This window comes from Croceicoccus naphthovorans (assembly GCF_001028705.1).
Taxonomy (GTDB): Bacteria; Pseudomonadota; Alphaproteobacteria; order Sphingomonadales; family Sphingomonadaceae; genus Croceicoccus; species Croceicoccus naphthovorans.
In genome coordinates this window covers 2606970-2720081 of the sequence record NZ_CP011770.1, presented here as the reverse complement: position 1 = coordinate 2720081, position 113112 = coordinate 2606970, and the positions used below count along the sequence as shown (strand labels likewise).

Sequence of the window (113112 nt, the reverse complement as noted above, 5' to 3'; positions counted from 1 at the left end):
TACCGGACATGCAAACAAGAATCGTGCCACCCGTTTGCTGCACCGCAGCCTAGGCGATGGCAGGGCCTTTCGAAAGGGGTAACAAAGGCGAAACGTTTGCTTTTTGCTGCGCGGCGAAAAGGTTTTGCGAAACGTTTGCCGCACTGCGATGCCACATAGGGCAATTTTTGCTCAAAAAACGGGCGGTGCCCAAATCTTGGGCACTAAAACGGCCGCTCCAGCCGAAGCCCGGTTTCGCCGGAAAGGCCGGCCATCAGGTTCAGATTCTGCAGCGCGGCACCGCTGGCACCCTTGCCCAGATTGTCGAGCACGGCGATCAGTCGTGCCTGCTCTCCACGCGCGCCGCCAAAGACGTGCAGGTCGATTCCGTCCCACGGCTCCATCGATGCGGGAAGCAGCAGTTCCGCCATGTCCGGCTGAGCGGGCATGACGGTGACGATAGGGCTGCCTTCGTAAAATGCGGACAGCGCATCGCGCAGGGCATCGGCGTCCGAACCCAGAAAGGCCGAGGCGGGCAGGGCGACTTCCACCACCATGCCGCGAAAAGCAGGGACAACGGCGGGCGAGAAGATCGGCTCACGCTGAAGCCCGCCATGCACCTTCATCTCGTTCAGGTGCTTGTGCCCGCCGTGCAGGCCATAAGCGCGGAAAGCCGGAGCGGGCGCGGCCTCGTACCGTTCGATCAGTGCCTTTCCGCCGCCCGAATAGCCGGAGACGGCGTGGCAGGCATAGGGCCAGTCGGCGGGGATCAGTCCGGCGCGGACCAGCGGCGCGACCAGCGCGAGGAAGCCGGTGGGATAGCAGCCGGGGTTGGCGACCATCTTTGCTTCTGCAACGGTCTGTTCCCCGATCAGTTCGGGAAAGCCATAGGCCCAGCCATCGGCAGTGCGGTGTGCTGTGCTGGCGTCGATCACGCGGGTATCGCCCCGGATCATCCCGACGGCGGCCACGGCGGCCTCGTCGGGCAGACACAGGATCGCGAAATCCGAATCGTTCAGCGCCTCTGCCCGCGCGGTATCGTCCTTGCGCGCGTGGTCGGGCAGGGTGACGACGGTAAATTCGCCGCGCTCGGCCAGCCGTTCGGCGATTTCAAGACCGGTGGTTCCGGCGGCACCGTCGATGAAGACTGTCGCGCTCATGCCTCGATCCGCTCGATCGCATCCAGCGCGACATAGCCGACCAATCCATCACCGGCGACTGCGCCCCAAGCCCACTTGCCCGCGATGTCGAGGACATCGAAAGCCGTGCCCGCATCGATCTGGGTAATGGTCGCGGCATCGGGTCGTGCGGCGGCGACAAGCTGCGTCGGCTGCGTCGTGCGATAGCCCAGCGGCACCGCGTAATGCGGTACGAAAACTTCGCCCGCCAACCGGATATGCGCCAGGTCTCCGCGCACCGGCAGACGTGCCTCGTCCACCTCTTTCGAGGGACCGGAAAGGGCAAAACTCGTGCCCGGCGCGATGATGGCGGCTGGATCGGCAGGCTGAATGGTCAAGGGCGTCGCTGGCTTTTTTCGGTTATGGTCAGTCGGTTAAACTCGGTCGCTTTCGGACGTGCATGCGCACTTGTCTTGCCCGAACCCGCGCGCTTAAACGGCGCGACGACGAAGGGCAAGGCGGCAGATGGTCGCAGGGGGTAACAGCCATGGGCGACGCAGCGGATCGCACCGCGATAGAGGCCCACGCGGGGCGGGATCGGCTAAACCTGATCGCCGGGTCCTATCGCCGCCTGACGGGGCGCAATCTGATTGATGGCGATGCGGTCAATGCCCTCTGGCACCTGCCTTCCGTCGTACTGGCACATGGGACGCAAAGCGATCCGCTGTTCTTCTACGCCAATCACGCTGGGTTGCGGCGGTTCGATCTGGATGCTGCGGGGCTGATTGGCATGCCTTCGCGCCTGTCGGCAGAGCCGATCGAACGGGCCGAGCGCGACCGGCTTTTCGTTCGCGTCTCGCGGCAAGGCTTTATCGACGACTACGCGGGCGTGCGCATCTCGGCGAGCGGACGCAGGTTCCGCATCACGCAGGCCACCGTCTGGAACCTGATCGACGAAGACGGCGAAATCCACGGACAGGCCGCGACGTTTGCCGACTGGATCGACCTTTAACCCCGGTATCGTTTTTCAAGCATGCCCCACGCCGCGCGCAGGCCCAACGCCGCGCCACCCTTCGACCGCCCCGGCTTTGCCGCCGGACGCCACGCGAAAGTGTCGAGGTGAACCCAGTCGATCTTGTCGCCCACGAACCGGTCGAGGAACAGCGCCGCCGTCGTCGCCCCGGCAAAACCGCCGCTTGCGGAATTCACCATGTCGGCAATGTCGCTCTTCAACATGTCGCGATAACCGTCGTGCAGCGGCAAGCGCCAGCACGGGTCATCGGTGGCATCGCCCGCAGCCAGTAGCGCATCTGCAGTCGCATCTTCCCGCGCAAACAGGCCGGGCAGGTCGGGGCCGAGCGCGACCCGCGCCGCGCCGGTCAGGGTGGCGAAGTCAAGGATCAGTTCCGCACCATCCTCGCTCGCCTTGGTCAGCGCATCGCCCAGCACCAGCCGTCCTTCGGCGTCGGTATTTGTGACCTCGACCGTCAGGCCCTTGCGTGATTTCAGCACGTCGCCGGGGCGAAAGGCATTGCCCGCGATGGCGTTCTCTACCGCCGGGATCAGCAGGTGGAGCCGCACCGGCAGGTTCCGCTCCATCACCAGCGAAGCGAGCGCCAGCGCGTGTGCGGCGCCGCCCATGTCTTTCTTCATCAGCGCCATGCCGCTGGTCGGCTTGATATCCAGCCCACCCGAATCGAAGCACACGCCTTTGCCGACGATCGCGATGCGCGGCGCGTCGGCCTTGCCCCATTCCAGTTCGATCAGGCGCGGCGCATGGCTGCGCGCGGCGGCGCGGCCCACGGCGTGGACCATCGGAAAGCCTTTTTCCAAGGCATCGCCGCGCGTGACGGTAAGGTGGGCGCTGAATTGCTTGGCAAGGCGATTGGCCTCTGCCTCCAGCGCCTCTGGCCCCATGTCCTCGGCAGGTGTGTTGACGAGGTCGCGGACCAGCATCGTCGCCTCTGCCTCGGCCATGACGGCGGGGATCGTGGCGGCATCCTTGGTCAGCAGGACGCGCGAACCTTCGACTGGGCTGTCCTCGTCCCTGGAGCGATAGCGGTCGAACCGGTATTGCGCGGTCAGCCAGCCGAACAGCGCGGGTCCGGGCGTACCCGATGCAAGCCGATAGGTCCCGGCGGGCAGGGTTGCTGCCAGCTTGGCCATGCACCAGCTGGACAGGTCGTCCGGATTGGCCACGCCGCCAACCGCGAACCAGTTGTCGCCGTCGGGCACGATGGCAGTTTGATACCCTTTGCCCGTGAACTTCTGCGCGGCCAGCGCGTTCCTTTGCGGGCCGGACAGTTTCTTTGCCCAATCGTCGAAACCGTCGGTGTCGACGAGTTGAATAGAGATAGCGTCCTGTCCGCGATCCGGCTGGATCAGTTCGTCTTTGTCAGTCATGAAATGCGCGTTAGCCCGTGGGAGTCTGATTGTGCGAGGAAAATGTTGTGTCCCGGTAACGGCCATGGCCGCCGCCCTGTTCCTGACCGCATGTCAGGACGCGCCAGAGGCGGAACCGGATGCCGCGCCGAGCACGGCGGTCGCGTCTGCCGAAACCGAAGTGCCGACCGATGAGCCGACTGCACCCGCAACCGCCTTTGTCGATGAACGGACAGTGGAAGACGGGGACGCCCAGTTTATTTTCAAATACACATGGCCCGCCAAGGCCAGCGCCATTCCCGAACTGCGCCCGTGGCTCGATGCCGACCGCGCCGACCGTTATGCGAGCGCAAAGGCGGATTGGGAATCGACGGTCGAATGGTGCCCCGATGGGGCAGTGTCGTGCCTGAACGCGGCGCTGCAAAAGGACTGGAAGGTGGTGACCGATTTGCCGCGGTTCCTGTCGTTGTCGGCTGAAGTCTACACCTACACCGGCGGCGCGCACGGCGGGACGGTGTTCGATGCCATCGTCTGGGACCGCGCGCAGGGTCGTGCAGTCAAGCCCATCGACATGTTCGTTTCGAACGAGGCGGTCGATCAGGCGACCACCACCGCGTTTTGCAACGAACTGGACAAGGCGCGGCAACGCAAGCGGGGCGGTCCGATCAAGCGTAGCGATGCGTGGTCCTACGATTGCATAGCGCCAGTGGCGAGCAGCACGGTGATCCTCGGATCTTCGGGCGGCGAGCGGTTCGACAAGATCGGCTTCCTGATCCCGCCCTACAAAGCAGGGTCTTATGCGGAAGGCGCTTACGAGGTGACCCTGCCGATTACCCCGGCGCTGATGGATGCGGTGCGGCCCGAATATCGCCGTGCGTTCATCGTACCCTGACTGTTGCGCGCCCCTCGCAATCGGGGTCCATGCGCGCTACATGGGGCGCATGACAGAATACCTGACCGTAGACGAACATGACATGCTGCCCCGCGACGGGGCGATCAAGCTGCACGGCGAAGCCGCGTTCGAGGGCATGCGCAAGGCCGGACGGCTGGCGGCGGAGATCCTCGACGCGATGGTCCCGCTGGTACGCCCCGGTGTGACGACGGGCGAGATTGACGACGAAGTGCGCCGCCTGACGCTTGAGGGCGGGGCCGTGCCCGCGACGCTGGGCTATCGCGGCTATGCGCATTCGTGCTGCATCTCGATCAATCACGTCGTTTGCCACGGTATTCCAGGGTCGAAGGCGCTGAAGGAAGGCGACATCCTGAATATCGATGTGACCCCGCTGCTTGACGGCTGGCACGGCGATACCAGCCGGATGTTCATCGTCGGCGATGCCCCGCTAAAGGCCAAGCGGCTGGTGGACGTGACGCACGAATGCCTGATGATCGGCATCGAACTGGCCAAGCCCGGCAACAGGCTGGGCGACATCGGTGCCGCGATCCAGAAACATGCCGAACGCCACCGCTATGGCGTGGTGCGCGATTTTTGCGGGCATGGCCTTGGCCGCCTGTTCCACGATGCACCCGAAGTGATCCACGCGGGCCGCGCGGGCACCGGGCCGGAGCTAAAGCCCGGAATGTTCTTCACGATCGAGCCTATGATCAACCTTGGCCGTCCGGCGGTAAAGCTGCTGGAAGACGGTTGGACGGCGGTAACGCGTGACCGGTCCCTATCGGCGCAGTTCGAGCATTCCATCGGCATTACCGAAGACGGTTGCGAGATTTTCACGCAAAGCCCCAAGGGCCTGGACAAGCCGCCGTATGCAGGCTGATTCGCCGGTTTTATCCGGCCCAAAAAGAAAGTGCCCCGGTGCTGCGCGGCACCGGGGCTACTCCTCTCCAAACTCGTTGGCCAGGGCGGCACGATGGCCGCCACTGTAATCGCCGGGATCAGTCTTCCGGAGCGATCGTCACCTTGATGCCGTCCAGATCCGCGTTGAGTGGAATCTGGCACGAAAGGCGGCTGGTTTCGTTGCGGTGGTCCGAACTGTCGAGCAGGTCGTCCTCGTCCTCGCTCAATTCCGGCAGCTTCGCGGCGAAGGCGGGGTCGACGTAAACGTGGCAGGTCGCGCAAGAACAGCACCCGCCGCACAGTGCGAGAAGTTCGTCAAACCCATTGTCGCGGATCGCTTCCATGACGGTCAGGCCGTCATCGGCCTCTACGGTCTTTTCGTTGCCTTCGCGGTCGACGACGATGATGTTCGGCATGCTTCGATCTGGTCCCTGATTGTGCCCGTCGTGTCGACAGGCGGGTAGGCGCGTTTGGCCGGGGCTGCTACTGGCCGACGGTCGGTTTGGCAAGACATTGCTGCATTAATGACCGCTTCTGCGTAGTGCCGATGCGACAAACCGAATGCCTGACGGGAATTTGCACGTGGGACTTACCAAGCAACAGTTGCACACCGGGCTGGACGCCATTGCCGCTATCGAACCGGCGATGGCGCGCGCATTGCAAAGGGTCGGTTATCCCGACGAACGGATTCGCGAACGCGGCTATCGCACGATGCTGCGTACGATCGTCGGCCAGCAGGTATCGGTGGCCGCTGCCGCCTCGGTCTGGCGCAAGCTGGAGGATCTGCTGGGTGAAACCATCCCGCCAGAGGAGTTGTTGGCCGCCGAATTCGACGCGCTGCGCGCTTGCGGGCTATCGCGGCAAAAACAGGGCTATGCACGGTCATTATGCGAACTGGTGTCGAGCGGAGAGGTGAATTTCGAAGAGTTGCCCGCCGACGACGAAGCCGCAATTGCCGAATTGACGCGAATCAAGGGCATCGGGCGCTGGTCGGCGGAAATCTACCTGCTGTTCGCCGAGGGGCGCGAAGATATCTGGCCCGCGGGCGATCTGGCCGTGCAGGTGGGCATGGGCAAGCTGCTCGGCCATGTGGAGCGGCCCGACGAAAAGCAGACGCGCGCGCTGGCCGAACCGTGGCGGCCGCATCGTGGGTCGGCCGCCGTGTTCATCTGGCACTACTACCAGAACGCTGCGTTATAACGCGGCAATCGCTTTCGCCATCGCCACGTCGCGTTCGGAAACGCCGCCTGCGTCGTGGGTGGTCAGGGTGATTTCCACCCGGTTGTAGACGTTGAACCATTCGGGATGGTGGTCGGCCTTTTCGGCCAGGATCGCGACGCGGGTCATAAATCCGAACGCCTCGACGAAATCGGCGAACTTGTAGGTGCGCTCGATAGCCAGCTGATCGCCGCGCAGTTCCCATCCGTCCAGATCGGCCACGGCGGCATGCAGCGCTTCTCCTTCTATGCGTTCGACCATCGTGCATTTCCTCTTTGCTTGGCAGGTTCGCCCTGATCCCATAGGGCAGCAATTCGATGAGTGCGACAGGCGATCCCATGCTTTTGCTGCATGCCACCGATCTTGCGTGCATGCGCGGTGACCGGCTGCTGTTTGCGCGCCTGTCGCTGACGCTGGGTGCGGGCGATGCGCTGCATCTGGCGGGGCCAAACGGGATCGGCAAGTCCAGCCTGATGCGTATCCTTGCCGGATTGCTGCGGCCCTTCGCCGGAACGGTAGAGCGAGAAGGTGCGGTCGCGCTGCTGGACGAGCGTCCGGCGCTGGACGCGCATCTGCCCCTGGGACGCGCGCTAGGGTTCTGGGCGCAGGTCGATGCGGCGGGCAATGTGTCGGCAGTGGCGGAACGGGTCATGCTCGCCGACCTGCTTGACGTGCCTGTGCGCTATCTATCTACCGGACAGCGCAAACGCGCGGCACTCGCCCGCGTGTTGCTGCAAGACGCACCAATCTGGCTGCTCGACGAACCGCTGAACGGCCTCGACACCGCATCTGTCGCAATGGTCGAGGCGCTGGTGGCGCAGCATTGCGCCAATGGTGGGATCGGCATCATTGCCTCGCACCAGCCGGTTGCTGTGCCGGGGCTGAAGCGGCTCGAACTGGCAAACCATGTGCCACGGGAAGAACGCGCATGATCCGCGCAATCCTGATACGCGACATCGCGCTGTTGCTCGGCGGTGGGCGGCGCGGTGGGGCGATCCTGCCGGTTCTGTTCTTTCTTGCGGTCGCGATGCTCTATCCGTTTGGCGTCGGACCCGATGCGCAATTGCTGGCGCGGACGGGCGGCGGTGTCGTCTGGGTCGCGGCGCTATTGGCGGCGATCCTGCCGCTGGACCGATTGATAGAGCCGGACCTTGAGGCGGGCGTGTTCGACCAACTGGCCTTGCGCGGTCTGGCGGAGGAATGGACCTGCGCCATCCGCATCGTCGCGCACTGGCTGACTTTCGCGATCCCGCTGATGCTGGCCACGCCGATTGCGGCAGTTTTGCTTGGGCTGTCGGGCGAGCAATTGCTGATTCTCGAACTCGGCTTGCTAGCCGGTACGCCAGGTCTCGCGGCTTTGGGTGTCGCGGTCGCGGCGGTCACGGCGGGGCTGCGCGGTGGCGCGGCGCTGGCGGGATTGCTGATTCTGCCGCTCGCCGTGCCCTTGCTTATATTCGGCGCGGGCAGTCTCTTGCCCGGCGGCGATGGCGGCATCGCGCTGACCGCTGCGGCCAGCCTCGTCCTCGTCGCGCTCGCCCCGTTTGCTGCGGGCGCCTCGATCCGCGCGGCCCGCGAATAAAGGGCCGAGAAATAGCTTCAAGCCGCCGCCGCCAAGCTTTTCTTCATTGCCCAGACAGGCTGCCGCGCCTACCTCTAACCGCGTCATGATTACCGTCCCCGATACCCTTTCGCTGATTGGCAACACCCCCCTTGTGCGGCTCGCGGGGCCGAGCGAGGCCGCAGGGTGCGAGATTTACGGCAAGTGCGAGTTTGCGAACCCCGGTGCCTCGGTAAAGGACCGTGCCGCGCTGTGGATCGTGCGCGACGCGGAAAAGCGCGGCATCCTGAAGCCGGGCGGCACGATTGTAGAGGGCACCGCGGGCAACACCGGCATCGGCATCGCGCTGGTCGCCAATGCGCTGGGCTACAAGACGGTGATCGTCATGCCCGAAACGCAAAGCCGCGAAAAGATGGACACGCTGCGCGCGCTCGGCGCGGAACTGGTGCTGGTTCCCGCCGCGCCGTTCTCCAACCCCGGCCATTTCGTGCACACCAGCCGCCGCATCGCCGAGGAGACCGAGAATGCGGTCTGGGCCAACCAGTTCGACAATGTCGCCAACCGCCGCGCGCACATCGAATCCACCGCGCCCGAGATCTGGGAGCAGATGGCCGGCAAGATCGACGGTTTTACCTGCGCCGTCGGCACCGGCGGCACGCTGGCGGGCGTGGGGCTGGGTCTGAAGGAAAAGGACGAGGCGGTGACCATCGCCCTGTCCGACCCGCACGGTGCGGCGCTCTATAACTATTACGCATGCGGCGAGCTGAAGGCCGAAGGATCTTCGGTCGCAGAAGGCATCGGGCAGGGGCGTATCACTGGCAACCTCGACGGGGCGCCGGTCGATACTCAGTACCGCATTTCCGATCAGGATGGCCTCGAATGGGTCCGTCGCCTGCTGGCCGACGAAGGCCTGTGCCTTGGCCTGTCGAGCGGGATCAATGTCGCGGGTGCGATCCTGCTGGGCCGTGAACTGAGCGGAAAGCTGGGCCGCCCGGCGCGGGTCGCGACGATCCTGTGCGACACCGGATTTCGCTATCTATCCAGTCTGTACAACGCCGAATGGCTGCGCGCGAAGGACCTGCCGGTCTTTCCGTGGCTGGAGTCCTGAGCATGGCAGGGCCACCGTCGGGCAGCATGGCAGGTCTGCACGGCACGCGGACAGAGGCGATGCAGCGCCTGAAAGTCGGCGTGGGTGGCTTGCTGGCGGTGTTGTTGGTCGTGGCGCTGGCCAGTTCGATCATGCAGAGCGCGCAGCAGGCGGAAGATACCGATCCCGCGGTTGTCGCGCAGGAGCAACAGGCCGAACCCGCCAACGATCCGCTGGTCGATATCGGTGTCGTCCCCGAATTGCCGGGTGAGGCGCAAGTCGTCCCCGATCTTCCCGCAGAGCAGATGCCTCCGGGCGCCGCACAAGAAAACATCGCACCGCCCACACCGAACGAATGATGCGTATCCCCACGATCCTGACCGCTTTCGCCGCACTGGCGCTGACCGCCTGTTCGGGCAACGGTGCCGAAGAGCCTGCCGATCCCGCGCCGACCGGAGGAGCAACGGTCACGCCCGCCAAGGACAAGCCCGACCTGCTGCTGTTCACCAGCCTGCCGATCGTCTGGGGCGAGGGCGGATTGAAAGACATCCTGAAATCGCAGGAAGAGCCGCACTGGGCCCGCACCGCGCTGGAAAGCCGGTATGATCTGACCCCGCTCGACACGCCCGTCGCACTCAAACCGCCGGGCCTGTTGCTGATGGCGCAGCCGCGTGCGCTCAGTGCGCAAGAGAACGTCGCACTGGATGATTTCGTGCGCGGGGGCGGGCTGGCTTTGCTGATCGTTGATCCGATGCTCGACGTCGAATCGAAATACGGGCTGGGCGATAAGCGTCGGCCAGAGGCGATTTCGATGCTCTCGCCGATCCTCGCGCGCTGGGGGCTGCGGTTGGTCGCGGACAAGGATCGCAATCCCCGCACAGCGCGGTGGAACGACAACAGCTTTACTGTTGAGGACCCGGGCCATTTCGAACCGATCGAGGGCGGCCACGAATCGACTTGCACCTTCGCGTCCGACAACCTGATCGCGACATGCAGCGTCGGGGCGGGCCGGGTGATGTTGCTGGGCGATGCGACCTTTCTGGCGGAAAGCCATGCGGAGCCTGCCGCAGAAACCGGCGAAAGCGGGGCCGGGGAAAATGCGGGAGAGCGGGGCGATACGCTGCTGTTCCGCCTTCTCGACACCTTGCAGACTGCGCCAAAGGCGGACTGAGCGCGCCGGCGGCGCAATTCACGGGAAATAACGGGACGGGCATGGGATGCGTGCCCGATTCTGGCGGGAAATCACGGGATTGGTCTTGATTCGCGGGGTGCGATGCCCGATTCTGCACCTGCCTGATGGGTCAGGGAGTGGCGCTAATCCCCGTAAAAGTGGGCTTTGCCGTATTTTCCCGTAATTTCCCCTTTCATCCCCGATAAACCCGGGGTATTACTGATTCTGTTCATGGAACGCGAATTTTGCCGCACCCGCAGGGGGTGTGCCGGGCAGCGCTAACGCGCGGCCGGGTGTGGGAAAGTCGTGTTCGTCGGGATCACACTTGGGAATTCGGGGACTTCGTGGCGCTACGGCCATTCAGCTACAGGGGACAGGGCTTTTCGCTTCGCGGCGAAAAGGGTCGCTTTGTGCTGCCTCCGGCATTCCGCAAGGTCGTGAAGGATAGCTCCTTCGACGCCAAGACCCTGTGCATCGCCAAGCATGACCGTTGGGACTGCCTGATCGGTTTCGGCCTTTCGCGCATGGAAGAGCTGGAAGAACAGCTGAACCGCGAGGAAGAGACCGCGATCCGCACCGGCAAGGACTTCGACCGCGATACGCGCAGTGCGCAGCTCTACGGTTTCATGGAAGTCCCTTTCGACGATTCGGGCCGCTTCATCATGCCCGAATACCTCGTCGAACTGGGCGGTCTGGAAGAGCAGGTCTATTTCCAGGGCGGCGGCGCGTTCTTTACGATCTGGAACCCGGCGAAGCTGGAAGAGATGGGCCCCGAATGGGCTGCTGCGAAGGCCGCGTGCAAGGCGCTCGCGGCAGAGGCCGACAAGCCGAAGCGGGGCCGCAAGTGAGCGGCTCCCCCCATATTCCCGTTCTCCTCGACGAAGTGATCGCCGCGCTAAACCCGAAACCGGGCAGCGTGATCATCGACGCGACCTTCGGTGCGGGCGGCTATTCGCGCGCCCTGCTGGATGCCGGTGCGACCGTGCACGGGTTCGACCGTGATCCCGATGCCATCGCCGCCGCGCGCCAATGGGAAGAGACCGCCGGGGAAAACCCGCGCCTCGTCCTCCACGCCCGTCGCTTTTCCGAAATGCTGGATGCAATGCAGGCGTCCGGCGTGGCGGCCGTAGATGGAGTCGTCATGGATATCGGCGTCTCCTCCATGCAGCTTGACCAGGCGGCGCGCGGCTTTGCGTTTTCGTCCGACGGCCCGCTCGACATGCGAATGAGCCAGTCGGGCGAGACTGCGGCCGATTTCCTGAATACCGCGAACGAGGCGACCATTGCCGACGTGCTCTATGAATATGGCGAGGAACGTCAGTCGCGCCGTGTCGCCCGCGCCATCGTCGCCGCGCGTCCGCTGGAAACGACCGGGCAACTGGCGACCGTGGTGCGCAAGGCGCTGGGCTATCACCCCGGCGCTCCGAAGGATCCGGCGACCCGCAGCTTTCAGGCAATCCGCATTCATGTGAACGGAGAACTGGACGAACTGGCCGCCGCGCTGTCGGCTTCTGAGGCTTTGCTTAAAGAAGGCGGCCGGCTCGCCGTCGTCAGCTTCCACAGCCTTGAAGATCGCATTGTGAAGCGGTTCATGCGCGATGCGGCCAACGCCGGTGCGGCACCGTCGCGCCATATGCCGAATATCGCGCCCACCCATGCGGCGACTTTCGCCAAGCCAATGAAGGCCGTGCGTCCCGGCAAGGTCGAACTCGCCCGCAATCCGCGCAGCCGTTCCGCCGTGCTGCGCGCCGCCGTCCGCACCGCCGCACCCGCCCGTCCCGAAACCGAAAGGCTTTCCGCATGACCCACGCCGCCCGCCTGCAATCGCTGCTCTGGACCGGTGCCGTCGTGCTGGCGACCGCGCTCAGTCTGGTCCTGATGCTGCAGGTCAAGGCCGTGAACAGCGAGATTGCCGAGACCGACAAGGCGATCATCGCGGCCAAGCAGCAGATCGCGGTGCTGGAAACCGAATTCCAGACCCGCGCGCGTCAGCAGCAGCTGGTCCGCTGGAACGAGGTAGACTTCGGCTATGTCGCGCCGCGTGCCGATCAGTTCCTTGACGGCCGCGCCGAACTGGCCGCGCTGGGCAAGCCGGTGCGGATTATCGAGGATGCGCCGGTCATGATGGCCGAAGCGGATAGCGAAGCCACTGCCGCCGCGCCGGTCCGCATGGCCGCTGCCGAAAAGGCAGAGACGGTGACGATGGGGCCGGTGCTAAAGGGCAAGCCCGAGGCAGTGAGCGACGCGCCGATCCGCCTTGCCGCCGCGCCCGCGCCGACAATGATGCGCCGCCTTGTCGCGCGCGATGACGCAAAGCTGCGCGCGGCGAAGGAAGAGACCAAGGTCAAGCCGGTCGCCCCGGCGAACTCGGCCCAGTCCTTTGCCGATCGCTTCGACATCGATTCCGTCGTCGGAAAGGCCAACTGATGGCATCCATCCCGCTCGGCACGGCCCAAGGGCTGACCGGGCCCGGCGCACGAAGCGCCGGTTTGCGCCATGCCCCGCCGCCAGCGCCCGCGCGCCGCGCGGGTTTGCGCGCGTCTACCCTGTCGCTGGCGCGCAAGCGGGTGGCGCTGATCGCTTTCGTTTTCACGCTGGCGACGGCGGTGCTGGTGCTGCGCGTCGCGATGATCGGCGTGTTCGGCGGGACGGGATCGCTCACCCCAGCCGGCGATGCGCTGTTGCCCGATCGCGGCACCATCGTCGACCGCAACGGCGTGCCGCTGGCGCGCGATTTCAAGTCCTATGCTCTGTGGTTCAACCCCAAAGCGATGGAAGGCGGCGACCCGCTGACCCGTTCTCCGCGTGAGGTCGCGCAGAAACTGGTCGCGATCTTCCCCGACATGGACGAGGCCGATCTTGAAAAGAAGCTGGCCAGCGGCAAGGGCCAGTACCTGCGCCGCCGCATCCTGCCCGAAGAAGCGAACCGCGTGTTCCAGATCGGCGAACCGGCGCTGTCGCCGCCTGCCGAGCCGAGCCGGTACTATCCCGAAGGCAACCTGGCCGCCCACGTGCTTGGCTATGTCGGTGCCGACGGCAAGGGCCGCGTCGGCATGGAAGAGGTCTATAATCAACAGCTGACCGACGCCGCCACGCGCGGCGGTGAGCAGGTGCTGGCCATCGATGCCCGCGTTCAGGCGGCATTGGAAGATGAACTGATGCGCGGGATGGGTCTGGCGCAGGCAGAGGGCGCAGGCGGCATCGTGCTGGATGTCGATACCGGCGAAGTCATCGCGCTGGCCTCTCTGCCCAGCTTCGACCCGAACCACATCGACGAAGCCGGCATGAAGCTGATGTTCAACCGCGTGACCAATCAGGTTTACGAGCTTGGCTCTACCTTCAAGCCGCTGACCGTTGCCGCAGCCATCGACGCGGGCACGATTACCAACCTTGGCCGCACCTACCCTGCGGGTCGCCCGCTGCAAGTCGGACGCTTCCGCATTCGTGACAGCCACACCATCGGCCAGAACATCAACGTTCCCGAAGTCCTCATCCATTCCTCCAACATCGGCACCGCGCAGATCGCGGACGAATTGGGCAGCAAGCGGATGAAGGCGAAGATGGAGCTGCTCGGCTTTAACGAGCGGCCCTATATCGAGCTGCCCGCGCGCGGTTTCCCGATCTGGCGCAGCGGCGAATGGCCGCGCCTGACGACGATGACGGTATCCTATGGCCACGGTATTGCCGTGACCCCGCTGCACCTTGCCAGCGCCTATGCCGCGATGGTCAACGGCGGCATCTGGCGTCCGGCGACCTTGCGCAAACTGTCCGAGGATCAGGTGCCCAAGGGACGCCGGGTGTTCAAGGAAGCGACCAGCGCGCGGATGCGCCAATTGCTGCGCATGATCGTGACCGACGGGACCGGCCGCAAGGCGGAGGCCCCCGGGTTCCGCATCGGCGGCAAGACAGGTTCGGCGGAAAAGCCGGTCGACGGCGGCTACAAGCGGACCGCGCTGGTCACGACGTTCGCCTCGGCCTTTCCGATGGACAACCCGCGCTATGTCGTCGTGACGATGTTTGACGAGCCGAAAGGCACGGCGGCCACCAGCTATCAGCGTACCGCCGCATGGAATGCGGCGGCGGCGGTGGGCCGGATCGTTCCGCGCATCGGCCCGATGCTGGGCGTGTACCCGGACGAGAACCGCGACATCGACCTGACCGATGTCCGCCCCCTGATCGAGCATGGGGGAGCCCACTGATGAAACTTTCCAACCTTGCGCAGAAGGCTGGACTTTCCATCAACGGAGACGCTGACGTCACGGGCTTTGCCATCGACAACCGCAAGGTTGCGCCCGGCACCGTTTTCGGCGCATTCGAAGGCGCGACCGTTAATGGCGAGGATTTTATTCCCGCCGCCGTTCAGGCCGGAGCAGTCGCGGTCGTCGCTCGCCCCGAAGCCAGCGTCGAAGGCGCGATCCACATCGCCGAAGCCAACCCGCGCCGCGCTTTTGCGCGCCTTGCCGCCGGGTTCTTCAAGCCGGTTCCGGCCACTATCGTCGCGGTTACGGGCACCAACGGCAAAACCAGCACGGTCGAGATGACTCGCCAGATCTGGCGCATGTGCGGGCGCTCTGCCGCGTCGATCGGTACACTGGGCGTTACTACTCCGGACGAAAGCGTTTCGACCGGATTGACCACGCCGGACATCGTCACCTTCCTGTCGAACATGACCGGCCTTGCCCGCGAAGGGGTGAGCCACGTCGCCTACGAGGCGTCGAGCCACGGGCTGTCGCAGTTCCGGAATGAAGGTCTGCCGGTCGCTGCCGGGGCTTTCACGAACCTCAGCCGCGATCACCTCGATTACCACGCGGACATGGACGAGTATTTCGCCGCGAAGATGCGGCTGTTCGACGAGGTTGTCTCGGAAGGCGGCACGGCGGTGATCTGGACCGACGATCCGCGCAGCGATGCGGTACGGAACCATGCGGCGGCACGCGGATTGCGCGTCTTTGCCGTGGGAGAGCAGGCGGATGCAGCGGAGGCCGGCATCCGCCTGCTCAACCGTACGCCGACCGAACTGGGTCAGGACCTGCTGCTCGGCCACGATGGCGCGGAATACAAGGTGCAGCTGCCGCTGATCGGGGCCTATCAGGCCGCAAATGCGCTGGTCGCGGCGGGCCTCGTGCTGGCAACCGCCGACAAGGACGGACCGGATGCGAAGGCAGTGTTCGACGCGATGGCGCGATTGCAGCCGGTGCGCGGCCGGCTGGAACGGGCCGCGATCAACCGCGCGGGCGCGCCGGTCTATGTCGATTATGCGCATACGCCCGACGCTCTGGAGGCGGCGATCTTCGCGCTGCGTCCGCATGTATCGGGCCGTCTGATCACGGTGTTCGGGGCGGGCGGCGACCGCGATACCGGCAAACGCGCGCCGATGGGCGACATTGCCGCAGCGCATTCGGACGTGGCCATCGTTACCGACGACAACCCGCGCGGCGAAGATCCCGCATCGATCCGCGCCGCAATCTTGGCGGGCGCGGAAGGCGCGGACAACATTACAGAGGTCGACGGACGGCGCGCCGCGATTGCCGCCGCGATCAAACAGGCCGGGAAGGGCGACATCGTCTTGATCGCCGGCAAGGGCCACGAACAAGGCCAGATTTATGGACGCGCGGAGGCCATGCGCGTCCACCCATTCGATGACGTTACCGTAGCCAGGGAGTGCGCAGCATGAGTGCCCAGCCAGTCGCGAACGACATGCCCGTTCCGAACGATACCCGCCGTGCCATCATCGAGGAGGCCGACGGTACAGCCTATCGAACACTCTGGAGGGCGCACACCGTGGCGCTGTCGGTCGGCGGCGCGGCGCATGGCGATTTCGCCGCGCATTCCATCGCCACCAGCCCGGCGGCGGTCGTGCCCGGTGCACTCTATTTCGCGCATGGTGAACTGGATGCGGCCGCGGCACTGGCACGCGGCGCGGTCGGCGTGGTTTCCACCCTTCCGGCGCGCGGCGCGCACGTTCTGGTCGACGATATCGACGAAGCGCTGGCAAAGCTGGCTCGCGCCGCCCGCAACCGCGCCCGCGCGACGATCATCGCAGAGGCGGGCTTCAGCTGCGGCTCCGCCCCGGCGGCGCTTTACGATGCGCTGGACCGTGCCAGCCGCGGCCTTGCCTATGCGCCGGATGTAGAGGAAGGCCTGCACGCCGGGATGGCGGGGCTTGCCGCCGACCGGAGCTACGCCCTTTTCGGCGTGTCGGCGGATGACAGCATCGAGAGCCTGCGCCCGCACCTCTTCGTAGGCGGCCGCGAGATGAGCCGGGCCGAGGGTATTCGCGCCGGTGCCGCCCTGCAACGCGGCGGCGCGGCGGTTCTGCCCGCCGATCACCCCGACTTTGCCTGCTGGCGCGCCGCCGCGCTGGACGTTGGCGCGCAGGTCTATGGCTATGGTCGCAAGGCGAGCAGCGACATCTGCCTTTTGGACGCGGTTCGGGGATCGGATGGCGGTTGGCTGGTCACCGCAGAGATGATGGGGCAGCGCATGTGCTATGCACTGGGCGATCATTTCGGCGATGCCTGCGCCTCGCTTGCCGTGCTGGGTGCGATGCGGGCCGCCGGGGCTTCGCTGGGCTGCGCGGCGCTGGCGCTTCAGCCCGCTTGCGACGAAGTGCCGGGCAAACGGGCCGCGGCGATGTAATGGCGGTTTCGCCGCCGGACATATTGGGCAAAAGCCCGCCCCGGATTGGGGAAAGCAACAGCGGCCCGCTTCACAAAGCGGGCCGCTTCGCGCATTGCTGGGGACCGGTTTTCGTGCCGTCCGCCGCGACCCCCGCCTACCGCTGTTTTCGCGCCTGAGGATCGTCGATGCTTTACCTGATCGCCCAGTTTTTCGAATTTGAAGGACTGGCCAACCTGATCCGTTACCAAAGCTTTCGGGCGGGGGCCTGCCTGTTGACGGCGCTCACCATCGGCATGGTGATCGGTCCGCGCTTTATCGACATGCTGCGCGTGCGGCAGGGCAAGGGCCAGCCGATCCGCGCCGACGGGCCGCAGACGCACCTTGCCAAGCGCGGCACGCCGACGATGGGCGGGTTGATGATCATCACTTCGGTGTTGATTTCGATGCTGTTGTGGATGGACCTTAACAGCTGGATGGTCTGGGCCTGCATCGCCGTCACCATCGGGTTTGGTGCGATCGGCTTCTTCGACGATTACGACAAGGTGACGAAGCGCAGCCACAAGGGCGTTTCGGGCAAGGTGCGCCTGATGTTCGAATTCGCGGTAGCGGGTCTCGCCGCCTGGCTGGTGGTGGATGATACCAACCTCTACCTGCCGTTCCTGACCTTCGGCATCCCGATGGGGCCGGTCTATTACGTCTTCGCGGCCTTCGTGATCGTCGGCGCGGGCAATGCGGTGAACCTGACCGACGGGCTGGACGGGCTGGCCATCATGCCGGTCATCATCGCCAGCGGCACCTTTGCGATCATCGCCTATCTGGTCGGCCGGGCCGACTATTCGGAATACCTTGGCATTCCCTATGTCGAGAACGCGGGCGAACTGGCGATCCTGTGTGCCGCGATCATCGGCGCGGGCCTGGCTTTCCTGTGGTTCAACGCACCGCCCGCTGCCGTGTTCATGGGCGATACCGGGTCGCTGGCCCTTGGCGGGGCGCTGGGCGTTATCGCGGTGGCCGCGCATCATGAAGTCGTGCTGGCCATCGTCGGCGGGCTCTTCGTGCTGGAAGCGGTGTCGGTCATCGTGCAGGTGTTCTGGTTCAAGCGGACCGGCAAGCGAATCTTTCGCATGGCACCGATCCACCACCACTTCGAACAAAAGGGCTGGGCCGAAAGCACGGTTGTCATCCGGTTCTGGATCGTCGCCATCGTGTTGGCGGTCATCGGCCTTGCCACGCTGAAAGTGCGGTGAGCGACCAAAGCGCCTTGGGTGGGCCCGCCTCGATCCTGCCAGAGGCGGTTTTCGCCGGAAGCAGATATGCCGTGCTGGGCCTTGCCCGCAGCGGCCTTGCTACCGTGCGCGCGCTGTGCGCCGCCGGGGCGTCGGTGATCGCGTGGGACCGTAGCGAGGATGCGCGCAATGTCGCCAAGGCGGCACTGGCCCATGCGGGAGAGCAATGCGTGATCGGCGAATTGACGGCCGAGAGCGTTAAGGGCGCGCAGGGTATCGTCGTTTCCCCCGGCGTGCCGATCAATCGCCATCCCATCGCCGATGTCGCGCGCAGCGCCAACGTGCCGCTGATCGGCGATATCGAACTGTTCGCATTGGCGCGCAGGTCGCTGCCGCCGCACCGCGTGGTCGGGATCACCGGCACCAACGGCAAGTCGACCACGACCGCGCTGATCCACCACCTGCTGGAAAGCAGCGGGCGGCTTGCGCGGCTGGGCGGCAATATCGGCATTCCGATCCTCAGCACCGAGCCGTTGGCCGCTGGCGGGGCTTATGTGCTCGAACTGTCGAGCTATCAGATCGATCTGACCCGCACGCTGGAATGCGATGTGGCGATCCTGCTCAACGTCTCGCCCGATCACCTCGATCGCTATGACGAGGGCTTCCCCGGCTATGCCGCCAGCAAGGCGCGGCTGTTCGAAATGCAGCATGGGCACGGCCTTGCCATCGTTGACCGCCATTCGCTGCACGAAATTCGCCCGGTGGGCCGCGCGCTGGATGGGCGCGCGCCTGTCGTGATCGAGGATGTGACGCTGCCGGGTGACCAATCTGAATGGCCCGCGTTGCAAGGGCCGCACAATCTCGGCAACGCCGCTGCCGCCGTGGCGACCGCGCGCAAGCTGGGGCTGAGCGATGCGGAAATCGCCGCGGGGCTGAAAAGCTTCAAGGGCCTGCCGCACCGGATGGAATACGTGACGTCGATAGGCGGCGTCGCCTTTGTCAACGATTCCAAGGCGACCAACCCCGCCTCTGCCGCGCCCGCCATTGCCGCCTATCCGCCCAGCGATCATCCGCGCGTGCACTGGATCGTCGGCGGCTTGCCCAAAGGCGACAACCTTGGCGAGATCGAGCCGCACCTCGGCAACGTCGCCGCCGCCTATACCATCGGCGAATCCGGCCAGATGTTCGCCCGCCTGCTGGAAGGCCGGGTGCCGTATATCGAACGTGCCGAATTGCTGGCAGAGGCGGTCCGCGCCGCCGCCGCCGCCGCACAGCCGGGCGATGTCGTCCTGCTCAGCCCGGCGTGCGCCAGTTTCGACCAGTTCCGCGATTACGAAAAGCGTGGCGAGGCCTTTGTCAGTATGGTGCGCTCGCTTGCCAATGGAGGTTCGCAATGACCGCGACACCGCAGTTCGATGGCGGCAGCTTTCAGCCCGGTGCGGGTGGGGTCCATATCGTGCGTAAGCCGCCGCCGCGCCGCAAGGGCCGCTGGCACGAACTGGCGGTTTGGTGGCGAGAGATAGACAAGGTGCTGCTGTCCATCGTTGCCGCGCTGATGATGGTCGGCGTGATCGGTGTAGCGGCGGGCAGCGCAGCCAGCGCGCATCGCCTGTCGACCGCGGAAACGCAGCTGTCGGACCTGCACTTCTTCTGGATGCACATCGCCTATCTGGTGCTGGGTATCGGGGCGATGTTCGCGGCCTCTATCCTTCCGCGCACATCAGCGCGTCGTTTTGCCATCCTGCTGAGCGCAGTGATGTTCGTCCTGCTGCTGGCGGTGCCCTTCGTGGGGGCAGAGATCAACGGCGCGCGGCGCTGGATACGGCTGGGCGCATCGTTTCAACCTTCGGAGTTCTACAAGCCTGCATTCGCCGTGTTGACCGCGTGGATCATGTCGTGGCGGGTGCGCGATCCGCAACTGCCGGTGATGGTGCTGTCTGGCGCGTTGCTGGCGGTTTCCTGCGCGCTGCTGATGTTGCAGCCGGACTTCGGCACGGCGATTCTGCTTTGCGGTGTCTGGTTCGTGCTGGCCATCACATCGGGCATGCCGATGAAGCTGATCGGATGGGGCGCGGGCGGGATTGTCGGCCTCGTCGTCGGCGCGTACTTTTTCTACGACAATGCCCGGCACCGCATCGATGCGTTTCTTGGCGGGGCAGAGGCCTATAGCCAGGTCGATCTTGCCAACAAGACGCTGACCAGCGGCGGCTGGTTCGGGCGCGGGCTGTGGATGGGCGAGCGCAAGAAAATCCTGCCCGAGGCGCATACCGACTATATCCTTTCAGTGATCGGAGAGGAATTCGGCCTGATTGCGGTTGCGGGCATTGCCATGCTGTTCTGCGCGCTGGTGGTGCGGGTGCTGTGGCGTCTGGCGGGGGAAGACGACTTGTTCACGCTGCTGGCTGGTACTGGATTGGCCACGCTGTTGGGCGGTCAGGCGTTCATCAACATGGCGGTGAACCTTCAGCTTTTTCCGTCGAAGGGCATGACCCTGCCGTTGATCTCCTACGGCGGTTCCTCGATGATCGCGCTGTGCCTGACGGTCGGCCTGTTGCTGGCGGTCACGCGGCGCAACCCCTATCTGACGCGCGACGGCCTGCCCAAGGGGCCGAGAAGGAAATGAACTGAGCGATGAGCGTCTATCGCCATTACGTACTCGCCGCCGGGGGCACCGGCGGACACATGATCCCCGCCTTTGCACTGGCGCGGGAATTGATCGAACGCGGCCACCGCGTGGCCCTTGTCACCGATAGCCGGGGCGAGGCGATACCGGGCGTGCCCGATGGGCTCGAGGTCAACGTGCTGCCCGCCGGGCGCATGGATGGCGGGATCGTCGGCAAGATCAAGGGCCTGATCGCGATCTGGAAGGGCCGGAAGCAGGCGCTGCGCCTGATGCGCGAATTCGAGCCGAGCGCGGTCGTCGGCTTCGGCGGCTATCCGTCGATGCCCGGCCTGCTGGCGGCGCGCGCGGCTGGCGTGCCTGCGGTGATCCACGAACAGAACGCGGTGCTGGGCCGGGTGAACCGATTGCTGGCGGGAAGTGCGGCGGCGATCGTCACCGCCTATGACCGGGTGGAGCGGCTACCCGCCAAGGCCTTGGCCCGCGTCCACAAGCTGGGCAATCCGGTGCGGACCGAGGTGCTGGCCCTGCGCGACAAGCCTTATCCGCCGTTCAGCGCCGATGGCCTGCTGCGCGTGCTGGTAACGGGCGGCAGTCAGGGGGCGTCGATCCTGTCGAAAGTCGTGCCCGACGGCCTCGCCATGCTGCCCGAAAGCATCCGGCACCGCTTGCAAGTCACGCAGCAATGCCGCGCCGCCGACATCGAGGGCGTGCGCGCCGCCTATCAGGCGCATGAGATTCCGGCAGAACTGGGCACCTATTTCGAGGACATGGCCGAACGCCTTGCCGATGCGCACCTGTTCATCGGGCGCGCGGGCGCATCGACCATTGCCGAACTGACCGCCGTGGGCCGCCCCGCGATCCTGATTCCTCTGCCCGGCGCGATGGACGATCATCAGAGCGTGAACGCTGCCGAAATGGTCGCCGCTGGCGGTGCCCGTGCGATCCGGCAGGACAGCTTTACGCCAGAGCAGCTGTCTCGCCAGATCGAAGCGATGGCCGCCGATCCCGAAACGCTTGGCAATGCCGCGCACATGGCGTGGAACTGCGGCCGCCCGGATGCGGCGAAGGATCTGGCCGACCTTGTCGAAAGCTTTGGCGGAGAGCCGCTTATGGACGTGATCCGCATCGGCAAGGGCAAGCCCGAGGCCAGCGGCGAAGTCGTGGGAGCGGGCGCATGAAGGGTGTCGGCACCGACATTGGCACGATCCACTTTGCAGGGATCGGCGGCATCGGCATGTCCGGCATTGCCGAGGTGATGCACAACCTCGGCTACTCGGTGCAGGGCAGCGACATCAACGAGAGCTACGTCGTCGAAGGGCTGCGCGAAAAGGGCATCCCGGTGATGATCGGGCAAAAGGCGGAGAACCTTGACGGTGTCGCCGTCCTGGTCACGTCCACTGCCGTGAAGCGCACCAATCCCGAAGTCGTCGCCGCGCTGGAAAACCGCATCCCCGTGGTGCGCCGCGCCGAGATGCTGGCCGAACTGATGCGGCTGAAACGCACGGTCGCGGTGGCGGGTACGCATGGCAAGACGACGACGACCAGCATGATCGCCGCGCTGCTCGATGCAGGCGGGGTGGACCCGACGGTTATCAACGGCGGCATCATCAATTCCTATGGCAGCAATGCGCGCGTGGGTGAAAGCGACTGGATGGTCGTTGAGGCGGACGAGAGCGATGGTTCTTTCCTGCGTCTCGACGGGCAGATCGCAGTCGTCACCAACATCGATCCCGAACACCTCGACCATTACGGCAGCTTCGATGCGGTGAAAGATGCTTTCGTCGAATTCATCGAGAACGTGCCGTTCTACGGCGCGGCGGTGCTGTGCATCGACCACCCCGAGGTGCAGGCGATCCTGCCCAAGATCCGCGACCGCCGCGTGGTGACCTACGGCTTTTCCGCACAAGCCGACGTGCGGGGCGAGAATGTCCAGCCTTATCCCGGCGGCAACACGTTCGACGTGACGATCCGCCACCGCGACGGGCATATCGACAAGATCGAAGGCGTCGACCTGCCGATGGCGGGGCGGCACAACGTGCAGAACTCGCTGGCGGCGATTGCCGTGGCGCTGGAAATGCAGTGCCCGCACGCGACCATCTCCGAAGGCTTCTCGCGCTTTTCCGGCGTCAAGCGCCGCTTCACCAAGGTGGGCGAAATTGCGACTGGCGGGGATCCGGCACTGGTCATCGACGATTACGGCCACCACCCGGTCGAAATCCGCGCCGTGCTGTCCGCCGCCCGCGAAGGTGCGCGCGGCAGGGTGATCGCCGTGGCCCAGCCGCACCGTTTCACGCGCCTGCGCGATCACATGGGCGACTTTCAGCAGGCCTTCAACGACGCCGATGTCGTCTATGTCACCCCGGTCTATCCGGCGGGCGAGCAGCCGATAGAGGGCGTGGATGCAGGGGCGCTGGTCGCAGGCCTGAAGGATCGTGGCCACCGCACCGTAAGCGTCGTCGAAAGCGCCGACGCGCTGGCCAAAGTGCTGTCCGAAACCATCGAACCGAACGATCAGGTCGTGTGCCTTGGCGCGGGCGACATCACCAAGTGGGCGGCTGGGCTTGCCGATGCCGTCAATGCGAAACGGTCGGGCTGATGGCGCATATCGTTTGCCACGACGATACGCTGGAGATTACGCTGGAGAGCGGCACCTTTACCGTGCCTGCCCCGCGCGGCACGCTGACCGCCGAGGCGCCGTTGGCGAAGCTGACGTGGTTCAAGACCGGCGGGCCCGCCGAACTTTTGTTTGAACCCGAAGATACCGCAGACCTGTCCGAATTCCTCGCCGCGCTGCCCGCCGATGTGCCGGTCATGGGCCTCGGCCTCGGTTCCAACATGATCGTCCGCGATGGCGGCGTGCCCGGCGTGGTTGTGCGGTTGGGCAAGCCGTTTTTCGATTGCACAGACCTAGGCGACAGCACCTTGCGCTTTGGCGGCGGAACGCCTGGCGTCCTGGCCAGCTCTACCGCACAAAAAGCCGGCGTGGCGGGCCTCGAATTCCTCAAGTCCATTCCCGGCACCGTCGGTGGCTTCGTGCGCATGAACGGCGGCGCCTATGGGCGCGAGGTCAAGGACGTGCTGACCCAGTGCGACGTCGTGCTGCGCGATGGCACAGTGAAGACGCTCGGCCTTGCCGACATGGGCTATACCTATCGCCATTCGGACCTGCCCGACGGGGCCATCGTCGTATCCGCCACGATGCGTGGTGAACCGGGCGATCCCGCCACGATTCAGGCCGAGATGGACCGCATCACCGAAGCGCGCGAAGCATCGCAGCCGTTGCGCACCAAGACCGGCGGTTCGACTTTCAAGAACCCCGAAGGGACATCGGCGTGGAAGCTGGTGGACGAGGCGGGGTGCCGGGGCCTGACGCTGGGCGATGCGCAAGTCAGCGAAAAGCACACCAATTTCCTGATCAACCGCGGCGAGGCGACGAGCGCCGATATCGAGGCGCTGGGCGAGGAGGTGCGCCGACGCGTCCGTGCCAAGTCGGGCGTGACGCTGGAATGGGAAATCCGCCGCGTCGGCAATTTCGGCAAAGTGACCGTGGAACCCTCGCTATGAGCAGCACCACGATCAAGCGCGGCGGCAAGGGCGTAAGGCGCGCCGCTGCCAGCAAGGGCAAGAAGCGCGCCGTCGCCGATGCGCGGGCGCGGACTGGCGGATTGCTGAACGGGCTGGTTGGTGCGCTCGGCCTGTCGGAAAAGGCGCTGCAACGGCTGTTTACCGCGGTGATCGCACTGGTCGTGATTACGGCGGCAGGGGCGCTGGCGGTCGTGTCGGGCCTGCCCGGATTTGCTGACGAGAAGATCGGTAATTTCGCGCGCGATGCTGGGTTCGCGGTCAAGCAGGTCGAGGTCCACGGCGTAAAGCGCATGGACAGCCAGGAAATCTACCGCCGAGCCATCGCCGCGCAGACGCAGCCGATGACCCGGCTGGACGTAGCGGCCCTGCGTGAAGAACTGGTCGCGCTGCCGTGGGTGCGCGATGCGCGCGTGTCGCGGCAATTGCCCGACAAGCTGGTGATCGACGTGATCGAACGCACCCCCCACGCGGTGTTGCAGCAGGGTGAGAACTTCGTTCTGATCGATCCTGCGGGCCATCAGCTGGAGCCGGTTGCCCCGGCCAAGGCGCAGAAGATGCTGGTGTTGAAAGGCGACGGCGCCGCCGAACGCGCTGGCGATCTGGCGCTGCTGCTCGATTCCGCGCCCGCATTGAAGAAACAGGTGCGCGGGGCCGAATGGATCGGCCATCGCCGGTGGAACATCACCTTTGCCACCGGACAGGTCGTGGCCCTGCCCGAAGGCGAGGCGGAGGCGAGCGAGGCCTTGGTGGCGTTCGCGCAGATGGACGGCATGAACCGCCTGCTGGGCGGCAGCGTCGCAGTGTTCGACATGCGCGACCCGTCCAAGGTTTATATGCGCGTGCCGGGCCGCGCGGCGGAAGAGGCAGAGGCGCGGGCCGAGGCGAAACGGCTGGCCGCGAAGGCAGAGACACAGGCAGGGGGCGATTGATGGCGAACCTACGGATCGAAAAGGTGTTCGGCGCGATCAACATCGGGTCGTTCCGCATTTCCGCGATGATCGCGGGGCTGACGGGCGATGGCGAGATGATCGTGCTCGGTTCCGGCCACCGCGCGGCGGACGGCATCCGGCGCGGCTATGTCACCGACATGGACGCGGCCACGCACGCCATTCGCGACGCCATCGAACGCGCCGAACGCGCCGCCGATACGCAAGTGTCGAGCGTGTGGATCGGTTGCGCCAACGCAGGCCTGATGAGCGAGATCCGCGAGGTCGATATCGAGATCGGCGGTCGCCGGATCGATCAGGACGACGTCGAATACCTCTTGGCCGAAGCGCGGGAACGCATCGTGCCGCAAGTGGGCGAGCCCAAGGTCGTACTCCATGCTCAGCCCGCGCATTACGTGCTGGACGGCGCGCAGGGCGTGTCGAACCCGCGCGGGCTTCATGCCCAGCGGCTGGCCGTTGCGGTCCACGTGATGGAGGCCGAGGCGGGCCCCTTACGCAACCTGATGGAAGCGGTGCAGAGCGCGCATCTTGAAGTTGAGGGCGTTGTCGGCGCGGCGGTCGCAAGCGGCCATGCCTGTTTGACAGAGGAAGAGCGCGAACTGGGCGTTGCGGTCGTCGATTTCGGCGCGGAAGTCACCCACGTTTCGGTCCACGTCGGCGGGATGCTGGTGGGCGTGACGGTCCTACCCTACGGCTCCAATGACCTGACCGACAGCGTGGCCGGGGCCTTCGGCGTGCGCCGCGCGCAGGCAGAGCGGCTCAAATGCGTCTACGGCAGCGCCATCGCCAGCCCGACCGACCATCGCGAGAAAATCCCCCTCACCGATGGCGGTGAGGAAATTCCCCGCGCCGACCTGATCAGCACGATCAACGGCCAGCTTTCGCGTTGGACCGAGGACGTGGCCAAGGCGCTGAAAGGGCTGGGATTCGTGACCGGGCGCGGCGGCAACGGGCGGCAGATCGTGCTGACTGGCGGCGGCGCGGAACTGGCGGGCCTTGCCGATTATGTGCAGCAGGCGCTGGCCAAACCGGTCCGCACCGGGCGCCCCCCGGCGATGAAGGGTCTGCCCGAAGCGCACGCGACACCGGGCTTTGCCGCGCTGGCGGGGCTGGTAATCTACGCCGCGGCGGACCCGATCGACATTCGCACCCACGGATCGACATGGCAGACGACGGCGCGGTTCGGGCGGATGAACCTGCCCGCGCGGGTGATGCGGGCGATACGGGAGTATTTTTGACGATCAAGCCAAAGTGGTACTTTGGCTTGGTGGCTTGAGCGCCTGAATGTCCGCAATGGGGTGGTTAGCCGACCTGAAGCTGCTAAGCCTGTTGAATGAAATGGCCCTTCCGCAAATCAAACAATCGACCCGCGTGGGACCAAGCTTTTGCTAAAGAACTTTGTGGCGCGACTGTCATTGTCGGCATCACCTATGAAGAGCCAGCAGGCGACCGACTGGAGCAGATGTTCGGCACGGTTATGGACGCGGACCCTGCTCGCGGAATCAGGCTGCGCTTGGAAGGCAGCCGGCTTGGAGAAACCTACACCCTTCCGCCAGACTTGAGAGCATTCTTCGCCGCTAAGTCGGGTTCTTATCGATTGAGGAGCACAGGGGAAATGGTCGTGGACCCCGACTACACGGCCAGTTGGACGATTACCCCGCCCGCAAATTGAATGTGCGCAATCGGGTTGTTAGTCTATCACTCACCGCCGCCACTTCCGCCCCGGCCAGTGCTCCGGGCTGAACCAGTCGCAGGCGATGTCGGGCCGCGCGTCGGCCAGTGCCATGAAGCCCTCGAAGGTCGAGACCGATTTGGCGCAGCGCAGTTTCTTCAGGTTGCGGCAGGTGATCAGCGGGGACAGGTCCTTGTCCTTCACCGTCGTCGTCACCAGCCACAGTTCCTCGAACGCGAAACCGTCCAGCGGGTCGAGGCTTTCCAGCTTTTGCGTCGTGTTGATCGACCCGTCGAGGTTCAGCTTGACCAGCCGATCTTTCAAAGGGCGAATCCAGCGCAAGTCATAGAGATGCTTGGCATTCTCGATATCGAGGTGGGTCAGCCGGGGCATTCGCGTTAGCGGGGTGAAATCGGTGATGTTGCGCGGGGAATCGAGTCGCAGCTTCTTCAGGTTCTTGAGCCGCGCCAGCCCCTCGATCGTTTCGGCGGTGACCGGCCATTCGAGGCGTAGCTCTTCCAGTTGGTCCAACTCGCAAATCTCGTCGAAGAAGTCCTGGTTCACCGCGCTGGCGGTCAGGAACCGCAACTTCTTGCGCGTTGAAATCCCGCGAAACGAGTTCTTCTCGCGGTGGTGCACGCCCATGTCGGACTCTGGCCCGATGCCCAGTGCCTCGCTGAATTCGTCCTTTTCCATGCCCTTAGCCTACCCTTTCCCGGCCAACTGTCGATATGTCGCCCTGCCAGCCCGATGACAGGTGTGGAAATCCCCGTATTTGCTTTGCCCCGGCGAATCGTTCTGTGCCAATATCAGGGTTAAATCGGGGCACGCCCGAAACGGCGACTTTGCGGAGATTTCCATGAGCATCAACATCGGTCCACCGGCAGTCGAGGAGCTTCGGCCGCGCATCACCGTGATCGGTGTCGGCGGGGCGGGCGGCAACGCCATCGCCAACATGATCCAGGCCGAGATCGAGGGCGTCGATTTCGTCGTCGCCAATACCGACGCGCAGGCGTTGAACAACGCAGTGGCCGAAGATCGCATTCAGCTTGGCCCCGAAATCACGCAGGGCCTTGGCGCCGGATCGCGGCCCGAAGTCGGGCGCGCGGCGGCAGAGGAAACGTTGCACGAGATCGACCGGATGCTGGATGGCGTCCACATGTGCTTCATCGCCGCGGGCATGGGCGGCGGTACCGGCACCGGTGCAGCCCCCGTCATCGCCAAGGCCGCGCGCGACAAGGGCGTGCTGACGGTAGGCGTCGTGACCAAGCCTTTCATGTTCGAAGGTTCGCGCCGGATGCGCAGTGCCGAGGCGGGGATCGAGGAGCTGCAGAAGCATGTCGATACCCTGATCGTCATCCCGAACCAGAACCTGTTCCTTGTCGCCAGCCCCGACACGACGTTCAAGGAAGCCTTCGGGCTCGCAGACGAAGTGCTTCAGCAAGGCGTGCGCTCGATCACCGACCTGATGGTCATGCCGGGCCTCATCAACCTCGACTTTGCCGACGTGCGTTCGGTGATGGGCGAGATGGGCAAGGCAATGATGGGCACCGGCGAAGCGGACGGCGACAACCGCGCGCTGGAGGCTGCCGAAAAGGCCATTGCCAATCCGCTGCTCGACGGTGTGTCGATGGCGGGCGCGAAGGGCGTCATCGTCTCGATCATCGGCGGCGAAGACATGCGCCTGATGGAAGTGGACGAGGCCGCGAACCACATCCGCGAACTGGTCGATCCCGATGCGAACATCATCTGGGGTTCGGCGTTCAACCCCGATCTGGCAGGCAAGATCCGCGTCTCGGTCGTCGCCACCGGCATCGACCAGTCGGCAGAACAGATTCAGGCCGTGCAGAGCCCGCAGAGCTTCTCGCTGGGTTCGGGCCGCGCGCCGATGCGTGCCGGGGTGGTCACTCCGGCTGCCGCGCCGCAAGCCGCACCGGCACAGCCCGTGCCGCAGGAAGATCCGCTCGACCTTTCGCTGGAATTGAGCGACGAGGTGGAGGCCGCGGCCCAGCAGCCCAACGGCGGCGGTTCGGACGAACTGCTGCTGGGCGGCGATTTCGAGCAACAGAACGAGCGTCCCGCCGTCGGTGGCGGATGGCCGCAACCGCAAGCCTATGAAGCGCCCGCGCCGCGTCCGGTTGCGCCGCAGCCCGCACCCGCGCCCGCCCCGCAGCAGTCGACCCCAGCGCCGAGCAGCGGCGGCAGCACTCTGTTCGAACGGATGACGAGCCTGTCGCGCCCGTCCTCGCCCGAACCGACCCGCTATGACGACGATGACGACGACGATGGTGCAGCGCTTAACATTCCGCGCTTCCTTGGTCGCAACAACCGTTAAGCGGCTGACAGGCAATTGGTGGCGCCGCCGCGACCGGTTCGCGGCGGCGCTTCTGCTTGCGGGCGTGGCGGCGAGCCTGTCCGCCGTGCCCGCCCATGCGCAGTTTCGCACGCCGCCCGGCACGAACGAGCGGGCGTTGGAGAACGCGCAGGAACGGTTGAAGACCAACGGGTCGGACGTATCGGCGCTGCGCGATGCGATTCGTGCGGCGATGCGGCTGGGCAACCTGGACACGGCGGCGACTTATGCGCGGCGGGCGCAGCAGCTTGCACCCAACGATCCGATCATTGTGGCCGCGAACGGAGCGATAGAAATACACCGCGCCCGCCCGCGGGAGGGGCTGGCATTGTTCTCTATGGCCGACAAGCTGGGCGCTCCGCTCGATGCTTTCGCTGCGGATCGCGCGCTGGGCTACGACCTGATCGGCGACCAGCCCTCGGCCCAGTTCTATTACGCCCGCGCGCACCGCAGCGCGCCCGATGACGAGGTGCTGCGACGCTATGCTCTCAGCCTGTCGATCAGCGGGGAGTACGAGACGGGTGAGGCGATGCTGAAGCCGCTGCTTCACGTACAGGATGCGGCAGCATGGCGGATGCAGGCGTTTATGCTCGCCATCAACGGGCGCCCGGCAGAGGCGCGCGAAGTGCTGGGGCGGATATTGCCGTCCGATTTGGCCGGATCGATCGGACCATACATGGACGTCTTGCCCAATCTTTCGCGCGCGCAGCAGGCGGCGGCGGCCCATCTGGGACTGTTCCCGTCGGTCCTGCCTCCCATGTCGGCGAACCGGGCGGTGCAGGCAGAACGCGCACCGCGCCGCCGGATCGGCGCGGGTTGGCTGGACGACGGCGACGACTGACGCTGGCCACTGACGCTTTGGGAGCTTGTCCACAACGTACGCACAGCTCGTTGTAGTTTTGCCCAGCGCACGGTGGGCAACGCATTGTGCACAGGATGGGTTCCGATTCATCAGGGCACGTGAGAGGCAACCCCCAACGCGATTGGACACGCGCATGAGAGCAGACCGGCACGAAGCAGAACGCGCGGACGACGAAGCGCCCGTCGACACGCTCGTCTCGCTGTTCGAAGCGCGGGGCTGGCCCTATGAAATGATCGGCGAGGACGAGGTTTCGGGCGAAGTCCAAGGCGCCTGGGCGAAGTATCAGTTCCGCGCGATCTGGCGGCGCGAGGATCATGTCCTGCAGCTGCTCTGCCTGCCCGAAATCCGCGTTGGTGACGACAAGCGGACGCAGATGTTCGAGCTGATGAGTCTCGTCAACGAACAGCTCTGGCTGGGGCATTTCGACTTGTGGTCGCAGGGGTCGGTGCTACTGTACCGCCACGGTTTGATGGTGGGCGACGAAGGCCTGCTCAGCATTGGACAGGCGCAGATGGCGGTGGAACATGCGGTCGAGGAATGTGACCGGTTCTATCCCGCGTTTCAGTTCGTCCTGTGGGGCGGACGCAGCCCGGCGGAGGCGCTGGCCGGTGCCTTGATCGACGCAGCGGGAGAGGCCTGAGCCGATGACTTTGCCCCGCAAGATGCTGTTGATCGGGTGTGGCAACATGGGCGGCGCGATGCTGGCCGGATGGCTGCGTGGCGGTGTTGCGCCCGAGACGTTTACCGTTGTCGATCCCTATCTGGAAACCGTTGCCGACGGCGTCACGCTATTGCGCGAAGTGCCCGAAGGCGAGTTCGACGCGGTGCAGCTGGCGATCAAGCCGCAGGGGCTGGCCGATGCCGTGCCGGGAATCGAGCCAGTAATGGGGCCCAATACCGTCCTGCTTTCGTTGCTCGCAGGGGTGGAGTGGGAGACGCTGGCGCAGCGGTTTCCGCGTGCGGGCGGCATCGTTCGCATTATGCCGAACCTGTCGGCGGCACTCGGCAAATCGCCGATCGCCTTGGCGGGCGAGGGGCTGAGCGACGCCCAGACCGCGATGGTCGAGGCGCTGACCGCACCGCTGGGGCAGGGCGAGTGGATCGATGAAGGGCACTTCGACCTCGTGACCGCTTTGGCGGGATCGGGGCCGGCTTTCGTCTATCGCTTTATCGATGCCTTGGGCGCTGCAGCGACGTCACTTGGCTTGCCCGAGGAACAGGCGCAGCGGCTTGCACTCGCCACGGTCGAAGGCGCGTCGGCGCTTGCCGCGCAGAGCGATGTTTCGCCCGGTGACCTGGCACGCCGCGTCGCTTCGCCCGGTGGGACGACGCAGGCCGGGCTGGACACGCTGGATGCCAATAATCGGCTGCTCGATCTGATCACCGATACCCTGCGCGCCGCCGCGCGGCGCGGGGCTGAAATGGCGGAAGAAGCGCGTCGCGGAGGCTAGGATTCGGGCTTGCCATAAGGTTAATGCGCTGTTTTCCTTGATATTCAGGGCTTTGCGATACATCTCGATACACCGGTTTTACTTGAAATATCGCCGTGGAATGGCGATATTGTCGGGACACGGCCCCGTCTTGTGAGGGCCGGAACAGGAGTTTTTGGATAAAATGGCAAACTGGAACGACCCCCAGCCCACACGACAGGGCTTCGGCGCGTCCCCGAGCCTGAACGCAAGCGTGCCGGGCACGCGGGCCGGCTTCGATGCGGGCCTGCGCAAGTACATGCTGTCCATCTACAACTATATGGCATCGGGCGTGCTGCTTTCCGGCATCGTTGCGATCGCCATGGCGAACACAGCTTTCGGTATCGCACTCATTCAGTCGCCCGCGATGTGGCTGATCGTGCTGGCGCCGTTGGCGATCGTTTTCGCGATGAGCTTTGGCGCGAACCGCTTTTCTCAGGGCACGCTGCAGGCACTGTTCTGGGGCTTCGCGGTCCTGATGGGTATGAGCCTCTCGACGATCTTCCTCGTATATACGGGCGGATCGATCGCGGCGACGTTCTTCGCAACGGCCGGTGCTTTCGCGGGTCTCTCGCTGTTCGGCTATACGACGAAGAAAGACCTGTCGGGCTTCGGCAGCTTCCTGATCATGGGCGTGATCGGCCTGATCATTGCGTCGGTCATCAATATCTTCCTGCAGAGCTCTGCGCTTTACTGGGCGATCAGCTTTATCGGCGTGGCGATCTTCGCCGGTCTGACCGCCTATGACACGCAGCGGCTGAAGGCGCAGTACTATCACCTTGCTGGAACCGAGTTCCTCGGCAAGGCGGTGATCCTTGGTGCGCTGTCGCTCTATCTGGACTTCATCAACATGTTCCAGTTCCTGCTTGCCTTCATGGGCCAGCGCGACTGAGTTCATTATCGACGGCGGGCCGCGTGCCCGCCTGACCAGACGCCCGGCCGGTCCCGCACCGCGCCGGGCGTTTGTGCGTTCACGGTCCGTCGGGCCGGACAGTCGCCTCATCCCAATTGCTTGTGGATGGCGCCAAGGGGGTTGATGCGCGGCGCGGCGCATCGGCGCATGAAAGCGTCGCCCTGTCGGCAATCGTCTTAATCCTGCCGCAAGCCGGGATCATGCACACTGGCAGGATAGTTGAATTTCTGCGGATAGAGGATCGGGACGGTGGCAATGAAGATCGTGAAGATCGTGAAACTGGGTGCAATGGCGGGGATCGCCGGCCTTTCGGGCTGTACCCCGCCGCCGCCGCCATCACCCCCGCCACCGCCACCGGCAGTGCAGGCCGCGTTCCCCGCCCGCCCGATGGCTCCCGGCTATGCGCAGGACGGGCTGACCGTGCCCACCGTGGATGCACTGGGCGTGCGCCAGACGGTGAACGCGGGGCTGACTTCGGCGCAGACGACATGGAACCTGCGATCCGCCTATAACGTCGCAGCGCTGAACTGCACCGATCCACAGCATCTGGCGATGGCCGAACGCTATGGCGAATTCCTGAAAACCCACGCGCGCGAATTGTCCGCCACGAACCGCGCGCTGGATAGCGAGTTCCGCCAGAAATATGGTCCGGGATACAAGGACGTGCGTGATCGCTACATGACGCAGGTCTACAACTATTTCGCGATGCCGCCAGTGCTGGACCGGTTCTGCGCCGCGGCTTTCAATGTCAGCACCGATTTGATGACTGTGGGCAAGGGCGATCTGGATGTCGCCGCCGCGACACTGCTGCCGCAGCTGGAGACGGTGTTCCTGAACTTCTTTACCGAATACGAAGCGTACAGCGTCGCCGCCGCCGCGTGGGATGCCAGCTATCTGGCGACTTATGGCAAGCCCTATGTCCGCCCGCGCGCCAACCCGCTCTCTCCCGCAGCGACGGTGCCATATGGCCCGGATGCGCCGGTTGTCGTGCTGCCCGAACCGGCGGCGAATACGACCGATACGGGCGGCTGAACAAAAACCGAGGCGGGCGCGATTCCCTCTTTGACTCGCGCTCCACGCCTGCTAACAGCGCGCCTCTCCCGCCTTGGCGGGATCGGAACTGGAACGGGGCCGTAGCTCAGTTGGGAGAGCGCGTCGTTCGCAATGACGAGGTCAGGGGTTCGATTCCCCTCGGCTCCACCACCCAGTCCTAGGTATCGAGGCGTCGAGAGACGCCTTGACCACCTTCCCAAATTATCCCCGCATTTCCGGCGCTTTGCGCAGACGGACTGTGCTGTCGCGTGGTCAAGAGACGCGCTGACCGCGCCGTTCTGCCGAGAATACGGGCTGGTTCTCAGATGTCCGTTTTGGTGACCACGCTTTGGAATGCTGGATGTCAGTTAGTGGCAAAGCCAAGCGCGAACTTCTGTTCGTGCCAGGCGGTGGGCAGGGTGCCGATCCGCCAGAGTTTGCGCGAAGTAAGGTCGCGAGGCTGGGTACCATCGATGATGGGCCTGATGATCGCAGGATCGAGATAGCTGATCCGCGCGATGCGCCGAAGGTGACGGATCTCAGTGGCAGAGGTGGACGAGACATGGACTTCATCCATCGCCAGAAGCTGGCGCCGGGCGCCGAAGGCGTGAGCCAGCAGATCGAGCAGTGGCTAGTCGGGTCTGGCTTGATCAGACCGCAGGAGATCGAGCCGTAGGCGTTGCTCCTGACCCTAGGTCTCAAAAGTGCATGGAATTTCGATCGGTATGCGATGTCCGTCGTCAGCGTCGATGTTCGCACGCTGAAGCAACGCCGGTCGGCAGATCGAAGCGGTCACTCTGTTCCGGTGTATGATGACATTCAATTTCAACACCTCAACGACTTCCCGCATCTCGGCTGGTGATGCTTCGGTCACGCGTGCGCCGAGTTGGTTTGCATGATTGATCAATGCAGCGAGTTGGTGAGTGGGAAGATGATAGGGCAAGCGTGTCGCAACCCCGGGAATAACATCGCCGGGCCTAATTACCTAGTAGCGGTATCGCCGGACATGATTACGAGTAGGCTTCGGCACCATAGGCTTGCCGGCTTGTCGGAAAGCATGCCGGCCAGCACGCTGATAATACGATGACGCGTGGACTGGACCCGGGTACGCGGCTGGCTTGTAAGCTTCGCTTGGACCTGATCGAACAGGTCCTGATCGAAGGTGGCCTCGTGTTCGCCGGGGGAGCTGGCTCCCCGTGGACGATCTCGCCGATGTAGATACGGTTCTACAGCAAGCTAATGAGCTCGCCACGCCATAAAGTTTGGGAAGTTTTTTTGCGCCTCCTGCAAGTGCGGCACGATAACGCCTGCATCGTCCGCAAGGGAGAGCTCGGCGTTGATGTTCTTTTGCATCATCATGGTGATGCGATCGTGCCATATCGCTTCTTCCGCACTGTCATTGCCGTTTCCCGGACGCGATGCGAATAGAAGCGGCCCGCCGACGCTAGCGGAGCTTTCCTTGAACAAGCTCTTGATCTGGGCTGGGTTAAGGCCGACGGCTTTTGCCAACTCGGCGCCCTCTTTCCCGATCGTTTGCGTAGCGATCAGGATCCGTTGTCTACAATCTTGACGATCATCCCCGTGCCGGGTTGCCCCATGTGCGATACGATTCGGGGAAAGCAATCGAATGCCGGTGCGGAGCGGGCGAAATCTTCATCGCCAGCGCCGACCAGACAAATTAGAGCCTGTTTTCGAGCATCATGCGATCCCCGATAACCCCGCAATCGACGAGGGCTGCTCCATGGCCTTCCGCCTTTGTCCGAAGCCAGGCAAGATCGTCCAATGCCAGCGTTGCTACGACAACGAAGACGAGACCCACGTATTATGCCAGCAACCCATCCGGTCCCGCCTGATGTCGGATACCGCGTTCAGAGCACCATGATGGTCGACGAGTGCCATAATGGCAGAGCCGATTTCGCCAAGCCCGATGACGCCGATCCTCAGATCCGGCATGGCGTTGACCATGCCGAAGCGAGGCCGTGCAAAGGAGCTTGACGCGTCACGATCCGCAAGCCGTTCAATGGCGAAGCATCACAGTCTTCGTCTGGGTAAACGCCTCCAGCGAATCCGGTCCGAGCTCACGCCCCATGCCGGACTGTTTGTATCCTCCGAACGGCACCATCGGATCGAATTCGAAGATGGTATTCACCCAGACCATGCCGGCCTGAACCGAGTCACTGACGATCTGGGCATTTGTCAGGTTGTCGGTCCAGATTGATGCCGAAAGACCATAGGTCACGTCGTTGGCAAGACGAATTGCCTCTTCAGTGTCTTTGAACGGAAGAATTCCCGCGACCGGTCCGAAAATTTCCTCTTGCATGACCCGCATGTCGTTGGTGACCCCGGTCATTAGCGTCGGCTTCATGAAGAAACCCTTGTCGCCATAGGTCTCGCCGCCGGTGGCGATCGTTGCCCCTTCCTTGCGGCCTATGTCGACATAGTTGTTGATCTTGTCGAGCTGTTCGCGCGAGATAATGGGGGTGATCTGCGTATCGGCGTCGAAAGGGCTGCCGATTTTCATGTCCTGGACCGCCGCCGCGATCTGGCTGGCGACATCGTCATAAACGCTTTCATGCACGAGGATGCGCGTTCCGCATACACAGCCCTGACCGGCCCCAGAGGTGAAGCCCATCACTGCGGTGGGGATAGCGCGGGCCATGTCGGCGTCGGGAAAGATGATCGTCGGCGACTTGCCACCCAGTTCCACGGTTACCTTTTTCATCGTCTTCGCGCCTTCGGCGATGATCCTCTGTCCGGTTTCGACCGATCCCGTGAAGCTGATCTTGGCAATGCCCGGATGTGCGACCATTGCCGCCCCGGTTGCACCGTCACCGGTCACGATGTTCAGGACGCCTTCCGGCAAACCGGCTTCCTCAAACAGTTCGGCCAGACGCAGCGGCACCAAGGGCGCCTGTTCCGCCGGTTTGAACACGATGGTGTTGCCGCAGGCCAGCGCAGGCGCAATTTTCCAGACTGCGGCAAGGATCGGGCCGTTCCAGGGGATGATCGCACCAACTACGCCAAGTGGTTCGCGCTTTGTATAGAAAATGCCATTTCCATCCTGCGGGAAGGTGTTGCCAAAGATCTTGGTGGTCCAGCCTGCGTAATAGCGCATGACGTCGGCCATGCTGGCGACCATGTACTGTGAGAATGGATACATCAGACCCATATCGTGCGATTGCAGGGTGGCCAGTTCTTCCACGTTGGCTTCCAGCACATCGGCCAGCTTTAACAGCAGTCGCGTGCGCTCGTGCGGTGACATTGTCCGCCAGGCGGGGTTGTCAAAAGCCTTGCGCGCGGCAGCGACCGCCTTGTCCACGTCAGCCGCCGAACCATGGGCAACTGTGGCGAGTGTCTGGCCTGTAGCCGGGTCGATCGAATCAAACGTGCGTCCACCTTCACCATCGATCCACTGACCACCGATGAACAGCTTTTTGGCGCCCGACTTCAGATATGTCTCGACAAGGGGGTGCTGGATACGGTTGGCTTCCAGAGCTTCGCTCATGGTCAATGTCCTCGATCTATTGATTTGCCATGCGGCAGAATGATTATCCCACGTAAGTTAGCAGGGCAGCTGATAGCATGCTTGAGCTTGTGGTTGTCAGATCCGAGCATGATGTCGTCAATGCGCTCGTCTGCGCCAAATCAGTTCACGATCAACCTTCTGCATTCAGGCATTTAGTTCGCATTTCGATCACGCAGTCTTGTCATCGGACACGGCTGGCTTATTCCTGCGGGACTACCATGGGCAAATACGCTGCCACTCATACCGAGGAGGAGGCGGAACTGCCAACGGCCGCATTGGCGGACGAGATGCTGCTGGACAGTGAGGGAAGAATCTGAGCGCTTTTTGTGATCGTCGGAAATCCTCCTAGCGCATTTCCCGATCAGACGAAGACCGCCTCAGCGCTGAACGGGCTCGATCACTTGCTAACGGTCAAACCCTTCCCGACGAAGATTGCCCTGCTGGCAGGCTATGCGATCCCGCCAAAGTTTATGTACGAAAGCGCGCACGTACCGATCTTGTTCGGACAGGGAACGCGGGATCCCGTGCCCTTCGCGCAGGATGCAGAAGCGGTCGTGTCGCAGCCACAGGGATCCCAGCTTGTAGACGAACGGCAATTCGTATGGAGCCTTGCGCGCAGATTGGGGCTGCCCTTGGATATCGGCGGAACGAAACTGGACACGGACGACATTCCGGACGGGGAGACGATATTCGATCTCGTCACCGCCGGCGGGCAAGTGTTGCTCGACGATGTGCGCCAGCATCCGCATGGCGTGATCCTGCCCCAGAAGGCAGGTTGTGGAAGCGGCGCTGAGCGGAGATTCGGCACGATTCGACGTTATGCCAGATGACGTCGCAACGTGCCGCAAATGTATGCCGCGCGCGCTTTAGTAGAGGCCGTGGGCGGCAATTACCTCACTGTGCGAGGCATGCGGCAGGCGATGAACAGTCATGTTGGGGCTCCACAGGAACTCGACCCGAAAAAGCGATTCAACCCGGCATTTCTCCAATCGGGGACTATGGCTGATCTTGGGCTGAAATCAGGGCAGTTCGTGCGGATCGCGTCGCGCGCCGGATCGCGTCGCGCGCCGGATCGGTCGTCGCCCAAGTCGAAGCCGATAAAGGGCTGTGTGCATACGTGGTTTCGATGTCGCGTTGTTGGGGCGGATTGCCCGACGGTCCCGACGAGAAAAGCATCGACTGCGCGGCGGCGTATCCGGCACAACTTGTCGATCTTCTGGATGCAGATGACATCAACGCAGTGCCGCAAATCACCGGCATACCTTTGACGATCAGACAGCTATCTGCGCATCGTTGACGCGGTACGCGAATAGCGGCGATTTTCGGGCGGTCGGTTCGAGCAGTGCTTGCGGAATGGCGCAGCCATGCGGCTTGGAGATGCGGAGACGCATAAGTTGCTTGAAATGGTGATCCATTTTCATGCCCGGGGCGTCGTCGCGGTGATAAGCGCCTTCATTGAAACGCATTGCAATCTTGGTGCCTGCATTCGCGTCGGCTAGTTCGCAAAATCGGTACGGCGGAGAACCTTTCGAGGGACGCCCTTGCCGTCAAATCTTCTGCAATTCCGTTTATAATCCGCTCCGCGCCAGCGGAACAGCGAGCAGGCGCGAGTTGTTCACCAAGCGAACGATGGCGAGAAGTCGCATCGCTTCATGGGCCGAACCCGCCATTATGGTTCGTGAAACGCTGGACTCGCATTCAGGACGCAGTCGGTTCCATCCGGCTGCACGACCGCGACAGGGCATAAATAGAAAAAGGGCGCATCCTGTGCGCTACGTATCACGAGGATTGCAATGACTATCGAAAGCAAGGCCGCCGTCGCATTGGCCAAGAACGAGCGCATGATCATCGAGACGATCAACGTCGCCCCCCCGCAAGAGGGGGAGGTTCTGGTCGAGATAAAAGCAACCGGATTGTGCCATTCGGATCTGCACGGCATGGACGGGTCGTGGGATTTCTCCACCGGTTTTCCCGGCCTTTTCGGGCACGAAGGGGCAGGTATCGTTCGCGAGATTGGCCCTGGCGTCAGCTCATTTAAGCCAGGTGACCATGTTCTGACTTTTATTCCGCATTGCGGCCACTGTCCGCTGTGCTCAACGGGGAAGACGAACTTGTGCTATGCCAGCTTCGTCGATTTTTTAGAGACCAGCCGAGTAGATTTCGACGGTCAGAAACTTTACCCGTTTCTTGGCCTCGGCACTTTTACCAATTTCAACGTCTTTCGCGAGATGAGCTTGGTGAAAGTACGTGACGACGCGCCATTTGACGAACTGTGCTATTTCAGTTGCGGCGCGACCACGGGCATGGGTGCCGCGTTGCACACGGCGAAGGTGGAGGCAGGATCCACAGTTATTGTTTTCGGGCTGGGCGGAGTCGGCCTGAATGTCGTTCAGGGCGCGCGGCTTGCGGGCGCCACGCAAATAATCGCCGTCGACACTAACCCGGCGAAAGAAGCGATCGCGCGCAAGATGGGCGCTACAGAATTCGTCAATCCGAAAACGGTTGAAGGCGATCTTGCCGGGCACCTCAACGAAATTAGCGGCGGAGGCGCCGACTTTACATTCGAAGTGGTGGGCAACACGCAGCTGATGCAACTAGCCTTCGAATGTACAAAAATCGGTTGGGGGAAATGTACGATTGTCGGAATCGCCCCAGACGAAGCCCGACTTGAAGTACCGCCCACCATGCTGGTTCAGGGAAAATCGCTGATTGGATCGCCGATGGGCGGGGTTACCGGAAGCCAGATACCCGCGATGGTGGACCTGATGATGGACGGCAAAATCGACGTGGCAAGCCTGATTACCGATCGTTTGCCGATCGACCAAATCAACGAAGGCTATGACAAGATGAAGCGTGGTGAAGGAATCCGGTCGGTCGTGATGTTCGATTGAATCCGTTCACGACGTCGAAAAGGAATTCCCGATGAGAGCGGCGGAAGACAAGGCGACGGGCCTTGTTGGCAAATCCATCATCATCACCGGCGGTGCATCGGGCATAGGCGCGGCTGCCGCCGTGCGCGCGGGGGCGCGCGGGGCGAACGTGGTTGTCGCGGACCTTGACGAGGAAAAAGGGCAGGCCATCGTCGCCGAGATTACCGACGACCAGGATGTCGAACGACCCAAGCTTTTCCACAGTGGCGGCTATCGCCGACTCAAACGCGGATGCATCGCTGATGTCGAGTTTCACGTATGGCATTCCAAGAGCGCCGGCGGCTTTTGCCACGCTATCCTCGTCAATGTCGGCAAGCATCACCTTGGCGCCTTCCGCCACGAAACGCCGAGCGATCGCTTCGCCGATGCCGGCTCCCGCGCCGGTCACCAGAACGGCCTTGTCAGTCAGATTGCGCATCTTCGTCCTCGAAATATTATTGTCCAGTGCAGGATGATAGTGCGGCAAATTGAGTGCGCCAGTCTGGCAGGCCGATACGACCGGAATGGCAAACCAATGATCGCTGACGTTGAGTTTTGTCTATGAATATTTGAAGCCGATCACGGCGTTAGGGAAAGACTCTATCTTGGTTTCCAACCCGGGTTCGTCAAAAAGTGACAATTCCGAAAAATCGTATGCTGATGGCGTTGGATTTTTTCAGCCTGTGACGTGACCCCCTGATTTTCCTCCAATTTGGATTAGAGTCCGGCCCTTACAGAAGGACGGACGAGATGAAGAGAACGAGGTTTTCCGAAGAGCAGATCATCGGTGTGCTGAAGGAGGCTGAGGCGGGTGCGAAGACCGCTGACCTGGCCCGGCGACACGGAGTGTCGGAAGCGACGATCTACAACTGGAAGTCGAAGTATGGCGGGCTGGAGGTGTCCGATGCCCGCCGACTGAAGGAGCTCGAGAGCGAGAACGCGAAGCTGAAGCGGTTGCTCGCCGATGCCATGTTGGACCAGGCCGCGTTGAAGGATCTTCTGGCAAAAAAGTTCTGACGCCCGCCGCCAAGCGGGAAGCTGTCGCTCATCTCCAGGCCTGCCACGGGATGAGCGAGCGGCGGGCGTGCCGTGTCATCGATGCTGATCGCAAGAGCGTGCGTTACCGTTCCACCCGGGACGATGACGCCGATCTGCGTGAGAAGCTGCGCGAGCTGGCCAACCAGCGTCGGCGGTTCGGCTATCGCCGTCTGCACATCCTGCTGCGCCGGGAGGGGATCATGATCAACCGGAAGAAGACCCAGAGGCTCTACCGTGAGGAAGGGTTGGCGGTCAGACGACGACGCAGTCGCAGGCGTGCTGTGGGCACGAGAGCACCTGCTCCGGTGCTGGCGCTGCCGAACCAGCGCTGGAGCCTGGACTTTGTTCACGACCAGATGGCTTCGGGAAGACGATTCCGGGTGCTCAACGTGGTCGATGATGTGACGAGGGAGTGCCTGGCAGCGGTGCCGGATACGTCGATCTCCGGGCGCCGTGTCGTGCGCGAACTGACTGAGCTGATCGCGCAGCGTGGCAAGCCCGGCATGATCGTCAGCGACAATGGCACCGAGCTCACCAGCAATGCGGTGCTGGCATGGTGTGGGGAGATCGGTGTGGAGTGGCATTACATCGCACCGGGAAGGCCAATGCAAAACGCTTACGTCGAGAGCTTTAATGGCCGCATGCGGGACGAACTGCTCAATGAGACTTTGTTCCTCAGCATGGCTCACGCCCGCGTCGAGATCGCTGCCTGGGTGGAGGACTACAACCGGGAGAGGCCGCATTCTTCCCTCGACTACGACACCCCGGCGGCGTTCGCCGCCAAACTGGATAAGCAATGGCCAGCTTCGCTACGCCCTACGGGCTCCGCTACGCAGCCCATTGCTTCAACCGCGCTCATGCGCAACAACGCGGTCCGGCTCTAATCCCAGCTGGGGGAAAGCTGGGGGTCACGTCAGACGCCGAAGCGGGGGACATAACGACGATGCGATAGTCGTCTAAGCGCGATGCCGTAATCTACACGCCGCAGCGATGGTAAATAGCCGAGGCTCGCTTTCTTGTTGCCTACTTGTTAGTTAATTCTTGGAAATAATAAGTTTCTCATTCAGTTCGCTCATTAGTTTCAAATTTTGTGCGAGAGGCTGGAAGGAATAAGTTATCAAGCTTAAAGTATGAGGCAAATCAAAAATCGGGAGCGAAAATGGAATATCTGACCGTTGCGGAGGCACGTGAACGGACAGGCTTGCGCCTGGTTTTGTCGGCACATGTTCCCGGCCCCTGGGGCGAATCGGCAAAATATATATTTGCGATGCGAGGTGTTGACTACCAGCCGGTCGCGCAGGAAGTATTTGGAGCCAACGATGCGCTGCACTCTTGGACAGGGCATAGAAATGCGCCCATTGCAATGCTCGACAAAGAACCGCCGATTAGCGGCTGGCTCGACCTCCTCATGCTCGCCGAACGATTGGGGCAGGGGCCCTCGCTGCTTCCTCAGAAATCGGAAGACAGGGCGCTGGCGTTGGGATTATCCGCTGAAGTTTGTGCGCCCTACGGTCTCGGTTGGGAACGCCGATTGCTGATGCTCGGTGACCGGTTCGGGATGTCGGATCCTCCGTCAGACACGCCTGCACTGCTGCTCGCGATCTGTAGGCGCTATGGTTATACCGCCACGGCAGCCGCAGTTGCAGCGGAACGTGTTGCCGACATTCTCCGCACGCTCGCCCTCAAGTTGGAGGCGTCGGGAAACTCTCCCTATCTGGTCGGCGACCGTTTAAGCGTGGTCGATATCTACTGGGCGTGCTTCTCAAATATGCTTGCACCATTGAGCCATGACGTTTCGCCGATGCCTGACGGAGTGCGAGAGGCATGGCAAGCGATTCCGCCAGTCGTAATAGCGGCATTGGCTCCAGCGCTGCTGAGGCACAGAGACTTTATCTACGAGCGCCACATCGGCCTGCCACTGGACTATTAGTCATGATAGAATTCTATACCTATCCGACCCCTAATACTTGGAAAGTCGGTATCACGCTGGAGGAGTGCGGCCTACGTACGAGGTTCGGGTTATTGACATCACCCATGGAGAGCAGTTCGCTCCCGGTCACAACATCAGACTTCAGAACCAGTCTCTCCCAGCGGGTTCGTTCACCCACCCTAATCGCTGACACCTCGAGGCGATCGCAATTGCCGAGAATACGCTAGAGCAGAAGAGGCGCCCGGTCAGCGATCCAGTACACGCCGCACAATGCTATTACCGCCCCCAAAGCCGGTCTGATCAAGGGCGATCTTGGAAGGCGCATGCTGACAATATAGAGCGGCACGATGACCGTCAGGATGGCCAGTTGCACTGCCTCGATGCCCAAATTGAAACCCGCCAAAGTCGCCAGATTTCGTGACACCTGAAGATCGGCTTCAGCAAGCAGGGTGGCGAATGCCAGCCCATGAATGAGGCCAAAGGAGAACGCTACCAACGTTTCGCGACCGGGGAAGATCGGTCGCACGGCATGAAGCGCGGTAAGGACGACCGAACCGGCAATGGCAAGTTCGACCGGTGCCGAAGGCAATTGCCAGTTTCCCAGGCCCGCCCCGATCAGCGTGACCGAATGCCCCACGGTGAAACCGGTGACGATCCGCAACAAGCGGATGGCCGTCTCTCGGGAGCCGCGCCGTTTTGCCCAACGACCATCCACGGCAACGAACGGCGCTACGAGAAGTAGCGCCATCAGGAAAAGCAAATGATCATAGCCAGAAATGATGTGTATCGCGCCCAGCCTTGCGGCATTTGCCATCGCCGATAAGGATGAGGACTGCCGTTCGACAACGATGGTCGAGCTTGCCTGACGGACTGCGCCGATCGTTCGGGTCACACTGCCCTCGCGCAAATTCACCAGCGCGAAATGGTCGGGTTGTTCCGCGGTGACAACGGTCCAGTGCAAGTTGACCGGCCCTGCTGCACTGTCCTCGGGCGCAACGAACCGGATCCGCGCCAGCAAGTCTTCGGGGCCCGAAACCGTCGCGAAGCGAAGCTGGCTAAGTTCGGCAGACCAACGGCTGGCATCCGGCCCATAGACCTGCACTCGATTGAGGAGATAGCGTTGCGCAGCCCTGAGAGAGGCGGACTCATTGCTTGCCTCGTTTCCGCTGGCGAAGCTGTATTCGGCCGCGGGGACGACGATATCCGCAGAAATGCCACCCTTCTCGAAAGACAGCGTAACTTCGCTGTTCGGCGTGAGGTGGGCAAATGCCGCCGGAGAGAAAGCAAGCGATATGCAGGCCAACAGATATGCAAACGCCCTATCCATGCGCGAACCAGACCAGCATCCGTTCGCCATCGAAGATGCGCGGGTTGAGCGCCTCCGCCTTGTTTCGAGCCTGCTCTGCCGCATCGATCTTGCCGAGCATCGCGTTGGCTTGCGCCAAAGCCGCATACATCGGCGCGCTGCGCCAGCCGCTGTCTTCGGCGCGACGCAAATGTGTCACGGCTTCTTCGGGACGGCCGTTGGCCATCAGGGCATTGGCCAAAAGAATCCGCGCCTCCGCATAGGGGCGGCTACGCAATTCCTGCTGGGCAAGGGCAAGCGCCTGCGTGGCTTCACCAAAGGCCAGCGCATGCTCCGCCATGTGGAACCGCGCCGCGCTGGGTACCAAATGCATGCGGCGTTCCCAAATTTCGCTCGCCCGGTCCGACCAGGCGCTGCTTCGCTCTCGGTTGCCTTGTGCACGATAGAGCATGGCGAGCGCGTCCATGGCTTCGGGCCATCGGTAGCGGTCGGCCACGCCTTCCATCGCCTTGGCCGCGCCGGAAATATCTCCGGCCAAGGCCTGCGCTTCCGCCCTGTACAATGCGATTAGAGGATGGCCGGGCAGCAATCGTTCGGCCACATCGTACCAAAGGCGCGCGGCGTCGTATCGACCTCTGGCGCTTTCGGTCGCGCCCAATTGCAACGCGATGTGTGCTTGTGCCAGCGGCGTGCCGGAGCCTTCCCGCGCGGCTTGCCCAAACAGTGCGATGGCATCGTCGAACCGCCCCTGCATTCTGGCCAGCATCGCCTGTCGAAACGCGGTGGAGCCGGCCTGCAATCGGGTGGCTTCTGCGTAATGCCCTGCCGCACGGTCCATGTCGCCGCGATAGAGCGCCATGTCGCCGCGCATCGCGATGATCTCCGCGCGATCTCCGGCAGGCAATGGGACTGCAGACTGCAAGGCATTGTCGATCGCCAGCCGTGCCGCGTCGAGATCGTGCACGGTCATCGCGAAGGCCGCCTCGCGAAGCCACGGCCCCGAACCGGCAATCGCATCGGCCCGCGCCTCTCGGAGGACGTCTCCCGCTTCGGCAAGCGTCGCATAATCGCCACTCAGTGAAAATTCGGCCATCAGGGCGGCGGCAAGCGATTCCCCCCGCAGCCATTCGTCGGGCGCATGACGCACGCGTTCGCGTCCCAGAGCGACTTGGTCAGCCGTCTCTGCCCGAGCGTCGGCATAGTTCTTTGGGCCGTAAGCTGTTGCCGCAAGGTCGGCGGGCTCTGGCTGCGCCCGTAAAGGTGCCTCGGCCCGTTGTGGAGCGAGGGACCTTTCAACAACAACCGCAGCCAGGACCATGGCAACGGGGGCGAGCAGAAGGAACCAGAGCGAGCGAGGGAATCCTGCCCGGCACCACCACTCGCCCCCAACCTGCGGCCTGCCCCCGGCCGCAAGCGGCGCAGGACCCATGGGTCGCGGTCCTGCACCGGGCGCGATCATCCCGCAGGAGTCGCGCAAGGGGTTAGTCCCAGTCCGACCAGATCGTCGGCCAATGCATTCGTCAGGCCGGTCAATTGCTCGGTCAGTTCGGGCACGAAGTCGCCGTTGGCATCGTCCACCGGATCGGCATCGTTATAGGCCGTCTTCTGGTCCGATCCGATCAGTGCGGTTGCCACGGCGGGCATGCCCATTCGGTCCACGCGTATGTAGGCCGATGGCGCATCCGTGCGGAAATCGAACGATGTTGCACCCGTTGTCGGCAACGGCGGACTGCCTTGTGCCGAAGCCAGATAGGGGAACACAGGCTGGTACTGCACATCGTTGCCGGGCGGGTTCACCGGCACCTCGGCCAGCGTCGTCGGACCATGCACGCTGAGGTCCAAAAAGATCACCGCCAATGTCACGTCGATCACCGGATCGGGCAATTGCCGTCCGTTGGGGAAACCCGATGCCGCTGCCAGATTCAGCGTCAGCGTATCGGGCACGACAAGGTCTGCCACCGATACCCCCGGCGCGACTTCCTGCGTAAGGCAGGCCGTAACGTCATAGGCGGTGGGCGTCGGCGTTGCGGTGGGCGAAGGTGACGGGGACGGACTTGGCATCATGACCGGGTCGTCCTTGCCGTCCCCATCGCCGCCACAGGCAGTCAGAAGAACTGCGGCGAGAGTTGCCGGCGCGATCCTTGCGGCCTTGCGCAGCGCGCTTTTGCAGGAATGGGTCATCACAGCTGTCCTCCGAAACGTGCGGTGGTCGCCCAGACGTCCACCGGGTTGTCGCCGTTGGCGATGCGATCCTTGGGGATTTCGATCACGACGCCCGTCAGGTTCTGACCCGCGAAGAAATCGCGGGTGGCGTCAAAGCTGAGCGTGCCGGTCGCGGCAGTGTCCTTGAACCCTTGCAGATCGAAGAAGAACGGATCGTCGAACAGGCCCGCACGCGCGGTGACGCCATCTTTCGTCAGGTTGGTCTCGACTGCACCCGACAGCGAACCGCTGACACCGGGAATGCCACCTATGCTCACACCGTAACTTCCTGCGACATTGCCCGGACCGAACCGGACCCGGATCGGAATGTCCGCCGTCGTGCGCGGGTCAGCATTGGACAGGTTGATCGTGTAGAGGACGTCGCGGTCATAGGTGCCGGGCTGGCTGGTTGCCTGCGGGCCCGCGAAGGTAAGCGCAAGGATCACCGAAGTATCGGTATGCCATGCGTAGAGATCGGCAATATCCGCCGCGCGGTCCGGAGTTGGATCGACCGAGGGGTCGGTTCGCGCCGGCGGATCAAGGTGGTCGGCGGCCAGCGTAGAGAGCCCGGGTACGAGCAATGCCGCCCCGGCGGCCATCGCCAGTCCCCCTCCCGCTAGCGTGACTTTTTTCCAATGTTGCATCGCTTTGCTCCCATGGCTCGTTCGACTGGGCGCGAGAGGCAACAGAGCTTTGGACTGCCCGGTGTTCCTACCCCTTCGCGACGCAGCGCATAGCGCGTGCGCAAGGGCAGCTACGGCGCGAAGGTGTGATCGGATGCACAGTTGCAGGAAAATTTTTTTGCTACTGTCGATCGTTTCCTCTGACTGGATGGGTGGCCGATATTGGGGGCATGTAATTTGCGGTGACTGCTCTCCACCCCAAGCTGGTCAATTAATGCAGTTCGGCACGTGCCTCAAAGCCGCTGACCGAAATGGTATGCCGCCCGCCTGAGCCGATTCCGGCCCGTCCGGTCTCGATCCGAAAGCAAAGTGCTATACGAAGTCGCGAAATCGACAGTCGACAATGGTAAGCAACTTGACCGTCCTCCGCCCCACTTCGCGACATTGGTAATGCCAAACGTAGACGTTAAGAGTAGGCGAGAGCGCATTAAGGCAATTCAGGCAGACCAATGGCTCGCAAGCATTCCAGACACGATCCCTACGAAGATCCACAAGATGAAGACGCCGCAGAGCCCATAGCCCCTTGTTGGCTTTGCGGCAGGCCGACCGGTCAGAGCATCGTCTGGCATCACCCCGTCCCCAAAAGCAGGGGCGGGAAGGACGTGGTGCCCATGCACCCCATCTGCCAGCAAACGTTGATCGCCAATTTCACCAATTCCGAGCTGCAACGCTATGGAATGGACGTGGAGGGTCTGCTGGCCAACCCGGCCATACGAAAGTTCGTCGACTGGGTGGCCAACAAGGACCCGGATTTCACCGCGACCACCGCCAAGAAAAAGCGCTGAGCAGGATTCGTCCATTCAAGCATTGGGGCCGCCGCGCACTGCTGCTATGGGCCGCGCATGCTTACCATCGACGGCATCACCGTCCGGCTTGGCGGCCGGCCCATTCTCGAACGCGCGAGTGCAACGATCCCGCAGGGCGCGCGGGTCGGGCTGATCGGTCGTAACGGGGCCGGCAAATCGACTCTGATGAAAGCCGTCATCGGCGACATCGAGCCGGACGATGGCCAGATTGGCAAACCGTCGCGGGCGCGGATCGGCTATATCGCGCAAGAAGCGCCCGATGGCTCGATCACGCCAGAGGAAGCGGTTCTGGCGGCCGATGTCGAACGCGCGCGGCTGCTGGAAGAAGCGGAAACCTGCACCGACATCGATCGCCTTGGCGATGTGCACGAACGTCTGCTTGCCATCGACGCCTATAGTGCCCCCGCGCGGGCGGCCAAGATCCTGAACGGCCTTGGTTTCGACGAGGATATGCAGCGCCGACCGCTATCCAGTTTCTCGGGCGGCTGGAAAATGCGGGTGGCACTGGGTGCGCTGCTTTTTTCCGAGCCCGACATTCTGCTGCTCGACGAGCCTTCGAACCATCTCGACCTCGAGGCAACGCTGTGGCTTGAAAATTTCCTGAAGTCCTATCCCGCAACGCTGCTCGTCATCAGTCACGAGCGCGATCTGCTCAACAACGTCGTCGACCACATTCTGCATCTGCAAGGCGGTCAGCTCACGCTCTATGCCGGCGGCTATGACGCCTTCGAGAAGCAGCGTGCCGAACGGGCCGCGCAACTGGCGTCGGCCAAGGCAGCGCAAGATGCCCAGCGGGCACGCCTGCAGGACTATGTGGCTCGGAACAGCGCGCGCGCCTCTACCGCCAAGCAAGCTCAAGCCCGTGCCAAGATGCTGGCCAAGATGCAGCCGATCGTCGCGCTGATGGAAGATCCCTCGCTCAGCTTCGAGTTTCCATCGCCGGGGGAACTGCGCTCACCGATGATCTCGCTCGACGGGGCGGCGGTGGCCTATGGCGATGCGCCGCCCATTCTGCGCCGGTTGAACATGCGGATCGATGCGGATGACAGGATCGCGCTGCTGGGCCGCAACGGCAACGGCAAGACCACGCTGGCCCGGCTGTTGTCGGCGCAACTCCTACCCGTCGAAGGCGGCATGGCAGCGCCGGGCAAGCTGAAAGTGGGTTATTTCACCCAATACCAGGTGGAGGAGCTGGCAAGCGAGGCAACGCCGGTCGAACTGATGAGCCGCGCGATGGAAGGCAAGACACCCGCAGCGGTGCGAGCGCAGCTTGGACGCTTCGGATTTTCCGGCCCGCGCGCCACGACGCAGGTCGAAAAGCTTTCGGGCGGGGAACGCGCCCGGCTCGCCCTTGCGCTCATCACCCGCGATGCACCGCACCTGCTGATCCTTGATGAACCTACCAACCACCTTGACGTCGATGCACGCGAAGCGCTGGTTCAGGCGCTGAACGACTATTCGGGCGCCGTGATCCTGATCAGCCACGACCGGCACATGGTGGAACTGACGGCGGACCGGCTGGTGCTGGTCGATGGGGGGACCGCGCGCGAATATACTGGCAGCATGGACGATTACATCGACTTCGTGCTGGGTCGGAGCAAGCCGAAGAAAGAGACTAAGTCAGGTTCGGCAAAGGCGGCTACGACCGACTCTACCAAGACTCGCGCCAAGGTTCGTTTCCTCAAGTTAGAATTGGCCGCGGCAGAAAAGGCCATGAACCGCCTGCAGGACAGTCTGAACGAAATCGATCAGGCGATGTATGAACCGGCAAAGGCGCCGGCCAGTCTGGTCAATACTTCGATGAGCGACCTGCTTGCCCGACGAGCAGAGGTCAGCGATCAACTGGCAAGGGCCGAAGCGGAATGGCTGGCACTGGGTGAACAGCTGGAAATGTTGGAACCCGCGTAGACTTGTGATCGGCGAAGGCGCTGATGCGCCCTGGCAAGGTAAAGACAATCGTCACCGACGGCCGCAAATCCTACCCGGCTGCGATGAAGGAACTCGGCATTCCGGACCGTCGTGAGATGGGACGGTGGCTTAACAATCGCGCCGAGAGGTACTGTCAAAGCAAATAGGCCCGACCCGATTTGCGCCTCGATGACCTGTCGACACCAAGATCAGAATTGCAGCTTCGCGCCAATCCAAGAAGTTGCCACATGGCCAAACGACGCTCATTTGCCTTCAAGTGCTTTTGGTCTGACAGCACCGCCCTAACCTGTCCCCATCGCGAGAATCAGCGGCTTTCTACGTGCTCATCGATCCATTTGATGATGAGATTTGCCACCTCGATGTTGTTCTTGTCCTGCATGAACATGTGCGTGTTGCCGTGGAGACCGGCTTCCGGAAGCGAGACGAAGGTTATGTCACCTCCAGCCGCCTTGATCTGCTCGATTTCCTTGTCGCAGCTCGCGCTGGGGTTCTGGCCAAGATAGTCGCCGACCATGAACAGGATCGGAATTTTTGCGAGCAGCTCTACCTGCTGCGGGGTGAGGTTGGAAAAACAGCCGGTCTCAAGCTGGATGAGGCCTTTGATGCCGCCCTTCTCCTTAAGGACGGCCTGCGTGGGAAATCCCGCCGATTGCGAGTGGCCGACAAGAATCGCGCCGTCGAGCTTGCTAGCCAGTTCGGCGACATTTTCGACAGTCGGGTTGTTTGTCGTCGGCGAACCCAGCTCGTTGAGCAAGCTCGGGACCTGAGTCTCGAACATGTCCGGTATTATCTGCTTGTATAATTCCTGTACGTGCTCGAGCGGAAATTGTTGCCCCGGATAGGCTTCGCCCTCCTCTGGTCCGAAGCGGAACATCTTCCACGCCATGTCGGATGTGCCCAGATAGACCCGCGGCTGCTTTGACGGTGGCACCTTGCCACGGCTGACCTGGTTGAAGATGGAGCCGTTAAATCCCGACCTTGCACGCCCGGACTGCTCGGCCATGTAGGTTGGAAAGCCCTGCCGGGTGAAATGCTCGAACCATCCCATTCGTCCGTCCGGCGTGGTTTCCCATTGCTTTGACGATAACAGGCCACCGTGCATGAACACGATCGGCGTGTGCGTCGCGCCGACGGGCACTTGGAATTGCACGTACATCTGATCGACGAGGACATTCCCAGCCTCGAAAGATTCGCCGAATACGGGCTCCATATTGCCCCACCCGGCATCCTCGGTCTTGATGGTCCTCCCCCCGACGAACACGCTGCCCTGTTTCTGGAGCACAAGCGGTTTGTCCGAACCGGCCAGATCGGAAAGCGACTGAGCCGACGCCATCACCGGTGCCACTGTGAGGCCAACGAACAGCGCCGCGTGAGAGAGTAAACGCATGGAATCCTGATCCTTTAAATCCCGGCCATGTCCGAAGCGGCCGCACTGGCGTAAAATTCTTCACCAGAAAGAGCTTGCTGATATTACCGAGGCTTCGACCGCTTTTGGAACTCAACAAACGCGCACACCGATTGTGGGAAAACGCACCATGGATCATTGGGCCGAGATTCGTATGTTTCTTGCCGTTGCCGAGGGCGGAACGGTGCGAGCGGCTGCGAATGCGTTATCCGTCAACCATGCAACCGTCATTCGCGGGGTTGCCCGACTCGAAGAACGCCTCGGCTCAACGCTTTTCGATAAGATGCCCTCTGGCTACCGACTGACGGAAGCTGGCGCTGAAATCGTTGAGCAAGCGCGGATGATGGAATCAGCCGCTTCCCGGATTGAAGCGAAGGCATTCGGACACGATCAGAAAGTCTCGGGTGTAGTGCGGCTAACACTCCCCGCCTCTTTTGCTACCGACCTTCTGATGCCTTCGCTTGCAATGTTCAAAGCCGCTTTTCCCGACATAGCACTGGAGGTCATCGCCTCGTTAGAGCTGGCCAATCTAGGGAACAGGGAGGCGGACGTCGCTTTGCGTGTGGTGGTCAGCGAGGACGCGCTGCCAGAAACGCTCTACGGCTCACGTTTATGCGGATTCTACAGCGCTTATTATTGTCACCGCCTGTTTTTGCAGGGCCACACTACCCCGGCAGCATGGTTGCTTTGGCATGACGCGCCAGCCCCCACGAGCTGGCAACCATCCGGTGGAATCAACGTGTCGCAGACCCCGGTCCGCTTTACGGAAACGCGATCCCAATTCGAAGCTGCACGGGCCGGCATGGGAATAACGATCGCCCCTTGCTTTCTCGGTGATGCCGACCCTCTCCTTACCCGCGTTCCAGGAGGTCCGGTGTCGCACCACGGCGACATTTGGCTGCTGACCCATGAAGATACGCGGCGAACAAAGCGCGTCCGCCTTCTGTGTGATCATCTTCGCGGCGCCATACTTGGCTTGGCGCCGCGCCTAGAAGGGCGCGGGGTGAGAGATCCTCTGGGCATTGGCAAAGCAAACGCACCTGATTGAAATGTGATCAGGTCGGGCGAGGCGAGCGCCATTCCTCGACCTCGCAAACCAGTCAGCCCCTCCCGCAATATTCACTCATTTCCCGACATCATTCGCATGGTGGTGATGTTGTACGTGCGGTATCCTCTGTCGCTATGGAACGCCCAGGACCTGCTCTTCGAACGCGGCTATGATTTGTGCCACGAGACGGTGCGTTTGTGGTGCAACCGCTTCGGTCCGATGTTCGCGGCTGAAATCCCAGGGCGCCGTGTCAACCACATGCGTTGGTTTCGACACTGGCGCGCCGGAACCTTGACGAGATGTTCGTGAAGATGAACGGCGCGATGGTCTATCTATGGCGGGCCATCGACCACGAGGATGAAGTTCTCGAGCCCTACCTTATGAAGAGGCGGGACCAATCTGCTGTGTTAAACGATTGCACCGTGAGCTAGGCCAACTGCTCGTCGATGGATCGAGTCCGATCTATGACGACATCGCCAGTATGCTTAGTGCTCACTGTCTCGATGAGCACTATCCAACACTCATCGTCTGCGATGGGATTATGCATAACGCCCTTAGGCACCACGAAAAATTCGCCTGGGCCCAGACAAACAGTGTCCTGCCCCTCGATCTCAATCTTCAGTCGCCCCTTCGTGACAAGGAACAGCTCGTCTTCGTTGTCATGTTTGTGCCAGGTCAGGCTGCCCTGGACTCTCGCTGCCTTCACGTACTGATCGTTGACGCGGCCCAGGACCTTGGGCGACCAGAGATCTTCAATCGCCTCCTGCGCTTTTGCGATATTGATAGCTTGAGACATTACAACTTCCAACAACCACCCTTTATCGAACGATATGCCTGACACGCACCACTGCCTAATACGGCGATGTGGCATTGTCACGTTCACTGCCTGTGAGTGAGTGAAGCCTCGAGCTTGAGATCTTATGCCGCGGCGGCGGACGCAGCGATCCATTCCGCAAGTGCGCGGTCTCCGAAAAATCGCATGGTGTTTCGGGAGATCATGGGGCGCTGGTGTTGAGCGTGTTGTAGATTGCTGAGCGGGTAGAGACGAAGTGTTGAGCCTGACCTCAAGACTTGAAGCGCTGCATTTTCCGCTCTCGACGTCGCGCAGGCTCAGAGTGAAGCGATAATAGAGCCAGGCACCGAGCCGGATGACGTCCGCTGGAAAGCGATGACGTTTGAATGAAATGTGTTCCATGTCGGTTTCACTAAACGGCGATGCGATCAGGTGGAGACCGTTTAGCGATAGATTGACTGTACTCAGGTCACCGATCGGACCGCTGTTCGGAGCTAAGTTGGCGGCGCGGAATTGTCGGTCGACTACGTGATTGTGGCAAAGGATCGTCCAAGCTCCGATCGGTGCATGCCCTTGAGGAGAAACGATGCCCCACAACTTCGCCAGCATCCCTGTTCTGCGGGCACGACGCATTTCAAATCACTGACAATTCATTCAAAATAATTGGTCCTACCAATCATTTTGAATGAATCTGGCCAATAGGCCCCAAATTGGTTGACTCAATTGGCATTACTAAAATACACGCCGACCTTAGAGCGAAAGCGACAACTAAAAGAGGGTGAGGTGTTTTGTGATGACATATCGGGGTGAAGGCTTAGCGCGCGTCTGCAAGGCATTGATGACGGGGACTGCATTGGCGGCGATTGCGCTGCCTGCGGTCGTTCAGGCCCAGGCATCAGAGGGAGATATCGATCCCGAGGCGGGCGAGCCAATCGTTGTCACCGGCATTCGTGAATCGTTACAAAGCGCGCTTAATCGGCAGCGCAACGCCGACAGCCTCGTCGAAGTCATCGAAGCGGAAGATATCGGCAAACTGCCCGATCAGAACCTGGCCGAAGTTCTTGAAAACGTAACGGGAATTCAGATCACGCGCAGCGCGGGCGTTGGAACCGGGGTTCAGATCCGCGGCACCAACGATAACCGTATCGAGATAAACGGCGTATCCACCGTTGGTTCGGGGACGGGGCGTGGCGGAATCAGCTTTGAGGACATCAACGCGGCCATCATCGCATCGGTCGAAGTTATCAAGGCGCCCGAGGCGAAGACTATCGAGGGGTCGGTCGGCGGTACCGTAAACCTGCGCACCATTCGCCCGCTCGACCTCCGCGAGCGTATCGTCAGCGCTCGCGTTCAAGGCGAGTACAGTGAATTGTCAGGCAATGTGAAGCCTCGTCTATCGGCAAGTTTTGGCGATAATTGGTCAACCAGTATCGGTGAAATTGGCATAGTCTTCTCGGGAAGCTATGCCGAGCAGGAAGCGACGTCGTTCCGGCCGCGCGTTGATCGAGATAGCCTGGTCCCGGCAGGGAGCTCGGTCACGGCCGATGGCCAACCCGGTCCCGATTTTCCGTTTCTTGGCGTTGGCTTCGTCAATCAGGTGCTTGAGAATTTCGAGTACGAGACAACGAACTTCGCGGGTTCGCTCGAATGGAAACCGGCGGACAACATCAAGCTGTATTTCGATGCGATCGTAAACGATCAGCAACGCACGCAGGACAGTTCGAGGGTCAGCTCGTCCGGTTTAACTTCGGTCCTTCGCAACAATGTTCCTGACGAGTTCGAGACGATCGATTTCGGATCGCTTGACGGTGTCGATCTCGGCTCGATCCAGGCCGCGCTGGTGGGGACATACCAACCCAATCTCGACGTTGACGACGACGATCCGAACTTTCGCATCTCAAGCGATACTGGCGCCCGTATAACCAAGAGCCGTATCTACAGGCTTGGTACGGAATTTGAAACGGGACGTTTTCGTGGGCGGGTCGAAGCGTCTACATCGCGTTCGGGCTCGCGCAATCCCAACTTGAGCACTGCGATCAATTTCATCAATCCCAATCCGCTGACCCCGCTGGACGGCACAAGCAACGATAACAGCGTCCCCTTCCGCTATGACCTTCGGGGCGGAACGCTGGCGTTCGGGATCGACTTCGATTCGCCCTATGCGCCGACCGTCGCGCAGCTTCTCGATGCGAACAACTACGTTCTCGACGCGATTGCCATCGGCGACAACAGGACCAAAAACCGCGAAGACGCCTTCCGTCTCGACGGTTCGCTCGACCTGGATGGGCTGACGCCGTTTTTCACTTCGTTCGATGTCGGGTATCGTTACAACGACACCTCCAACCGTTTCGATCTGATCCGGTCCATTTTCGACACCGGCATCATCGCGGAAAGCCCCAACGGCGCTCTTTTTGAAGAGCTTCTGGTGGCCGGGCCGGACAATTTCGGCGATTTCGACAATCGCGATCTGGCCTTCCGCGATTTTCTGATCATCGATCCCAACAGGTCGTTTTCCGACCCGGAAGGTACGCTTGCGATTTTGCGTGACGCGCTGGCCACGACGGCCGGATCGATCGGCGATCCCGTGGCAGATCCTTCGGGCTTTTTCAGGATCAAGGAAGCAACCCATTCGGTTTACGGTCAGCTAAACTTTGAAACGGGCCCGTTTCGCGGCAATGCCGGCGTACGCTGGGTTTCCACGAAGATTTCGTCCTTCGGCAACAATGTCGCTGGCGGTGTCGTTACCCCAATCACGGCTGGGGGAGGGTATGAAGCGTGGCTACCCCGGGTCAACGTGGCGGCGGACCTGACGAACGATCTGGTCTTTCGCGCCAGCTATGGGGAAGACATCAACCGACCCAAATTCGATGATCTGTCGCTGTCGGTTAATTTCCCGACCGGGCCCAACAATGCGGTGTCGATCGGCAACCCCAATCTCGCCCCCGAGAATGTATCGTCCTACGATGCCTCGCTTTCATGGTACTTCGCACCGGCCTCCCTCCTCAGCGTGGGTGTTTTCCATAAAAAGCGCACCAATCTGTTCGTAACGCAAGTCGAGGATGTCGAGGTCGACGAGAACGGCTACCGCGACATCACGCCGCCTTGCGAGGGCGGGGGTATCTACAACCCGCTGCCTGATCGCAACGTGTTGTCGCCCACTGTCGGAAACGGCCTTTGCGTTCCGATCCAGACGATCATCAACGATACGGGAAGCACCACGCAGACCGGCATCGAAGTCGCTTTCCAGTACGATCTTTCGCAGTTCGAGGACGTTCTCGGGTTTGCGTCGGGCTTTGGCGTTCTGGCCAATTACACGTATCAGAAGTTCGGCGGTGGAGAGGCAACCAACAGTTCCTCTACGCGCGGTTCGGACATCTTTGCGGCGGCAAGTCCGGGAATCTCGGTACCGGTTACGGCGGTTCAGGGCCTGCTCGATTTTTCCAAGCATGCCTATAACGTGACGCTCTATTACGAAAAGTTCGGCCTGTCGGCACGGGCGCGCTATACTTGGCGCGATGCGTTTCGCACGCTTGACACTGCGGGTGGCGCAACCCTGAACAGCACGTATGGCTTCCCCGTGGTGACTGCGGCCCGCGGTCAGTTGAACGGCAGCATCAATTACGACCTTACGCCGTGGATGAACATCGGGGTGGAAGGCGTGAACCTGACCAAGTCGAAGATCACGCAATACTGCGTGAACGAAAGCGCGATCGTGTGTTTTCAGGGGATGCCCGACCGCCGCATCACCTTCGGCGCGACCATGAAGCTTTAGGTTGCGCTGGCAGGCACAGGTCGCCATCCCGCGTTCGGTGCGGGATGGCGACCGTGTCCTGGCGGTTCTCCGATCTGGGCCTGCGAACTTGCCAGTTTATCGATTGCCTTCATCGACGGTCGTCGCCTTGGTTCCGTGCCGGGGTCGGGGGGGTTTGTGGGTCATTATCCTTCGCGGATCAGGCCGCCAAGGCGTTCGATCCCTTCGCGCGCGGCGGCGGCGGGGATCATGGAGAAGCTTAGACGAAACGTATTCGGCTTTGGCACGATGTTGGTCGCATTGGCCGGATAGAACGCCGACCCCGAAATGATCGAAACCGATCGTTCCAGCAGCGCTCGTGCCGCCAACGCCGCGCCATCGATACCGTCCGGCAATTCCGCCCAGACATAGAGGCCGCCCTGCGGCCTCGTCCACGAAACGCCGTGCGGCATGAACTCCTCCATCGCATCGAGCATTGATCGGCAACGGTCGCGATAGACGCTTCGGGCAATCCTGGTCGAAGTATCGAGGTGATCTCTTACGACATCGAGAAGAAGCATCTGGTTCAGCGCGCTCGTCGCTAGATCGCTCGCTTGCTTGATCAGGACCAACCGCCGGATGACGTCGCGCGGACCGGCAATCCACCCTACCCGAAGCGAAGGCGCGATCGTCTTCGAAAAGGTGCCGGTATGCAGCACCGGTGATCGCTCGATGCTGCCGTATCGCTCGGCGGCCAGCGCCGCGACCGAGGCGATGTCCTCGCCTTCGTAGCGAAGCTGTTCGTAGCATCCGTCTTCAATGATCGCCATGCCGGTATCGTCGGCAAGATCGAGCAGGGCGAGCCGATCCTTGCGCGACATGCAGGTGCCGGTTGGATTGCGGAAATCCGGCCCGACATAGCAGAACTTGGCCCCCGCCAAATCCGTAGGGTTCCAGTCGGCGCTGTCTTCGGGAAGGCCCAGATATTGCGGTTCGTAGGCATCGAACGCACGCAACGCGCCGATGAAACTGGGAATTTCGACCAGTGCCTTGTCGCCCGGCGACAGCAGCAGTTTTGCCAGAAAATCGAGGCCCTGCTGCGATCCATTGGTGATAATCACGTTGTCGGCTTCGCAAGCCGTGCCCTGCCGGGTCATGTAGCCCGCAATCCATTCCCGCAGCGGCAGGTATCCCTCGCTGGGCGCGTATTGCAGCGCGGTTTGCGCCCGCGCGCGATCGGCCCACAATCGCGCCGATGCGTCCGACAAAGGCTCGTAGGGAAAGATCGCAGGGTCGGGCAGGCCGCCGCCCAGATGGATGATTTCCGCCCGGTCGAGCAGCTTCATCTTCTCGCGTATGTCGGAAGGCATCACGCCCTTCATCCGCCGGGCATAGAGCGCCCCCCAGTCAGTCACCGGCCATTCTCCCTAATCGTTGCTTTCGGCAGGGCAAATGCGACCACATGGTCGCCTCGTTTCGTGCGTAGCGAGCCATGACCGCCGGCCACGATGGCAACCATCTGCCTGCCATCCCTTCCCGCGTAGGTCACCGGACTTGCTTGCCCACCGGCAGGCAAGTCCGCCCGCCATAATTCTTGGCCGGTGGCCGTATCGAAGGCCCGCATATAGCCGTCGGTTGCCGCTCCGATAAACGTCACTCCGCCCGCCGTGCTGACCGACCCGCCCAGGTTGAAGAGCCCCATCGGCAGATCGATGCCGAACGGGTCTAGGCCGCGGCTGGTGCCGAAAGGACGGGTCCATGCCAATTCACGCGTTGCAAGGTCGATGGCCGATATCCTGCCCCATGGCGGGGCGGTGCACGGAAAATAGATCGGAGAGAGGAACGGCTTCAGGTAAAGTCCGAACGGCGTGCCTGCCATCGCCATGGGGGGAGGCATGGTCTTGCCGACCGTCTGACTTCTGCTCATCGTCCGGGCATCGAATGGCCTCGCCCCCAATGCATCCGCCCTGTCGCGCGGCACCAGCTGCCCAACGAAAGGCATGTCGGAATTGTTGACGATCATCAGACCCCGACTGCGATCAACCGAGACCCCGCCCCAGTTGATCGCGCCAAACGTGCCGGGCGACATCAAGAAAGGATCTGTCGAAGGGGGGGTGAAATCACCATCGTACTTCAGTTGCCGGAACCTCAGACGGCAAAGCATCTGATCGATCGGTGTCGCACCCCATAGCGATTTCTCGTTGACCGGTTTCGCATGGAACGAGGGCATTCCCACCGAATATGGCTGCGTTGGCGAAGCGCGCTCGCCCGCAATCCCGGATGCCGGAACGGGTCGCTCTTCTACGGGCGCAAGCGGCTTGCCGGTTTGTCGATCGAGAACAAAAATCTGACCGGTCTTGGTTGCGGCAGCCACAGCGGGCACCATTTTGCCGTCGACGGGAAAGTCGATCAGCGCCGGTTGCGCGGGCATGTCATAGTCCCAAAGATCGTGGTGAACGGCCTGAAACGACCAGACGACCTTCCCGCTGTGCGACTCCAGCGCCACAATCGATGTACCATATCGGTCCGCCGCCTGAGACCGTAGCCCGCCGAAGAAGTCGGGCGAACTGTTGCCGGTCGGAATGAAGACGAGGTCGCGTTCAGGATCGGCCGAGAACACGGCCCACGCATTCGGGTTGCCCGACGAAAAAAGCTGTCCGTGCAGCGAACTATCGGCGCGCCCGGCATCCCATGTCCAGCGCAGTTCGCCAGTCACTGCATCGTAGCCGCGAATGACACTACGCGCAGGATCCAGTCGTTGATTGTCGATCACATATCCACCGACGACCGCGATGTCGTCGATGATGGCTGGGGGCGACGTGACATAGTAATACCCGTCAAATTCGCGAGCCACCCCCTCGACCAAGTTGACTGCACCGGATGTGCCGAAACGGCTGCACGGGCGCCCCGTGGCGGCATCGACGGCAATTAGCCGCGCGTCCAGCGTCCCTTCGAGAATGCGCGCCGCACATTCGCCAGCTCTTTCACTCTGATGGTAAGAGACACCGCGACACACGATCGAAAATGCCTTGGTCGAATCGACCTTGGGATCGTGCCGCCATTTTTCCGACCCAGTCGTTGCATCCAACGCGATGAGGCGATTCAAGGGGTCGCAAAGATAGAGCGTGTCATCAATCGCGATAGGCGTAGCAGTGAACCGGCTGTTATTTCCAAGATCGTCGAGGCCGCCCAGACGAACGGACCACGCGGTTTCCACCAAGCCAGCGTTATCGGGCGTAATCTGATCAAGGGGTGAATAGCGATCCGATTGCCAATCGCCGCCATAGGATGGCCAATCCCTGACATCCGCGCTCGCCACCGATGTCGTCGCGGGGCCTGAAGGCGAAAACCGATCGCTTAATGCCCACCATGATGCGGCAAGCGCCGCGACCTGAATGACTGCAAAGGAAACAAGATGCCATTTTGCAATGCGCCCTCTTTCACTAGACGCGGGGGGTAGCCAGATTGCGAGTAAGGTGAGAATCACAAGCAGGACCAGCGGCGCCAGCAACCGCGCCATTAGGCCCCACTTGTCTGCCCCGATTTCCCAAAAAGCCCAGACGATCGTTGCAAGAACCGTAAAGAGGTAAAGCCAGTATCCGCGGCGGTCCCGTTTTCCGAAGAGCCAAGCGCAGACCGCAAGGCTCAGTCCCGAAAGCAGATAGTATGGAGAGCCTTTCAACCAGGCCAGTTGCGCCCCGAACACGATCAGGGTCAGAGAGATGATCGTGAGCGCGAGCGCAGCAAGCAGGCTGGGAAAACGATGCAGAACGCGAGGCATCTATGCTCCGGGTTTTTGCCCGAACGTGGCGGCCGTGACCGCCACGTTCGGGCGATCAGAATGAATACCGCAGGCTTGCGCCGTACATGCGCGGTTCGTTGTAAATGCGCTGGTTGATGCCAAGGCTGGAATTGATCAGCGACGCCCCGCCGACTTTGTAGGTCGTGTCGGTCAGATTGGTGACGTAAAGAGCGAGATCGAGCGGGCTTCCTGAAACCGATTTCCAGTCAATCCGCGCGTCGATCGTATCGGTCGGACCCTGCCTGCTCTCGCCGTCGAAAACATTCTCGCCGCTGGGCAATGTCACAAACGGAACGAGACCCAGAATGATTGAGCTCTTGTGGGCCCAGTTCATGGACGCCTGCACGCGCCCGACACTCTCATCAAGAGGCAGCGTCAACGTCGCCCCGACGTTAAGCTTATGCTTCGGTGTGAACGGAAAGATTCGTCCACCCTGCAGCGTGGGCGCGTTGGTTTCCGGATCTCGCCGCGAATAATCCAGAAAATCGCCGTATTTCGCATCGGTATAGGCGTAGGAAACCATCAGATTGAAGGCTTTGGACGGCTCGATCGTAACGTCCGTTTCGAACCCCTTGATCTTTGCCGACGCGGCATTGACCAACGCGCTGACATTTGCCGTGCCGACTCCGAACGTCTGGTTGATCTGTGCGTCCTTCAACCATTGGTAATAAGCGGCCAGGTTTGTCCGCATCGACCATGTACCGATCTGGAAATCCGATTTCAGACCGATTTCCAGATCGCGAAGAACCTCCGGCTGATAGGAAAACAGCGACAAGGCATCAGGGATCGGCGGGTCGGCCACCAGCACGGGTGCGGCAAGCGGGTTGGTGCCGCCTGCGCGATAGCTTTGCCGATGCGCGACATAGACCATCGTTTCGGGGGTGATCTTGTAGTCCAGACCAACGGTATAGGCATCGCTGTTCGCCTTGGCGGTGAAATCCGCGCGGCAGTCGTCTGCTTGCGCGGGGTCATCCACCACGGTGCCGGTTTCGCCCGTAACGCATTTGCCGCTTGTCACCTGGTAAAGTGTCAGCGATCGGCGATCATGGGTCCAGCGATAGCCGGCGGTTGCAGTCAGGCCTTCCAGGCCACCACCGAACGCATAGCTGACGTTGGCGAAGACTGCGCGCGATATGTCGTCCACATATTGGTTCGCATCGGTTACCGATCCGAATACGGACGAAGTATGGTTGTAATTGGCCGATGGGGTCTTCAAATTGGCCCCGAACACGCCAACGATATACTTCAGCCGATTGTCAAGCGCCTGACCTTGAAGCTGTAGCTCTTCCGAGATCTGCCGTATATTCAGCGTCCACGGTGAATCCGGATCGCGCGGATTGCAGCTTGCCTCGGTTTCGCAGGCATCGAAGTGCAGGATCGTCAGCGCCGATCCGTCATAGTCGAAACGATTCAACTGCCGAAACCGGCGGTAGCCGAAGACATTCTTGATCGTCAGGTTGTCGGAAACATCAAACGTAGTCACGTTGGAGACACCGAAGGCCCGTTTGCGATCCACCCCATTCACGTTGCTGAAGGTCTTCCGCGGCCCTGCCTCTTCTTGTTGTTCAAGCGCAGCTTGGACGACACCGCCAAACAGGAACGGTATCAGGGCATTGGGATTGACCGCCGCCAATATGTTGGAACTGCCGTTGGTATTCGATCGAAAGACATCTGCGACGAGCACGTTGCTAAAAGCCGTCGACGGCTCCCAAAGCAGCGCGAGACGGCCACTCGCAAAATTGCGGTCGTCCTGATATTCGTCGTTGGTCACATTGAAGGTAAAACCGTCTCGCTTCAATATCTTGCCCGCTACGCGTAGAGCAAGCGTACTGCCCAGTGGCAAGTTCAGCGCCCCTTCGAGCCCCCGGTTATCGTAATTGCCGTACTCTGCGATTACGTAGCCGCCGAACTCCATTTTGGGCCGCTGCGGTTCGAATAAAACCGCACCGCCCGTCGAATTGCGACCGAACAATGTGCCTTGCGGCCCCTTAAGCACCTGAACATTCTGCAGGTCGTAATAATATCCTGGCCCGCCACCGTCACCGATCGGCAGGGGAACCTCTGCGAAATAGGCAGGTACAGTCACCTGTTGGCCAGAAATGGATGCGCCCGATCCGGATTGCCCGCGAATTACATAATTCTCTTCATCGCGGCTGCTCTGTGCCGAGGTGAGGGCGGGCACGATTTTCGACAGGTCGACAGCGTTCTGGATCCGCTTTTCCTGCAGATCCTCGCCCGAAAAGGCTTGTACGGCGAGCGGAATGTCCTGCACAGCCTCCTCGCGCCGGCGCGCTGTAACGATGATATCGCCGATCCCGTCTTGCCCAACCTCCTGTTGCGAGCTGGCGGTTTGCTGTGCGAATGATGGCATTGCGAATGCGTTGAGTGCGACGACGCCGCTCAGCAGAATATGCTTGTTACCCATTTCCCCATCCTCTCTGTCGGGCGCCCTTATTCGTTGTTTCGGCAGAGGCGCTTGACTGCCGTCTTTCGTTGTCTCGCGATTACTCGTTCAGACGCGGCGCGATCAGGCCCCCATCGACTGGAATGGCAGCGCCCGATATGTACGAGGCGTCATCTGAAAGCAGGAAGGCGATCGCCTTCCCGAATTCCTCGAGCCGGCCCACCCGGTCGAAATGCGACATCTTGTCGAGGTACGCCTGTCGGTCCGGCGTCCGGGATGGATGTGGCGGGTTGCCCAGCACTACAGCGTTTACGTTAACGCCAAATCGGGCCACTTCCTTCGAGACCGAGCTGACCAAGGCGTGCAGTGCAAGTTTACCCGATGCGTAGGCGCTTCCCGATTCCTGACCCAGCACGGCCGAGATCGAGCTGACGCAGACGACCTTGCCGTATCCGCGTTCGATCATGCCCGGGAGCAGGGCATGCAGCAGCATGGCCTGCGTAAAAAAGTTCATCTCGAAGATGGCACGAAAATGCGCAAACTCGGACTTTGCAAACTCTGCCCACGGCGTCATCGGAGGGCCGCCTCCGGCATTGTTGGCTAGCAGGTCGATCTTACCGTGCTCGTCCGTCGCCTCTGCGACGAAACGGTCGATAAAATCGCTTTCCATGACCGAGCCGAGATGCGTGGTCACTTTCACGCCCTGCGCACGAAGCGCTGCCGCGCTCTCGTTCAGGCGGTCTGCGTCGACATCGTTGAGCGCCAGCGCGCATCCACCCTTCGCCAATTCCATTGCGGTGGCCGCGCCGATGCCCCGCCCCGCACCGGTTACCAGTGCGGCCCTTCCTTCAAACCGGCTCACGACGCTTTCCTTGCGCGCGGATCGGAGAACATCGGGTTGGCGGCGTTGTTGGTCCATATCTGGTGGCGGGTGAAGCGCCACTGGCCGGTCGCCTTGCTGAAGGTAAATAAATAGGTGCCTTCATGCAGCCCGTGCTGCCATTCGCCATCTTCTTGGCCGACAAGGGCCATCTGATAATGGCACAGCGCCCACGCAGCCTGATTGTCGTCGGACACGCGAACCATTTGTGTGCCGATGAGATGGCGAATTTCCAGACCATCGATCTTCGACAGGTCGCGCGGCGGAGCCACGACCCCCTCACGACGCGGCAGAGCGGGCTTCGCGTGCAGGCCGATCAGATTGGCTCGGCCCCGTACCGTCTCGTCGAGCGTGCCTTTCATGACGCGCTCGATATCCTCGTCATAGAGACTTTCGAGCACATCCCACCCGCGACTGTCGCAGGCGAATGCATATTCATTGATCATTTCCTGAATACGGATCTTGTCGGTCAGGAACTGGACCTGCTCTTCAAGACCGCTGCGTTCGCGCTCGATTGCAGGGGTTAATTCCCGCCAAGTGGTGTAGGCATCGTATAGCACAGGCAACTCCTTGTTATTTGTATCTTTTTAGAAAGATCGGCGATCAGACAGGCCCAGCCCGGCCGCCCGCGACATTGATCAGCTCGCCGTTGATAAAGGCGGCATCCTCGCTGCACAGAAAGGCGGCGGTGCCGGCGATCTCCTCTGGCTTGCCAAGTCGGCCGACCAGCGAAAGCTTCGACATGAAGGCGATTTCCTGCTCGGTCCGGTTCCGCTGCATCAGCGGCGTAAGGATGGGGCCTGGCGCAATCACGTTGGCCCGGATGGACTGATCCGCATGGTCGATGGCCAGCGATCTGGTCAGCGCAATCACGCCGCCCTTTGCGGCAACATAGGCCGGGTTGCGCCCCATGCCGGTTACCCCCGCACCGGATGCAATATTAACGATGGATCCGCCGCCGGACTGCCCGATCACAGGGATCGCCGCACGGCACATGAGGAAGGTGGAAGTCAGATTCAGGCGAACCCAGAAATCCCACTCTTCCTCATCCAGATCGACCACCGTCTTGCCCGGCCGGCTGCCGCCGACCACGTTGATCAGGAAGTGCAATCCACCAAGATCGCGCTGCGCTTGCTGAACCGCGGCACGGCAGTCGTCCATGCTGGTGGCATCGGCCGCGACGGTCGTAATGCCTGCATATCCCTCGGCAGTCTCTGCCAAACCGGACGCATCGATATCTGTCGCCAGCACGCGCGCACCGCGTTGGGCGAACAACCGAGCCGTTGCCTGGCCGATCCCTGCGGCGGCACCCGTCACCAGCGCGACCTTACCTTCGTGTTGCATAAATTTTAGCTCCCCCGATTTATTGAAATGTGGCTGCGTGGCCTCCACCCGGCGCGAGGCAATCAGGTTGGCACTGGCACCCCTGAACGAAGCTTTCGTGCCAGTTGAATGATTGCGACGACGGCGATGATCGCGGATGCCAGCACAAAGGTGCTGTGCAGTCCGACCACCATCCTGATCGGCGTGACCAGAAGCGGATTGAGGAAGTCCGCGATGTAGAGCACGGTGAATTCCAGACCGACTGCGCGCGCGCGAATTTCTGGCGGCACGCGATTGAGTAGAATTCCGCCGATGTGCGGCGGGATCATCCCGCCACCGCCACCAGACAGGATGGCACCGGCGAAAAGCATTTCGAGGCTGCTGGAAATGCCGATCAACATCAGCCCCGCGGCCAACATCATCATCAACATGAATTGCACACCGCGTTCGCCGAGCAGCGCATAGAAGCGGCCATAGAAACCGCCGCAAATGCCGCCCGTCAACACGCCCGCGGCAATAACGAACGAGCGAGTCAGCGGACTGGAGTAGCCATCTTCCGCCAGCAGGAATGACAGCTGAATCGAAGTCATGAAGTAGTTCACGAAAAGGAACATCGCTAGGCAATAGACCGGCCAAAGCTTTACGAGGCCGCGCAGCGAGGGTCTTTCTTTTTCGGGCGCGCGTTTGGCCACGCCATTCGGCAGGAACGATATTACCAGCGCCAGTACGAAAAAAGCTGCGCTGTAAAGAAGGAATGGCGTCTGCCAGCTTCCGATTTCGGCCAGGGCCCCGGACAGAAGCAATCCCGAGACGGCAAAAACGCCTGCGACTGCACTCTGGTAGCCAAGCATACGGGCTCTTGCGACGCCCTCGAACCAACCGCCTACGATCGTACCGAAGGCAGTGCCCACTTGCGCGACGCAGAAGCCGAGCAGGAATCGTGAAATGAGAAGGGCCGTCAGATTATCGACAAAGAAGCCAAGAACGCCGCAAATCCCGTACGACATCAATGTTGCGAGCAAGACGGGCTTTGGACCCCAACGCTCCACAGTCAGGCCACCGATGATCCCGCCGATGATCACGCCAATAGCGGGCATCGTAAGGATCATCTGGGCAGCAAACGCACCTTGCGTTCCGCCCCCGTAGTGATCGGCAATGGAAGGCAGCACAGGCCCGAGTGCCGCAAACATCAGCGCCATTAGAGGCGCCCCACCCATTAACGTCACTTTGGCAAATCGACCACGCATCCCCAGAGGAATGCCAGGACCCGCGGATACAAGCTCTGCCACGTCCCCCCTCTCCCAAAGTCTAGAAGATTGTTATTTTTATAATATTAGGGCACACTAAGCTCACGCACTCTTTGCCAGAAATGCCGAATAATCATTGGTATATTGCGATAAATAGATCGGTGCTCGAACCGGATTAATTATTAAAGCATAAACGTTGGTGATTACTGACACGTGGTGCTGGCGCCGGTCACGGATGGACAGCTCCATCTCTGCAAAGTGACCTTCGCTCATTCCGGGATGCGGTCATCTTTCCGGCCGGTGCTGTCAGTCGGATGCGAACTGTTCTGCACTTGGCAAAGCAGCTCCTGCCCTGACGTCGCTTCAACCCATGAGTCTTTGCCACTCAGCTAAGGCAGCTGAGCGGCGGGGTCTTGTAGGCTTGCCTCTTGATGCCATTCGGAGTTGAAGTGATTGTGGATTGAGGCGTGAACTGAGGCGAACTTTTGCATGCCGGCCGCGACGTTCGGCATGGCCGTATGAACGGGCGTTGCGTTTGCCAACCCGCGACACGAGCAAGCAGATATAGCACCATTCACATTGTTATGTGCGGGGTAAGGCTAAGGGCGACGTGCGGACGCTTGCCGTTCGGCGCGAGTTCCGCAAGAAGCGCGCGCGATGCCTTTTCTCGATCCCTTCCTGGAACAGGCCCTTGGCAGGGCGGATGCGCGCGGACTGCGCAGGCGTTTGCGCACAGCGAAATTGCGCGATGGCGGGCGGATCGTGCGCGACGGGCGCGAGATGATCGATTTTTCGAGCAACGATTATCTCGGTCTCAGTCGGCATTCGCTGTTGATCGAACGCGCCCGCGAATGGGCTGAACGATACGGGGCGGGGGCCGGTGCGTCGCGGCTGGTAACCGGCACCAGCGAGGCGCATCTGGCGGTCGAGGCGAAGGTTGCCGCCTTCAAGGGAACGGAGGCCGCGCTGATCTTTGGATCGGGGTGGCAAGCGAACGCGGCGGTAATCCCGGCGCTGGTCGCAGCCATGCCGGGGGTGAAGGTTTTCACCGACCGCCTGAACCACGCCAGCATGCACCACGGCTGCGCGGCGGCGGGTGTACGGCAGGTGCGGTATCACCACAGCGATCTGAATGCGCTGGCGGCGGCTTTGGCGAAGCACGCCGATGCCCCGGCGCGGCTGATCTTGACCGAGTCCGTTTTCAGCATGGATGGCGACCGCAGTGATATGGTCCGCCTGTCCGATATCGCAAAACGCCATGACGCTGTGCTTTACGTGGACGAGGCCCATGCGACCGGGGTGCTCGGCCCGCGCGGGGCGGGGTTGTCGGCCACGGTAATAGGCGGGGTCGAGGTGGCGATGGGTACGTTCAGCAAGGCGCTGGGCGGGTTCGGCGCCTACGTCGCGGGGTCGCGATTGCTGTGCGACTATCTGGTGAACGCCAGCGGTGGCTTCATCTACGCCACCGCGCCGCCGCCTGCGGTGCTGGGCGCGATCGACGCGGCGTTGGACCTTGTGCCGGGCATGGATGCGGAGCGGGCGAAGCTGACCGGTCTGGCCGACCGGTTGCGGGCCGGACTGATTGCTAACGGCTATGACGTCGGCGAATCGTCGACGCAGATCGTTCCGGCAGTTGTGGGGGAAGCCGACGATGCGATGGCGCTGGCGGCGCGGTTGGAGGCAGCGGGCATGCTGGCCGCCGCGATCCGCCCGCCGACGGTGCCCGCGGGAACGAGCCGGTTGCGGCTTGCCCTGCGCGCGACGCATGACGAGGCGGATATCGACCGGTTGATCGCGGCAATCGGGCCGAAGCCGTGACCCTGTCGCTGCTGTTTCTGCATGGCTGGGCGTTCGACGGGTCGATCTGGGACGATGTCATCTCGCGGCTGGGGCGGTTCCGGTGCCTTGTCGATGACCGGGGCTATTTCGGGGCGCCTGTTTCCGCGCTTACCGATGGGCCGGTCTTGTTGGTCACGCACAGTTTTGGGACGATGCGCGCATTGGGGGCGCTGCCGGCTCAATGCCGGGGTTTGGTCGCGATCAACGGGTTTGATTGCTTCGGCGCGCGGACTGATTTTCCCGGCGTTCCACCGCGTCTGATCGACCGAATGCTGGGGCGATTGGCGGGCGATGCAGAAGCGGTTGTTGCTGACTTTCGCGCCCGCTGCGGTGCCCCGCCAGCACAGGGTGAGATCAATCGCGAGCCATTGGAGCACGACCTGATCGCGATGCGCGATGGCGATGCGCGACAGGCGGGGGGCAGCCTGCCGATACTTTCGATACAGGGCGGCGCTGATCCAATCATGCCGCCCGCGATGCGCGCCGCCGTCTTTGCGGGGGCTGCGCAGGTCGAGCGTATCGAACGCACCGATGGCGGGCATTTGCTTCCGGTGACCGATCCGGACTACTGCGCCGTCATGATCGAACGCTTTGCGGACAATCTGGCATGAGCATGGTCGAACGCGGCCGGATCGGCGCGGCCTTCGGGCAGGCGCGCGATTACGATCGACATGCCCGCGTGCAAAGGAAAGTGGCGGAGGCGCTGGCCGACCGGATCGCGGCGCTGACCCTGCCGCAACGCCCGCGCATTCTGGAGATCGGATGCGGCACGGGTTTTCTGACGCAAGCGATGATGGACCGCGGGATTGATGGCGACTGGCTGATCACCGACATCGCCCCGGCAATGGTCGAACGCTGTCGCGAACGGCTGGGTGAGGGGCCGGACCGGCGTTTCGCGGTGCTGGATGGTGAGTACGATATTCCGGCGGACGGAGGTTTCGACCTGATCTGCTCCAGCCTTGCGATGCAGTGGTTCGATCACCACGCCGAAGGCCTGTCGCGTATGCTGGACGCGCTTGCGCAGGGCGGACATTGCCTGTTCGCCACCTTGGGGCAGGGTACGTTCGCCGAATGGCAAGCCGCGCACGAAGCGGAAGGCTTGCCGGTTGGCACCCGTCAGTTCCCGCCGGTTGCGGAGCTGGGGGCAGCGCTGCCCGACCGGCAGGCCGGACCCGTCGAGATTGAGCATCACGTCGAACACCACGCCAGCGCGATCGACTTCCTGCGCGCGCTGAAGGCAATCGGCGCGCGGACGCCCTCGACCGGGCACGCCCCGCTCAGCGCCGCGCAGATGCGGCGGGTGATGGCGCACTTCGATGCGTCCGGACCGGCGGTTACTTACGAGGTCGTGTTCGGCCATTATCAGAGGCCCGAATAGTGAGTGCGCCCCGCATCGTCGTAACCGGCACCGATACCGATATCGGCAAGACCGTCTTCGCCGCTGCGCTGACCGGCGCGCTGCGTGCGTCGTACTGGAAGCCGGTGCAGGCCGGGACCGACGGGCAGGGACGGACCGATCAGGACCGGGTCGCAGCCCTGTCAGGCGCGACGCCAGACCGGCTTTTGCCCGAAGTCTATTCGCTGGCCACACCCGCATCGCCGCACTACGCGGCAGAGGTCGATGGACTTGAAATCGACCCTGCGCGCCTTGCGGTCCCGGATTGCGACGGTCCGCTGGTGATCGAGGGGGCGGGCGGCGTGCTCGTGCCGCTGACCCGGCGCTGGCTCTATGCCGACCAGTTCGCAGAGTGGGCCCTGCCTGTTGTACTGGTGGCACGCACCGCATTGGGCACGATCAATCACACGCTGCTGTCGATAGAAGCGCTGCAGGCGCGGAATGTGCCGATCCTTGGCATTGCATTCGTGGGTGAGGGCAATGCCGACAGCGAGGGCGTGATCGCCGAGATTTCGGGCGTAAAGCGGCTCGGCTGCCTGCCGCCGGTCGATCCGCTGAATGCCGAGACGCTGGCCGCCGCCTTCGCCGCCAATTTCCGCGTTGAGGACTTCGCCGCATGAGCTCGATCTGGCATCCGTTTACCCAACATGGGCTGGAAGAACCGATCCCCGTGGTTGAGCGGGGGAACGGTGCGATCCTCTATACCGCCGACGGACGAGAGGTGATCGACGGCATCTCGTCATGGTGGGTCACGACCCACGGCCACGGAAACCCGCGCATTGCGGCGGCGATTGCCGAGCAGGCGAAAAAGCTGGACCAAGTGATCTTCGCTGGCTGGACCCACGAACCGGCGGAAGTAGTCGCGGCGGGGCTTCGCGACATCATGCCCGATGCGCTGACGCGGGTCTTCTTCTCCGATTCCGGCTCAACCAGTGTCGAAGTCGCGCTGAAAATGGCGCTTGGCTATTGGCGGCGGCACAATCCGGCGCGGCAGCAGATCGTGGTGATGGAGCACAGCTATCACGGCGACACCATCGGCGCGATGTCGGTGGGCGCACGCGGCGTGTTCAACCGCGCGTATGAGCCTTTGTTGTTCGACGTCGTCACCGTGCCGTTCCCGCATGCCGGGGCCGAGCAGGGAACGCTCGACGCCCTGACCGCAGCGTGTCGCAACCATGCCGCTGCCTTTATCGTTGAGCCGCTGGTGCTGGGCGCAGGGGGCATGCTGTTCTATCCGCCCGACGTTCTGGCCGAGATGGCCGAAATTTGCGCGCGGCATGGTGTGCTGTTCATCGCGGACGAGGTCATGACCGGCTGGGGCCGCACCGGTGCGCTGCTGGCTTGCGAACAGGCGGGCGTGGTGCCCGATGTTCTTTGCCTGTCGAAAGGTTTGACCGGCGGGGCGATCCCGCTGGCCGTGACAATGGCGCAGGAGGCGATCTACGAAGCGCATTACTCGACCGACCGGGCCGACATGTTCTTCCATTCGTCCAGCTATACCGCCAACCCCATCGCCTGCGCGGCGGCGGCGGCGAACCTTTCGATCTGGCGCGAAGAGCCGGTGCGGGGTCGGATCGCGGCTTTGGGCGAGAAACAGCAGGAGCGGCTGGACCGACTGGCTGCCGCGCTACCGATCCGCAACGTCCGCCGTTGCGGCACCATCGCTGCGTTCGATGTGCCTGGCGAGGACGGATACCTCGCCAACGCGGCGCCACGCCTGATGGCGTATTTCCGCGAAAACGACGTGCTGTTGCGCCCGCTGGGCAACACGGTCTACGTCATGCCGCCCTATTGCATCACCGATGCCCAGCTGGACCGGGTCTATGCGGTGATCGAAGCGGGCGTCCGCTCGCTGGGTTAGGCGGTTTCGCGCACCGCGCAGGCTTTCGCCTCGGCAGCGGGCATCGCCTTGATGCCAAGCCGTTCGAACATCGCCGCATCGCTGTCGTCGCCCGCGTTGGGTGCGGTGAGCAGCTTGTCGCCGGTGAAGATCGAGTTCGCGCCCGCAAGGAAGCACATCGCCTGCGTCCCCTCGCTCATCGATTCGCGCCCCGCCGACAGGCGCACCATGCTGGCGGGCATGACGATGCGGGCGACCGCGATGGTGCGGACGAATTCGATGTCGTCGATCTTGGCTAGCGGCGTATCGGCCAGCATGTCGCCAAGCGGCGTGCCCTTTACCGGCACCAGCGCGTTGACCGGCACCGAACCGGGATGTTCGGGCAGGGTGGCCAGCGTGTGGATGAAGCCGACGCGATCCGCCCGCGTTTCGCCCATGCCGACGATGCCGCCCGAACAGACGTTGATGCCCGCGGTGCGCACGTTGTCCAGCGTGTTCAGCCGATCCTCGAAGCTGCGCGTGCTGATGATGTTGTCGTAGTTTTCGGGCGAGGTGTCGATGTTGTGGTTGTAGTAATCGAGGCCCGCCTCGGCCAGCGTGTCGGACTGGTCCTTGGTCAGCATGCCCAGCGTCATGCAGGTTTCCATGCCCATCTCGCGCACGCCTTTGATCATCTCGACGATGGCGGGCATGTCGCGCTCTTTCGGGTTGCGCCATGCCGCGCCCATGCAGAACCGGGTGCTGCCCTGATCTGCCGCCTGAGCCGCAGCCTGCAGCACGGCGCGCACGTCCATCAGCTTCGTCGCCTTTACGCCGCTGTCGGCGCTTGCCGATTGAGAGCAATAGCCGCAGTCTTCGGGGCAACCGCCGGTCTTGATCGAAAGCAGGGTCGACATCTGCACTTCGTTCGCCGGGTGATTGGCGCGGTGCACTTCGGCGGCGCGAAAGACCAGTTCGGTGAACGGCAGGTCGAACAGGGCCGCGATTTCTTCGCGGGTCCAGTCGTTGCGCGGGGGGGCGCTGGCTTCGGTCACGGTCATGGTCCTTCCTGTCGGGCCGGAAAAACGGCCTGCTTTGCGCCAGCCGATACCCTTGCGGCGCGAAATTGCAAGCCGCTGAGGGCGTAGTGGGCGCCGCCCTCAACCCGTCGCAAGCGCGGAAAAAGGCGAATCTTCAAGGTTCACAGGGCGGTTGCAGTTTGTTAGGCGGGCCCGTTCCAACATATCAAGGCAGGTGATCCGGCGTTTGGCCGGCAGGAAAGACAGGGCATCTTAAAAGCAATCCGGCAAAGACCGAGGGAGCCGCTGACGGCTTGCGATCAATCCGGACCTTCGCGGTCGGCGCGGCGGGCAGTCGCCCCTGTCCGATGGTTGGCGGCCCTGTTCTCGATCTCGTTGTTCCCCGCGCTTGCGATGGCGGCCCCCGCATTTACCGATCCCGGCCCGGTCTTCACCGATAGCGGTCAGGTGCAGATCGAATGGACCAGCGATGAGCCGGTGACGCTGACCCTGACTCCCGAAGGCGGCGCGGCGCGTGATGTCTATCGCGGCGATGGCGGAGCGGTGTTCCTGTCCGGTCTGGCCGAGGGCGATTACCGGATGGAGCTGACTGGCGATAGCGGCGCGGTTTCTGAAGCCCTCGCGGTCGAGGTTGGGCATCAGTCACTGACGCTTGCCCTGTGGCTGGCCGCTGTCGGGGCGCTCGTCTTCATGTCGACCATCGTCGTGATCGTGCGCGGTGCGCGGGATGGGGAGGACGCGGCATGACGACCGACAAGGTTTTTCTCGATCCCACCGTGGGCTGGATTCTGCTCGCGCTGTTCAGTGTGCTTTGGGTTGGTCTGGGCATCTATTGGGGCCGCCGGAACAAGAGTTTCGAGGATCACGCGCTGGCCGGTCGCAACATCGGCCTCGCGCTGGGTACCGCGACGGCGGCGGCGACGTGGATTACGTCGAACACGACGATGCTGGCCCCGCAGTTCGCGCTGCAACTGGGCGTCTGGGGCATGCTTGCCTATTCGACGGCCGCTTTCGGCCTGATCCTGTTTGCGCCGATGGCCAAACGTATCCGTGAACTAATGCCCCACGGTTATACCAGCGGCGACTTTTTCCGGCTGCGCTATGGCAAGCTGGCGTGGGGCATCTTCCTTATCTTCACGCTGTTCTATTCGCTGACATGGCTGGTCAGCATGGCAATGGCGGGCGGCATCCTGCTGGAGGCGCTGGCGGGCATCGATTACGCCTGGGGGATGAGCGTCATCCTTGGCGTTTGCGTCATCTACACGATGCGCGGCGGGCTGGCGGCGGTGATCGGCACCGACTTTATCCAATCGCTGATCATCATCGTCGGCATCGTGGTCGTGGGCTTTTCGGTCCTGCAAAACGTGTCGGTGGAGCAGATTCACGCGAACCTTTCGGCGACCAAGCCCGCGCTGCTCGACGTGCTGTTCCCCGCCGCGATCATGGCGATTTTCAATAACCTGCTGTTCGGGCTGGGCGAGGTGTTTCACAACAACGTGTGGTGGAGCCGCGCCTTCGCCTTCCGCAAGGGCGTGGCGGGCAAGGCGTTCCTGATAGGCGGGCTTGTCTGGCTGCCGATCCCGGTTGCCGCCGGATTCATCGCGCTGGCATCGGGCGCATTGGGCGTTGCGGTGCCCAGCGCCGACATGGTGGGACCGCTGGTCGTGGCGCAAGTGCTGGGCAGCGTTGGCGCGATCGGCGTGTTCATCATCGTGTTCTGCTCGCTCGCCTCCAGCATCGACAGCTTGCTGGCCGCAACGTCCGACCTTGTCACCGAAGACATCTGGCGCAAACTGCTGAAGCGGGGCGGTGACAGCCCCAGCCTGAAACGCACGGCCCAGATGGTCACGCTGGGCCTTGGCGTGCTGACGTGGCTGGTATGTCTGCCGCGTATCGGCACGCTGGCGACGGTGCTGTTCTTCGCCGGGCCGCTGGTGGGCGCGATGATCTGGCCTATCGTAACTGGCCTCTACTGGCGGAGCGCCAATGCCCTGTCTGCGGTGGGTGCCATGGTTCTGGGTGCAGGCGTCGGCCTTATCTGTTACTTTGCCATCGCATGGTACGTCGCGACGCTGATCGCGACGGCGGTGTCGATGGTCTGGGTGTTGGTTGTCTGTGCCCTAAGCTCTAGCCGGTTCGACTGGACCCGGCTGAAGGAGACCGCATGACCTTTTCCGCCGGATTCCTGGAAATCCTGATCTACGGTTCGCTGATCTGGTGCGGCGTGTCCGCGCTGGCGCTGGCCGCGATGCTGGTGCGCGACGGCAAGGCGGGGGACATCTGGTGAGCATCCTTTCCGCGAAACAGGTCGATCATTCGGCCGATCCCCTGCGCCGCGATGGGCGGCTGGGCAATTGCCCCGATCCGCAGACGATGCTGGACCATTCGCCCAAGCTGGATTTGACGCAGCTGGATCGGCTGCACGATCAGTCGATCCTGTCCGCCGCACAGTTTGACCTCCCGCTGATGCGAGAGATCATGAAGCTGGCCGCTTATATGCAGCTGCGCAAGTTCGAGTCCGGGCACGCGCTGGAGGACAAGATCCTTGCCGCTGCGTTTTTCGAACCCAGCACGCGCACCCGCCTTTCGTTCGAAAGCGCGATGCTTCACGTCGGCGGCAAGACGCTGAGCGTGGCCGACGCCAAGACGACCGGCGTGGCCAAGGGCGAATCGATGCGCGACATCGGGCAGATGTTCAATTCCTATGCCGATGTCGTCGTCATGCGGCACACGGCGCAGGAATCGGTGCAGGACCTGTGCGAATACCTGCGCATACCGCTGATCAACGGCGGCAACGGTTCGGACGAACACCCGACGCAGGCGCTGGCCGACTGGTATGCGCTGATGAAGTGGCGGCCCGAGATCGCGTTCGGGAAATTGCCCGAGAAGTTCCGGTTGAACATCGGCATCATCGGCACGCCGGGCAACATGCGCACGGTGAAAAGCTTTCTGACGCTGGCCTTGCTGTTTCACGAAAACATCAATCACATCACGATTTTCTCGGAAATGGCCGACCCGCTTGGCGATGAGATCCGCGAAATGACGAACAGCAGCCCGATCACCATCGATTTCAGCCGAAATCTCGAACAGAGCCTCGAATATCTCGACGTGATCTACATGAACGCCATTGCGTTTCTGGGCGACGGATACCGGTTTCTGGGCGATGCGTTTTCGCTTTCGAATCAGAGCCAGTTGAAGCCGGACACCGTGATCCTGCATCCGCTGGCGCGCGGGCCAGAGCTTTCGACCGACCTCGATGCGACCCAGCACAACCTCTATTTCAATCAGGCCGATGGCGCGGTCTGGCTGCGCCAGGCGCTGCTGATCGCGATATTCGGCCGGGTGCGGCATGTCGTACCCAGAGAATTCATCGCCTGATTTACAAGATCAGCCGGGCCATCGTGCGCCCCATCAGACCGTAAGGAACAAGACGACCCATGTGTGGCATCGCCGGGCTGTGGAGCCCCCACTACGACGACCAGACCGAAACCCATACGAAGCTGATGGCGGACCGGATGTATCACCGCGGCCCCGACGGGTACGGTTTTCTGCACGATCCCGACAACGGGCTGGCGATGGTGCACACGCGCCTGTCGATCATCGGCCTGGATAGCGGGACGCAGCCGATCCACGGGCGCGAGGATGACGGGACGGGGCACCTGAAGTTGACCGTCAACGGCGAATTCTACGACTACAAGCGCATCAGGGGCCTGCTGCGCACCGACGGGTACTGGTTCAACACGCGGTCGGATTCAGAGATCGCGATGAAGCTGTATCACAAGCACGGGCTGGATTTCGTCCACCACTTGCGCGGCGAATTCGCCTTTGCGCTGTTCGACGAACAAAAGCAGCAGCTGATCCTGGTCCGCGACCGGTTCGGCATCCGCCCACTATATTACCATAAGGGCGAAAAGGGCATGTTCTGGGGCAGCGAGATCAAGGCGATGCTTGCCCACCCCGATGTGCCGCGCAAGGTCTGTCCCAAGGCGCAGCTTCACCAGATGATGCAGGTGATGGTGCCGGGCATGACCCTGTTTGAGGATATCCACGCGCTGAAGCCCGGCCACATGGTGATCGTGACGCGAAAAGGCGACGATTACGAGGTCGAGGAGCGTCGCTATTGGGACGCGGAGTTCCCGCTGGAAGGCGAGCACGACGACCTGCCCGATGAGGAGCACATCGAGAACGTCCGTCGCGCGCTGGTGGAATCGATCACCCTTCGGCTGGAGGCCGACGTTCCGGTCGCCTGCTATCTTTCGGGCGGGATCGACAGCTGCTCGATCCTCGGCATGGCCGCCGCGATCCAGCAGTCGCCGGTCAAGGCCTTCACCATCAGTTTCGACGATGACCGCTACGACGAAGCGCATATCGCCACTGAGATGGCCGAGATGGCGGGTGCGGATCAGGACATCCTGAACATCAAGGCCGTCGATCTCTACGGAGAAAATTTCGAGAAGGCGGTCTATTACTCCGAACGCACGTTCTACAACACGCTCGGCGTCGCCAAGATGCTGATGAGCGAACACGTGCGCAAGGTCGGCTACAAGGTCGTTATCACTGGCGAGGGCAGCGACGAACTGTTCGGCGGTTATGCCCAGTTCAAGGCCGATTATTTCCTGCACGACCCCGCCTATGCCGAGACCGCAGCGGGCGAGGACATGAAGAAGCGCAACGCGATCTTCTCCGGCTCGGTGCTGGCCGAAAAGCAGATCAGCCACCCCGCCTTCGAGGAAGTGATGGGCTTCACTCCGTCCTGGATTCAGCCGTGGATGCTGGTGCTGGAACGCGTAAAGCCGCTGCTGTCGGACGAATTCAAGGCGAAGCTGGGCGACTATGACCCGGTCGCGGCGATCGCTTATAGCCTCGACAAGTCGATGCTCGATGGTCGCCACGTGCTCGACAAGGTGCAGTATTCGTGGATCAAGACGATGCTGGAAGGGCAGATCCTGAACTGGGGCGGCGACCGGGTGGACATGGCGAACAGCCTCGAAAGCCGTCCGGCCTTCCTCGACCACCACGTTGCCGAACTGGCCCTGCGCATTCCGCCTCATGTCCGCATCCGCGACGGTATCGAAAAGTGGGTCGTACGTGAGGCGATGAAACACGTCCTTCCCGAAGTGCTCTACAAGCGCGAGAAGTTCGCCTTCATGGCCCCGCCCGCGCATACCGATAGGGCAAAGGCGGCGGAAATCGACAAGCTGATCGAGAAGTGGCTATCGAGCGCGGAAATCGCCGAGCACGGCATCTTCGACGAGGCGAAGCTGCGCCGGTCTATCGAGGATTATCGCAAGAGCGACGACCATGCCCAGAACACGCGCAAGGACATCATCCTGAACCACGCGATCGCGCTGCACGCCATTGATGAACTGATCGAAGGCTAGCGCTTCTCTGTGGCCGAAAATCGGACATCGAGCGTCCGATTTCGGTATGAAATGCAACAATTTCCTGCCATCCTTCCCCTTGGGAAAAGGGGTGGGAAATGGATATTCTTGCGCCACACAACACACCGTTCGCGGTGGCCTTGGCGTTTCTTCTGCTGTTGCTGATCGTGCAACTGATCGGGCTTGGCGATTTCGGTCCGGATTTCGATGGCGACGTCGATGTCGACGGGGCGGATGGGGCCGACCTGATGGGCGGGCTGGCCAGCCTGATCGGGTTGGACCGTTTGCCGCTGGTGGCATGGTTGGCGCTGTTTTGCGCCAGTTTCGGGCTGCTCGGCCTGTCGATTCAGCAATTGCTTGATGGACTGATCGGCGCGCCTTTGCCGGCGCTGCCCGCGACCGCGATGGGCGTGATCGCCGCGCTGCCGGCAACCGGCATCCTCGCACGACCGCTGGCCCGCATCTGGCCACGCGACGAGACCACGGCGGTGTCTATCGACGAATTGTTGGGCCGGCGCGGCACCATCTCCATCGGCACCGCGCGGCGGGGCAGCCCGGCGCGGGCGCAAGTCACCGACCGGTTCGGCCAATCGCATAACGTGATGGTCGAGCCGCACGAGGACGCGATCGAATTCATCGAGGGTGACGAGGTCATGCTCGTCCGCCGTGAGGATCAGGTTTTCTTTGCCATCGGCGGTTCCGAACCGTTCCGGCTAACGCATTAAAGGGGGTACGCACATGGATCAGTTGATTACCATCGGCATCATGGCTGGGACAGGGCTCGTCGTCCTGCTCATCATCGCCTTCATGATCACCCGGCTTTATCGTCGCGCAACCAAACAGGTGGGCTTTGTTCGCACGGGCTGGGGCGGCGAAAAAGTCGTTATGAACGGCGGCGCTATGGTCCTGCCGGTGCTGCACGAAACGATGCCGGTGAACATGAACACCGTGCGCCTTGCTGTAGAGCGGAAAAATCAGGACGCGCTGATCACGCTCGACCGGCTGCGCATCGACGTCAAGGCCGAATTCTACGTCCGCGTTCGCCCCGATGCCAACGCCATCGCGATGGCCGCGCAGACGCTGGGCGAACGGACGATGCATCCTGAGGCGCTGAAGGACCTTGTCGAGGGCAAATTCGTCGACGCGCTGCGTTCGGTCGCGGCGGGGATGACGATGAATGAGCTGCACGAACAGCGCGCGGACTTCGTGCAGAAGGTGCAACAGGTATCGTCGAACGACCTTGCGATGAACGGGCTGGAACTGGAATCGGTCTCGCTTACCGGTCTCGACCAGACCTCCATCGAGCATTTCAACGCAAACAACGCGTTTGACGCAGAGGGTCTGACTAAGCTGACCGAGCAGATCGAAGCGCGAAAGAAGCTGCGCAACGATATCGAGCAGGACACGCGCGTGCAGATGGAGACCAAGAACTTGGAAGCCGCACAGCGCTCGTTCGAGATCGGCCGCGATCAGGAGTACGCCCGGCTGGAGCAAGAGCGTGAGGTCGAGGTGCGCCGCGCCGCCCAGACCGCCGAAATCGCCCGCGAACAGGCCGAGCGCAACCGCGAAGCCGATGCCGCGCGGATCGAGGCTAAGAAGCAGGTCGATGCGCAGCAGATCGAGGCCGACCGCCTTGTCGAGGAAGCCCGCATCGATCAGCAGCGTGCGCTGGAAATCGCGCGTCAGGAACAGCAGATCGCGGTCCAGAACAAGAGCCGCGAGGAAAGCCAGGCCAAGGCCGAAGCCGACGAGGCCCGCGCCAAGGCCGTCGCCGCAGAGGAGCAGGTCGCGACCAGCCGCGAAACCGAGGTCGCAGAGCGTGACAAGCGCATCCAGCTGATCGAAGCGGCCAAGATCGCCGAACGCGATGCCATCCGCGTCAAGGTCGAGGCGGAGGCAGAGCGCGACGCCGCCCGCAACCGCGCCGAAGCCGCAAGGCTGGAAGCAGAGGGCGAGGCCGAGGCAGAAAAGCTGCGCGCCGAAGCCGACCGAGTGCGGTTCGAGGTGGAGGCCGCCGGTCAGCGTGCCGTGAACGAGGCGGCGAACATCCTGTCGATGGATCAGGTCTCGCTGCAAACGAAGCTGGCGCTGCTCAAGGTCCTGCCCGAACTCGTCCGCGAAAGTGCGAAGCCGCTGGAAGCCATCGATTCGATCAAGATCGTGCAGGTCGACGGCATCACCGGCGCGCGCGGAGCGGATGGCAAGCCTGTGGCCGCTGGACCGGGCGGTGGCAATCTGGCCAGCGATGCGCTGACCGCCGCGCTATCCTATCGCGCGCAGGCGCCGGTGATCGATGGGTTGATGAAGGAACTGGGCCTTGATGGCGGATCGCTGGAAGGTTTGGCCAGGGCGGGTGTAACCGCCGCACCGGTCACGCCTGCAAAGGCTGAGCCGACTGACGACTTCGAAGCGGAAGAGCCCGCAACCGAAACCGACTGACGCGCAACGCGTTGAATATGCCTGTGCCTTGCGATCCTGTCGGATCGTTGGGTGCCGGGTTAGGGGGTTCGCAAACATGCAAGGCGTGTTACCGCGGACCCCTAGCAAAAAGAGGCTATTGAAATGCGTAAACTGATGCTTGCCGTTCTTGCCGGGTCGACCGTGGCCCTGTCCGCCTGTTCCGGTGGTGCGGATACCGCGCCCGAAGCGACCGCGACCGAAGCGGCCAGCGATCCCGCCGCGGATGCGGCGATGGTGGAAACCGGCGTTCTGGACGCCAACACCGCGACCGAGGAACAGCTTGCCGCCGCCAATGGCGTTTCGCCCGAACTGGCGGCCGCCATCGTCGCCGGTCAGCCCTATGCCAGCGTGACCGATCTGCATTCGATGCTGACCGAAACGCTGTCGGATGAAGAGGCCGCCACCGTGCTTACCGGCGTTTTCGTGCCGGTGAACCTGAATTCGGGTACCGAGGAAGAGCTACGCCTGATCCCCGGAATGACCGACAAGATGGAGCACGAGTTCCTGGAATATCGTCCTTATGACGACATGACCGTGTTCGACCGCGAAATGGGCAAATATGTCGACGAGGCGGAAGTCGCCCGTTTCCGCAACTACGTCACCCTCTGACGTCGCTGCAATCCGATCCTGAGGCCTTCGATCGCGACCAGTATCCCGATGTGGATATAGGCAGTCGTCGGATCGAAGGCCGACAGGGCCCAGTGCGCGAAGGTCAGCACCGCCGCCGGATAGACCAGCCGGTGCAACCGCTTCCAGCTCCGCCGCAATAGCCGCACCGAAACGTCGTTCGACGTCACGGCCAGCGGCACGAACAGCAACAGCGCCAACCATCCGAGCAGGATGTAGGGCGTGGATAGCTCCGCCAGTACGAATTCGGGCGATCCCTTGCGGATCAGGTAGGCCGCGGTATGCCCCGCCGCATAGGCAAAGCTGGCCACCCCCAGATCGCGCCTGCGCCGCATCAGCCAAGCGGTCCAGCGCCAGCGGCGGAAAAGCAGGCGCAGCGGCGTGACCGCCAGCGTTACCAACAGCAACCATGCCGCCCAATCCCCGCTGTCGCCTATGAAATGGCCGTAGCCATATTCGTCTGGCGTGAAAGCCCAGCGCGAGAGCATCCAGATGCCGGGCAGGGCAAGGATCAGCCAAAGCAACGGGCGGGATTTCATGGGGGCTAGTGGCTCTTCGCAGTCTGCCCGGCGGGGGCCAGGTCTTTCTGTTCGCAGGCCAGTTCCATCACGCATTCCAGCAAAAGCTGCGTGCCGCGTTCGATGTCGGACCAGTGGGTCCATTCATCGGGTGCGTGGCTGACACCGCCGACGCTGGGCACGAAGATCAGGCCCGCGCGGGTGTGTTCGCAGAAGAACTGCACATCATGCCCCGCGCCTGATGGCATGGTCTTGTGCGACAGGCCGAGTTCTTCGGCCTTCGCGCTCATCATCGTGATCAGCCCGTCGTCGCAATAGGCGGGCTTCAGCCAGCTCATCTGTTCGTATTCGAAACGCAGCTTGTGCTTTCGCGCGATGCTGGACAACACGCGTTCGCAGGCCTCTGCCAGCGCGGTCATCACGCCTTCGTCCAAATCGCGGCCGACGATGGTGAAATCGACTTCGCCCGGCACGGTGTGCGGAAATCCCGGCTTGCAGGCGACGTGGCCGATGGTGATCCGGCTCTTGTCGGTGCCATGTTCGTCGATGATCCGCCCGATCTCATGCGCGAAGTCGGCCATGCCCATCAGGGCATCGGCGCGCATATGCATCGGCGCGGTTCCGGCGTGGTCGGCCTTGCCGATCAGGCGGCAATTCCATTTGAACACACCGGAAATGCCCTCGACGACGCCGATGGTGGTCTTTTCAAGGTCCAGCACCGGGCCCTGCTCGACGTGCAGTTCAAGAAATGCGTGAATCTCGTCGGGACGGCGATAGGCGTGGAGCGCAGCATAGGGATCGAGCCCGGCAATGCTCATCGCGTCCTTCAGCGCGAAGCCATGTTCGTCCTTTGCCGTATCCAGCCATTCGCGTGTCAGCTTGCCGGTCATCGCCTGGGCGCCCAGCATACCGCCGAAGCGTCCCTCCTCTTCGCTGGTGCCGATCACCTCGATAGGGAAGTCGGGGATGATCTCCGCATCTTTCAGCGCGCGAACGACTTCAAGACCGGCCACGACACCCAGCACACCGTCGAAAATGCCGCTGGCGGGCACCGAATCCATGTGACTGGCGATCAGCACGGCGGGCTTGTCGGCGGGGCCAAAACGCCCGATCACATTGCCGGCGCCGTCCATGCGGTGCTCCATGCCCAGTTCCTCGAACCGATCGCGTAACCATTGGCGCGCAGCCATGTCCGCCTCGCTGAAACCCTGGCGATAGACGCCGCGATCCGCCTCGTTAAATCCGAAGCGGGATATGGCGACGATGTCGCTTTCGATGCGTTCGATGTCGACTTGGGGCACGCCGTCTCCTTGCTGTTCCTGCCTGCCAAGATAGGCATTTGCAGGCCCCGGTGCCAACCCTCGACCCGTCGCAGCTCCTGCTCAGTCGGCCCCGTCTCCGCCAAAGGTACAATTGGCGACCGCAGGTACGGGGCGCAGAGTGGCTGGCGAAACGCTTTGGCGAGAGGAGAATAGGGTTATGCTGGAACAGGCGCTCAGCAAGTTCAGCGGACAGTCGCTTATCAAGGACCGCTTCGACAATTTCATCGGCGGCAAGTGGGTCGCGCCCGTAAAGGGGCAATACTTCGACAATATCTCGCCAGTGACCGGCCGCCCGGTGTGTCAGGTCGCCCGAGGTACGGCTGAGGACATCGAGCTTGCGCTCGACGCCGCGCATGCCGCGAAGGATGCGTGGGGGCGGACCAGCACGACCGAGCGGGCCAATATCCTGAACAGGATCGCGCAGCGCATGGAGGACAACCTCGATATGCTGGCGCTGGTCGAGACGATCGACAATGGCAAGCCGATCCGTGAAACGACCGCCGCCGATCTTCCGCTGGGCGTCGATCACTTCCGCTATTTCGCGGGCTGCCTGCGGGCCCAGGAAGGCGCGATTTCCGAAATCGACCACGATACGGTCGCCTACCACTTCCATGAACCGCTGGGCGTCGTTGGTCAGATCATCCCGTGGAATTTCCCGCTGCTGATGGCAGTCTGGAAGCTGGCCCCGGCACTGGCTGCGGGCAACTGCGTGGTGCTGAAGCCTGCCGAGCAGACCCCGATGTCGATCATGGTTCTTGCCGAGCTCATTGGCGACCTGCTGCCCGAAGGCGTGCTCAACATCGTGAACGGTTTCGGCGTAGAGGCGGGCAAGCCGCTGGCATCGAACAAGCGCATCGCCAAGATCGCCTTTACCGGCGAGACGACGACCGGGCGGCTGATCATGCAGTATGCCAGCGAAAACCTGATCCCCTGCACGCTGGAGCTTGGCGGCAAGAGCCCGAACATCTTCTTCGCCGACGTGATGCGCGAAGACGATGATTACTTCGACAAGGCGCTGGAAGGCTTTGCCATGTTTGCGCTGAACCAGGGCGAAGTCTGCACCTGCCCCAGCCGCGCGCTGGTGCACGAATCCATTTACGACGCGTTTATGGAACGCGCGATCAAGCGGGTCGAGGCGATCAAGATGGGCAACCCGCTCGATCCCAGCACGATGATAGGGGCGCAGGCTTCGAACGACCAGCTTGAGAAGATCCTGTCCTACATCGGCATCGGCAAGGACGAGGGCGCCAAGGTCCTGACCGGCGGCACCCGCGCCGTGCACGAAGGCGAACTGTCGGAAGGCTATTACGTCACGCCGACGGTGCTGGAAGGCCACAACAAGATGCGCGTTTTCCAGGAAGAGATCTTCGGTCCGGTCCTCGCCGTGACAAAGTTCTCGTCCGATGAAGAGGCGCTCTCCATCGCGAACGACACGCTTTATGGCCTTGGCGCCGGGGTGTGGAGCCGCGATGCCAACACCTGCTATCGCTTTGGCCGTGCCATTCAGGCGGGCCGGGTCTGGACCAACTGCTACCACGCTTATCCGGCGCATGCCGCGTTCGGTGGTTACAAGCAGTCGGGCATCGGGCGTGAAAACCACAAGATGATGCTGGAACACTATCAGCAGACCAAGAACATGCTGGTCAGCTATAGCCCCAAGGCGCTCGGCTTCTTCTGATGCCGCTGGGGGCGAGAGGTTTCTCCCACCCCGACCATCCCGGCAATCTCAGCGGCCGGTTCATGATCGGGGCCATCCCGGGCCGGGGCGGACAGTCAGTCCGTCCCGGCCTTGGCGTGTCTGTTATAGAGGTGCTGCCATGACCACGATAACCAACGCACCGGCCCGGATAGTGTCGACCGACGCGGCGGACGAATGGATAGAGCGGCTGACCGAAATGCACGGACAGCTGATGTTTCACCAGTCGGGCGGCTGCTGCGACGGTTCCGCTCCGATGTGCTTTCCGCGCGGAGAATTCCGCGTCGGGGCGCAGGACGTTCTGCTAGGCACGCTGGTCCGCGATACGCCGGTGTGGATCGGCGCGGCGCAGTTCGAATACTGGCGGCATACGCAGATCACCATCGACGTCGTGCCGGGGCGGGGCGCGGGGATGAGCCTTGAGGCACCTGAGGGCGTGCGCTTCATCGTGCGCAGCCGGGTGTTCACCGATGACGAGATAGAGGCGCTGAACGTCGCCGGAGAACCGCCGCATGGCGGCGATTTCGTGGAGGATTGAGCGGCTTGGCCGCGCGCGCGTCTGCGGATAGGATGACACGATGGCGGTGGCACCGCCCCGGCTGGCCCCGGTGAAGAGGGCAGACAATGGCCGGTCATAGGGGAGAGACGACTTGGAAGCAGGCCAAACCTGCCTTGACGGGCTCGTGATCGTGACCAGCCACGCTGAAGATCCGGCGGAGGCGGTCGCGCGTATCGCCGACAGCATTGCCGATGTACCGCTGGCGGGCGGGCTGGTGTTCTGTTCGCACCGCTATGATCGCGGTGCGCTGGCGCGGGAACTGGAGCAGGTCTTGCCCGATGCGCCGCTGCTTGGGTGCACCAGCGCGGGGGAGCTTGGGGCGACGGGGTATGACACAGACAGCTTGGTGTTCATCGGCTTTCCGCAGAGCGCGTTCCACCTCTCGGTCCTGCCGTTCACCGATCTCGACCATTTCGACGCGGATACCGCGCGCAAGCAGGTGCGCGGCCTTGTCGCAAGCGGGCGGCAAAGCGCGCAGGGCAAGCTGGGGAGCGACAGCCTGTCTCATGTCGCGCTGTTCCTTGTCGACGGGTTGTCGCACCGAGAGGAACTGCTGACGATGACGGCGCAGGAGGCACTGGGCGACATCGGCCTGATTGGCGGGTCGAGCGGTGACGGACTGGCCTTTCGCGAAACGGGTGTGTTCTTCGACGGCAGGTTCCATCGGGATGCTGGCGTGATGGCGCTGCTGTCCAGTTCGCGCCCGATGCGGATGTTTTCCGCCGTTCACTATCGTCCCGGCCCGCAGCGCATGGTGATTACCGAGGCCGATGCTGAAACGCGCACCGTTTTCGAGATCAACGCCGCCCCGGCGGCAGAGGAATACCTGCGGCTGGTCGGCAATCCGGGCGCGGAACTGAACGTTGCGTTCTTCGCCGCGCATCCGTTGATGGTGCGCACCGGCGGCACGCATCATGTCCGATCCATACAGTCGGCCAATCCGGATGGCAGCCTGACGTTCTATTGCGCGATCGACCGGGGCATCGTGATGACCATCGGCGAGCCGGTCGACCGCATTGCCGCCATGCGTGAAATGTTCGCCGGATTGGCCGAAGACGTAGGCGAAATCGATCATATCATCGGCTTCGACTGCGTGCTGAACCGCATCGATGCCGAGAACCGCCAACTGGGCCGCGAAGTGTCCGACCTCTATGCGAAAGAGAAAGTGATCGGGTTCAACACCTATGGCGAACAGTTCCGGTCGGCGCATATGAACCAGACGCTGAGCGGGTTGGCGATAGGGCATTGATGGCAACGACTCGCCCGCCTGCCGCGACCGATCCGCGCGACGACAAGATCGCCGCGCTGGAAGACCGCGTGCGGCGGCTCGAAAAGATCAACGAGGCGCTGATCGACCGGGTCGAACGGTCGAGCGACATGGACGGGTCGTACTCCATGTTCGAGACCGCCATCGCGCTGGAAAGCATGGTCCGCGAACGAACGGCGGAGCTTGAGGATACGCTGGAAAAGCTTGGCGATGCGAACGCCCGGCTGGAGGTGGCGCACCGCGATACGGATGCCGCCCGCGCGCGGTTGCGCGATGCGATCGAGAGCCTGTCCGACGGATTTGCAATCTTTGACGCCGAAGACCGCATGGTGATGTGCAATCAGTCGTTCCTGCGCTTCTGGCCCGAATTCGAAGGCGTGCGCGACAGCCATCCGCAGTTTTCCGAACTGGCCGAAACACTGGCCTATGGTGGGCGGACGATCGGGTCGCAGCTATCGCCCGAACGCTGGGTTCGCGAACGCATCGCGCGCCATCGCGAGGCGTCGGGCGCGCATGTCCAGTTGCTGAGCGACGGACGCTGGCTGCAAATCAACGAGATGAAGACGACCGAGGGTGGGACGGTCGGGATCTACACCGACATCACCTCGGTCAAGGCGGAGGACGCCCGCGAACGGGCGCGCGAACTGGCGGGGCGGAACCTTGCGTTGCAGGCCTCGCTCGACACCCTGTCCGAAGGTGCGTGCCTGTTCGATCAGGACCGCAAGCTGGTTGCCTGGAACGAGCCACTGGTCCGCATGCTGGGCATCGATGCCCATATCGAAGACGCGATCGGCACGCACCAGAAATTGCACGACTGGTGCGTCTCTCAGCAAGGGCTGGACTTGCCGCAGGCGATAGAGTGGCGCAGCGGCAAGGGCCCGCGGATCAGCACCGATTGCAGCCTTGGCGAACGGCACTTCGTGATCCGCTCAGTCTCTCTGTCGGCGGGCGGCATGGCCTATGCCTTCGACGACGTAACCGATCGCATCCGGTTCCAGCGCAGCCTGACGGAACAGGCCGAAACGCTGGAAAAGCGCGTGCAGGAACGCACCGCCGAACTGATCGAGGTGAACCGCCAACTGGTAGAGGCAAAGAACGAGGCGGAGACGGCGAACCGTTCGAAAACCAGCTTCATCGCTGCGGCGAGCCACGACCTATTGCAACCGCTGAACGCCGCACGACTGTTCGTTTCAGCTCTGGCGGAGCGGCGGATGGCAATGACCAATCGCGGCCTTGTGCGCCAGACGGCGGTGGCGCTGGATTCTGTCGAGGAATTGCTGGAGGCATTGCTGGAGATATCCCGCCTTGATGCCGGGGCGATCCAGCCTGAGATCGCGGCGCTTCCGCTAGACCGCATCCTGTCGGCCCTGCGCATCGAATTTGCGCCGCTGGCCCGCAAGGGCGGGCTGACGTTCGAGGTACCGGAGACCGGCCTGTGGGTGCGCAGCGACCTGCGGCTCTTGCGGCGCATCCTGCAGAACTTTGTGTCCAACGCGATCCGTTATACCGAGAAAGGCGGGGTCGAAGTCAGCGCCACCACCGATGGCAACGCGGTGCGGATCGCGGTGCGCGATACCGGGCCGGGCATCGCGGTGGAAAAGCGCGAGGCGATCTTCGAGGAATTCCGCCGACTGGCCAGCACGCAGAAGACGCCCGGCAAGGGTCTTGGGCTGGCCATTGTCCGCCGGGCCAGCGCGATGCTGGCGCACCGGATCGACCTGACCACCGCGCCGGGCGAGGGTTCGACATTCTCGATCACCGTTCCGCTGGCCGAACCGTCGGCCATCGCCGCCGAAGTCGCGGAGAAAACGAGGGCCGTTTCCGGCACAAAAGGCACCGTCACCGTGATCGACAACGACGTGCAGGTGCAGGAAGGCATGCGCGTCTTGCTGGAAAACTGGGGGCTGGAAGTCGTAACAGGCAGCGGCCCCGACGATCCGGGCGTGCGGCAGAGCGTGCGGAAAGGCACCGGCCTGCTGATCGCCGACTATCATCTGGACGACGGGCTGACCGGAGACCTCGCCATCGCAGACTTGCGCGCGGCGCATAGCGAGGCGGGGCATGAGAGTGAGTTGCCCGCCGTCGTCATCACCGCCGACCGGACGGACGAGGTGAAGCAGGCGCTGACCGCGAAAGAGCTGCCGGTACTGACCAAGCCGGTGAAGCCCGCGCAGTTGCGGGCGCTGCTTAGAAAGCTGGAAATTACGGGCTGACCGGCCCGCCGCGGCTTCAGTCGACGAAGCCGACCCGGTTGGCCATGATCACCGCCTGCGTGCGGCTGAAGACGTTCAGCTTTTGCAGGATGGCCGAAACGTGCGCCTTTACCGTCGTCATCGAGACGTCGAGTTCGTGCGCGATCTGCTTGTTCAGCAGCCCCGCGACTAGGTGGCCGAGCACCACGCGTTGTTGCGGGGTCAGGCTGTCGATCTTGGCGCGGATTTCCTCGTCTTCGCGAATGCGGGTATCGTCGCTCCCGACGCTTTCGAGGTCGGGCAGGTAGATTTCGCCCGACAATACCTGTTGCAACGCGTCGAGGATCGCCTGCCGCTTCAGCGACTTTGGCACGAAGCCTGCCGCCCCGGCGGCCAGCGCATCGCGCATGATGATCGGATCGTTGAGGCCAGTGACCATGACGACCGGCGTGCTGGGAAAATCGGCGCGCAACTGGCGCAGGCCCGAAAGGCGTTCGACATCGGGCATCGTGATGTCGAGCAGGACAAGATCGACCTCGTCCGCCTGTTGCAACGCGTCGAGCGCTTCTTCGAAGCTGCCTGCCTCCATCACGTCGCATTCGGGGAAGCTGATTTCGAGGATGGAGCGCAAACCGTCACGGACCAGCGAATGGTCGTCGACGATCAGCACACGCTCCGGTGCCGGGATCTCTTGCATCCTCTGCCTCTGAATATCAGCCGTGAACTGGTTCATATGTCAAAAAGCGGTGTCCCGTCACGCGCCGGGTCGCATTAGGCGCGTGACGGTTTCCCGTCCCTTTACTCGTTGTAGAGTTTGAACACCCAGAGCGAGCCGCCCTGAGAGATATCCTTGAAGGTCTTGGCGACTTCACCGCCCCAAAGCGGAACCGCGCCGCCCCAGCCGCTCATCACTGCGACGTATTGCTCGCCGCCGTCTTCCCATGTGACGGGCGAACCGACGACGCCCGAACCGGTCTGGAACTTCCAGACTTCCTGCCCGGTCTTGGCATCGAACGCCTTCAGGTACCCTTCGGGTGTGCCGGTGAAGACAAGGTTGCCGCCGGTTGTCAGGACGCCGCCCCACAGCGGGGCCGGGTTCTTGTATTCCCAGACGATCTTGCCGGTCTTGGGATCCATCGCGCGCAGCGCGCCGATGTGATCGTCGGCGATCGGCTTGATGGTAAAACCCGCGCCCAGATAGGCCGCGCCCTTCTTATAGGCGATGGGTTCGTTCCAGATGTCCATGCCCCAGTCGTTCGACGGAATGTAGAACAGTTCCGTATCCCGCGAGTAGGCCATCGGCATCCAGTTCTTGCCGCCAAGGAACGATGGCGAGGAGAACACGACCTTGCCCTTTTCCGCACCGTTCGGCGCGCCGGGGCGACCGTCCTTTGTGAAGTTGGGGCGGCCGTCCTTGCCGATGCCGTCGGCCCAGGTCGTCTGCATCACGAACTTGTGCGCGCCGATGAACTTGCCGTCGGTGCGGTCGAGCACGTAGAAGTAACCGTTACGGTCGGCCTTCGCGCCCAACTGCATCTTCTTGCCGTTCATCGTGGCATCGAACGGAATAAATTCGTTCACGCCGTCGAAGTCCCAGCCGTCGTGCGGGGTGGTCTGATAGTGCCACTTGATCTTGCCGGTGTCGGCATCGATTGCCACGGTGGACGAGGTATAGAGGTTGTCGCCCGGACGCAGGTGGCTGTTCCACGGGGCCGGGTTGCCGGTGCCGAAGTACAGCAGGTTGGTGCCCGGATCGTAGGTGCCGCCCAGCCACGTTGCGCCGCCGCCGGTCTTCCAAAGGTCGCCTTCCCAAGTGGCGTTGGTCTTGCCGGTGATGCCGTTGTCCTTGCCGTTGAGCGTGCCCATGTGGCCTTCGATGACGGGACGGTTCCAGACCAGCTCGCCGGTATCGACATTGCGCGCCTGAACCGCGCCGACCACGCCGAATTCACCGCCCGAGTTGCCGACGACGACCATGTCCTTGACGATGATCGGGGCGGCGGTGGCGGAATAGCCGGCCTTGTAGTCGCCGATTTCCTTGTTCCAGATGACCTTCCCGGTCTCGCGGTTCAGCGCTACGAGGTGCGCGTCGAGCGTGGAGAAGATGATCTTGTCACCGTGGATCGCAGCACCGCGGTTGACCACGTCGCAGCAGGGCATGATGCCATCGGGCAGGCGAGCATTGTATTCCCACTTCTTCTCGCCGGTCTTCGCGTCGAAGGCAAAGAGGCGCGAATAGGAACCGGTGACGTAGATTGTACCGTCATAAACGATCGGCTGCGATTCCTGACCGCGCTGCTTTTCGCCGCCCAGCGATGCCGAGTATACCGGCACCAGACGCTTTACGGTCTGCGTGTTGATCTTGTTGAGAGCGCTGTAGCGTTGCTGCCACGGGCCCATGCCATAGGTCAGCACGTCGCCGTGGCTGTTGGCGTCGTTCATCAGGTCGGCCATCGATGGGCCTGCATGGTTGTCCGCATTGGCGGGGATCGCCGTGATGGCGCACGTCGCCACGAGTGCGGCGGCAAAAGTCTTGAAACGCCCCTTCATCCTTCCCTCCTCAATATGACCGGAAAGGCAGGCGGATGGTTTTTGCCCTACCTTCGGTATTCATTACGGCTTGAGACTATCGGCGGGGCGGCGGGGAACAATTGCACCTTAGGACGAGAGCGTGCCCGAAATGCCCCCTCAGATCAGACCTGAACCGCGTTGGCGGGCCGCCATGTCACGCCGTGGGCGGAGAAGATTTCCGCCATGCGGCCGCTGGCCATCATTGCGTCCATCTCTTCCTCGATCGCGAAGCCCAGGCTGCGGCTCTTTTCATCGACCGCGATGCCCACATCCCATCCGGGGGACAGCATGGCGGGCAGCGGCCCCTTGCGCCGTTTCGCATCGCCGCCGGGTGCCTTGGCCAACGCGGATTCGATCTGCGCATCGGTGGCGACGGCGAGGTCGGCTCTGCCGTCCTTGATCGCGGCGACTGCCTCGAACCCGGTGGTGTAGTGGGTGACATCGGGCCTAAGTATTCCGCCAAAGCTGCCGATCAGGTAGAAATCGGGGATCGAGTCGAGTTCTGCCGCCAGTCGACGCCCACGAAATTCGGTGGGCGTGCCTTCGCATTCGGGAAGGCCCGAGCTGCACGCCGCACCGAAACTTTCGCGGTAATAGGGAGCAAGGATGACGACCTGATCCTCTTTTGCCGCGAAGTCGCGGTCGAAGGGAACGTGGAACATCACGTCGCACTTGCGAAAACCCAGCAGGCCCCCGCGCCAGACGACGTTGCGCAAGTCGTCGGACACTTCCTCGTCCGCGGGAAACAGCGCGAGATCGGTTTTCACGCCGAAACTGTCGGCCACCGCGCGGGCGATGTCGGCGTCGATGCCCAACACCTTGCCGCCCTCTTCGTAAGACCATGGCCGATTACCGGAATAGAGCCCGACGCGGAGCACGCCGAGCTCTTTCACATTGGCCAGCGGCGCGGCCTGCGTCATGCGGGGCAGGGCAAGCGACCCCGCCGAAGCTGCGAGACCGCCAAGAAAAGCCCTGCGCCCGTAGGTCATGACCTATTCGTCCGTGTACTTGGTTTCGACCCAGCTGCGGATCGCCCAGCCGGCCTTCTGGCCCAGCACTTCGCCGAACGGCGGCATATAGACCTTGCCGTCGTGGCTGGACCCGTTGCGATAGCGTTCGATGTACCATTCATCGCCGCTGGGGCCGAGTTCAAGATAGCGCAAGTCGGGTGCGATGCCGCCCGAAATACCTTCCAGCCCGTGGCAACGCGCGCAATTTTGGTTGTAGGCGGAAGCGCCGATCTTGATGGCGGTTTCGTTGCCCGTGTATGGATTCTCGCCCAGCCATTCCTCGCCGATATCGGGCAGGGCCGAAGTATCGACAGCCTGCGGCGTCACGTCGCCGTGGGCGAGAAGTTGCGGCGCGGCAAAGCCGGCAAGGGCGGTAGCGGCGGCGACAAGCGCCAGCCGACTGGTGAATTTCGGCATAGTCAGAACATCCTCATTTGCGACCGTGGGATTCTGGCCCCGGGTAACGTCCGGCTGGTGTGCTGGACGCGGCTTCCCCTTCGCGATCATAGATAGCGACCCGGGCGGCACTGACCCATTGCACCTTGGTACAATGGGAGGGTTGAGGGCAGCGGCGGTAAGTCTGGGGGCGAGGATAGATCGGGATGGATGCCATGAAGTCGCAGGTATTTAACGTTACCGCCGGTTGGATTCTGGCTCTGGCCTTTGCGATGGGGTGCGGCCTGACTGGAACGGCCCATGCGGCCACGGCCTACGTCAGCAACGAACGGTCCTCGACGATCACGGTCATCGACCTCGACACCCAGGAAGTCATCGACACATGGAACGTGGGGGAACGCCCGCGCGGCGTAACGTTGACCCGCGATGGCAAGTACCTGCTGATCTGTGCCAGCCTCGACAATGCAGTTGAGATTCGCGACGCGAAGACAGGCGTGCTTGTCGCCGTGCTGCCATCGGGAAACGATCCCGAACAGTTTTTTACGTCTTACGACGGCAAGCTGCTCTTCATCGCGAATGAGGACGATGCCGCAACCACCGCCGTCGATCTGACCACCCGCAAAGTCGCGTGGCAGGTCGAGGTCGGCGAAGAGCCTGAAGGTATAGCGCAAAGCCCGGACGGCAAGTGGCTGCTTGTCACCAGCGAGGAGGATCACACCGTCGCCTGGATCGACGTGGCAACGCAGCAAGTCGTCGAGGAGATGGAGACCGACTATCGCCCGCGCCACGTCGAATTCGCACCGGGCGGCAAGCAGGTCTGGATCGCGGCGGAAGTCGCCGGCACCGTGCATATCGTGGATGTCGCAACCCGGTCCATCATCGAGACGCTGTCCTTCCCGATGCCGGGCGTTCCGGCTTACAAGGTCATGCCATGCGGCATCCGCTTTACCTCTGACGGCCAAACCGCGATCATCGCGCTGGGCCGGGCAAACGGCGTGGCCGTGGTCGACGTCGCCACCCGCAAGGTGACCGGCTATGTCGAAACGGGCGGCAGGCCGTGGCACCTTGAAATCACGCCCGACGACAAGACCGCCGTGGTCGCCAACGGGACCAGCGGCGATGTCGCATTCCTCGACCTTGCCAGCATGGCCGTGACCAAGCGAATCGAGGCCGGGGCAGGCCCGTGGGGCGTGGCGATCCTGCCCTGATTTTCAAGCGGCCAGAGCCTATTGGTCGAAAGGACGAGAACCAAAGTCCAATTCCCCGCCGCGCGGTGTGACAGCATCCTCCATCCGGTCGCTTGACGCGATTTATAAGAAAGGAAGGGGGAGAGAGATGATCTCCAGGATCATGTTGCGCGGCACTGCCGCGGCGATTGCCATTGCCCTGTCGACAGCGCCAGCCTACGCCGGTTCCAGCGAGAGCCTGCTGCAGCGCCTGCACGAAAAAGGCATTCTGACAGACGAGGAATATCAGGCGCTATTGGCCGAAGAGCAGGCAGAGGTAGCCGCCGTTGCCGCCGCGCCCGCCCCGGCCGCGCCCGCCAGCTTTAACCCGGAAAAGATGGTGACGATGACCGACAGCGGCATCGGTTTCAACGTCGGCCCGGCCACGATCAAGTTTGCCGGTTCGGTGAACGGGTTTTACGTCCACGACAATCCAGATGCGGCTGGCCCCACCACCGCGGTTATCGGCGGGATCGCATCGGTCGGTGCGAATTCCAGCGCGGTTCGCAACGGCCTTCTGCCTGGCTTCCTTGTTGTCAACGTATCGACGCAGCAGGAAGGGTGGGACATCGGCGCGACCTTCGGCATGTATCCCGGCATCAACTCTGCCGCTTGGGGCACGCTGGGCGCGAACAACGGCGGTCAGCCGACCGCGCTTGCTACCGCCGGTATCGACTTCCGCCAGACGTTCATGACTTTCGGGCGCAAGGGTCTTGGCACCTTCAAGATCGGCCGCGACATCGGCCTGTTCGGGTCCGATGCGATCCTGAACGACATCACCTTGCTATCCAGCGGTCCGACCGGCGGCAACGTCGCCCCGGCAAACACCACGCTGGGTCGCATCGGTTCGGGCTATATCTACACCGACTTCCAGCCGCAGATCACCTATTCGTCGCCCACTTTCGGCGGCGTGCAGGCCAGTGTCGGCGTGTTCCAGCCGTTGAAGTCGCTGACCGACGGAACCGATCAGACCAACGGCGCGCCCGGTTTCCAGGGTAAGCTGACCTATGACGGCAACTTCGGCGGCGTTGGGGCGCGCCTGTGGGCAGGCGGCATCACGCAGAAGCACAAATCCGTGCTGGGCGGTTCCTATACCGGCAAGGGCGTGGACATGGGCGCGAAACTGACAGTCGGCCCGGTCACCGCGGTGGGTTATTACTACACCGCCAGCGGCCTTGGCACGACTGTCCTCGGCCTGTTCGACACCGATGGGGCGGGCGATCCGCGCGACAGCGACGGGTATTACCTCCAAGCCTTGGCCACCTTCGGCAAAGTCTCCATCGGCGGCAGCTATGGCGAAAGCCGTCTGGATTATGCCAACGCCGCCGATGCGCTGGCCAACCCGACGCTGGTGGATACGAACTCCAGCTGGGTGGGACAGGCACGCTACGGCCTGACCAGCTGGGTCACGCTGATCGGCGAATACATCCATTCGAAGGCCGAAGCCCACAACGGCAATGAAGCCAGCAGCGATGCGGTTGCGCTTGGCGGGATCCTGTTCTTCTGATCTTCGCCTTCGCTGCGTATTGCGGCAAACATTGTCGAAACAACGCGTCGGCGACCTTGACCAAAGGTCGCCGATTGCGTCTCTGCCCCACACGAAAAGCAACAAGCAGGATGTCATGACCGGTCGCAGATTCCTTATCGCCACCCTCGCGGCCTCTGCCGCGCTGACCGCCGTGCCCGCCTATGCGCAGACCAGCGAGCAGATCGGGCTGACGCAATATGGCGAACCGATCTTCGTCGAAGGCGAAGGCTTGCCCGATACCGAGGGATCCGAAGCCTACGACGTAACCGAACTCGATCGTGAAGACCTGATCGCGACGGGGTCGGGAAGGATCGAGGACGCGCTGAGCAATATCGCCGGGTTTCAGCAATTCCGCCGGTCGGACAGTCGCTCGTCGAACCCATCGGCCCAAGGCGCGACTTTGCGCGCGCTGGGCGGCAATGCGACCAGCCGGGCGCTGATCCTGTTGGACGGCGTGCCGATGAGCGATCCGTTCTTCGGCTACATCCCGTTTTCCGCCATCGCGCCCGAGCGACTGGATAGCGCGCGGGTGACGCGTGGCGGTGGGTCCGGTCCGTTCGGCGCTGGTGCATTGGCGGGCACGATCGAACTGACCAGCGGCGATCCGCAGTCGCTGGGCGCGTTTTCGGGCCATGCGCTGATCAACGACCGCGAAGAGACCGAAATGACCGGCACCCTGGCCGCACGGCTGGGCAGCGGGTTCGCGCTGGTTTCGGGGCGTTGGGATCGCGGCAAGGGGTTCTACACCACCCCCGGCGATCAGCGCGTTCCGGCAACTGCGCGGGCACGGTACGATAGCTGGTCGACCCAGCTGCGCGGCGTCGCGCCGATCTCCGATACGGTCGAGGCGCAGGCCAATGTCCTTCTGTTCAACGACAACCGCACGCTCCGCTTCGACGGGGCCAATTCGTCGAGCGAAGGACAGGATGCCAGCTTGCGATTCGTCGGGCGCGGGGACTGGGCGTTCGACCTGCTGGGCTATGTGCAGGCGCGCAATTTTACGAACGTGGTGATCAGTTCCACGCGCTTCGTGCCCGTGCTGGACCAGAGCAATACGCCCTCGACCGGGCTGGGCGGCAAGTTCGAGATTCGCCCGCCGGTGGGCGACGCGCATACGCTGCGGCTGGGTGTCGATTACCGCAAGTCGGACGGGGAATTGTTCGAAACGGCGATCAGCGCGTTTACCGGCGCCGTCACCTCGCGCCGCAATGCGGGCGGGACGAACACCGATCTTGGCCTGTTTGCGGAGAACGACTTCAAACTCGGCGCGCTGACCCTGACGGCGGGTGCGCGGGCGGATCGCTATACCATTCGCGACGGGTTCTACATTGCGCGCGCTGCCGATGGGGCACTTCAGGAAGAGACCTATTACGATAACCAGTCGGACTGGCGCGGCTCGTTCCGGGGCGGGTTGGTCTATGATGTCAGCGATAGGCTCAGCTTGCGGGCGGCGGCCTATACGGGGCTGCGCCTTCCCACTTTGAACGAGCTTTACCGGCCCTTCGTCGTCTTTCCGGTCACCACCAAGGCCAATGCCGAACTGACCCCCGAAAAGCTGGAGGGCTACGAGGCGGGCATCGACCTGACGGCAGGCGAGGGCGTCACGCTGTCCCTAACCGCCATCGACAACAAGGTGAAAGATGCGGTCGCCAACGTCACGCTGGATGACGTGACGCGGCAGAGGCAGAACATCGACGCGATCCATGCGCGCGGTATCGAACTGTCCGCCGGGATCGAGCGGGGCATCGTCCGCTTTAACGGATCGCTGGCCTATACCGATGCCGAGGCGCAGCAGGAGGGTGCCGATTTTGACGGTTTTCGCCCTGCGCAAACGCCGAAATGGGTCGCGGGCGCGACGCTGGCGCTGGAACCGGCGGAGGGCTGGCTGCTCTCGGCCACGGTGCGCCACGTCGGCAGGCAGTTCGAGAGCGATCAGGAAAGCGATGCCTTGCCCGCCGCGACGACGATCGACGCCTATGCGCGGGTTCCGGTCGGTGATAGGTTCGCGATCGTCCTTCGCGGAGAGAACCTTGGAGATGAAGAGATTGTGACGCGCAATCAGGGCGGCTCGGTGGATCTTGGCACGCCGCGCACCGTCTGGGCAGGTATCGGAATCGGCTTTTGATTCCGTACCATGGGTCGGACCGTTACAATGCGGTCGCTCGGGTCCTGCACTGGACGATTGCGGTGCTGCTGATCGGAAACCTGATCGGCGGGCTGCTCCATGATGCGCTGGAGGATGTCGTCCGCATCATGCCAACGCACAAGGCCGTCGGAATCACCGTGCTGGCGCTATCGATCGCGCGCCTGGGCTGGCGGATCGTGTCGCGGACGCCGCCGCTTCCTCGCGATCTGCCGAAGTGGGAGATCGGGGCTGCCCATGCGGCGCATACGGTGCTCTATATCCTGATGATCGGCCTGCCGCTTAGCGGGTGGATCTTTTCGTCTGCTGGCAAATATCCGCTGAGCTGGTTCGGCCTGTTCGACATTCCCAAGTTCGCGGTGACGAAAGAGGATGCGATCTACGGCATTGCGCATGAGGGGCACGAGGTGATGGCCTTCGTCGCCATCGGGCTGATCGTATTGCACATCGGGGCGGCGTTGCGGCACCATTTCGTGCTGCAAGACAGCGTGCTGCGGCGAATGCTTTAGTCGCCGATCAGCGGCAGGTATACGGCCTCCAGCTTCGGATAGAAATGCGAAACGCTGCGCTGCAATTCGTAGCGCGCGACTTTCATAGACGCAAAGCGGTCGGGGATCGGCATGGCCCCGGCCTCGCTCATGTCCATGCCCTGCTGCACCGCCTCTTTCAGCGACATGTCGAGCCATGTCAGCCAGTCGCGGGTCTGTTCGATAGCCGCATTGCCGGTGTCCAGCGGACCATGGCCGGGAACGGTGCGATTGCGCGGGATCGCCTGCAAGGTATCGAGCGCGGCCAGCCAGCCCGCGATGTCCGCGTGCGGCGTGGCGGGCGCGCGGTCGTGAAATACGAGGTCACCCGCGATCAGCGTGCCGGTTGCCTTGTCGAGAATGGCGAGATCGCTCCCGCTGTGGCCGTTTAGCGCAAACACGTCCAATGCCCGCCCGCCGAACGTCACTTCGCCCGCCGCAACATCGCCGCGCGGCAGGACGACGGTGGTGCCCTTCATCCAGTCAGCCAATATGCGGTAGAGCCCATCGGAAAAGCCCTCGCCATCGCGATCCAGATCTGCGCGGGTGGCGGGCAGGGCGTGGACGATGGCGGGGTCGAACGCCGCCGCCCCAAGCGAATGGTCTGGGTGCAGGTGGGTGACATAGACGCGCGTCACCGGCTGACCGGTCTTGCTTTGCGCAAGCGCGGCCAGCGCGCGACCGTAAGTTAGCGAGGGGCCGGGATCGACCAGCACCGTGCCCGCGCCCGTGGCCATGAACACAGCGTTCGCAATCGCGCCACCGTTAGGAAAAGCAATCGGCTCATCCTTGCCGCGTACCAGCCAGATACCCTCAGCAATCGGTTCGGCCTTTGGCGCATAAGTGTCTGCAAATTCCTCGGCCAGCAGCGGCAAGGGAAGCGTCAGCGCACCTACCCCGCCCGCGATCAGGCTGCGGCGGGACAGGATCACGGGGCTTTCGGCTCCAACGCGCCGGAGAATTCGAGGCCGGAAGTATCGCGCGCGGCGATCTCTATCGGCCCATCGCGCCCGGCGACTTCCAGCGTGAAGACCGGGTCTTCGGCGACTGCGCCATAGACCGCCATCTCGCCCAAAGTCGCGCCGCGGGCATCGGTCACGCGCAGGGCTTCGATGTTGTAGGCGGGAATGTTCTCGACGAGCCCCGTGTCCATCGGGTGGCGAAAGCTGACGCGCAGCCGGGTGTTGTTTCCGCTGGCCCATGCCGCTCCGCGCATTTCGCCAAGGTGATCGGCCCAGTCGCCGCGTACACGGCTGACCGGCGGGGCGGAGCAGCCGCCGCCTGCCGCATCGATCCAGTCGCCCCATACGTGCCATGTCCCATCGGTCAGCAAGACCGCTGCGCGCACCGGGGTGCGCTGGTCCAGCTTTATCCGGGTGGTGACGAGTGGCGCAGCCACGACCGGGCGGTAGTCGATGGCGACGGGAATGGGGTTGAGATCGGCGAAGATCAGGATGCGCTGCACGCCTGCCAGAGCGCGGGCATCTACGGTGACGGGCACGACGTGCTGGTCCTCGGCAATGACCGGGAGGATGACTTTTACGGCGGGGTCGAAGCGCACCGGCGCACCGGCGAACAGCTTTTTCGCGTGATATTCCCACATCGGAGAGCCGAGCGGATCTTCGGGCAGCGCCGCGCCATCCGCAAATGCGGGCAGGGGCAGCAGCGCCAGCAGCACTGGCAAAAGGCGCTTGGACATCCTCATAAGACCAAAGACCCATGTAGTCTGTGCGCGTGGTGGGCCACATAGGACTATGGTGCAACGACAGCGCAAGGGGTTGGGGATGCGGGGAAAAGGACTGACATGCGCCGCTCTTGCCCTGCTGATGCTGGCCGTGCCGTCGCTTGCCGAACCGTCCGATAGTTTCGATGCCGATGGCTATCGCTCCGCCCGGTACCGCGCGCCGGTGGACCGCGATCCGCGTCCTGCGGCACGTCTTGCCTTACCCGCCGCGCGGTTGCTGACGCCCGGAAAGGACGCGCTGTTCATCGACGTCCTGCCCGCGATGGGCGGAGTTCGCGACGCTGCGACAGGAAAGTGGCGGCTGGGCGAAGAGCATCTGACGATCCCCGGCGCGATCTGGCACCCGGAGGCGGGGCGCAGCGATGCCGATCCGCTGCTGTGGCGGGCATTGGCCGATACGGTGGCCGAAGCGCGGCGCAAACGTCCGCACCTGCCGGTGATCCTGTTCTGCCGCACTGATTGCTGGATGGGCTGGAACGCGGCCCGGCGGCTGGCCAGCGAAGGCTATGGCAACGTCTGGTGGCTGGCCGAGGGGATAGAGGGATGGCGTCAGGAAACGCCGCTGGTGCCCGCCGAACCGGTTGTCGTCAGGCCCGAATGATCATTGCGAAACGGGTGCCGAACAATGGCAAAACTGATCGTCTGCTAACCGCGCCACGATGGCTGTCGGTTCGACCGGGACTATTACCCGCAAACTCACATGCCGCTGGCCGACATCGTAAATTTCACCGATACGAGCCCAACGATCTACCGCACGGCCTGACCCGCCGAGCCTGACGCCCGGCGGTTTGCGCCAGCCTGGCGATCAGCGTTGTTGTTTCAGGTAATCGATGATTTCCTGACGCTTCGCCTCGTCCTTCAGGCCGGGGAAGCTCATGCGGTTGCCGGGGATGAACTTGCGCGGGTTTTCCAGCCAAGCGTGCAGGTTCGCGTCGTTCCAGGTCACGCCCGATTCCTTCAGCGCGCTGGAGAAACTGAATTCGCCGACCGCGCCCGCCTTGGTGCCATAAACGCCCCACAGGTTCGGGCCCAGCTTGTCTTCTGCACCCTTGTTTGCCGTGTGGCACACGGCACAGCGCGCATAGGACGCGGGCGGTGCGGCAGATGCGACTTCCACTGGCTTGGCGGTGGCGCTGGGAGTTGGGGTCGGGGTGGGTTTCGGTTCGGGGGCCGCGGTCTCGCTCGGTTTCGGTTCCGGTTCTGCGGTTTCGGTCGCGACCGGAGCTTCCAGCGGAGTCTCTTCCGCCACTTTGGCAACTTCGGCCACCGTTTCGGCCTCTGCCGTAGTGGCCGTTTCGTCCGCGGTCTTGCCGCCGCCCGAACAGGCGGCGAGCGCAAATGCCAAGGCAAGCGACGTTGCGGACCCGATGATAGCTTTCGACATGCTCTTCCCTCTTCGAACGGACTGTTTGCACGCTGTCATCGCACGGCTTTTCGCGCGCCGACATTGCACTTTCGTTCGGTATGCATGAACCGGGGCGCAGTCGCCATTCGGCCATAGCGAAAGCCGGCCCCCGCGTATCGCTACGCGAGAGCCGACCCGGGGGAAGCACGGCCGGTGAGGGATTGGGTCGGAAGCCGCGCCGCCCCAGTGCGGTGTCCTGATCGCTAGATCAGAACGCGAATCCCGCGCCGGTGCTCACCCCGGCATAACCGTGGGTATCCATCGTGCCGTTCAGCTTGAACACCGCGCGCCCGTCGTTGAACGCCCCGGAATAGCCCAGCGCGAAGGCGGTTTCGCCGCGGTAGTGACCGATTGCCCCGGCCAGCATCCGGCCATCGCTTTCGATCACTTGCGGCAGGCCCGCGACGGCCAGCGCCCCGGCCGTGCCGGCCCGCGATTCCTTGCGCAATTCGTGCAGGTCGAAGCCCAGTTCGGCGATGCGCATGTCGGTATAGGCGTTGGACGAAGAGATCGCCGCATCGAGCCCGGCCTGCATCTGCTGCAGGTTCACCGCATCGTAGGCGGAGGTTGCGTTGGCGACGTTGTGCACCCGGACCGGCATCGAACTGTCGGCCCCCACGAAGGTCACATCCTGCGTGATGGTGCCGCCGTTGCTGACGGTCGGATTTTCGGGGTTCGAGTACTACACCGCGACGACGACGCTGCCCGCAACATTGTTCTGGATGTTGGTGATATCCGCCGTGTTCTGCGCGATGGCATCGGTGTTGGCCGCAACCTGCTGGTTCGTGGCATAGAGCTGCGAGCCGTTGACCGCATCGGTCGATGTTGCGTTCAACGTGGCCGCCGCGACGTTTGTCACGGTGACCGGACCGGCAGCCGCGCCCATAAATGCGGCGGTTTGCGTCGGCACGGCGCTGGGCGTCATGCCGTCCATATCGCTGACGTATCCGACCGGCACGTTCGCGACCTGGACCTGCAAGTCCGCAATGTCGCCTTCGTTCACGGTAACGCGATTGTCGATGTCGACGATATCGCCCTCGTTGACGGTGACGCGGTCGCCAAGATCGCTGATGTCGCCCTCGTTCACCGTGACCCGGTCATCGAGCGCAAGGATATCGCCTTCGTTCACCGTCACCCGATCGTCCAGATCGTCGATGGCGTCGGTGTTCGCCTCTACGTTCTGGTTGGTGGCGAACAACTGCGAACCGTTGACCGCATCGGTAGAGGTCGCGTCCAACGCGCCGTCGGCGACGTTGGTGATCGTGGTGCCGTCAACACCGTCCAGGGTGATCGTGTCGTGGCTGGCATCGTCATAGAACACCGCGCCGTCCTGAAGCTGGGCGAGGTTGTTCTCTGTCACCGTTACGCGGTCGCCAAGGTCGACGATATCGCCTTCGACATTGGTTACCCGCGTATCCAGCGCGTCGATGGCGTCGGTATTCGCCTGCACGTTCTGGTTGGTGGCGAACAACTGCGAACCGTTGACCGCATCGGTAGAGGTCGCATCCAGCGTGCCATCGGCAACGTTGGTGATCGTGGTGCCATCGACACCGTCCAGCGTGATCGTGTCGTGGCTGGCATCGTCGTACATCACCGCGTCGTCTTGCAGCGCGGCGATGTCGGTTTCGTTGACCGTAACGCGCGCGTCCACATCAGCGATGGTCTCGTTCGTGGCGAACAGTTGCGATCCGTTGACCGCGTCGGTCGAAGTATCGTTGACCGCGCCGTCGGCGACATTGGTGACGACCGTGCCACTCGCGCCTTGCAGCGTGACCGAGGCGTATGTGCCGTCGTCGTACTGCACCGCGCTGTCGGCCAGGGCATCGACATCGGCCTGAACCGCGCCGACCTGCCCGACATTGGCGGCATCGGTGGCTTCGGTTCCCGCAGCGACGTTGGTGATCTTGCGTTCGGAGCCGACCGCGCCGACCGAGACTTCACCGGCCGCGCCATCCTCTGCACCGCGAGACGCAACCGACCCGGTACCGATGGCGACCGAGTTCTCCGCCGTGGCCGACGATCCGCCGCCTAGCGCGATGGAATCCGCCGCGGTAACCATGGCACCGCTGCCGATGGCGATGGCGTTGGTCGCGCCCGCGGTGGTTTCGGCGTTGTTGCCAAAGGCGATCGCGTCAAGCTCTGCGGCGGAAGCTTCCTGCCCGTTCGCGCCGAGCCCGGTGATCGTATTGCCGCCGATGGAGATGCCGCCTTCCTGATTCAGCGTATAGCCGTCCGAAGTGACATAGCAGGCATCGGAATCGGTGATGACATTGCCGTCGCTATCCAGCACCGTCAGCGAAATCTGTTCGCCATCGGCGATATCCTGCAACACGGTGGAAATGTCGCTGTTCAGGTCGGGCAGGCCGAGCAAAGGTGCCAGCAGCCCAAGGCTGGTAATGGCGTTTACGGTGCTTTCCAGCGATTCGACCGGGCCGACAGTGGCGCCGACGATGCTGGTGACGGCAGAAGGATCGAGGCTGATCCCCGTACACACGTCAACGGCAGGGATCGCCTGCGCCTGTGCATTGGTGGAAACGCAAAGCGCCCCGACGCCGACCGAAGCCAGCGCGATCGCACGCGTAATCGTTTTGGATTGATACATGGTCTTCTCCCCATTGAAGTCCGTTTCGGACGGGAAGAGAGACTGACGGTCTTGGTTTTAAAGAAGGGTAAACATTAAGAAACGCGGGATCAGAGCAATTTACGGGCGATAAGAAAACCGCTGATTTTGCGCTGCGATCCCCGAGGAATGCCAGAATCGCGCCGAAATTAGACTTATGCCGTTAGCCGGGATTTACTAAACTTCAACAAGAGGTAGGCGCCAATTGTATATTTTTAAGAGCGATCGTCAGGATCGCAACAGAACCATACGGACCTATAGGGGTGTATCCCCTTAGCATAGGTAATTGACTCTTTTTGAGGGCCGCGCAATAAACCCCTGAAACAATGGGGGTCGTGAATGGCGCATCTGCCTAATGACGAGGAAAAAGGGGTTCCGCTTCGTCTCTACTACCAGCTTGAAGACGGTCACACTGCAAACGCGGAAGTCGTCGCAAGGGCATCGCTAGCGTTCATCGCAGGCGTCAAAGAGCTGTCCTATGTGCTTGACCCGTCGCTTAGCGTCCAAGTCGGCATTCAAGGCCACGCTGATGGTAGTTTGTGGGAAGACCTACTGCTGCTCGTTGATAAGGCGAAGGCCGAATATCAATTAAGGTCGACGCGCTACGGTTTGGCGCTTGCTGCGATTGCTTGGATTCTAGCTCCACCGGCAGAGCGGGCGAGAGACATCATGTGGCAGCCGATCTTGGATAAATACCTGCCGAATGCATCGGCGGAAGATGTTGCAGAAGCAAAACAGCTTATTGAGCGAGCCGAAGAAGGGCGTATCGCTCAGCGCGAAAAGCAGCAGTTTTATCGCGAAGTTGGACGGGATACCGGCATACTAGCCGTGTCGGCAAACATCGACCGGCAATCACCTGATTGGAAAGTGCGGCGCGCGGATTTCGCGGAATACAGTGGCCAATCTCCTGTAATCGAGTCCTCGCTTGACCGCTCAACGGTCGGGCCAATGCGGGTGATAATCCTCAGCCCAGTGCTTCAAGTTTCGAGTCGAAAATGGAAGTTCGCCACACCTGACGTGACCCCCAGCTTTCCCCCAGCTGGGATTAGAGCCGGACCGCGTTGTTGCGCATGAGCGCGGTTGAAGCAATGGGCTGCGTAGCGGAGCCCGTAGGGCGTAGCGAAGCTGGCCATTGCTTATCCAGTTTGGCGGCGAACGCCGCCGGGGTGTCGTAGTCGAGGGAAGAATGCGGCCTCTCCCGGTTGTAGTCCTCCACCCAGGCAGCGATCTCGACGCGGGCGTGAGCCATGCTGAGGAACAAAGTCTCATTGAGCAGTTCGTCCCGCATGCGGCCATTAAAGCTCTCGACGTAAGCGTTTTGCATTGGCCTTCCCGGTGCGATGTAATGCCACTCCACACCGATCTCCCCACACCATGCCAGCACCGCATTGCTGGTGAGCTCGGTGCCATTGTCGCTGACGATCATGCCGGGCTTGCCACGCTGCGCGATCAGCTCAGTCAGTTCGCGCACGACACGGCGCCCGGAGATCGACGTATCCGGCACCGCTGCCAGGCACTCCCTCGTCACATCATCGACCACGTTGAGCACCCGGAATCGTCTTCCCGAAGCCATCTGGTCGTGAACAAAGTCCAGGCTCCAGCGCTGGTTCGGCAGCGCCAGCACCGGAGCAGGTGCTCTCGTGCCCACAGCACGCCTGCGACTGCGTCGTCGTCTGACCGCCAACCCTTCCTCACGGTAGAGCCTCTGGGTCTTCTTCCGGTTGATCATGATCCCCTCCCGGCGCAGCAGGATGTGCAGACGGCGATAGCCGAACCGCCGACGCTGGTTGGCCAGCTCGCGCAGCTTCTCACGCAGATCGGCGTCATCGTCCCGGGTGGAACGGTAACGCACGCTCTTGCGATCAGCATCGATGACACGGCACGCCCGCCGCTCGCTCATCCCGTGGCAGGCCTGGAGATGAGCGACAGCTTCCCGCTTGGCGGCGGGCGTCAGAACTTTTTTGCCAGAAGATCCTTCAACGCGGCCTGGTCCAACATGGCATCGGCGAGCAACCGCTTCAGCTTCGCGTTCTCGCTCTCGAGCTCCTTCAGTCGGCGGGCATCGGACACCTCCAGCCCGCCATACTTCGACTTCCAGTTGTAGATCGTCGCTTCCGACACTCCGTGTCGCCGGGCCAGGTCAGCGGTCTTCGCACCCGCCTCAGCCTCCTTCAGCACACCGATGATCTGCTCTTCGGAAAACCTCGTTCTCTTCATCTCGTCCGTCCTTCTGTAAGGGCCGGACTCTAATCCAAATTGGAGGAAAATCAGGGGGTCACGTCACACCCCAGGGTGAGTTCGGCGCCGAGGTGAAGGACCGTGCATTTCTAGAGCAAATCGTTGCAGGGCAAACGAGTGTTCGGATGCGCGGTGGCGTTGAACTGGATGTTGAATTAGAAACCAAAGAACGTCTGATTGACGGTGTTTGGACCGTTCAAGAGCGGAATGTGTTGCAGGTGCTGGATATTAACGAGCCAGCAGCGAGTAGGCAGTCGTCAATGTTTCCGAGTAAGGGCGACAATCATTGAGATTGCTGCAAATCCGATAACGCCCACAGCCAATGCGAGCGCAACGCGTTGATCGTACGCGGCAACCACGCTAAATAACGCAAAGCCGCCGATAACCGGCAGCAGCTTTGACGCTGCTGATGTTTTTCGGGAAGCGGGAGCGGACATAGTGTGCTAGAATCGCACGATGATCGACTTGAGACAAGCCCTTGCGACCGGAAAATTGGACCAATTCATCGCCGAACACGAAGGCGAGATTGGCGATCTGGACGCCTTCAATCTGACTGTGAAGGCAATGGCCGGAAAGTCGAAAGAAGTTCCGGAAGCATCGTCTCCGGACGGTTCCGACGATTGAAGCGATATTCGAATTCCTTGACGTAGCGGTTCAGGTGCTTGGCGCTCACGCTGGTGTGGGTGCCGTTGATCGAGCATTTCAGGTGCCGCCAGAAATTCTCAATCCCATTCACTGAAACCGTCTCAGCAAGGCGGTAATCGTAATAGGCATATTCTTCCGCGCCGTGGTTCACGCGGGCGTGGCGATAGCCATGATCGGCAAGTTTCGCGTAGCTGCGCAGTTCGTCAGTATGGACGTTGCCGCCGACTTCGACGTTGGCAGTCACAAACGGCTCCAGAGTAGCGCGGCGCTGGTTCGGCACCACTTGGGCCACCACATCGCCGCCACGCTCCAGAGCGCCCACTACAACGGTCTTAGCGGCACTACCGCGATTGTGCTTGCCCTTCTTGACGCCGCCCATGAGCGTTTCGTCAATTTCGACATTCGTGCCAGCGCCACCGATGGGGTGGTCACCGTCAACGTCCGCCATGTGATCGCGGATTAGAGAGGCCATGCGCCATGCAGTCTTGTAGGTCACGCCAAGCTGGCGCTGAAGTTCCTTGGCGCTGACACCGTGGCGCGTGGTCGTGAACAGGTGGATCGCATAGAACCACAGTTGCAGCGGAGTGCGGGTCTTTTCGAACGGGGTGCCCACGGTCGGGTGCAGGTGGTGGCCGCACCACTGGCACGAATAGGCGCGCTCAGCTTTGATGCGAAACCACTTCGAAGGGCGCTCGCACTTGGGGCAAGTGAAGCCTTCGCCAAAGCGAGCGTCGAACAGATGCTGGAGGCAGGTTTCGTCGTCAGGAAACTTGCGAAAGAACTGCGCGGTGGTGAGAGGCTTCGTTGTCATGCCTCATTGTATGCCATATTCGGTTACGTATGGCAAGGGGATACATCCCGACCTATAAGGCCATCGATCGCCAAATGAACGTTCAACCGGGTCGCTATCTCGTTGATTGGACATGCTTAACTTCGTCCTTTTGCACGGCAAAATGTCATTAATTATCTGAATTTAATGCTATTTATCAGTGCATTAAAAAGACGCCCGTCATAAATTTTGTAAATCTCCAGCAAACTATTCGTTGCCCTAGGGACTTTTTCATAATTATAATGCATAAAAACACGGCGCTGTCATATCCCGGAGCGCCCGATCCGGCAGCGATTGCCCGGCGGGATCAGAGCGAGGAGACGGCAAGATGAACGACATGTCGAGCGTAACTGCCACGGCTGCGGAAGTGGTTCGCTCGTTCTCGCATTGGCGGGACGTAGCCAATACCAACCCGGTTTACATCACCAACCACGGGCGGGAAACGCATGTCCTGCTCGACATCGGCAGTTTTCGAGAGCTGTCGATGCCCGGCGCCGGGGGTAGCGCGGGCGGCGAGGATCTGATCGGCCTGGCCGAATGGATCAACGAGGCGATCCTGATCTGCGATGGCGATCTGCGCATCGATTACGCGAACCGCGTCGCGGGCGCGGTCTGTCGCAAGCCGGTGGGCGAGCTGACGGGAAAAATGCTGGTCGAGGCATTGCCCTCGGTGGCAGGTTCTTTGATGGAGGTTCATGCCCGCCGCACGGTGATCGGCGGCGAACCCAGCGCGGCGGACCTGCCGTCACCGTTTCACGACGGGGCGTGGCTACGGTTTCAGTCGTTCCCGCTTGGCAAGAGCAACGTGCTGATGTTCCGCGACATTACAGAGGATGTGCAGCGTCACCGACTGGCCGACGTGAAGGCCGCAATCCTTGATGCGATGAGCGTGCATGGCGAGGTTGGCTATGTCCGCGTCTCTATCCGCGGCACGATAGAGCGGATCGACGATCCCTTCAGCAAGATGGTCGAACTGGATGAGAGCCGGTTGATCGGCATCGGGCTGGCCGACCTTGTCGTGCGCGAAGAGCGCCCCGCATTCCGCGATGCGCTGGAATCGGTGCTTCAGGGCGGACCTTCGCAAAAGTTGCGCGTGGGCTTCCTCAGCAACAGCGGCGAAGTTGCCTATGCGCGCCTGTCCATCGTGCAGTTGCACGGGGCCTATGGGGCAGAGGGCGCGGTCGTTCTGCTGACCGCCTGCAAGGAAGGCGAAGACTGATCGGCCGACCAGTCTGATCAATTGCCTGTGACGCGGCCCAGCGCCGCCTTCCAGCCCTTTGCCAGTTTTGCGCGGTCATCCGCTGCCATCGTCGGCGTAAAGCTTTGGTCCAGTGCCGACATCGCCTCGATAGCGGCAAGGTCCGCGTAAAGCCCGATCCCCAAGCCGGCCAGCGCCGCCGCACCCAGCGCGGTGGTTTCCAGTTCCTCGGGCCGGTCGATCCGCGTGTCCAGCATGTCGGCCAGAAACGCGCAGAACCAATCATTCGCCGCCATGCCGCCATCGACACGGATCGCATCGGGTTCGGGCGCGCCGTCCGCGATCATCGCCTCGATCAGGTCCATCGTCTGATAGACCACCGCCTCCAACGTGGCGCGGGCGACATGGGCGCGGGTGGTGCCCAATGTCATGCCCAGCAGCGCCGCGCGGGCGTGCGGATCCCAGTGCGGCGCGCCAAGGCCGGCAAACGCGGGGACGAGATAGACCCCGCCGTTATCGTCCAGCGTGGCGGCCAGTTCGGCGGTTTCGGCGGCATTCTCCACCAACGCCATCGCATCGCGCAGCCACTTCACTGCAGCGCCAGCGACGAAGATAGATCCTTCCAGCGCATAAGTTGTCTTGCCGCCGATCCGGTAACCAACCGTGGTCAGCAAACGGTGGGTGGAGCGCAGCGGCGTATCGCCGGTGTTCATGACCGCAAAGCAGCCGGTGCCGTAGGTCGATTTCACCATGCCCGGTTTGAAACACGCCTGCCCGACCAGCGCCGCCTGCTGATCCCCCGCCATACCCGCAATCGGAATCGCCTCGCCCAGCAGGTCGGGGTCAGTGGTGCCGTAAACTTCGGCGCTGTCGCCTATCCGGGGAAGCAATGCACGCGGCACGCGGAACAGGTCGCACAGGGTGTCGCTCCAGTCGCCGGTTTCGATGTCGAGCAGCAGCGTGCGGCTGGCGTTGGTCGCGTCGGTCGCGTGGACCTTGCCGCCGGTCAGCCGCCAGAGCAGGAAGCAGTCGATGGTGCCGAACGCCAGTTCGCCCCGCTCGGCCCGCTCCCGCGCATTCGGTACAGCGTCCAGCATCCACGCGATCTTGGTGGCTGAAAAATAGGGATCGAGCAGCAATCCGGTCGTATCGCGAACCGTGTCCTCATGTCCGGCGGCGCGCAGCTTCTCGCACGTGTCGGCGGTGCGCCGGTCCTGCCAGACGATGGCCTTGTGGATCGGCGTGCCTGTCGCGCGGTCCCAGATCACTACCGTTTCGCGCTGGTTGGTGATGCCGATGGCCTTGGCAGATCCGTTGCCCTTCGCACCCGCCTCTTGCAGAGCGGCGCGGGCTGTGGCGAGCGTTTTGTTCCAGATTTCGTCGGCGTCGTGCTCTACCCAACCGGGTTGCGGGTAGTGCTGGGCGAATTCCTGTTGCGACACCGCGACGCGGTTCAGCGCCTGATCGAACACGATGGTCCGCGTGGATGTCGTGCCTTGGTCGATGGCGAGGATGAAGGGGCCGCTGCCGGTCATCGATGCTCCGTAAGAATTGCCTTGCCGTGACCCTCGCGATGGGGGCCTGCGGGGTCAACCCCCGCCAGCGAAATCGATGCGGCCCTTGCAGTCGGGGCAATGGTCGCTAGGTTATGCTGCAATGCAACCCGATCTGCAGATTCCCCAAAACGTGGACCTCCTCATCATCGGCGGCGGCATCAATGGTGCGGGAATCGCACGCGATGCGGCGGGGCGGGGGCTTTCGGTCCTGTTGGTGGAGAAGGACGATCTGGCCTCTCACACCTCTTCCGCATCGACAAAGCTGATCCACGGAGGCTTGCGCTATCTGGAATACGGCGAGTTCCGGCTGGTCCGCGAATCATTGAAAGAGCGGGAGCGGCTGTGGCGCATGGCGCCCCACATCATCTGGCCGCTGCGCTTCGTATTGCCGCAAACGCAAAGCCCGCGGCCCGCGTGGATGGTGCGTACGGGGCTGTTTCTTTACGACCATATCGGCGGACGCAAGGACCTGCCCGCGACCGAAACGGTTTCGTTGACCGACGCGCCGCAGGGCGAGGGGCTGTCAGACCGCAAAGGCAAGGCCTTCGTCTATTCGGATTGCTGGGTCGAAGATGCACGGCTGGTAGCGCTGAACGCGATGGACGCGGCGCAGAACGGCGCAACGGTGCTGACCCGCACGAAGTTCGAAGGGGCGAAGCGGAGCGGGTCCGAATGGACCGCCGAATTGTCTGATGCTGGCGGCACGCACACCGTCACCGCGCGCGCCATCGTCAACACTGCGGGACCGTGGGTCAGCGAGGTGATTGGCACCATTGCGCAGGCAAAGCCCAAAGGCCAGGTGCGGCTGATCAAGGGCAGCCATATCATCGTGCCCCGGCTCTATCCCGGCGATCATGCCTATATGCTTCAGAACCCGGACCGGCGGATCGTTTTCGCGATTCCCTACGAGCGGGAGTTCACGCTGATCGGCACGACCGACGTGCCTTGCGCGGATCTGCCGGATAAGGCGGCGATTAGCGAGGACGAGGTCGGCTATCTGCTCGACACGGCGAACCGCTATTTCGACCGCCAAACGACGCGTGAAGACATCGTCTGGACCTATTCGGGCATCCGTCCGCTGTTTGACGATCAGGCGAAGAATGCCTCTGCCGTAACGCGTGACTATGTGCTCGATCTGGACCGGGGCGGTGCGGATGCGGGCGGCGATGCGCCCCTGCTCAATGTCTTCGGCGGCAAGATCACGACGTTCCGGCGGCTGGCCGAACACGCGATGGATGAGTTGGACCTGCCCGGTGCTGGCGGCAAGTGGACGGCGGGCAAGCCGTTCCCCGGCGGCGATTTTGCCGACTTCGATAGCTATCTGGCGAAACTCGTCGCGCGCTATCCCGGGGTCGATACCACACTCCTGCGGCGCATGGCCCGCGCCTATGGTACCCGGACCGAAACGATCCTCGGTGATGCCACGACCGCAGCCGATCTGGGCGAAGACCTCGGCGGCGGATTGCACGTGGCAGAGATTGACTATCTCGTCGCCAAAGAATGGGCGCGGACTGCCGACGATATCCTTTGGCGGCGCAGCAAGCTGGGCCTGCACGTGCCCGATGGCACCGCCGACCGCCTGACCGCCTACCTGAACCGCACCGCGACCACTGGCTAAGGCTACTGGATAAACCGGGGCTCAGCGCCTAAAGGCGGCGCTATGCATTTCCTCGACCAAGCCAAGATCTACGTGAAATCCGGTGGTGGCGGCCCCGGCGCCGTCTCTTTCCGGCGTGAGAAGTATGTTGAGTACGGCGGCCCCGATGGCGGTGACGGCGGGCGCGGCGGCGATATCGTGTTCGAGGCGGTCGAAGGCCTCAATACCCTCATCGACTTCCGCTATTCGCAGCACTTCAAGGCCCCGCGCGGCGGCCACGGCATGGGCAAGGACCGCACCGGCGCCAGCGCGAAACCGCTGGTGATCAAGGTGCCGGTGGGCACGCAGATCATTTCCGACGAGGATCAGGAAACGGTGCTGGCCGACTTTACCGAGGTGGGCGACCGCGTCGTATTCCTTGAAGGCGGCATGGGCGGTCGCGGCAACGCCAGCTACAAGACCAGCACCAACCGCGCCCCGCGTCAGCATCAGCCGGGTATCCCCGGCGAAGAGGCGTGGGTCTGGCTGCGGCTGAAGCTCTTGGCCGATGTCGGGCTGGTCGGGTTGCCGAATGCGGGCAAATCCACATTCATCAACGCGGTGACGAATACGCGCGCCAAGGTCGGCGATTATGCCTTCACGACCTTGGTTCCGAAACTGGGTGTCGTGCGGCACAAAGGGCGCGAATTCGTGCTGGCCGACATTCCCGGCCTGATCGCGGGCGCGGCGGAGGGCGCCGGGATCGGCGACCGTTTCCTCGGCCATATCGAGCGGTGCCGCGTTCTGATCCACCTGATCGACATATCGGGCACAGGCGATCAGGACCCGGTCGAAGCGATGCGTATCATCGAGGAAGAACTTGAAGCTTATGGCGCAGAGCTGGAAGACAAGCCGCGCCTGATCGCGCTCAACAAGCTGGACCTTGCCGATGGCGAACTGGCCGATGCCTTCGCCGACGAACTGCGCGAGGCGGGGGCGGAACAGGTGTTCCGTATTTCCGGCGCAACGGGCGCGGGGATAGAGGCGCTTATGGACGCGGTGCTGCAATACCTGCCCGACCGTACACGCACCGAGACGAAAGGTGCCGAGCGAGAGGATGCGCCGGAGGACGAGCAGTCTGGCGGCGACTGGTCGCCGATCTGACGATACTTCCCCAACCGGCGACGATGGGCTAGGCCCCGCGCGCCATGACGA

General features: G+C 62.5%; 108 protein-coding genes, 1 tRNA gene and 5 pseudogenes (1 of these 114 cut by a window edge). 72 read left to right on the top strand and 42 right to left on the bottom strand.

Annotated features, from left to right (window positions below; genetic code table 11):
- Positions 1–203: 203 nt before the first annotated feature.
- A complete protein-coding gene (gene argC, locus AB433_RS13645; protein ID WP_047821731.1) occupies positions 204–1139 on the bottom strand; it encodes an N-acetyl-gamma-glutamyl-phosphate reductase in 936 nt (311 codons plus the stop codon).
- Entirely contained in the window at positions 1136–1495 is a 360-nt protein-coding gene (locus AB433_RS13640; RefSeq protein ID WP_047821729.1) for a hypothetical protein, read from the bottom strand. Before AB433_RS13640 ends, argC begins: the two co-directional genes overlap by 4 nt.
- A 149-nt stretch (positions 1496–1644) precedes the next feature.
- Between AB433_RS13640 and AB433_RS13635 the strand changes: the two genes are divergently transcribed.
- Positions 1645–2109: an MEKHLA domain-containing protein gene (locus tag AB433_RS13635; RefSeq protein ID WP_047821727.1), complete on the top strand. Its 465-nt coding sequence runs from the start codon at positions 1645–1647 to the stop codon at positions 2107–2109.
- Here AB433_RS13635 and AB433_RS13630 read toward each other — a convergent pair.
- On the bottom strand, positions 2106–3500 hold the full coding sequence (locus tag AB433_RS13630; RefSeq protein WP_047821725.1) for a leucyl aminopeptidase family protein: 1395 nt from the start codon (positions 3498–3500) through the stop codon (positions 2106–2108). The two genes, AB433_RS13635 and AB433_RS13630, sit on opposite strands and share 4 nt — an antisense overlap.
- Positions 3501–3564: 64 nt before the next feature.
- Between AB433_RS13630 and AB433_RS13625 the strand changes: the two genes are divergently transcribed.
- Complete coding sequence (locus tag AB433_RS13625) at positions 3565–4371, top strand: PdaC/SigV domain-containing protein (protein ID WP_053059175.1); 807 nt, start codon at positions 3565–3567, stop codon at positions 4369–4371.
- 49 nt (positions 4372–4420) lie between these two features.
- Entirely contained in the window at positions 4421–5251 is an 831-nt protein-coding gene (gene map, locus AB433_RS13620) for a type I methionyl aminopeptidase (protein ID WP_179944998.1), read from the top strand.
- A 118-nt stretch (positions 5252–5369) separates the two neighbouring features.
- Here the strand turns inward: map and AB433_RS13615 are convergent, their stop codons facing one another.
- On the bottom strand, positions 5370–5687 hold the full coding sequence (locus tag AB433_RS13615; protein ID WP_047821721.1) for a 2Fe-2S iron-sulfur cluster-binding protein: 318 nt from the start codon (positions 5685–5687) through the stop codon (positions 5370–5372).
- 166 nt (positions 5688–5853) lie between these two features.
- Here AB433_RS13615 and AB433_RS13610 point away from each other — a divergent pair, with 166 nt between their 5' ends.
- Positions 5854–6471, top strand: coding sequence for a DNA-3-methyladenine glycosylase family protein (locus AB433_RS13610; RefSeq protein WP_047821718.1), 618 nt, complete (start codon positions 5854–5856; stop codon positions 6469–6471).
- Here the strand turns inward: AB433_RS13610 and AB433_RS13605 are convergent.
- Positions 6466–6750: a 4a-hydroxytetrahydrobiopterin dehydratase gene (locus tag AB433_RS13605; RefSeq protein WP_047821716.1), complete on the bottom strand. Its 285-nt coding sequence runs from the start codon at positions 6748–6750 to the stop codon at positions 6466–6468. The genes AB433_RS13610 and AB433_RS13605 overlap by 6 nt on opposite strands.
- 56 nt (positions 6751–6806) lie before the next feature.
- On the opposite strand from AB433_RS13605, the gene ccmA reads away from it, so the two are divergent.
- The 20 genes from ccmA to AB433_RS20610 all read left to right on the top strand — a co-directional run bounded on the left by ccmA (position 6807) and on the right by AB433_RS20610 (position 26979).
- Positions 6807–7421 carry a heme ABC exporter ATP-binding protein CcmA gene (gene ccmA, locus AB433_RS13600; RefSeq protein ID WP_082134937.1) on the top strand — a complete coding sequence of 205 codons (615 nt, stop codon included), beginning with the start codon at positions 6807–6809 and terminating at the stop codon, positions 7419–7421.
- Positions 7418–8068 carry a heme exporter protein CcmB gene (ccmB, locus tag AB433_RS13595; protein WP_047821714.1) on the top strand — a complete coding sequence of 217 codons (651 nt, stop codon included), beginning with the start codon at positions 7418–7420 and terminating at the stop codon, positions 8066–8068. The genes ccmA and ccmB overlap by 4 nt, the downstream gene beginning before the upstream one ends.
- 85 nt (positions 8069–8153) lie before the next feature.
- Positions 8154–9155: a cysteine synthase A gene (locus tag AB433_RS13590; protein ID WP_047821712.1), complete on the top strand. Its 1002-nt coding sequence runs from the start codon at positions 8154–8156 to the stop codon at positions 9153–9155.
- A gap of 2 nt (positions 9156–9157) precedes the next feature.
- Entirely contained in the window at positions 9158–9493 is a 336-nt protein-coding gene (locus tag AB433_RS13585; RefSeq protein ID WP_053059174.1) for a hypothetical protein, read from the top strand.
- Positions 9490–10305: a Gldg family protein gene (locus AB433_RS13580; RefSeq protein WP_053059173.1), complete on the top strand. Its 816-nt coding sequence runs from the start codon at positions 9490–9492 to the stop codon at positions 10303–10305. The genes AB433_RS13585 and AB433_RS13580 overlap by 4 nt, the downstream gene beginning before the upstream one ends.
- 344 nt (positions 10306–10649) lie before the next feature.
- Positions 10650–11153, top strand: a complete 504-nt coding sequence (locus AB433_RS13575; RefSeq protein WP_047821710.1) for a division/cell wall cluster transcriptional repressor MraZ — start codon at positions 10650–10652, stop codon at positions 11151–11153.
- On the top strand, positions 11150–12109 hold the full coding sequence (gene rsmH / locus AB433_RS13570) for a 16S rRNA (cytosine(1402)-N(4))-methyltransferase RsmH (protein ID WP_047821708.1): 960 nt from the start codon (positions 11150–11152) through the stop codon (positions 12107–12109). Before AB433_RS13575 ends, rsmH begins: the two co-directional genes overlap by 4 nt.
- Positions 12106–12732 (top strand): hypothetical protein, encoded by a 627-nt coding sequence (locus tag AB433_RS19580; protein ID WP_053059172.1) that lies wholly within the window; start codon positions 12106–12108, stop codon positions 12730–12732. Before rsmH ends, AB433_RS19580 begins: the two co-directional genes overlap by 4 nt.
- Positions 12732–14504, top strand: a complete 1773-nt coding sequence (locus AB433_RS13560; protein WP_082134936.1) for a peptidoglycan D,D-transpeptidase FtsI family protein — start codon at positions 12732–12734, stop codon at positions 14502–14504. Before AB433_RS19580 ends, AB433_RS13560 begins: the two co-directional genes overlap by 1 nt.
- Positions 14504–15979 carry a UDP-N-acetylmuramoyl-L-alanyl-D-glutamate--2,6-diaminopimelate ligase gene (locus tag AB433_RS13555; RefSeq protein ID WP_047821706.1) on the top strand — a complete coding sequence of 492 codons (1476 nt, stop codon included), beginning with the start codon at positions 14504–14506 and terminating at the stop codon, positions 15977–15979. Before AB433_RS13560 ends, AB433_RS13555 begins: the two co-directional genes overlap by 1 nt.
- On the top strand, positions 15976–16944 hold the full coding sequence (locus AB433_RS13550; RefSeq protein WP_047821703.1) for a hypothetical protein: 969 nt from the start codon (positions 15976–15978) through the stop codon (positions 16942–16944). The genes AB433_RS13555 and AB433_RS13550 overlap by 4 nt, the downstream gene beginning before the upstream one ends.
- Before the next feature lie 167 nt (positions 16945–17111).
- Entirely contained in the window at positions 17112–18173 is a 1062-nt protein-coding gene (mraY, locus tag AB433_RS13545) for a phospho-N-acetylmuramoyl-pentapeptide-transferase (RefSeq protein WP_047821701.1), read from the top strand.
- 32 nt (positions 18174–18205) lie between these two features.
- On the top strand, positions 18206–19549 hold the full coding sequence (gene murD, locus AB433_RS13540) for a UDP-N-acetylmuramoyl-L-alanine--D-glutamate ligase (protein ID WP_047824112.1): 1344 nt from the start codon (positions 18206–18208) through the stop codon (positions 19547–19549).
- Positions 19546–20775 (top strand): FtsW/RodA/SpoVE family cell cycle protein, encoded by a 1230-nt coding sequence (locus AB433_RS13535; protein ID WP_082134935.1) that lies wholly within the window; start codon positions 19546–19548, stop codon positions 20773–20775. The genes murD and AB433_RS13535 overlap by 4 nt, the downstream gene beginning before the upstream one ends.
- 8 nt (positions 20776–20783) lie before the next feature.
- Positions 20784–21953 (top strand): undecaprenyldiphospho-muramoylpentapeptide beta-N-acetylglucosaminyltransferase, encoded by a 1170-nt coding sequence (gene murG / locus AB433_RS13530; protein WP_047821699.1) that lies wholly within the window; start codon positions 20784–20786, stop codon positions 21951–21953.
- Positions 21950–23371, top strand: a complete 1422-nt coding sequence (gene murC, locus AB433_RS13525; protein ID WP_047821698.1) for a UDP-N-acetylmuramate--L-alanine ligase — start codon at positions 21950–21952, stop codon at positions 23369–23371. The genes murG and murC overlap by 4 nt, the downstream gene beginning before the upstream one ends.
- Complete coding sequence (murB, locus tag AB433_RS13520; RefSeq protein ID WP_179944981.1) at positions 23371–24339, top strand: UDP-N-acetylmuramate dehydrogenase; 969 nt, start codon at positions 23371–23373, stop codon at positions 24337–24339. The genes murC and murB overlap by 1 nt, the downstream gene beginning before the upstream one ends.
- Positions 24336–25289 carry a cell division protein FtsQ/DivIB gene (locus AB433_RS13515; RefSeq protein ID WP_047821696.1) on the top strand — a complete coding sequence of 318 codons (954 nt, stop codon included), beginning with the start codon at positions 24336–24338 and terminating at the stop codon, positions 25287–25289. Before murB ends, AB433_RS13515 begins: the two co-directional genes overlap by 4 nt.
- Entirely contained in the window at positions 25289–26545 is a 1257-nt protein-coding gene (ftsA, locus tag AB433_RS13510) for a cell division protein FtsA (protein ID WP_047821693.1), read from the top strand. The genes AB433_RS13515 and ftsA overlap by 1 nt, the downstream gene beginning before the upstream one ends.
- A 95-nt stretch (positions 26546–26640) precedes the next feature.
- Positions 26641–26979, top strand: coding sequence for a hypothetical protein (locus AB433_RS20610; protein WP_156170829.1), 339 nt, complete (start codon positions 26641–26643; stop codon positions 26977–26979).
- A 30-nt stretch (positions 26980–27009) separates the two neighbouring features.
- Here the strand turns inward: AB433_RS20610 and AB433_RS13505 are convergent, their stop codons facing one another.
- Entirely contained in the window at positions 27010–27675 is a 666-nt protein-coding gene (locus AB433_RS13505) for a leucine-rich repeat domain-containing protein (RefSeq protein ID WP_047821691.1), read from the bottom strand.
- 163 nt (positions 27676–27838) lie between these two features.
- On the opposite strand from AB433_RS13505, the gene ftsZ reads away from it, so the two are divergent.
- The 7 genes from ftsZ to AB433_RS13470 all read left to right on the top strand — a co-directional run bounded on the left by ftsZ (position 27839) and on the right by AB433_RS13470 (position 33779).
- The gene (gene ftsZ / locus AB433_RS13500; RefSeq protein WP_047821689.1) at positions 27839–29314 is read left to right on the top strand and encodes a cell division protein FtsZ; all 1476 of its coding nucleotides are present in this window, start codon (positions 27839–27841) and stop codon (positions 29312–29314) included.
- Entirely contained in the window at positions 29295–30173 is an 879-nt protein-coding gene (locus tag AB433_RS13495; protein WP_053059171.1) for a tetratricopeptide repeat protein, read from the top strand. The genes ftsZ and AB433_RS13495 overlap by 20 nt, the downstream gene beginning before the upstream one ends.
- Before the next feature lie 154 nt (positions 30174–30327).
- Positions 30328–30834, top strand: coding sequence for a type III secretion system chaperone family protein (locus AB433_RS13490; protein ID WP_047821687.1), 507 nt, complete (start codon positions 30328–30330; stop codon positions 30832–30834).
- A gap of 4 nt (positions 30835–30838) precedes the next feature.
- A complete protein-coding gene (locus AB433_RS13485) occupies positions 30839–31645 on the top strand; it encodes a pyrroline-5-carboxylate reductase family protein (RefSeq protein WP_047821685.1) in 807 nt (268 codons plus the stop codon).
- Positions 31646–31808: 163 nt separating this feature from the next.
- On the top strand, positions 31809–32555 hold the full coding sequence (locus AB433_RS13480) for a Bax inhibitor-1/YccA family protein (protein WP_047821683.1): 747 nt from the start codon (positions 31809–31811) through the stop codon (positions 32553–32555).
- Between the two features lie 270 nt (positions 32556–32825).
- Entirely contained in the window at positions 32826–33608 is a 783-nt protein-coding gene (locus tag AB433_RS13475; RefSeq protein ID WP_156170827.1) for a hypothetical protein, read from the top strand.
- A gap of 95 nt (positions 33609–33703) precedes the next feature.
- A tRNA-Ala gene (locus AB433_RS13470) sits at positions 33704–33779 on the top strand.
- 193 nt (positions 33780–33972) lie between these two features.
- Here AB433_RS13470 and AB433_RS13465 read toward each other — a convergent pair.
- Positions 33973–34185, bottom strand: a complete 213-nt coding sequence (locus tag AB433_RS13465) for a hypothetical protein (RefSeq protein WP_047821681.1) — start codon at positions 34183–34185, stop codon at positions 33973–33975.
- A gap of 506 nt (positions 34186–34691) precedes the next feature.
- Here AB433_RS13465 and AB433_RS21565 point away from each other — a divergent pair.
- The gene (locus AB433_RS21565; protein WP_281177797.1) at positions 34692–34826 is read left to right on the top strand and encodes a hypothetical protein; all 135 of its coding nucleotides are present in this window, start codon (positions 34692–34694) and stop codon (positions 34824–34826) included.
- Positions 34827–34844: 18 nt separating this feature from the next.
- On the opposite strand, the gene AB433_RS13455 is transcribed toward AB433_RS21565, so the two are convergent.
- From AB433_RS13455 to AB433_RS13450, 3 genes are all read right to left on the bottom strand, one after another.
- On the bottom strand, positions 34845–35117 hold the full coding sequence (locus AB433_RS13455) for a hypothetical protein (RefSeq protein WP_156170826.1): 273 nt from the start codon (positions 35115–35117) through the stop codon (positions 34845–34847).
- 285 nt (positions 35118–35402) lie between these two features.
- Positions 35403–35573, bottom strand: coding sequence for a hypothetical protein (locus tag AB433_RS21065; protein ID WP_156170825.1), 171 nt, complete (start codon positions 35571–35573; stop codon positions 35403–35405).
- A 52-nt stretch (positions 35574–35625) separates the two neighbouring features.
- Complete coding sequence (locus AB433_RS13450) at positions 35626–37113, bottom strand: aldehyde dehydrogenase family protein (RefSeq protein ID WP_047821676.1); 1488 nt, start codon at positions 37111–37113, stop codon at positions 35626–35628.
- Positions 37114–37190: 77 nt separating this feature from the next.
- Here AB433_RS13450 and AB433_RS20600 point away from each other — a divergent pair, with 77 nt between their 5' ends.
- Together AB433_RS20600 and AB433_RS13445 are read left to right on the top strand one after the other, a co-directional pair.
- Entirely contained in the window at positions 37191–37451 is a 261-nt protein-coding gene (locus AB433_RS20600) for a hypothetical protein (RefSeq protein WP_156170824.1), read from the top strand.
- Positions 37452–37604: 153 nt separating this feature from the next.
- The gene (locus tag AB433_RS13445) at positions 37605–37964 is read left to right on the top strand and encodes a hypothetical protein (RefSeq protein WP_156170823.1); all 360 of its coding nucleotides are present in this window, start codon (positions 37605–37607) and stop codon (positions 37962–37964) included.
- A gap of 441 nt (positions 37965–38405) precedes the next feature.
- Here AB433_RS13445 and AB433_RS13440 read toward each other — a convergent pair whose 3' ends face one another.
- The gene (locus AB433_RS13440; RefSeq protein WP_047821672.1) at positions 38406–38600 is read right to left on the bottom strand and encodes a hypothetical protein; all 195 of its coding nucleotides are present in this window, start codon (positions 38598–38600) and stop codon (positions 38406–38408) included.
- Positions 38601–38927: 327 nt separating this feature from the next.
- Here AB433_RS13440 and AB433_RS13435 point away from each other — a divergent pair, with 327 nt between their 5' ends.
- Positions 38928–40025: a zinc-binding dehydrogenase gene (locus tag AB433_RS13435; protein ID WP_218916952.1), complete on the top strand. Its 1098-nt coding sequence runs from the start codon at positions 38928–38930 to the stop codon at positions 40023–40025.
- Between the two features lie 31 nt (positions 40026–40056).
- Positions 40057–40224: pseudogene (locus tag AB433_RS21830) on the top strand (SDR family NAD(P)-dependent oxidoreductase); the annotation flags it as partial.
- Between the two features lie 66 nt (positions 40225–40290).
- Here the strand turns inward: AB433_RS21830 and AB433_RS21825 are convergent.
- A pseudogene (locus tag AB433_RS21825) lies at positions 40291–40482 on the bottom strand (SDR family NAD(P)-dependent oxidoreductase); the annotation flags it as partial.
- A gap of 311 nt (positions 40483–40793) precedes the next feature.
- On the opposite strand from AB433_RS21825, the gene AB433_RS13420 reads away from it, so the two are divergent.
- A protein-coding gene (locus AB433_RS13420) for an IS3 family transposase (RefSeq protein ID WP_156170623.1) occupies positions 40794–41965 on the top strand; the annotation gives its coding sequence in 2 pieces (ribosomal slippage) (positions 40794–41046 and positions 41046–41965; 1173 coding nt in all).
- A 275-nt stretch (positions 41966–42240) separates the two neighbouring features.
- Positions 42241–43011 (top strand): glutathione binding-like protein, encoded by a 771-nt coding sequence (locus AB433_RS13415; protein ID WP_047821668.1) that lies wholly within the window; start codon positions 42241–42243, stop codon positions 43009–43011.
- A gap of 223 nt (positions 43012–43234) precedes the next feature.
- Here the strand turns inward: AB433_RS13415 and AB433_RS19575 are convergent, their stop codons facing one another.
- The 4 genes from AB433_RS19575 to AB433_RS13395 form a co-directional block, all read right to left on the bottom strand.
- The gene (locus AB433_RS19575) at positions 43235–44338 is read right to left on the bottom strand and encodes a HupE/UreJ family protein (RefSeq protein ID WP_053059168.1); all 1104 of its coding nucleotides are present in this window, start codon (positions 44336–44338) and stop codon (positions 43235–43237) included.
- Positions 44331–45464 (bottom strand): tetratricopeptide repeat protein, encoded by a 1134-nt coding sequence (locus tag AB433_RS13405; protein ID WP_053059167.1) that lies wholly within the window; start codon positions 45462–45464, stop codon positions 44331–44333. Before AB433_RS13405 ends, AB433_RS19575 begins: the two co-directional genes overlap by 8 nt.
- 308 nt (positions 45465–45772) lie before the next feature.
- Positions 45773–46498, bottom strand: coding sequence for a DUF4331 family protein (locus AB433_RS13400; protein ID WP_047821666.1), 726 nt, complete (start codon positions 46496–46498; stop codon positions 45773–45775).
- Positions 46498–47163, bottom strand: coding sequence for a DUF4331 family protein (locus AB433_RS13395; RefSeq protein ID WP_047821664.1), 666 nt, complete (start codon positions 47161–47163; stop codon positions 46498–46500). Before AB433_RS13395 ends, AB433_RS13400 begins: the two co-directional genes overlap by 1 nt.
- Positions 47164–47651: 488 nt before the next feature.
- Between AB433_RS13395 and AB433_RS13390 the strand changes: the two genes are divergently transcribed.
- From AB433_RS13390 to AB433_RS21820, 3 genes and pseudogenes are all read left to right on the top strand, one after another.
- A complete protein-coding gene (locus tag AB433_RS13390; RefSeq protein WP_047821663.1) occupies positions 47652–47987 on the top strand; it encodes a hypothetical protein in 336 nt (111 codons plus the stop codon).
- Positions 47988–48044: 57 nt separating this feature from the next.
- Entirely contained in the window at positions 48045–49916 is a 1872-nt protein-coding gene (locus tag AB433_RS13385) for an ABC-F family ATP-binding cassette domain-containing protein (RefSeq protein ID WP_047821660.1), read from the top strand.
- A 14-nt stretch (positions 49917–49930) separates the two neighbouring features.
- Positions 49931–50062: pseudogene (locus AB433_RS21820) on the top strand (IS6 family transposase); the annotation flags it as partial.
- Between the two features lie 179 nt (positions 50063–50241).
- Here AB433_RS21820 and AB433_RS13380 read toward each other — a convergent pair.
- A complete protein-coding gene (locus AB433_RS13380; protein ID WP_156170821.1) occupies positions 50242–51282 on the bottom strand; it encodes an alpha/beta hydrolase family protein in 1041 nt (346 codons plus the stop codon).
- A 190-nt stretch (positions 51283–51472) separates the two neighbouring features.
- On the opposite strand from AB433_RS13380, the gene AB433_RS13375 reads away from it, so the two are divergent.
- Together AB433_RS13375 and AB433_RS21815 are read left to right on the top strand one after the other, a co-directional pair.
- Complete coding sequence (locus AB433_RS13375; protein WP_047821656.1) at positions 51473–52390, top strand: LysR family transcriptional regulator; 918 nt, start codon at positions 51473–51475, stop codon at positions 52388–52390.
- A 96-nt stretch (positions 52391–52486) separates the two neighbouring features.
- A pseudogene (locus tag AB433_RS21815) lies at positions 52487–52800 on the top strand (DDE-type integrase/transposase/recombinase); the annotation flags it as partial.
- A 17-nt stretch (positions 52801–52817) separates the two neighbouring features.
- On the opposite strand, the gene AB433_RS21325 reads toward AB433_RS21815, so the two are convergent.
- Both AB433_RS21325 and AB433_RS21320 read right to left on the bottom strand, forming a co-directional pair.
- On the bottom strand, positions 52818–53186 hold the full coding sequence (locus AB433_RS21325; RefSeq protein ID WP_047821654.1) for a cupin domain-containing protein: 369 nt from the start codon (positions 53184–53186) through the stop codon (positions 52818–52820).
- Between the two features lie 297 nt (positions 53187–53483).
- Positions 53484–53585 (bottom strand): annotated as a pseudogene (locus tag AB433_RS21320) (IS6 family transposase); the annotation flags it as partial.
- A 436-nt stretch (positions 53586–54021) separates the two neighbouring features.
- On the opposite strand from AB433_RS21320, the gene AB433_RS13360 reads away from it, so the two are divergent.
- On the top strand, positions 54022–56955 hold the full coding sequence (locus tag AB433_RS13360) for a TonB-dependent receptor (protein ID WP_218916950.1): 2934 nt from the start codon (positions 54022–54024) through the stop codon (positions 56953–56955).
- Between the two features lie 164 nt (positions 56956–57119).
- Here the strand turns inward: AB433_RS13360 and AB433_RS13355 are convergent, their stop codons facing one another.
- The 8 genes from AB433_RS13355 to AB433_RS21055 form a co-directional block, all read right to left on the bottom strand.
- Positions 57120–58328, bottom strand: a complete 1209-nt coding sequence (locus AB433_RS13355) for an aminotransferase-like domain-containing protein (RefSeq protein ID WP_053059164.1) — start codon at positions 58326–58328, stop codon at positions 57120–57122.
- Positions 58325–60694 (bottom strand): pyrroloquinoline quinone-dependent dehydrogenase, encoded by a 2370-nt coding sequence (locus AB433_RS13350; RefSeq protein WP_053059163.1) that lies wholly within the window; start codon positions 60692–60694, stop codon positions 58325–58327. The genes AB433_RS13355 and AB433_RS13350 overlap by 4 nt, the downstream gene beginning before the upstream one ends.
- A gap of 55 nt (positions 60695–60749) precedes the next feature.
- Entirely contained in the window at positions 60750–63140 is a 2391-nt protein-coding gene (locus AB433_RS13345; RefSeq protein WP_047821650.1) for a TonB-dependent receptor, read from the bottom strand.
- 79 nt (positions 63141–63219) lie between these two features.
- Positions 63220–63981 carry an SDR family NAD(P)-dependent oxidoreductase gene (locus AB433_RS13340; protein ID WP_047821648.1) on the bottom strand — a complete coding sequence of 254 codons (762 nt, stop codon included), beginning with the start codon at positions 63979–63981 and terminating at the stop codon, positions 63220–63222.
- Entirely contained in the window at positions 63978–64559 is a 582-nt protein-coding gene (locus AB433_RS13335) for a nuclear transport factor 2 family protein (protein ID WP_047821646.1), read from the bottom strand. Before AB433_RS13335 ends, AB433_RS13340 begins: the two co-directional genes overlap by 4 nt.
- Positions 64560–64602: 43 nt before the next feature.
- Positions 64603–65343, bottom strand: a complete 741-nt coding sequence (locus AB433_RS13330; protein WP_047821644.1) for an SDR family NAD(P)-dependent oxidoreductase — start codon at positions 65341–65343, stop codon at positions 64603–64605.
- Positions 65344–65405: 62 nt separating this feature from the next.
- The gene (locus AB433_RS13325; protein ID WP_156170820.1) at positions 65406–66611 is read right to left on the bottom strand and encodes an MFS transporter; all 1206 of its coding nucleotides are present in this window, start codon (positions 66609–66611) and stop codon (positions 65406–65408) included.
- 60 nt (positions 66612–66671) lie between these two features.
- Complete coding sequence (locus tag AB433_RS21055; protein WP_156170819.1) at positions 66672–66842, bottom strand: hypothetical protein; 171 nt, start codon at positions 66840–66842, stop codon at positions 66672–66674.
- A 384-nt stretch (positions 66843–67226) separates the two neighbouring features.
- Here AB433_RS21055 and bioF point away from each other — a divergent pair, with 384 nt between their 5' ends.
- The 5 genes from bioF to AB433_RS13300 are packed head-to-tail and all read left to right on the top strand — an operon-like array spanning position 67227 to position 71665.
- Positions 67227–68387, top strand: coding sequence for an 8-amino-7-oxononanoate synthase (gene bioF / locus AB433_RS13320; RefSeq protein ID WP_047821641.1), 1161 nt, complete (start codon positions 67227–67229; stop codon positions 68385–68387).
- Complete coding sequence (locus AB433_RS13315; RefSeq protein ID WP_053059162.1) at positions 68384–69019, top strand: alpha/beta fold hydrolase; 636 nt, start codon at positions 68384–68386, stop codon at positions 69017–69019. Before bioF ends, AB433_RS13315 begins: the two co-directional genes overlap by 4 nt.
- Positions 69016–69786: a methyltransferase domain-containing protein gene (locus AB433_RS13310; RefSeq protein WP_245626666.1), complete on the top strand. Its 771-nt coding sequence runs from the start codon at positions 69016–69018 to the stop codon at positions 69784–69786. The genes AB433_RS13315 and AB433_RS13310 overlap by 4 nt, the downstream gene beginning before the upstream one ends.
- Positions 69786–70424 carry a dethiobiotin synthase gene (gene bioD, locus AB433_RS13305; RefSeq protein WP_047821636.1) on the top strand — a complete coding sequence of 213 codons (639 nt, stop codon included), beginning with the start codon at positions 69786–69788 and terminating at the stop codon, positions 70422–70424. The genes AB433_RS13310 and bioD overlap by 1 nt, the downstream gene beginning before the upstream one ends.
- On the top strand, positions 70421–71665 hold the full coding sequence (locus AB433_RS13300; RefSeq protein ID WP_047821634.1) for an adenosylmethionine--8-amino-7-oxononanoate transaminase: 1245 nt from the start codon (positions 70421–70423) through the stop codon (positions 71663–71665). Before bioD ends, AB433_RS13300 begins: the two co-directional genes overlap by 4 nt.
- Here AB433_RS13300 and bioB read toward each other — a convergent pair.
- Positions 71662–72684: a biotin synthase BioB gene (bioB, locus tag AB433_RS13295; protein ID WP_047821632.1), complete on the bottom strand. Its 1023-nt coding sequence runs from the start codon at positions 72682–72684 to the stop codon at positions 71662–71664. The genes AB433_RS13300 and bioB overlap by 4 nt on opposite strands.
- Before the next feature lie 330 nt (positions 72685–73014).
- On the opposite strand from bioB, the gene AB433_RS13290 reads away from it, so the two are divergent.
- The 8 genes from AB433_RS13290 (at position 73015) to AB433_RS13260 (ending at position 81113) form a co-directional block, all read left to right on the top strand.
- Positions 73015–73410: a hypothetical protein gene (locus tag AB433_RS13290; protein ID WP_053059161.1), complete on the top strand. Its 396-nt coding sequence runs from the start codon at positions 73015–73017 to the stop codon at positions 73408–73410.
- On the top strand, positions 73407–74831 hold the full coding sequence (locus AB433_RS13285; RefSeq protein WP_047821630.1) for a sodium:solute symporter family transporter: 1425 nt from the start codon (positions 73407–73409) through the stop codon (positions 74829–74831). Before AB433_RS13290 ends, AB433_RS13285 begins: the two co-directional genes overlap by 4 nt.
- On the top strand, positions 74828–74950 hold the full coding sequence (locus AB433_RS21560; RefSeq protein WP_260182059.1) for a hypothetical protein: 123 nt from the start codon (positions 74828–74830) through the stop codon (positions 74948–74950). Before AB433_RS13285 ends, AB433_RS21560 begins: the two co-directional genes overlap by 4 nt.
- The gene (locus AB433_RS13280; protein ID WP_047821628.1) at positions 74947–76041 is read left to right on the top strand and encodes an aspartate/ornithine carbamoyltransferase family protein; all 1095 of its coding nucleotides are present in this window, start codon (positions 74947–74949) and stop codon (positions 76039–76041) included. Before AB433_RS21560 ends, AB433_RS13280 begins: the two co-directional genes overlap by 4 nt.
- A gap of 59 nt (positions 76042–76100) precedes the next feature.
- A complete protein-coding gene (gene asnB / locus AB433_RS13275) occupies positions 76101–78044 on the top strand; it encodes an asparagine synthase (glutamine-hydrolyzing) (RefSeq protein ID WP_047821626.1) in 1944 nt (647 codons plus the stop codon).
- Between the two features lie 98 nt (positions 78045–78142).
- The gene (locus tag AB433_RS13270; RefSeq protein ID WP_047821624.1) at positions 78143–78769 is read left to right on the top strand and encodes a YqiJ family protein; all 627 of its coding nucleotides are present in this window, start codon (positions 78143–78145) and stop codon (positions 78767–78769) included.
- A 40-nt stretch (positions 78770–78809) separates the two neighbouring features.
- On the top strand, positions 78810–80483 hold the full coding sequence (locus AB433_RS13265) for a flotillin family protein (RefSeq protein ID WP_375782417.1): 1674 nt from the start codon (positions 78810–78812) through the stop codon (positions 80481–80483).
- Between the two features lie 123 nt (positions 80484–80606).
- Positions 80607–81113, top strand: coding sequence for a ComEA family DNA-binding protein (locus AB433_RS13260; RefSeq protein ID WP_047821620.1), 507 nt, complete (start codon positions 80607–80609; stop codon positions 81111–81113).
- Here the strand turns inward: AB433_RS13260 and AB433_RS13255 are convergent.
- Complete coding sequence (locus tag AB433_RS13255) at positions 81098–81670, bottom strand: protein-methionine-sulfoxide reductase heme-binding subunit MsrQ (RefSeq protein ID WP_047821618.1); 573 nt, start codon at positions 81668–81670, stop codon at positions 81098–81100. The genes AB433_RS13260 and AB433_RS13255 overlap by 16 nt on opposite strands.
- 5 nt (positions 81671–81675) lie before the next feature.
- Positions 81676–82950 carry a Zn-dependent hydrolase gene (locus AB433_RS13250; RefSeq protein ID WP_047821616.1) on the bottom strand — a complete coding sequence of 425 codons (1275 nt, stop codon included), beginning with the start codon at positions 82948–82950 and terminating at the stop codon, positions 81676–81678.
- Between the two features lie 178 nt (positions 82951–83128).
- Between AB433_RS13250 and adh the strand changes: the two genes are divergently transcribed.
- The 4 genes from adh to AB433_RS13230 all read left to right on the top strand — a co-directional run bounded on the left by adh (position 83129) and on the right by AB433_RS13230 (position 88706).
- Positions 83129–84649, top strand: coding sequence for an aldehyde dehydrogenase (adh, locus tag AB433_RS13245; RefSeq protein ID WP_047821614.1), 1521 nt, complete (start codon positions 83129–83131; stop codon positions 84647–84649).
- A gap of 139 nt (positions 84650–84788) precedes the next feature.
- On the top strand, positions 84789–85205 hold the full coding sequence (locus tag AB433_RS13240; RefSeq protein ID WP_179944980.1) for a DUF779 domain-containing protein: 417 nt from the start codon (positions 84789–84791) through the stop codon (positions 85203–85205).
- Positions 85206–85317: 112 nt separating this feature from the next.
- Positions 85318–86475: an FIST N-terminal domain-containing protein gene (locus AB433_RS13235; RefSeq protein ID WP_179944979.1), complete on the top strand. Its 1158-nt coding sequence runs from the start codon at positions 85318–85320 to the stop codon at positions 86473–86475.
- Positions 86475–88706, top strand: a complete 2232-nt coding sequence (locus AB433_RS13230; protein WP_047821612.1) for a hybrid sensor histidine kinase/response regulator — start codon at positions 86475–86477, stop codon at positions 88704–88706. Before AB433_RS13235 ends, AB433_RS13230 begins: the two co-directional genes overlap by 1 nt.
- Positions 88707–88722: 16 nt before the next feature.
- Here the strand turns inward: AB433_RS13230 and AB433_RS13225 are convergent, their stop codons facing one another.
- From AB433_RS13225 to pedF, 4 genes are all read right to left on the bottom strand, one after another.
- Complete coding sequence (locus tag AB433_RS13225) at positions 88723–89382, bottom strand: response regulator (RefSeq protein WP_245626665.1); 660 nt, start codon at positions 89380–89382, stop codon at positions 88723–88725.
- 101 nt (positions 89383–89483) lie between these two features.
- Entirely contained in the window at positions 89484–91235 is a 1752-nt protein-coding gene (locus tag AB433_RS13220) for a methanol/ethanol family PQQ-dependent dehydrogenase (protein ID WP_047821610.1), read from the bottom strand.
- A gap of 143 nt (positions 91236–91378) precedes the next feature.
- Positions 91379–92245: a substrate-binding periplasmic protein gene (locus tag AB433_RS13215; RefSeq protein ID WP_047821608.1), complete on the bottom strand. Its 867-nt coding sequence runs from the start codon at positions 92243–92245 to the stop codon at positions 91379–91381.
- Positions 92246–92248: 3 nt separating this feature from the next.
- Entirely contained in the window at positions 92249–92683 is a 435-nt protein-coding gene (pedF, locus tag AB433_RS13210) for a cytochrome c-550 PedF (protein ID WP_082135060.1), read from the bottom strand.
- Positions 92684–92877: 194 nt separating this feature from the next.
- Between pedF and AB433_RS13205 the strand changes: the two genes are divergently transcribed.
- From AB433_RS13205 to AB433_RS13190, 4 genes are all read left to right on the top strand, one after another.
- Entirely contained in the window at positions 92878–93870 is a 993-nt protein-coding gene (locus AB433_RS13205; RefSeq protein WP_375782416.1) for a PQQ-dependent catabolism-associated beta-propeller protein, read from the top strand.
- 127 nt (positions 93871–93997) lie between these two features.
- The gene (locus AB433_RS13200) at positions 93998–95395 is read left to right on the top strand and encodes a porin family protein (RefSeq protein WP_156170817.1); all 1398 of its coding nucleotides are present in this window, start codon (positions 93998–94000) and stop codon (positions 95393–95395) included.
- 115 nt (positions 95396–95510) lie between these two features.
- A complete protein-coding gene (locus tag AB433_RS13195) occupies positions 95511–97541 on the top strand; it encodes a TonB-dependent receptor plug domain-containing protein (RefSeq protein WP_047824081.1) in 2031 nt (676 codons plus the stop codon).
- Positions 97538–98068, top strand: a complete 531-nt coding sequence (locus AB433_RS13190) for a cytochrome b (RefSeq protein WP_221403608.1) — start codon at positions 97538–97540, stop codon at positions 98066–98068. Before AB433_RS13195 ends, AB433_RS13190 begins: the two co-directional genes overlap by 4 nt.
- Here AB433_RS13190 and AB433_RS13185 read toward each other — a convergent pair.
- Entirely contained in the window at positions 98065–99018 is a 954-nt protein-coding gene (locus AB433_RS13185) for a quinoprotein relay system zinc metallohydrolase 1 (protein ID WP_047821607.1), read from the bottom strand. The genes AB433_RS13190 and AB433_RS13185 overlap by 4 nt on opposite strands.
- Entirely contained in the window at positions 99015–99791 is a 777-nt protein-coding gene (locus tag AB433_RS13180; protein WP_047821605.1) for a quinoprotein dehydrogenase-associated SoxYZ-like carrier, read from the bottom strand. The genes AB433_RS13185 and AB433_RS13180 overlap by 4 nt, the downstream gene beginning before the upstream one ends.
- A gap of 79 nt (positions 99792–99870) precedes the next feature.
- Here AB433_RS13180 and AB433_RS13175 point away from each other — a divergent pair, with 79 nt between their 5' ends.
- Positions 99871–100431, top strand: coding sequence for a rhodanese-like domain-containing protein (locus AB433_RS13175; RefSeq protein ID WP_053059285.1), 561 nt, complete (start codon positions 99871–99873; stop codon positions 100429–100431).
- A gap of 204 nt (positions 100432–100635) precedes the next feature.
- Here the strand turns inward: AB433_RS13175 and AB433_RS20065 are convergent, their stop codons facing one another.
- The 3 genes from AB433_RS20065 to AB433_RS13160 form a co-directional block, all read right to left on the bottom strand.
- Entirely contained in the window at positions 100636–101214 is a 579-nt protein-coding gene (locus AB433_RS20065) for a c-type cytochrome (RefSeq protein ID WP_082134928.1), read from the bottom strand.
- A 229-nt stretch (positions 101215–101443) separates the two neighbouring features.
- The gene (locus AB433_RS13165; RefSeq protein WP_169749359.1) at positions 101444–101854 is read right to left on the bottom strand and encodes a YadA-like family protein; all 411 of its coding nucleotides are present in this window, start codon (positions 101852–101854) and stop codon (positions 101444–101446) included.
- A 63-nt stretch (positions 101855–101917) separates the two neighbouring features.
- Positions 101918–103837, bottom strand: coding sequence for a hypothetical protein (locus tag AB433_RS13160; RefSeq protein WP_047821600.1), 1920 nt, complete (start codon positions 103835–103837; stop codon positions 101918–101920).
- Positions 103838–104194: 357 nt separating this feature from the next.
- Between AB433_RS13160 and AB433_RS20590 the strand changes: the two genes are divergently transcribed.
- Positions 104195–104929, top strand: a complete 735-nt coding sequence (locus tag AB433_RS20590) for a hypothetical protein (RefSeq protein WP_156170816.1) — start codon at positions 104195–104197, stop codon at positions 104927–104929.
- Here the strand turns inward: AB433_RS20590 and AB433_RS13155 are convergent.
- Positions 104901–106072, bottom strand: a protein-coding gene (locus AB433_RS13155) for an IS3 family transposase (RefSeq protein WP_156170623.1) whose coding sequence is annotated in 2 segments (ribosomal slippage) — positions 104901–105820 and positions 105820–106072 — 1173 coding nt in all. Because the reading frame shifts where the segments join, the coding sequence is not laid out codon by codon here. The genes AB433_RS20590 and AB433_RS13155 overlap by 29 nt on opposite strands.
- Positions 106073–106164: 92 nt before the next feature.
- On the opposite strand from AB433_RS13155, the gene AB433_RS20585 reads away from it, so the two are divergent.
- Positions 106165–106383: a hypothetical protein gene (locus AB433_RS20585; protein WP_156170815.1), complete on the top strand. Its 219-nt coding sequence runs from the start codon at positions 106165–106167 to the stop codon at positions 106381–106383.
- A 254-nt stretch (positions 106384–106637) separates the two neighbouring features.
- Here the strand turns inward: AB433_RS20585 and AB433_RS13145 are convergent, their stop codons facing one another.
- Complete coding sequence (locus tag AB433_RS13145) at positions 106638–107549, bottom strand: IS1595 family transposase (protein WP_047821597.1); 912 nt, start codon at positions 107547–107549, stop codon at positions 106638–106640.
- Positions 107550–107895: 346 nt separating this feature from the next.
- On the opposite strand from AB433_RS13145, the gene AB433_RS13140 reads away from it, so the two are divergent.
- Entirely contained in the window at positions 107896–108786 is an 891-nt protein-coding gene (locus AB433_RS13140; protein WP_047821595.1) for a PAS domain-containing protein, read from the top strand.
- A 17-nt stretch (positions 108787–108803) separates the two neighbouring features.
- Here AB433_RS13140 and glpK read toward each other — a convergent pair whose 3' ends face one another.
- Positions 108804–110300 (bottom strand): glycerol kinase GlpK, encoded by a 1497-nt coding sequence (gene glpK, locus AB433_RS13135; protein WP_047821592.1) that lies wholly within the window; start codon positions 110298–110300, stop codon positions 108804–108806.
- 121 nt (positions 110301–110421) lie between these two features.
- Here glpK and AB433_RS13130 point away from each other — a divergent pair, with 121 nt between their 5' ends.
- The 3 genes in view from AB433_RS13130 to proB are tightly spaced (at most 44 nt apart) and all read left to right on the top strand, a layout consistent with a single transcriptional unit that may run on beyond the window.
- Positions 110422–111939 carry a glycerol-3-phosphate dehydrogenase gene (locus AB433_RS13130; protein WP_047821590.1) on the top strand — a complete coding sequence of 506 codons (1518 nt, stop codon included), beginning with the start codon at positions 110422–110424 and terminating at the stop codon, positions 111937–111939.
- Positions 111940–111981: 42 nt separating this feature from the next.
- The gene (obgE, locus tag AB433_RS13125; protein WP_047821588.1) at positions 111982–113061 is read left to right on the top strand and encodes a GTPase ObgE; all 1080 of its coding nucleotides are present in this window, start codon (positions 111982–111984) and stop codon (positions 113059–113061) included.
- A 44-nt stretch (positions 113062–113105) separates the two neighbouring features.
- A protein-coding gene (gene proB, locus AB433_RS13120) for a glutamate 5-kinase (protein WP_047821586.1) crosses the window boundary here: on the top strand, positions 113106–113112 show its beginning. It continues 1148 nt past the right edge of the window; 7 of the gene's 1155 nt are visible here — the first part of the coding sequence; the start codon lies at positions 113106–113108; the stop codon falls past the right edge of the window.

What these genes read in the sequence shown, in the direction of transcription:
- glpK (WP_047821592.1), bottom strand. Translation starts at nt 110,300, where the DNA reads ATGACCGGCAGCGGCCCCTTCATCCTCGCCATCGACCAAGGCACGACA.
- AB433_RS13240 (WP_179944980.1), top strand. Translation starts at nt 84,789, where the DNA reads ATGACCACGATAACCAACGCACCGGCCCGGATAGTGTCGACCGACGCG.
- AB433_RS20065 (WP_082134928.1), bottom strand. Translation starts at nt 101,214, where the DNA reads ATGTCGAAAGCTATCATCGGGTCCGCAACGTCGCTTGCCTTGGCATTT.
- pedF (WP_082135060.1), bottom strand. Translation starts at nt 92,683, where the DNA reads ATGCCGAAATTCACCAGTCGGCTGGCGCTTGTCGCCGCCGCTACCGCC.
- AB433_RS13285 (WP_047821630.1), top strand. Translation starts at nt 73,407, where the DNA reads ATGACGACCGACAAGGTTTTTCTCGATCCCACCGTGGGCTGGATTCTG.
- adh (WP_047821614.1), top strand. Translation starts at nt 83,129, where the DNA reads ATGCTGGAACAGGCGCTCAGCAAGTTCAGCGGACAGTCGCTTATCAAG.
- AB433_RS13590 (WP_047821712.1), top strand. Translation starts at nt 8,154, where the DNA reads ATGATTACCGTCCCCGATACCCTTTCGCTGATTGGCAACACCCCCCTT.
- AB433_RS13615 (WP_047821721.1), bottom strand. Translation starts at nt 5,687, where the DNA reads ATGCCGAACATCATCGTCGTCGACCGCGAAGGCAACGAAAAGACCGTA.
- AB433_RS13195 (WP_047824081.1), top strand. Translation starts at nt 95,511, where the DNA reads ATGACCGGTCGCAGATTCCTTATCGCCACCCTCGCGGCCTCTGCCGCG.
- murB (WP_179944981.1), top strand. Translation starts at nt 23,371, where the DNA reads ATGGCGCATATCGTTTGCCACGACGATACGCTGGAGATTACGCTGGAG.
- AB433_RS13160 (WP_047821600.1), bottom strand. Translation starts at nt 103,837, where the DNA reads ATGTATCAATCCAAAACGATTACGCGTGCGATCGCGCTGGCTTCGGTC.
- AB433_RS13215 (WP_047821608.1), bottom strand. Translation starts at nt 92,245, where the DNA reads ATGACCTACGGGCGCAGGGCTTTTCTTGGCGGTCTCGCAGCTTCGGCG.
- AB433_RS13265 (WP_375782417.1), top strand. Translation starts at nt 78,810, where the DNA reads ATGGCTGGGACAGGGCTCGTCGTCCTGCTCATCATCGCCTTCATGATC.
- AB433_RS21055 (WP_156170819.1), bottom strand. Translation starts at nt 66,842, where the DNA reads ATGAGCGAAGGTCACTTTGCAGAGATGGAGCTGTCCATCCGTGACCGG.
- AB433_RS13225 (WP_245626665.1), bottom strand. Translation starts at nt 89,382, where the DNA reads ATGCAAGAGATCCCGGCACCGGAGCGTGTGCTGATCGTCGACGACCAT.
- AB433_RS13450 (WP_047821676.1), bottom strand. Translation starts at nt 37,113, where the DNA reads ATGAGCGAAGCTCTGGAAGCCAACCGTATCCAGCACCCCCTTGTCGAG.
- AB433_RS13415 (WP_047821668.1), top strand. Translation starts at nt 42,241, where the DNA reads ATGGAATATCTGACCGTTGCGGAGGCACGTGAACGGACAGGCTTGCGC.
- AB433_RS13480 (WP_047821683.1), top strand. Translation starts at nt 31,809, where the DNA reads ATGGCAAACTGGAACGACCCCCAGCCCACACGACAGGGCTTCGGCGCG.
- AB433_RS13300 (WP_047821634.1), top strand. Translation starts at nt 70,421, where the DNA reads ATGAGCTCGATCTGGCATCCGTTTACCCAACATGGGCTGGAAGAACCG.
- AB433_RS21065 (WP_156170825.1), bottom strand. Translation starts at nt 35,573, where the DNA reads ATGGTCAACGCCATGCCGGATCTGAGGATCGGCGTCATCGGGCTTGGC.
- AB433_RS13630 (WP_047821725.1), bottom strand. Translation starts at nt 3,500, where the DNA reads ATGACTGACAAAGACGAACTGATCCAGCCGGATCGCGGACAGGACGCT.
- map (WP_179944998.1), top strand. Translation starts at nt 4,421, where the DNA reads ATGACAGAATACCTGACCGTAGACGAACATGACATGCTGCCCCGCGAC.
- AB433_RS13205 (WP_375782416.1), top strand. Translation starts at nt 92,878, where the DNA reads ATGAAGTCGCAGGTATTTAACGTTACCGCCGGTTGGATTCTGGCTCTG.
- AB433_RS21325 (WP_047821654.1), bottom strand. Translation starts at nt 53,186, where the DNA reads ATGTCTCAAGCTATCAATATCGCAAAAGCGCAGGAGGCGATTGAAGAT.
- AB433_RS13400 (WP_047821666.1), bottom strand. Translation starts at nt 46,498, where the DNA reads ATGACCCATTCCTGCAAAAGCGCGCTGCGCAAGGCCGCAAGGATCGCG.
- bioB (WP_047821632.1), bottom strand. Translation starts at nt 72,684, where the DNA reads ATGACCGTGACCGAAGCCAGCGCCCCCCCGCGCAACGACTGGACCCGC.
- ccmA (WP_082134937.1), top strand. Translation starts at nt 6,807, where the DNA reads ATGAGTGCGACAGGCGATCCCATGCTTTTGCTGCATGCCACCGATCTT.
- AB433_RS13625 (WP_053059175.1), top strand. Translation starts at nt 3,565, where the DNA reads ATGGCCGCCGCCCTGTTCCTGACCGCATGTCAGGACGCGCCAGAGGCG.
- AB433_RS13350 (WP_053059163.1), bottom strand. Translation starts at nt 60,694, where the DNA reads ATGCCTCGCGTTCTGCATCGTTTTCCCAGCCTGCTTGCTGCGCTCGCG.
- AB433_RS13360 (WP_218916950.1), top strand. Translation starts at nt 54,022, where the DNA reads ATGACGGGGACTGCATTGGCGGCGATTGCGCTGCCTGCGGTCGTTCAG.
- AB433_RS13445 (WP_156170823.1), top strand. Translation starts at nt 37,605, where the DNA reads ATGTACGAAAGCGCGCACGTACCGATCTTGTTCGGACAGGGAACGCGG.
- AB433_RS13465 (WP_047821681.1), bottom strand. Translation starts at nt 34,185, where the DNA reads ATGGATGAAGTCCATGTCTCGTCCACCTCTGCCACTGAGATCCGTCAC.
- obgE (WP_047821588.1), top strand. Translation starts at nt 111,982, where the DNA reads ATGCATTTCCTCGACCAAGCCAAGATCTACGTGAAATCCGGTGGTGGC.
- AB433_RS13345 (WP_047821650.1), bottom strand. Translation starts at nt 63,140, where the DNA reads ATGGGTAACAAGCATATTCTGCTGAGCGGCGTCGTCGCACTCAACGCA.
- AB433_RS13535 (WP_082134935.1), top strand. Translation starts at nt 19,546, where the DNA reads ATGACCGCGACACCGCAGTTCGATGGCGGCAGCTTTCAGCCCGGTGCG.
- AB433_RS13560 (WP_082134936.1), top strand. Translation starts at nt 12,732, where the DNA reads ATGGCATCCATCCCGCTCGGCACGGCCCAAGGGCTGACCGGGCCCGGC.
- mraY (WP_047821701.1), top strand. Translation starts at nt 17,112, where the DNA reads ATGCTTTACCTGATCGCCCAGTTTTTCGAATTTGAAGGACTGGCCAAC.
- AB433_RS13635 (WP_047821727.1), top strand. Translation starts at nt 1,645, where the DNA reads ATGGGCGACGCAGCGGATCGCACCGCGATAGAGGCCCACGCGGGGCGG.
- murC (WP_047821698.1), top strand. Translation starts at nt 21,950, where the DNA reads ATGAAGGGTGTCGGCACCGACATTGGCACGATCCACTTTGCAGGGATC.
- AB433_RS13385 (WP_047821660.1), top strand. Translation starts at nt 48,045, where the DNA reads ATGCTTACCATCGACGGCATCACCGTCCGGCTTGGCGGCCGGCCCATT.
- AB433_RS13435 (WP_218916952.1), top strand. Translation starts at nt 38,928, where the DNA reads ATGACTATCGAAAGCAAGGCCGCCGTCGCATTGGCCAAGAACGAGCGC.
- ftsA (WP_047821693.1), top strand. Translation starts at nt 25,289, where the DNA reads ATGGCGAACCTACGGATCGAAAAGGTGTTCGGCGCGATCAACATCGGG.
- AB433_RS13310 (WP_245626666.1), top strand. Translation starts at nt 69,016, where the DNA reads ATGAGCATGGTCGAACGCGGCCGGATCGGCGCGGCCTTCGGGCAGGCG.
- AB433_RS20610 (WP_156170829.1), top strand. Translation starts at nt 26,641, where the DNA reads ATGAAATGGCCCTTCCGCAAATCAAACAATCGACCCGCGTGGGACCAA.
- AB433_RS13270 (WP_047821624.1), top strand. Translation starts at nt 78,143, where the DNA reads ATGGATATTCTTGCGCCACACAACACACCGTTCGCGGTGGCCTTGGCG.
- AB433_RS13390 (WP_047821663.1), top strand. Translation starts at nt 47,652, where the DNA reads ATGGCTCGCAAGCATTCCAGACACGATCCCTACGAAGATCCACAAGAT.
- AB433_RS13485 (WP_047821685.1), top strand. Translation starts at nt 30,839, where the DNA reads ATGACTTTGCCCCGCAAGATGCTGTTGATCGGGTGTGGCAACATGGGC.
- AB433_RS13375 (WP_047821656.1), top strand. Translation starts at nt 51,473, where the DNA reads ATGGATCATTGGGCCGAGATTCGTATGTTTCTTGCCGTTGCCGAGGGC.
- AB433_RS13175 (WP_053059285.1), top strand. Translation starts at nt 99,871, where the DNA reads ATGCGGGGAAAAGGACTGACATGCGCCGCTCTTGCCCTGCTGATGCTG.
- AB433_RS13230 (WP_047821612.1), top strand. Translation starts at nt 86,475, where the DNA reads ATGGCAACGACTCGCCCGCCTGCCGCGACCGATCCGCGCGACGACAAG.
- AB433_RS13440 (WP_047821672.1), bottom strand. Translation starts at nt 38,600, where the DNA reads ATGCGTTTCAATGAAGGCGCTTATCACCGCGACGACGCCCCGGGCATG.
- AB433_RS13550 (WP_047821703.1), top strand. Translation starts at nt 15,976, where the DNA reads ATGAGTGCCCAGCCAGTCGCGAACGACATGCCCGTTCCGAACGATACC.
- ftsZ (WP_047821689.1), top strand. Translation starts at nt 27,839, where the DNA reads ATGAGCATCAACATCGGTCCACCGGCAGTCGAGGAGCTTCGGCCGCGC.
- AB433_RS13555 (WP_047821706.1), top strand. Translation starts at nt 14,504, where the DNA reads ATGAAACTTTCCAACCTTGCGCAGAAGGCTGGACTTTCCATCAACGGA.
- AB433_RS20600 (WP_156170824.1), top strand. Translation starts at nt 37,191, where the DNA reads ATGCTTGAGCTTGTGGTTGTCAGATCCGAGCATGATGTCGTCAATGCG.
- AB433_RS20590 (WP_156170816.1), top strand. Translation starts at nt 104,195, where the DNA reads ATGGCGCATCTGCCTAATGACGAGGAAAAAGGGGTTCCGCTTCGTCTC.
- AB433_RS19580 (WP_053059172.1), top strand. Translation starts at nt 12,106, where the DNA reads ATGACCCACGCCGCCCGCCTGCAATCGCTGCTCTGGACCGGTGCCGTC.
- AB433_RS21560 (WP_260182059.1), top strand. Translation starts at nt 74,828, where the DNA reads ATGACCTTTTCCGCCGGATTCCTGGAAATCCTGATCTACGGTTCGCTG.
- AB433_RS13145 (WP_047821597.1), bottom strand. Translation starts at nt 107,549, where the DNA reads ATGACAACGAAGCCTCTCACCACCGCGCAGTTCTTTCGCAAGTTTCCT.
- AB433_RS21565 (WP_281177797.1), top strand. Translation starts at nt 34,692, where the DNA reads ATGACGCGTGGACTGGACCCGGGTACGCGGCTGGCTTGTAAGCTTCGC.
- AB433_RS13260 (WP_047821620.1), top strand. Translation starts at nt 80,607, where the DNA reads ATGCGTAAACTGATGCTTGCCGTTCTTGCCGGGTCGACCGTGGCCCTG.
- AB433_RS13200 (WP_156170817.1), top strand. Translation starts at nt 93,998, where the DNA reads ATGATCTCCAGGATCATGTTGCGCGGCACTGCCGCGGCGATTGCCATT.
- AB433_RS13140 (WP_047821595.1), top strand. Translation starts at nt 107,896, where the DNA reads ATGAACGACATGTCGAGCGTAACTGCCACGGCTGCGGAAGTGGTTCGC.
- ccmB (WP_047821714.1), top strand. Translation starts at nt 7,418, where the DNA reads ATGATCCGCGCAATCCTGATACGCGACATCGCGCTGTTGCTCGGCGGT.
- AB433_RS13130 (WP_047821590.1), top strand. Translation starts at nt 110,422, where the DNA reads ATGCAACCCGATCTGCAGATTCCCCAAAACGTGGACCTCCTCATCATC.
- AB433_RS19575 (WP_053059168.1), bottom strand. Translation starts at nt 44,338, where the DNA reads ATGGATAGGGCGTTTGCATATCTGTTGGCCTGCATATCGCTTGCTTTC.
- AB433_RS13515 (WP_047821696.1), top strand. Translation starts at nt 24,336, where the DNA reads ATGAGCAGCACCACGATCAAGCGCGGCGGCAAGGGCGTAAGGCGCGCC.
- AB433_RS13255 (WP_047821618.1), bottom strand. Translation starts at nt 81,670, where the DNA reads ATGAAATCCCGCCCGTTGCTTTGGCTGATCCTTGCCCTGCCCGGCATC.
- AB433_RS13505 (WP_047821691.1), bottom strand. Translation starts at nt 27,675, where the DNA reads ATGGAAAAGGACGAATTCAGCGAGGCACTGGGCATCGGGCCAGAGTCC.
- argC (WP_047821731.1), bottom strand. Translation starts at nt 1,139, where the DNA reads ATGAGCGCGACAGTCTTCATCGACGGTGCCGCCGGAACCACCGGTCTT.
- AB433_RS13330 (WP_047821644.1), bottom strand. Translation starts at nt 65,343, where the DNA reads ATGCAACACGAAGGTAAGGTCGCGCTGGTGACGGGTGCCGCCGCAGGG.
- AB433_RS13180 (WP_047821605.1), bottom strand. Translation starts at nt 99,791, where the DNA reads ATGAGGATGTCCAAGCGCCTTTTGCCAGTGCTGCTGGCGCTGCTGCCC.
- murG (WP_047821699.1), top strand. Translation starts at nt 20,784, where the DNA reads ATGAGCGTCTATCGCCATTACGTACTCGCCGCCGGGGGCACCGGCGGA.
- asnB (WP_047821626.1), top strand. Translation starts at nt 76,101, where the DNA reads ATGTGTGGCATCGCCGGGCTGTGGAGCCCCCACTACGACGACCAGACC.
- bioF (WP_047821641.1), top strand. Translation starts at nt 67,227, where the DNA reads ATGCCTTTTCTCGATCCCTTCCTGGAACAGGCCCTTGGCAGGGCGGAT.
- AB433_RS13580 (WP_053059173.1), top strand. Translation starts at nt 9,490, where the DNA reads ATGATGCGTATCCCCACGATCCTGACCGCTTTCGCCGCACTGGCGCTG.
- AB433_RS13605 (WP_047821716.1), bottom strand. Translation starts at nt 6,750, where the DNA reads ATGGTCGAACGCATAGAAGGAGAAGCGCTGCATGCCGCCGTGGCCGAT.
- AB433_RS13395 (WP_047821664.1), bottom strand. Translation starts at nt 47,163, where the DNA reads ATGCAACATTGGAAAAAAGTCACGCTAGCGGGAGGGGGACTGGCGATG.
- AB433_RS13220 (WP_047821610.1), bottom strand. Translation starts at nt 91,235, where the DNA reads ATGAAGGGGCGTTTCAAGACTTTTGCCGCCGCACTCGTGGCGACGTGC.
- AB433_RS13585 (WP_053059174.1), top strand. Translation starts at nt 9,158, where the DNA reads ATGGCAGGGCCACCGTCGGGCAGCATGGCAGGTCTGCACGGCACGCGG.
- AB433_RS13490 (WP_047821687.1), top strand. Translation starts at nt 30,328, where the DNA reads ATGAGAGCAGACCGGCACGAAGCAGAACGCGCGGACGACGAAGCGCCC.